General features: G+C 66.8%; 108 protein-coding genes and 4 tRNA genes (1 of these 112 cut by a window edge). 53 read left to right on the forward strand and 59 right to left on the reverse strand.

The genetic code is table 11. The features are described 5' to 3' along the window. Positions 1–167: 167 nt before the first annotated feature. Genes glfT1 through ACVT6V_RS05105 form a run of 4 tightly spaced genes read right to left on the reverse strand, consistent with a single transcriptional unit; the run spans position 168 to position 3,349 of the window. Positions 168–1,094, reverse strand: coding sequence for a galactofuranosyltransferase GlfT1 (glfT1, locus tag ACVT6V_RS05090; RefSeq protein ID WP_489898728.1), 927 nt, complete (start codon positions 1,092–1,094; stop codon positions 168–170). Then, entirely contained in the window at positions 1,094–1,915 is an 822-nt protein-coding gene (gene wzt, locus ACVT6V_RS05095) for a galactan export ABC transporter ATP-binding subunit Wzt/RfbE (protein ID WP_489898729.1), read from the reverse strand. Before wzt ends, glfT1 begins: the two co-directional genes overlap by 1 nt. A gap of 12 nt (positions 1,916–1,927) precedes the next feature. Beyond that, positions 1,928–2,785 carry a galactan export ABC transporter permease subunit Wzm/RfbD gene (wzm, locus tag ACVT6V_RS05100; protein WP_489898730.1) on the reverse strand — a complete coding sequence of 286 codons (858 nt, stop codon included), beginning with the start codon at positions 2,783–2,785 and terminating at the stop codon, positions 1,928–1,930. A gap of 24 nt (positions 2,786–2,809) precedes the next feature. Then, entirely contained in the window at positions 2,810–3,349 is a 540-nt protein-coding gene (locus ACVT6V_RS05105) for a bacterial proteasome activator family protein (protein WP_489898731.1), read from the reverse strand. Between the two features lie 64 nt (positions 3,350–3,413). Between ACVT6V_RS05105 and ACVT6V_RS05110 the strand changes: the two genes are divergently transcribed. After that, positions 3,414–4,610, forward strand: coding sequence for a cysteine desulfurase-like protein (locus tag ACVT6V_RS05110; RefSeq protein WP_489898732.1), 1,197 nt, complete (start codon positions 3,414–3,416; stop codon positions 4,608–4,610). 110 nt (positions 4,611–4,720) lie between these two features. Continuing rightward, positions 4,721–5,194, forward strand: coding sequence for a MarR family winged helix-turn-helix transcriptional regulator (locus ACVT6V_RS05115; RefSeq protein WP_489898733.1), 474 nt, complete (start codon positions 4,721–4,723; stop codon positions 5,192–5,194). Positions 5,195–5,642: 448 nt separating this feature from the next. Here ACVT6V_RS05115 and ACVT6V_RS05120 read toward each other — a convergent pair whose 3' ends face one another. Beyond that, on the reverse strand, positions 5,643–6,608 hold the full coding sequence (locus ACVT6V_RS05120; protein WP_489898734.1) for an NAD(P)H-quinone oxidoreductase: 966 nt from the start codon (positions 6,606–6,608) through the stop codon (positions 5,643–5,645). 77 nt (positions 6,609–6,685) lie between these two features. Between ACVT6V_RS05120 and ACVT6V_RS05125 the strand changes: the two genes are divergently transcribed. Together ACVT6V_RS05125 and ACVT6V_RS05130 are read left to right on the forward strand one after the other, a co-directional pair. After that, positions 6,686–6,770: transfer RNA gene (locus ACVT6V_RS05125), tRNA-Ser, on the forward strand. Between the two features lie 42 nt (positions 6,771–6,812). Beyond that, positions 6,813–7,337, forward strand: coding sequence for a hypothetical protein (locus tag ACVT6V_RS05130; RefSeq protein WP_489898735.1), 525 nt, complete (start codon positions 6,813–6,815; stop codon positions 7,335–7,337). A 130-nt stretch (positions 7,338–7,467) separates the two neighbouring features. Here ACVT6V_RS05130 and ACVT6V_RS05135 read toward each other — a convergent pair whose 3' ends face one another. Continuing rightward, entirely contained in the window at positions 7,468–7,860 is a 393-nt protein-coding gene (locus ACVT6V_RS05135) for a hypothetical protein (RefSeq protein ID WP_489898736.1), read from the reverse strand. A 270-nt stretch (positions 7,861–8,130) separates the two neighbouring features. On the opposite strand from ACVT6V_RS05135, the gene ACVT6V_RS05140 reads away from it, so the two are divergent. After that, positions 8,131–9,363, forward strand: coding sequence for a multidrug effflux MFS transporter (locus ACVT6V_RS05140; protein ID WP_489898737.1), 1,233 nt, complete (start codon positions 8,131–8,133; stop codon positions 9,361–9,363). Positions 9,364–9,380: 17 nt separating this feature from the next. Here the strand turns inward: ACVT6V_RS05140 and ACVT6V_RS05145 are convergent, their stop codons facing one another. The 4 genes from ACVT6V_RS05145 to ACVT6V_RS05160 form a co-directional block, all read right to left on the reverse strand. Then, the gene (locus ACVT6V_RS05145) at positions 9,381–10,028 is read right to left on the reverse strand and encodes a DUF5701 family protein (RefSeq protein ID WP_489898738.1); all 648 of its coding nucleotides are present in this window, start codon (positions 10,026–10,028) and stop codon (positions 9,381–9,383) included. Positions 10,029–10,058: 30 nt separating this feature from the next. Continuing rightward, on the reverse strand, positions 10,059–11,039 hold the full coding sequence (locus tag ACVT6V_RS05150; RefSeq protein ID WP_489898739.1) for an alpha/beta hydrolase: 981 nt from the start codon (positions 11,037–11,039) through the stop codon (positions 10,059–10,061). A gap of 57 nt (positions 11,040–11,096) precedes the next feature. Continuing rightward, the gene (locus ACVT6V_RS05155; RefSeq protein WP_489898740.1) at positions 11,097–12,095 is read right to left on the reverse strand and encodes an alpha/beta hydrolase; all 999 of its coding nucleotides are present in this window, start codon (positions 12,093–12,095) and stop codon (positions 11,097–11,099) included. A gap of 144 nt (positions 12,096–12,239) precedes the next feature. After that, complete coding sequence (locus tag ACVT6V_RS05160) at positions 12,240–13,055, reverse strand: class I SAM-dependent methyltransferase (protein ID WP_489898741.1); 816 nt, start codon at positions 13,053–13,055, stop codon at positions 12,240–12,242. A gap of 177 nt (positions 13,056–13,232) precedes the next feature. Here ACVT6V_RS05160 and ACVT6V_RS05165 point away from each other — a divergent pair, with 177 nt between their 5' ends. Further along, positions 13,233–13,907: a winged helix-turn-helix transcriptional regulator gene (locus ACVT6V_RS05165; protein ID WP_489898742.1), complete on the forward strand. Its 675-nt coding sequence runs from the start codon at positions 13,233–13,235 to the stop codon at positions 13,905–13,907. Between the two features lie 24 nt (positions 13,908–13,931). Here ACVT6V_RS05165 and ACVT6V_RS05170 read toward each other — a convergent pair whose 3' ends face one another. Continuing rightward, positions 13,932–14,945 carry a magnesium transporter CorA family protein gene (locus ACVT6V_RS05170; RefSeq protein ID WP_489898743.1) on the reverse strand — a complete coding sequence of 338 codons (1,014 nt, stop codon included), beginning with the start codon at positions 14,943–14,945 and terminating at the stop codon, positions 13,932–13,934. A gap of 43 nt (positions 14,946–14,988) precedes the next feature. Here ACVT6V_RS05170 and ACVT6V_RS05175 point away from each other — a divergent pair, with 43 nt between their 5' ends. Both ACVT6V_RS05175 and ACVT6V_RS05180 read left to right on the forward strand, forming a co-directional pair. After that, on the forward strand, positions 14,989–16,119 hold the full coding sequence (locus ACVT6V_RS05175) for an acyltransferase family protein (RefSeq protein ID WP_489898744.1): 1,131 nt from the start codon (positions 14,989–14,991) through the stop codon (positions 16,117–16,119). 39 nt (positions 16,120–16,158) lie between these two features. Continuing rightward, the gene (locus ACVT6V_RS05180; protein ID WP_489898745.1) at positions 16,159–17,400 is read left to right on the forward strand and encodes a hypothetical protein; all 1,242 of its coding nucleotides are present in this window, start codon (positions 16,159–16,161) and stop codon (positions 17,398–17,400) included. Positions 17,401–17,414: 14 nt separating this feature from the next. On the opposite strand, the gene ACVT6V_RS05185 is transcribed toward ACVT6V_RS05180, so the two are convergent. Further along, positions 17,415–17,894: an acyl-CoA thioesterase gene (locus ACVT6V_RS05185; RefSeq protein ID WP_489898746.1), complete on the reverse strand. Its 480-nt coding sequence runs from the start codon at positions 17,892–17,894 to the stop codon at positions 17,415–17,417. A gap of 202 nt (positions 17,895–18,096) precedes the next feature. On the opposite strand from ACVT6V_RS05185, the gene ACVT6V_RS05190 reads away from it, so the two are divergent. Then, the gene (locus ACVT6V_RS05190) at positions 18,097–19,080 is read left to right on the forward strand and encodes an alpha/beta hydrolase (protein WP_489898747.1); all 984 of its coding nucleotides are present in this window, start codon (positions 18,097–18,099) and stop codon (positions 19,078–19,080) included. An 18-nt stretch (positions 19,081–19,098) separates the two neighbouring features. Here the strand turns inward: ACVT6V_RS05190 and hisC are convergent, their stop codons facing one another. Continuing rightward, the gene (hisC, locus tag ACVT6V_RS05195) at positions 19,099–20,169 is read right to left on the reverse strand and encodes a histidinol-phosphate transaminase (protein ID WP_489898748.1); all 1,071 of its coding nucleotides are present in this window, start codon (positions 20,167–20,169) and stop codon (positions 19,099–19,101) included. A gap of 110 nt (positions 20,170–20,279) precedes the next feature. Here hisC and ACVT6V_RS05200 point away from each other — a divergent pair. The 9 genes from ACVT6V_RS05200 (at position 20,280) to ACVT6V_RS05240 (ending at position 28,017) form a co-directional block, all read left to right on the forward strand. Beyond that, positions 20,280–20,368, forward strand: a tRNA-Ser gene (locus tag ACVT6V_RS05200). Positions 20,369–20,413: 45 nt separating this feature from the next. Continuing rightward, a tRNA-Arg gene (locus ACVT6V_RS05205) sits at positions 20,414–20,489 on the forward strand. A 144-nt stretch (positions 20,490–20,633) separates the two neighbouring features. Continuing rightward, the gene (locus tag ACVT6V_RS05210; protein WP_489898749.1) at positions 20,634–21,977 is read left to right on the forward strand and encodes a cytochrome P450; all 1,344 of its coding nucleotides are present in this window, start codon (positions 20,634–20,636) and stop codon (positions 21,975–21,977) included. A gap of 37 nt (positions 21,978–22,014) precedes the next feature. Next, complete coding sequence (locus ACVT6V_RS05215; protein ID WP_489898750.1) at positions 22,015–23,334, forward strand: acyltransferase; 1,320 nt, start codon at positions 22,015–22,017, stop codon at positions 23,332–23,334. A 24-nt stretch (positions 23,335–23,358) separates the two neighbouring features. After that, positions 23,359–23,790 (forward strand): NUDIX hydrolase, encoded by a 432-nt coding sequence (locus ACVT6V_RS05220; RefSeq protein WP_489898751.1) that lies wholly within the window; start codon positions 23,359–23,361, stop codon positions 23,788–23,790. Positions 23,791–23,895: 105 nt separating this feature from the next. Further along, the gene (gene aqpZ, locus ACVT6V_RS05225) at positions 23,896–24,699 is read left to right on the forward strand and encodes an aquaporin Z (RefSeq protein ID WP_489898752.1); all 804 of its coding nucleotides are present in this window, start codon (positions 23,896–23,898) and stop codon (positions 24,697–24,699) included. A 45-nt stretch (positions 24,700–24,744) separates the two neighbouring features. Continuing rightward, on the forward strand, positions 24,745–26,442 hold the full coding sequence (locus ACVT6V_RS05230) for a cation:proton antiporter (protein WP_489898753.1): 1,698 nt from the start codon (positions 24,745–24,747) through the stop codon (positions 26,440–26,442). 147 nt (positions 26,443–26,589) lie between these two features. Continuing rightward, positions 26,590–27,312 (forward strand): hypothetical protein, encoded by a 723-nt coding sequence (locus tag ACVT6V_RS05235; protein ID WP_489898754.1) that lies wholly within the window; start codon positions 26,590–26,592, stop codon positions 27,310–27,312. An 81-nt stretch (positions 27,313–27,393) separates the two neighbouring features. After that, positions 27,394–28,017 (forward strand): putative glycolipid-binding domain-containing protein, encoded by a 624-nt coding sequence (locus tag ACVT6V_RS05240; protein ID WP_489898755.1) that lies wholly within the window; start codon positions 27,394–27,396, stop codon positions 28,015–28,017. A gap of 32 nt (positions 28,018–28,049) precedes the next feature. Here ACVT6V_RS05240 and ACVT6V_RS05245 read toward each other — a convergent pair whose 3' ends face one another. Then, complete coding sequence (locus ACVT6V_RS05245; RefSeq protein WP_489898756.1) at positions 28,050–29,021, reverse strand: prephenate dehydrogenase; 972 nt, start codon at positions 29,019–29,021, stop codon at positions 28,050–28,052. Between the two features lie 95 nt (positions 29,022–29,116). On the opposite strand from ACVT6V_RS05245, the gene ACVT6V_RS05250 reads away from it, so the two are divergent. The 5 genes from ACVT6V_RS05250 to ACVT6V_RS05270 all read left to right on the forward strand — a co-directional run bounded on the left by ACVT6V_RS05250 (position 29,117) and on the right by ACVT6V_RS05270 (position 31,027). Further along, a complete protein-coding gene (locus ACVT6V_RS05250; protein ID WP_489898757.1) occupies positions 29,117–29,662 on the forward strand; it encodes a tRNA adenosine deaminase-associated protein in 546 nt (181 codons plus the stop codon). A 41-nt stretch (positions 29,663–29,703) separates the two neighbouring features. Then, entirely contained in the window at positions 29,704–30,144 is a 441-nt protein-coding gene (locus ACVT6V_RS05255; protein ID WP_489900709.1) for a nucleoside deaminase, read from the forward strand. A 134-nt stretch (positions 30,145–30,278) separates the two neighbouring features. After that, complete coding sequence (locus tag ACVT6V_RS05260; protein ID WP_489898758.1) at positions 30,279–30,563, forward strand: hypothetical protein; 285 nt, start codon at positions 30,279–30,281, stop codon at positions 30,561–30,563. A 102-nt stretch (positions 30,564–30,665) separates the two neighbouring features. Then, on the forward strand, positions 30,666–30,875 hold the full coding sequence (locus ACVT6V_RS05265) for a CsbD family protein (RefSeq protein WP_489898759.1): 210 nt from the start codon (positions 30,666–30,668) through the stop codon (positions 30,873–30,875). A gap of 64 nt (positions 30,876–30,939) precedes the next feature. After that, positions 30,940–31,027 (forward strand) — tRNA-Ser (locus ACVT6V_RS05270). Positions 31,028–31,360: 333 nt separating this feature from the next. Here ACVT6V_RS05270 and ACVT6V_RS05275 read toward each other — a convergent pair. Together ACVT6V_RS05275 and ACVT6V_RS05280 are read right to left on the reverse strand one after the other, a co-directional pair. After that, positions 31,361–32,113 (reverse strand): IclR family transcriptional regulator, encoded by a 753-nt coding sequence (locus ACVT6V_RS05275; RefSeq protein WP_489898760.1) that lies wholly within the window; start codon positions 32,111–32,113, stop codon positions 31,361–31,363. After that, complete coding sequence (locus tag ACVT6V_RS05280) at positions 32,110–33,552, reverse strand: APC family permease (RefSeq protein ID WP_489898761.1); 1,443 nt, start codon at positions 33,550–33,552, stop codon at positions 32,110–32,112. The genes ACVT6V_RS05275 and ACVT6V_RS05280 overlap by 4 nt, the downstream gene beginning before the upstream one ends. Positions 33,553–34,152: 600 nt before the next feature. On the opposite strand from ACVT6V_RS05280, the gene ACVT6V_RS05285 reads away from it, so the two are divergent. Genes ACVT6V_RS05285 through ACVT6V_RS05295 form a run of 3 tightly spaced genes read left to right on the forward strand, consistent with a single transcriptional unit; the run spans position 34,153 to position 38,017 of the window. Beyond that, entirely contained in the window at positions 34,153–35,598 is a 1,446-nt protein-coding gene (locus tag ACVT6V_RS05285; protein WP_489898762.1) for an APC family permease, read from the forward strand. 47 nt (positions 35,599–35,645) lie between these two features. After that, the gene (locus tag ACVT6V_RS05290) at positions 35,646–37,592 is read left to right on the forward strand and encodes a primary-amine oxidase (protein WP_489898763.1); all 1,947 of its coding nucleotides are present in this window, start codon (positions 35,646–35,648) and stop codon (positions 37,590–37,592) included. Then, positions 37,592–38,017, forward strand: a complete 426-nt coding sequence (locus ACVT6V_RS05295) for a hypothetical protein (RefSeq protein WP_489898764.1) — start codon at positions 37,592–37,594, stop codon at positions 38,015–38,017. Before ACVT6V_RS05290 ends, ACVT6V_RS05295 begins: the two co-directional genes overlap by 1 nt. 23 nt (positions 38,018–38,040) lie before the next feature. Here ACVT6V_RS05295 and ACVT6V_RS05300 read toward each other — a convergent pair whose 3' ends face one another. From ACVT6V_RS05300 to ACVT6V_RS05390, 19 genes are all read right to left on the reverse strand, one after another. Continuing rightward, positions 38,041–38,832, reverse strand: coding sequence for a zeta toxin family protein (locus tag ACVT6V_RS05300; RefSeq protein ID WP_489898765.1), 792 nt, complete (start codon positions 38,830–38,832; stop codon positions 38,041–38,043). 32 nt (positions 38,833–38,864) lie between these two features. Further along, positions 38,865–39,362: a hypothetical protein gene (locus ACVT6V_RS05305; protein WP_489898766.1), complete on the reverse strand. Its 498-nt coding sequence runs from the start codon at positions 39,360–39,362 to the stop codon at positions 38,865–38,867. A gap of 160 nt (positions 39,363–39,522) precedes the next feature. Continuing rightward, entirely contained in the window at positions 39,523–40,284 is a 762-nt protein-coding gene (locus tag ACVT6V_RS05310; protein WP_489898767.1) for a hypothetical protein, read from the reverse strand. A 434-nt stretch (positions 40,285–40,718) separates the two neighbouring features. Beyond that, complete coding sequence (locus ACVT6V_RS05315; RefSeq protein ID WP_489895676.1) at positions 40,719–42,110, reverse strand: IS1380 family transposase; 1,392 nt, start codon at positions 42,108–42,110, stop codon at positions 40,719–40,721. A gap of 403 nt (positions 42,111–42,513) precedes the next feature. Then, a complete protein-coding gene (gene nuoN, locus ACVT6V_RS05320; RefSeq protein ID WP_489898768.1) occupies positions 42,514–44,211 on the reverse strand; it encodes an NADH-quinone oxidoreductase subunit NuoN in 1,698 nt (565 codons plus the stop codon). Beyond that, positions 44,208–45,842 carry an NADH-quinone oxidoreductase subunit M gene (locus ACVT6V_RS05325; RefSeq protein WP_489898769.1) on the reverse strand — a complete coding sequence of 545 codons (1,635 nt, stop codon included), beginning with the start codon at positions 45,840–45,842 and terminating at the stop codon, positions 44,208–44,210. The genes nuoN and ACVT6V_RS05325 overlap by 4 nt, the downstream gene beginning before the upstream one ends. Beyond that, on the reverse strand, positions 45,839–47,740 hold the full coding sequence (nuoL, locus tag ACVT6V_RS05330; RefSeq protein ID WP_489898770.1) for an NADH-quinone oxidoreductase subunit L: 1,902 nt from the start codon (positions 47,738–47,740) through the stop codon (positions 45,839–45,841). The genes ACVT6V_RS05325 and nuoL overlap by 4 nt, the downstream gene beginning before the upstream one ends. 10 nt (positions 47,741–47,750) lie before the next feature. Next, a complete protein-coding gene (gene nuoK / locus ACVT6V_RS05335; RefSeq protein ID WP_489898771.1) occupies positions 47,751–48,050 on the reverse strand; it encodes an NADH-quinone oxidoreductase subunit NuoK in 300 nt (99 codons plus the stop codon). Further along, positions 48,047–48,847 carry an NADH-quinone oxidoreductase subunit J gene (locus ACVT6V_RS05340; protein ID WP_489898772.1) on the reverse strand — a complete coding sequence of 267 codons (801 nt, stop codon included), beginning with the start codon at positions 48,845–48,847 and terminating at the stop codon, positions 48,047–48,049. Before ACVT6V_RS05340 ends, nuoK begins: the two co-directional genes overlap by 4 nt. Then, entirely contained in the window at positions 48,844–49,380 is a 537-nt protein-coding gene (gene nuoI / locus ACVT6V_RS05345; RefSeq protein WP_489898773.1) for an NADH-quinone oxidoreductase subunit NuoI, read from the reverse strand. The genes ACVT6V_RS05340 and nuoI overlap by 4 nt, the downstream gene beginning before the upstream one ends. Then, positions 49,373–50,716 carry an NADH-quinone oxidoreductase subunit NuoH gene (gene nuoH / locus ACVT6V_RS05350; protein WP_489898774.1) on the reverse strand — a complete coding sequence of 448 codons (1,344 nt, stop codon included), beginning with the start codon at positions 50,714–50,716 and terminating at the stop codon, positions 49,373–49,375. The genes nuoI and nuoH overlap by 8 nt, the downstream gene beginning before the upstream one ends. Further along, on the reverse strand, positions 50,713–53,130 hold the full coding sequence (locus tag ACVT6V_RS05355; protein ID WP_489898775.1) for an NADH-quinone oxidoreductase subunit G: 2,418 nt from the start codon (positions 53,128–53,130) through the stop codon (positions 50,713–50,715). Before ACVT6V_RS05355 ends, nuoH begins: the two co-directional genes overlap by 4 nt. Continuing rightward, the gene (gene nuoF, locus ACVT6V_RS05360; protein WP_489898776.1) at positions 53,127–55,466 is read right to left on the reverse strand and encodes an NADH-quinone oxidoreductase subunit NuoF; all 2,340 of its coding nucleotides are present in this window, start codon (positions 55,464–55,466) and stop codon (positions 53,127–53,129) included. Before nuoF ends, ACVT6V_RS05355 begins: the two co-directional genes overlap by 4 nt. Further along, positions 55,463–56,803, reverse strand: a complete 1,341-nt coding sequence (nuoD, locus tag ACVT6V_RS05365; protein ID WP_489898777.1) for an NADH dehydrogenase (quinone) subunit D — start codon at positions 56,801–56,803, stop codon at positions 55,463–55,465. Before nuoD ends, nuoF begins: the two co-directional genes overlap by 4 nt. Continuing rightward, the gene (locus ACVT6V_RS05370) at positions 56,803–57,489 is read right to left on the reverse strand and encodes an NADH-quinone oxidoreductase subunit C (RefSeq protein WP_489900710.1); all 687 of its coding nucleotides are present in this window, start codon (positions 57,487–57,489) and stop codon (positions 56,803–56,805) included. Before ACVT6V_RS05370 ends, nuoD begins: the two co-directional genes overlap by 1 nt. Before the next feature lie 32 nt (positions 57,490–57,521). Beyond that, entirely contained in the window at positions 57,522–58,076 is a 555-nt protein-coding gene (locus tag ACVT6V_RS05375) for a NuoB/complex I 20 kDa subunit family protein (protein ID WP_489898778.1), read from the reverse strand. 71 nt (positions 58,077–58,147) lie between these two features. Continuing rightward, positions 58,148–58,558 carry an NADH-quinone oxidoreductase subunit A gene (locus ACVT6V_RS05380; protein ID WP_489898779.1) on the reverse strand — a complete coding sequence of 137 codons (411 nt, stop codon included), beginning with the start codon at positions 58,556–58,558 and terminating at the stop codon, positions 58,148–58,150. 112 nt (positions 58,559–58,670) lie between these two features. After that, entirely contained in the window at positions 58,671–59,084 is a 414-nt protein-coding gene (locus ACVT6V_RS05385) for a hypothetical protein (protein WP_489900712.1), read from the reverse strand. A 395-nt stretch (positions 59,085–59,479) separates the two neighbouring features. Continuing rightward, positions 59,480–60,559 carry a D-alanine--D-alanine ligase family protein gene (locus ACVT6V_RS05390; RefSeq protein ID WP_489898780.1) on the reverse strand — a complete coding sequence of 360 codons (1,080 nt, stop codon included), beginning with the start codon at positions 60,557–60,559 and terminating at the stop codon, positions 59,480–59,482. Between the two features lie 86 nt (positions 60,560–60,645). Here ACVT6V_RS05390 and ACVT6V_RS05395 point away from each other — a divergent pair, with 86 nt between their 5' ends. Next, positions 60,646–61,965: a UDP-N-acetylmuramoyl-tripeptide--D-alanyl-D-alanine ligase gene (locus ACVT6V_RS05395; RefSeq protein ID WP_489898781.1), complete on the forward strand. Its 1,320-nt coding sequence runs from the start codon at positions 60,646–60,648 to the stop codon at positions 61,963–61,965. Between the two features lie 385 nt (positions 61,966–62,350). Here ACVT6V_RS05395 and ACVT6V_RS05400 read toward each other — a convergent pair whose 3' ends face one another. Continuing rightward, complete coding sequence (locus ACVT6V_RS05400) at positions 62,351–63,121, reverse strand: MerR family transcriptional regulator (RefSeq protein WP_489898782.1); 771 nt, start codon at positions 63,119–63,121, stop codon at positions 62,351–62,353. Positions 63,122–63,166: 45 nt separating this feature from the next. Next, a complete protein-coding gene (locus ACVT6V_RS05405; RefSeq protein ID WP_489898783.1) occupies positions 63,167–63,607 on the reverse strand; it encodes a hypothetical protein in 441 nt (146 codons plus the stop codon). A 54-nt stretch (positions 63,608–63,661) separates the two neighbouring features. Here ACVT6V_RS05405 and tgt point away from each other — a divergent pair, with 54 nt between their 5' ends. Beyond that, positions 63,662–64,930: a tRNA guanosine(34) transglycosylase Tgt gene (tgt, locus tag ACVT6V_RS05410; RefSeq protein WP_489898784.1), complete on the forward strand. Its 1,269-nt coding sequence runs from the start codon at positions 63,662–63,664 to the stop codon at positions 64,928–64,930. Positions 64,931–64,989: 59 nt separating this feature from the next. Here the strand turns inward: tgt and ACVT6V_RS05415 are convergent, their stop codons facing one another. The 7 genes from ACVT6V_RS05415 to ACVT6V_RS05445 all read right to left on the reverse strand — a co-directional run bounded on the left by ACVT6V_RS05415 (position 64,990) and on the right by ACVT6V_RS05445 (position 72,978). Continuing rightward, entirely contained in the window at positions 64,990–66,153 is a 1,164-nt protein-coding gene (locus tag ACVT6V_RS05415) for a thiolase family protein (RefSeq protein WP_489898785.1), read from the reverse strand. After that, on the reverse strand, positions 66,150–67,298 hold the full coding sequence (locus ACVT6V_RS05420; RefSeq protein WP_489898786.1) for an acyl-CoA dehydrogenase family protein: 1,149 nt from the start codon (positions 67,296–67,298) through the stop codon (positions 66,150–66,152). Before ACVT6V_RS05420 ends, ACVT6V_RS05415 begins: the two co-directional genes overlap by 4 nt. A 27-nt stretch (positions 67,299–67,325) precedes the next feature. Further along, positions 67,326–68,474 (reverse strand): acyl-CoA dehydrogenase family protein, encoded by a 1,149-nt coding sequence (locus ACVT6V_RS05425; protein WP_489898787.1) that lies wholly within the window; start codon positions 68,472–68,474, stop codon positions 67,326–67,328. A gap of 36 nt (positions 68,475–68,510) precedes the next feature. Continuing rightward, positions 68,511–69,713, reverse strand: coding sequence for a CaiB/BaiF CoA transferase family protein (locus tag ACVT6V_RS05430; protein ID WP_489898788.1), 1,203 nt, complete (start codon positions 69,711–69,713; stop codon positions 68,511–68,513). Further along, positions 69,710–71,017 (reverse strand): MFS transporter, encoded by a 1,308-nt coding sequence (locus ACVT6V_RS05435; RefSeq protein WP_489898789.1) that lies wholly within the window; start codon positions 71,015–71,017, stop codon positions 69,710–69,712. The genes ACVT6V_RS05430 and ACVT6V_RS05435 overlap by 4 nt, the downstream gene beginning before the upstream one ends. A gap of 41 nt (positions 71,018–71,058) precedes the next feature. Continuing rightward, on the reverse strand, positions 71,059–71,853 hold the full coding sequence (locus tag ACVT6V_RS05440; protein ID WP_489898790.1) for an enoyl-CoA hydratase/isomerase family protein: 795 nt from the start codon (positions 71,851–71,853) through the stop codon (positions 71,059–71,061). 108 nt (positions 71,854–71,961) lie between these two features. Continuing rightward, positions 71,962–72,978 (reverse strand): LysR family transcriptional regulator, encoded by a 1,017-nt coding sequence (locus tag ACVT6V_RS05445; protein WP_489898791.1) that lies wholly within the window; start codon positions 72,976–72,978, stop codon positions 71,962–71,964. Between the two features lie 83 nt (positions 72,979–73,061). On the opposite strand from ACVT6V_RS05445, the gene ACVT6V_RS05450 reads away from it, so the two are divergent. Continuing rightward, positions 73,062–73,754 (forward strand): GAF and ANTAR domain-containing protein, encoded by a 693-nt coding sequence (locus ACVT6V_RS05450; RefSeq protein ID WP_489898792.1) that lies wholly within the window; start codon positions 73,062–73,064, stop codon positions 73,752–73,754. Between the two features lie 197 nt (positions 73,755–73,951). Here the strand turns inward: ACVT6V_RS05450 and ACVT6V_RS05455 are convergent, their stop codons facing one another. From ACVT6V_RS05455 to ACVT6V_RS05465, 3 genes are all read right to left on the reverse strand, one after another. After that, the gene (locus tag ACVT6V_RS05455) at positions 73,952–75,064 is read right to left on the reverse strand and encodes an NDMA-dependent alcohol dehydrogenase (RefSeq protein ID WP_489898793.1); all 1,113 of its coding nucleotides are present in this window, start codon (positions 75,062–75,064) and stop codon (positions 73,952–73,954) included. 55 nt (positions 75,065–75,119) lie between these two features. Then, complete coding sequence (locus tag ACVT6V_RS05460; protein ID WP_489898794.1) at positions 75,120–76,598, reverse strand: aldehyde dehydrogenase; 1,479 nt, start codon at positions 76,596–76,598, stop codon at positions 75,120–75,122. 153 nt (positions 76,599–76,751) lie between these two features. After that, positions 76,752–78,425 (reverse strand): sigma-54-dependent Fis family transcriptional regulator, encoded by a 1,674-nt coding sequence (locus tag ACVT6V_RS05465; RefSeq protein WP_489898795.1) that lies wholly within the window; start codon positions 78,423–78,425, stop codon positions 76,752–76,754. Positions 78,426–78,700: 275 nt separating this feature from the next. Between ACVT6V_RS05465 and ACVT6V_RS05470 the strand changes: the two genes are divergently transcribed. Together ACVT6V_RS05470 and ACVT6V_RS05475 are read left to right on the forward strand one after the other, a co-directional pair. Continuing rightward, positions 78,701–80,080 carry a hemolysin family protein gene (locus ACVT6V_RS05470; protein ID WP_489898796.1) on the forward strand — a complete coding sequence of 460 codons (1,380 nt, stop codon included), beginning with the start codon at positions 78,701–78,703 and terminating at the stop codon, positions 80,078–80,080. Next, a complete protein-coding gene (locus ACVT6V_RS05475) occupies positions 80,077–81,093 on the forward strand; it encodes a CNNM domain-containing protein (protein ID WP_489898797.1) in 1,017 nt (338 codons plus the stop codon). Before ACVT6V_RS05470 ends, ACVT6V_RS05475 begins: the two co-directional genes overlap by 4 nt. 407 nt (positions 81,094–81,500) lie before the next feature. On the opposite strand, the gene gluQRS is transcribed toward ACVT6V_RS05475, so the two are convergent. Further along, positions 81,501–82,424, reverse strand: a complete 924-nt coding sequence (gene gluQRS / locus ACVT6V_RS05480; RefSeq protein ID WP_489898798.1) for a tRNA glutamyl-Q(34) synthetase GluQRS — start codon at positions 82,422–82,424, stop codon at positions 81,501–81,503. Positions 82,425–82,458: 34 nt separating this feature from the next. Here gluQRS and ACVT6V_RS05485 point away from each other — a divergent pair, with 34 nt between their 5' ends. Both ACVT6V_RS05485 and ACVT6V_RS05490 read left to right on the forward strand, forming a co-directional pair. Next, positions 82,459–83,514, forward strand: coding sequence for an ATP-dependent DNA ligase (locus ACVT6V_RS05485; RefSeq protein ID WP_489898799.1), 1,056 nt, complete (start codon positions 82,459–82,461; stop codon positions 83,512–83,514). A gap of 1 nt (position 83,515) precedes the next feature. Then, entirely contained in the window at positions 83,516–84,580 is a 1,065-nt protein-coding gene (locus tag ACVT6V_RS05490) for a DNA polymerase domain-containing protein (RefSeq protein ID WP_489898800.1), read from the forward strand. Positions 84,581–85,075: 495 nt separating this feature from the next. On the opposite strand, the gene ACVT6V_RS05495 is transcribed toward ACVT6V_RS05490, so the two are convergent. Next, positions 85,076–85,714, reverse strand: a complete 639-nt coding sequence (locus ACVT6V_RS05495) for an SRPBCC family protein (RefSeq protein WP_489898801.1) — start codon at positions 85,712–85,714, stop codon at positions 85,076–85,078. Positions 85,715–85,947: 233 nt separating this feature from the next. Here ACVT6V_RS05495 and ACVT6V_RS05500 point away from each other — a divergent pair, with 233 nt between their 5' ends. The 4 genes from ACVT6V_RS05500 (at position 85,948) to ACVT6V_RS05515 (ending at position 90,153) form a co-directional block, all read left to right on the forward strand. Next, entirely contained in the window at positions 85,948–87,954 is a 2,007-nt protein-coding gene (locus ACVT6V_RS05500) for an aconitate hydratase (protein ID WP_489898802.1), read from the forward strand. 354 nt (positions 87,955–88,308) lie between these two features. After that, positions 88,309–88,632, forward strand: a complete 324-nt coding sequence (locus ACVT6V_RS05505) for an ArsR/SmtB family transcription factor (RefSeq protein WP_489898803.1) — start codon at positions 88,309–88,311, stop codon at positions 88,630–88,632. Beyond that, on the forward strand, positions 88,629–89,744 hold the full coding sequence (gene arsB / locus ACVT6V_RS05510) for an ACR3 family arsenite efflux transporter (protein WP_489898804.1): 1,116 nt from the start codon (positions 88,629–88,631) through the stop codon (positions 89,742–89,744). The genes ACVT6V_RS05505 and arsB overlap by 4 nt, the downstream gene beginning before the upstream one ends. Beyond that, positions 89,737–90,153 carry an arsenate-mycothiol transferase ArsC gene (locus tag ACVT6V_RS05515; RefSeq protein WP_489898805.1) on the forward strand — a complete coding sequence of 139 codons (417 nt, stop codon included), beginning with the start codon at positions 89,737–89,739 and terminating at the stop codon, positions 90,151–90,153. Before arsB ends, ACVT6V_RS05515 begins: the two co-directional genes overlap by 8 nt. Position 90,154: 1 nt before the next feature. Here the strand turns inward: ACVT6V_RS05515 and ACVT6V_RS05520 are convergent, their stop codons facing one another. Then, the gene (locus ACVT6V_RS05520; protein ID WP_489898806.1) at positions 90,155–90,643 is read right to left on the reverse strand and encodes an ArsI/CadI family heavy metal resistance metalloenzyme; all 489 of its coding nucleotides are present in this window, start codon (positions 90,641–90,643) and stop codon (positions 90,155–90,157) included. 101 nt (positions 90,644–90,744) lie between these two features. Between ACVT6V_RS05520 and ACVT6V_RS05525 the strand changes: the two genes are divergently transcribed. Continuing rightward, positions 90,745–91,101 carry an Rv2640c family ArsR-like transcriptional regulator gene (locus ACVT6V_RS05525; protein ID WP_489898807.1) on the forward strand — a complete coding sequence of 119 codons (357 nt, stop codon included), beginning with the start codon at positions 90,745–90,747 and terminating at the stop codon, positions 91,099–91,101. A 52-nt stretch (positions 91,102–91,153) separates the two neighbouring features. Further along, on the forward strand, positions 91,154–92,878 hold the full coding sequence (locus ACVT6V_RS05530) for a plasmid pRiA4b ORF-3 family protein (protein WP_489898808.1): 1,725 nt from the start codon (positions 91,154–91,156) through the stop codon (positions 92,876–92,878). Positions 92,879–93,159: 281 nt separating this feature from the next. Here ACVT6V_RS05530 and ACVT6V_RS05535 read toward each other — a convergent pair whose 3' ends face one another. Continuing rightward, a complete protein-coding gene (locus ACVT6V_RS05535; RefSeq protein ID WP_489898809.1) occupies positions 93,160–94,098 on the reverse strand; it encodes an NADP-dependent oxidoreductase in 939 nt (312 codons plus the stop codon). Between the two features lie 31 nt (positions 94,099–94,129). Then, positions 94,130–94,738, reverse strand: coding sequence for a helix-turn-helix transcriptional regulator (locus ACVT6V_RS05540; protein ID WP_489898810.1), 609 nt, complete (start codon positions 94,736–94,738; stop codon positions 94,130–94,132). 164 nt (positions 94,739–94,902) lie between these two features. On the opposite strand from ACVT6V_RS05540, the gene ACVT6V_RS05545 reads away from it, so the two are divergent. Further along, entirely contained in the window at positions 94,903–95,649 is a 747-nt protein-coding gene (locus ACVT6V_RS05545; RefSeq protein ID WP_489898811.1) for an MSMEG_1198 family transcriptional regulator, read from the forward strand. A 30-nt stretch (positions 95,650–95,679) separates the two neighbouring features. On the opposite strand, the gene ACVT6V_RS05550 is transcribed toward ACVT6V_RS05545, so the two are convergent. The 3 genes from ACVT6V_RS05550 to ACVT6V_RS05560 form a co-directional block, all read right to left on the reverse strand. Further along, positions 95,680–96,150, reverse strand: coding sequence for a hypothetical protein (locus ACVT6V_RS05550; RefSeq protein WP_489898812.1), 471 nt, complete (start codon positions 96,148–96,150; stop codon positions 95,680–95,682). A 97-nt stretch (positions 96,151–96,247) separates the two neighbouring features. Then, positions 96,248–97,339 carry an inositol-3-phosphate synthase gene (locus tag ACVT6V_RS05555; protein ID WP_489898813.1) on the reverse strand — a complete coding sequence of 364 codons (1,092 nt, stop codon included), beginning with the start codon at positions 97,337–97,339 and terminating at the stop codon, positions 96,248–96,250. After that, entirely contained in the window at positions 97,332–98,036 is a 705-nt protein-coding gene (locus ACVT6V_RS05560) for a PadR family transcriptional regulator (protein WP_489898814.1), read from the reverse strand. Before ACVT6V_RS05560 ends, ACVT6V_RS05555 begins: the two co-directional genes overlap by 8 nt. Positions 98,037–98,671: 635 nt before the next feature. Between ACVT6V_RS05560 and ACVT6V_RS05565 the strand changes: the two genes are divergently transcribed. The 6 genes from ACVT6V_RS05565 to ACVT6V_RS05590 all read left to right on the forward strand — a co-directional run bounded on the left by ACVT6V_RS05565 (position 98,672) and on the right by ACVT6V_RS05590 (position 105,472). Continuing rightward, the gene (locus tag ACVT6V_RS05565) at positions 98,672–99,061 is read left to right on the forward strand and encodes a DUF5318 family protein (RefSeq protein ID WP_286322152.1); all 390 of its coding nucleotides are present in this window, start codon (positions 98,672–98,674) and stop codon (positions 99,059–99,061) included. 183 nt (positions 99,062–99,244) lie between these two features. Next, positions 99,245–101,563, forward strand: a complete 2,319-nt coding sequence (locus ACVT6V_RS05570) for a transglycosylase domain-containing protein (protein WP_489898815.1) — start codon at positions 99,245–99,247, stop codon at positions 101,561–101,563. A gap of 63 nt (positions 101,564–101,626) precedes the next feature. After that, the gene (locus tag ACVT6V_RS05575) at positions 101,627–103,225 is read left to right on the forward strand and encodes a glycosyltransferase family 87 protein (RefSeq protein WP_489900713.1); all 1,599 of its coding nucleotides are present in this window, start codon (positions 101,627–101,629) and stop codon (positions 103,223–103,225) included. Between the two features lie 474 nt (positions 103,226–103,699). Further along, positions 103,700–104,020, forward strand: a complete 321-nt coding sequence (locus ACVT6V_RS05580) for an HNH endonuclease (protein ID WP_489898816.1) — start codon at positions 103,700–103,702, stop codon at positions 104,018–104,020. Between the two features lie 10 nt (positions 104,021–104,030). After that, on the forward strand, positions 104,031–105,029 hold the full coding sequence (locus ACVT6V_RS05585) for an acrylyl-CoA reductase family protein (protein ID WP_489898817.1): 999 nt from the start codon (positions 104,031–104,033) through the stop codon (positions 105,027–105,029). A gap of 35 nt (positions 105,030–105,064) precedes the next feature. Further along, on the forward strand, positions 105,065–105,472 hold the full coding sequence (locus ACVT6V_RS05590; RefSeq protein ID WP_489898818.1) for a hypothetical protein: 408 nt from the start codon (positions 105,065–105,067) through the stop codon (positions 105,470–105,472). A gap of 121 nt (positions 105,473–105,593) precedes the next feature. On the opposite strand, the gene ACVT6V_RS05595 is transcribed toward ACVT6V_RS05590, so the two are convergent. After that, on the reverse strand, positions 105,594–106,181 hold the full coding sequence (locus ACVT6V_RS05595; protein WP_489898819.1) for a GNAT family N-acetyltransferase: 588 nt from the start codon (positions 106,179–106,181) through the stop codon (positions 105,594–105,596). Beyond that, on the reverse strand, positions 106,178–107,629 hold the full coding sequence (locus ACVT6V_RS05600; RefSeq protein WP_489898820.1) for a hypothetical protein: 1,452 nt from the start codon (positions 107,627–107,629) through the stop codon (positions 106,178–106,180). Before ACVT6V_RS05600 ends, ACVT6V_RS05595 begins: the two co-directional genes overlap by 4 nt. 218 nt (positions 107,630–107,847) lie before the next feature. Here ACVT6V_RS05600 and rpsF point away from each other — a divergent pair, with 218 nt between their 5' ends. The 5 genes from rpsF to ACVT6V_RS05625 all read left to right on the forward strand — a co-directional run bounded on the left by rpsF (position 107,848) and on the right by ACVT6V_RS05625 (position 110,066). After that, positions 107,848–108,129 (forward strand): 30S ribosomal protein S6, encoded by a 282-nt coding sequence (gene rpsF / locus ACVT6V_RS05605; RefSeq protein ID WP_489898821.1) that lies wholly within the window; start codon positions 107,848–107,850, stop codon positions 108,127–108,129. Positions 108,130–108,242: 113 nt separating this feature from the next. Then, complete coding sequence (locus tag ACVT6V_RS05610) at positions 108,243–108,758, forward strand: single-stranded DNA-binding protein (protein WP_489898822.1); 516 nt, start codon at positions 108,243–108,245, stop codon at positions 108,756–108,758. An 18-nt stretch (positions 108,759–108,776) separates the two neighbouring features. Beyond that, positions 108,777–109,034, forward strand: coding sequence for a 30S ribosomal protein S18 (gene rpsR / locus ACVT6V_RS05615; RefSeq protein WP_124709165.1), 258 nt, complete (start codon positions 108,777–108,779; stop codon positions 109,032–109,034). Positions 109,035–109,050: 16 nt separating this feature from the next. Then, positions 109,051–109,503: a 50S ribosomal protein L9 gene (gene rplI, locus ACVT6V_RS05620; RefSeq protein ID WP_489898823.1), complete on the forward strand. Its 453-nt coding sequence runs from the start codon at positions 109,051–109,053 to the stop codon at positions 109,501–109,503. Between the two features lie 284 nt (positions 109,504–109,787). Next, complete coding sequence (locus ACVT6V_RS05625; protein ID WP_489898824.1) at positions 109,788–110,066, forward strand: hypothetical protein; 279 nt, start codon at positions 109,788–109,790, stop codon at positions 110,064–110,066. Positions 110,067–110,072: 6 nt separating this feature from the next. Here the strand turns inward: ACVT6V_RS05625 and ACVT6V_RS05630 are convergent, their stop codons facing one another. Beyond that, on the reverse strand, positions 110,073–110,735 hold the full coding sequence (locus ACVT6V_RS05630) for a hypothetical protein (protein WP_489898825.1): 663 nt from the start codon (positions 110,733–110,735) through the stop codon (positions 110,073–110,075). Continuing rightward, positions 110,636–110,845 carry a hypothetical protein gene (locus ACVT6V_RS05635; protein ID WP_489901082.1) on the reverse strand — a complete coding sequence of 70 codons (210 nt, stop codon included), beginning with the start codon at positions 110,843–110,845 and terminating at the stop codon, positions 110,636–110,638. Before ACVT6V_RS05635 ends, ACVT6V_RS05630 begins: the two co-directional genes overlap by 100 nt. A gap of 454 nt (positions 110,846–111,299) precedes the next feature. Here ACVT6V_RS05635 and dnaB point away from each other — a divergent pair, with 454 nt between their 5' ends. Next, positions 111,300–113,549: a replicative DNA helicase gene (dnaB, locus tag ACVT6V_RS05640; RefSeq protein ID WP_489898826.1), complete on the forward strand. Its 2,250-nt coding sequence runs from the start codon at positions 111,300–111,302 to the stop codon at positions 113,547–113,549. Positions 113,550–114,143: 594 nt separating this feature from the next. Then, a protein-coding gene (locus tag ACVT6V_RS05645) for an HNH endonuclease (protein WP_489898827.1) crosses the window boundary here: on the forward strand, positions 114,144–114,388 show its 5' end (the start). It continues 781 nt past the right edge of the window; only the first 245 of its 1,026 coding nucleotides appear in the window; it begins with the start codon at positions 114,144–114,146; the stop codon falls past the right edge of the window.

Consider the following 114,388-nt stretch of genomic DNA (forward strand, 5'->3'; position numbering starts at 1 on the left):
CTGTTGGTCGAGTAGCCGGCGAGCGGCAGCGAGTTGGTGTGTCGAGACCGGGTGGGTTGTGTGATCTCGATACGGTGCCTCGCCTGGCGGCTCGGAACCTACTCGATCAACGGTGGGGTGATCTGACTCGATCAGCGGTGGGGGTGATCTCGATCAGCGGGGGACTGTCACGGCCGCGTGAACCGCTCCCGCCGGCCCAGCCGCCGCAACCGCATCCACTCGGCGAAACCCTTCGGATCACGCTGCTGCACCAGGAAATACCAGCCGAAGCGCGCGTACTCCTGGGGGATGAGCTTGCGCATCCCGGGCTGGGCCATCAGGTAGCCGCGGTTGCGATAGGTGAAGTAGCGCTTGGTCGGATTGTCGGGATACTGGGTGTGCATCCGGCCGCCCAGGATGGGCCGGAACTCGTCGGAGCCGTCGGGGTGGAGGTAGCCGGCGGTCAGGCAGGTGCCGAACGCCAGCCCCGACCGCTGCAACCGCCGATGGACCTCGACCTCGTCGCCCCGGAAGAACAGGCGCAGGTCGGGGACACCGACCTCCTCGATGGCGCGTGCCGAGAACAGTGCCCCGTTGAAGAGCGACGCGATGCCGGGAAGGAGGTCGGAATCGTCGTCAGTGCCGGGACTCGACCCGCTCCCGGTGTCGGTAAAGAGTTCGGAGCGCTTACGCCGCCACACCATGCCGCGCCGCAGCGGGAAGGCCAATGTGTCCGGGTCGTCGATGTTGGCCACCACCGGGGAGACCTCGTCGAGCTGATGGCGTTGCGCGCATTCGAGCAGCGTGCTCAGCACTGCGGGACCGTCGGGCCGGCCGTCGTCGTCGGCGCACCAGATCCAGTCGGCACCGAGAGCCAGTGCGTTGAGCATCCCGAGTGCGAACCCGCCGGCGCCGCCGAGGTTGCGTTGTGACCCCACGTACGTCGTCGGAACGGGTTGGCGGTTCACCAGTTCGGCGACCTCGGGTTCGTCGGCGTTGTCGACGACGATGAGGTGATCCACGGGGCGGTCCTGGGTGGCGATCACGGCCAGCGAACCGGCCAGCAGTTCCACTCGACGATGCGTGACCACCACTGCGATCACCCGATCGGTCATCAGTTCCGTTCCTCGCCCTCGAAGTCGCCGACCGTGTCGAGCACCTTGCGTACGTGTGCGGCGGCCTTCGGCCCCTCGTAGGCGCCGACGACCTCCTCGATGCCGCCTTCCATCCGGATCTGGCCGTGATCGATCCACAGGGCGCGGTCGCAGAGCTGGGCGAGGAACTCGTTGGAGTGGCTGGCGAACACCAGGATGCCCGATCGCTCGACCAGGGCCTGCAGCCGGGAGCGGGCCTTGCGCATGAAATCCGCGTCGACGGCGCCGATGCCCTCGTCGAGGATGAGGATCTCCGGGTCGATACTGGTGACGACGCCGAGCGCGATGCGCACCCGCATACCGGTCGAGTAGGTGCGCAGCGGCATCTGCAGGTAGTCGCCGAGCTCGGTGAACTCTGCGATGTCGTCGATCTTCTTCAGCATCTCCTTGCGGGTCATGCCGAGGAACATGCCGCGGATCAGGATGTTCTCGTAGCCGGAGATCTCCGGATCCATGCCCACCCCGAGGTCGAAGACCGGCGCGACGCGTCCCTGGACCCGGCAGGCTCCCCGGGTGGGTTCGTAGATCCCCGACAGCAGCCGCAGCAGCGTCGACTTGCCGGCACCGTTGTGGCCCACCAGGCCGATCCGGTCACCGTGCTTCAGATGCAGGTTGATGCCCTTGAGCGCCTCGACGACCACGACGTTCGACGAATTGGAACCGATCACGCCGCCGGCGGCACCCATCACCGACTTCTTCAGTGACCGTGTCTTGGCGTCGAAGATGGGGAAGTCGACGCATGCGTCCCAGGTGTCGACGCGGACCTTGCTGTCAGATGTCATGTTCTTCCCGCCCTAGACCCAATACGCCACGCGGGCTCGATAGTTGCGCATCACGAACATCGCCATCAGCCAGCCGACAGCGGTGCAGCCGATCACGATCGCCCAGTGGTAGAACTGCACCGATTCGCCGAGCAACGGCCCGCGGGAGATCTCCAGGTAGTGATACATCGGGTTCAGCTCGACGATCCTCAGCCGCGATGACTGCTCGCCGGTGGTGTTGGTCAGGCTCTGCGTGCTCCAGATGATCGGTGTCATGAAGAACACCAGTTGGACCACCGTGGTCAACAGCTGGCCGATGTCGCGGAAGCGGGTGGACAGGATTCCGAAGACGATGGACACCCAGATCGCGTTGAGGACGAAGAGGAAGATCGCCGGGAACACCAGCAGCACGGTCCAGTGCAGCGGCGGCGGGAAGATCACGAAGATCAGCACGATGATCACCACGTTGTGCGCGAAGATGATCAGCTGCCGCCAGACCACCCGGTACACGTGCACGCTCACCGGTGCCGGAAGTTGTTTGATCAGGCCCTCGTTCTTGGAGAACACCTCGGCGCCCTCGAGGATCGAGCTCTGGATGAAGTTCCAGAAGATGAAGCCGAGCGCCACGTACGGCAGGAACACCTTGATGTCCATGCCGAACAACTCGCCGTAGAGGAGACCCATCGCCACGGCGGTGACGCCGGTGGCGATGGTGATCCAGAGCGGACCGAGCACCGAGCGGCGATAACGCTGCTTGATGTCCTGCCAGCCGAGGTGCAGCCACAGCTCGGAGGTACGCAGTCCTTCGCCGAGATCTTGGACGGCGCGGCGCAGGGTGCGGGAATCAGAGACCGCGGGTGCTGCGGGGACCTCGTCGACTACGGATGACACGAGGACCCACCTTACAAGTGATCGCTACAGGTACTGCCCGGTACTGGGCCCGTGGGGTCCGTTGCCGGTCACCATGCCGGGCGGCAACTGCCCCTGACGCATCTGTTCGAGCTGGGCCCGCGCCGCCATCTGCTGGGCGAACAGCGCCGTCTGGATACCGTGGAAGAGGCCTTCGAGCCAGCCCACCAGCTGCGCCTGCGCGATCCGCAGCTCCGCATCGGACGGCGTCGCGTCGTCGGTGAACGGGAGTGCCAGGCGCTCGAGCTCTTCCCGTAGCTCCGGTGCCAGTCCGTCCTCGAGCTCCCGGATCGAGGACTGGTGGATCTCCCGGAGCCGATTGCGGCTCGCCTCGTCGAGCGGTGCGGCCCGCACCTCCTCGAGGAGCTGCTTGATCATCGTGCCGATGCGCATCACCTTCGCGGGCTGTTCGACCATGTCGGCGACGCTGTCGCCCTCGTCGCCGCTCTTGCCGGCGTGGTGACCTCCCACGATCACAACGTTGTCCGCCTCTGGGTCGGAGGCGGTTGCCCGCGGGTCGTTGCTGGGAAACGGTCCGGATGTCATGGCCCCTATTGTGCCGAAGCCCATGTGACAGTGGTGGGGATACCCCATGTCTATCGTGTCTCCTATGGCCTTCGACGTCGCACACGTGCGTGGATTGTTTCCCTCGCTCGGCGACGGCTGGATTCACCTCGATCCGCAGGCGGGGATGCTGATTCCCGACTCGGTGGCATCGGCCGTGTCGACCGGGTTCCGCCAGTTGTCGGCAGCAACCGGCGGTGAGTACCCGGCGGCGCGAGCCTCGGCCGATGCCGTCGACCGGGCACGTCGGGCGGTCGGTGACCTGCTCGCGGCCGATCCGGCGGCAGTGATCCTCGGACCGTCGAGGTCCGCGCTCGTCTCCGGACTCGCCGAGGCGCTGCCCGTCTCCACCTGGCTGGGCAGCAACGTCGTGCTCAGCCGCCAAGATGACGAACCGAACATCGTGCCGTGGATCCGCGTGGCCGACGTCCACGGCGCGCGGATTCGCTGGGCGGAGGTCGACGTGGAGACCGGAGCGCTCCCCGCGTGGCAGTACGGCGACCTGATCGATGACCGGACGACGGTCGTCGCGGTGACGTTGGCGTCGTCGACCATCGGCGCCATCACCGATGTCGGGGCCATCGCGGCAAAGGCGAAGCAGTCCGGCGCCCTGGTCGTCGTCGACGCCACGAGCGCCGCTCCGTATCTCCCGATCGACATCGACGAACTCGGTGCCGACGTGGTGCTGGTCTCCGCCGAACGCTGGGGTGGGCCGCGGATGGCCGCGATGGCCTTCCGCGATGTGACGGCATTGAGCAGGCTGCGCACGTTGTCGATGGATCCGCGTGCGCAGGGTGCGTCACGGCTCGAGCCCGAACCTCACCAGGGGGCTCTGCTGGCCGGTCTTGTCGCGTCGATCGAGCATCTCGCGGCACTCGATGATGCCGGGATCGGACAGCGGCGGCCGCGTCTGGTGACTGCGCTCAACGGTGTCCGCGAGTACACACAACGATTGACGTTCTACTTGATGACCACGCTGCAGAATCTCAACCAGGTGAACCTGATCGGGACCGTCGAGGACCGGATACCGGCGGTCAGCTTCACCTTCGACGGGGTCAGCGCAGACAAGGTGGTGCACCGGCTCGCCGACAACGGCATCTGCGCGCTGGCCGAGGTGCCGAGTCGCGCGCTCGCCCGCCTGGGCGCCGGCGATTTCGGCGGTGCGGTCACAGTGGGCCTGGGCCCGTATTCGACGCCCTATGAGGTGGATCACCTCGTACGGGCGCTCGGTTCCCTCGGTTGAACGACAGACTGGGTCACATGACCGGTAAACGGGCGGTTTGACTCGCAATCCGTCATCGCGGCTATTACGTTTACGACAATGAAGGTTGTCGTACAGCCGGCGGAGAGGTGATGGACGTCGGTCCCGGGGAACACGACCGAAAGCTCACGCCGGTCGAACGCGAGATCTGGCGATCCTTCGTCAGCGGAGGGTGGGCCCTGCTCGGCGAGATCAACGCGGCGATGAACGCGAACGGGTTCTCGCAGTCCGATCTGCGCGTGCTGGAGTTCCTCGGGGATTCCCGGCAGCGTGGCATCAGTGAACTGGCTGCGGCCGTGCACATGACGGTCAGCACGGTGTCGCGCCAGGTCACGCGTCTCATCGACGAGGGGTCGGTCGAGCGGGCCGAGTGTGCGAGCGATGGCCGTCATCGGCACGTGCGGATCACCGACGAAGGCCGCCGGGTGCTCGATCAACATGTTCAGGTCCGTGACGACATGATCCGGCGCCTGGTGATCGACCAGCTGACCCCCGAGGAGTTCGCGATGCTCGGAAGTGTGTTCGGCAAGATCGGTGCGGGAATCTCGCAGCAGCGCGACAGCTGATTCCACCGACCGGGTCCGGAAGCCGTCACAGGGCAGTCGACCACCCGATCCCTGAGGAGGTCCGGTGCGACAGCGGGCCGACCACCCGATTCCTGAGGAGGTTTGGTGCGCCGGCGGGCCGACCACCCGGTCCCTGAGGAGGTTTGGTGCGCCGGCGGGCCGTCGACCACCCGGTCCCTGAGGAGGTTTGGTGCGCCGGCGGGCCGTCGACCACCTGGTCCCTGAGGAGGTTTGGAGCGCCGGCGGGCCGTCGACCACCCGGTCCCTGAGGAGGTTTGGTGCGCCGGCGGAGGGCCGTCACGAAGGGTCGGCCCTTCGTGACGCTCGCAGGCTCGCTCCTCAGGGACCGAAATGAGGTGCGCAGGCTCGCTCCTCGGGTATCGAGGGGAGGTGCGCAGGCTCGCTCCTCGGGGTCCGAGGGGAGGTGCGCTCCTCAGAGGCAGTCGGGTCACCGCATGGTGAGCAGCACCTTGCCGATGGCATCGCCACTGTCCAGGCGCGCGTGCGCGGCGTCGGCGTCGGCCAGGTCGAAGGTGGAATCGACGATCGGTTTGACCTCGCCGGTCTCGATCAGCGGCCACGTGATGCGCCGGGTCGTCGCGATGACCTCGGCTTTCGATCCGTGCCCGTCCACGGGCCGGGCCCGCAGCGTGGTGCCCATGACCGCGGCCCGTTTGGCCATCAGCGTCCCGATCGACAGTTCGGCCTTCAAGCCGCCCTGCATGCCGATGATCACCAACCGGCCACCGGTGCGCAGGGCGTTGATGTTGCGGTCGAGGTACTTGGCTCCCATGATGTCGAGGATCACGTCAGCGCCGCCGCTGTGGTTCACCACGTCCACGAAGTCCTCGTTCGAATAGTCGATCAAGATGTCGGCCCCGAGGGCGTGGCAGCGGTTGAGCTTGGCCCGGGTGCGGGCGGTGACCGCGACCCGGACGTCGAGAGCATGCGCCACCTGGATGGCATGCGTGCCGATCCCCGACGACCCGCCATGGATCAGCAGCAATTCACCGGCCGCGAGGTGTGCAGTGTCGAACAGGTTGGAGGCGACAGTGCACGCGACCTCGGGAAGCGCGGCGGCCGAGACGAGGTCGACGTCGGCCGGCTTCGGCAGCACATGCACCGCGGGCACGGCCACCTTGTCCGCGTAGCCCCCGCCGGCGAGCAGAGCGCAGACCTCGTCGCCGACGGCCCACTCCGCGACGCCGTGGCCAACGGCGGAGATGGTGCCGGACACCTCGAGTCCGAGGGTCTCCGACGCACCCGGCGGCGGCGGGTACAGTCCGCGGCGCTGCAGGAGGTCGGCACGATTGACCCCCGCGGCCACGACATCGATGACGACCTCGCCCGGTTGGGGTTCCGGGTCGGACAGGTCGATGATGGACAGCTCGTCGGTTCCGGCTATGGCTCGCACTCTCTCGATGCTGTCACAGCTGCGGCGATCGGGTCGATGGGATGGTCGTCAGCCGATTCCAGTAGCCTCTTCGGCAGGGAAGCGTGGCAGAGCGGCCGAATGCACTCGCCTTGAAAGCGAGCGTGGGTAAAACCACCGGGGGTTCAAATCCCTCCGCTTCCGCAGTCAGAGGCGGTCTCTGAGACAGCCGGTACCGTCGGGCAGATGACTCAGGGGCGGAGATCTGGGCGGGCCCGGCTGATCGGCGTTGTCCTCGTTGCGTTCCTGAGTGCTTGTGACCCTTTCGGCGAGCCGGATCTCAGCTCGCGCGACGTCAACGCCGAGCAGGCCGAGCAGGTGCTGGCCCAGGAACACATCGCGTTGCCCGACCGCTACGAGTTCGTGGCCGGCGTGGTGTTCCCCGTGGGGTTCGTCGGTCGCCCGGGTTACGACCTGAGCTACGAGGCCCCCGCCGAGGTGTTCACGGACCCGCGCCCGCTTCGGTCCGCCTACACGGGCAGCACCTTCGGCCTCGAGTTCCCGGAATTCCGCGCCGTCGGCTGCGACGCCGGGGTGTTGACCGTTGCGCGCGACCGGAAGTGGGTCGCCTGCACCCCGGAGACCCGCGCCAAGTTCAGCACGACGGGCAATGATCCCACCGACGCCTCGCACCCCATGTACCGGAACTCGATCGCGCTCGTGGCGGGGGACGGGAAGACCCAGGTGATCGTCGTGCTCGGCGGGTCGTGATGACCGCAGTCTGACCAACCGGTGACCCACGCTCACGGGTTCTCGAGACAGAAACCCCACCTGTCGTCAGATACATGTGGCGTGCGACGTGTATCTGGCGAGAAGTGGGGTTTCTGTTTGTGCGGGACGGTCAGTTGACCTTCTTGAGGTAGGAATTGCCGAACGGGATGTTGCCGTACCCGTAGTTGGTCCCTCGGTAGCCGTCCCGGGTCTTCGTGTAGTGGTCGCGGGCGAGCCAGAGCGAGGTCGGGTTGTCCGCCGAGGTGACGTCGCCGCCGTCCCTTGTCGGGACGATCGGCTGGTTGTAGAGGTTCCACGGTCCGACGCCGAGATAGTCGCTGTACATGCGGTTTCCGATGACCCGGGCATTGCTGTCCGGCAAGGGGATCACGCCGTAGAGATCTCGGTGGAACTTGTACTTGCCCGGCGCGATCTTGGCGTCTGCGTGTCCGGCTCCGAGGCTGATCCCCATGACGGCTGCTCCGCCGATCAGGGCCCCCGCGATGATCTTCTTGAGTTTCACAGTTCGGGGACATTATCCGATGGCGTTGGGGGAGTCTCATCCTCGTCATCCAGGCGAATGATCCTGGCGTGTTGTCGGTGATGTCGGCGGACACTTTTCGTCCTATTTGACGGTTCGGTATGTCGATTCGGTCGGGGTGAGTGCTGAGATCACTGATTTCAATCCGCCTTGGCCGTGCGGGGTCTGGATCCGACGGATGCAACTACCTCACTTGTGCGGATGTTGCGATCGGACAGCCAGAGGATCCGGCCTCTTCGATATCGTCTCCAGGTGACCCCGACGACCAGCACCACACCGGCCCGCGAGGGTCTCGGCCCGCGATTGCTGTTCGCGCTCGCGTTGTTGTCGGCCACCGCACCGATCGCCACCGACCTCTACCTCCCGTCGTTTCTGGAGGTGAAGGAGTCGCTGCACACCGATGCGACGCATGTGCAGCTCACGCTGACCGCGTTCCTGATCGGTGTCGGGGTCGGTCAGGTGATGTGGGGGCCGCTCTCGGACCGTTTCGGCCGTCGCGGTCCGCTGCTGATCGGGTCTTCAGTGGCGGTACTCGCCGGGGTGGCGGTGGTCGCCGCGCCGAACATCGAGGTCCTGATCGCCGCACGGTTCGTGCAGGCGGTCGCCGCGGCCGCGGGGATGGTCATCGCCCGCGCGATCATCTCCGACCGGTTGCGGGGCTTCGCGAGTGCCCGATCGATGACGCTGATGATGACGATCACGAGTCTCGCTCCGGTGATCGCGCCGGTCATCGGCGGCGTACTCGCCGGACACATCTCCTGGCGCGGTGTACTCGCCGTGATCCTCGGCGCCACGGTCCTGCAACTGATCATGGCCATCACCTCGGTGCCGGAGTCGCTGCCGGCCGAGCGGCGTGGCGCCCGACTCAATCACCATGACCTGCTGAGCCGCTTACGACGGCCCGCATTCCTCGCCTACGTCTTCACCCAGGCGTTCGCCTTCGGCGCCATGATGTCGTACATCTCGAGCTCGTCCTTCGTGTATCAGCGCGTGTTGGGCACCTCGTCGCTGGTCTACGGATTCTGCTTCGCGGTCAATGCGCTGGGGTTGACGGCGGCGGGCCTGGTGGCGGCACGGCTGTCGCGCAGGCACGTACACCCTGCTCACATCGTCCGGATCGCGTTGCCGGTGCTGGTGGTCGCCGCGATCTGCGTGCTCGTCGCGGTCCTCTCACCAACCCCCGTGTTGCTGGTCATACCGCTGTTCGTCGCCGTCACCGCGGTGGGCTTCGTGATGGGCAACGCCACCGCACTGGCGATGGAGCACAGCCGTGATGCGGCCGGTGCCGGCAGTGCGGTCCTGGGTGGACTCATGTTCCTCATCGGTGGGGTGGTGTCGCCGCTCGGAGGTCTGGCCGGCGACGACACCGCGCTACCGATGGCCGTTCTGATGGTCGGCTCGGCCACGGTCGCGCTGGGATGTTTCGTCCTCGCCCGACGCTACGTCGCGCGGCACCCCGACACGGAGGCCGCCTTCAGTCGGTGACCTCCACCGGGCGGCGCTCAGATCGCTCGACGCCCTGCCGCCGAGGCGAAGCCCAGCCAGGTGTGCCGGTTGCCCGCCCAGCACCAGCCGACCTTCGGCGCACCCTTGCGTTCCCTCCCGTCGCGGCCGGTTCCGCCGGAGATCCAGATGGCCGGTGTCCGCGCGTCGAGGCGGCCGTTCGCCTTCCGCAGACGCGAACCGATCGTCATGAAGCATTTGTTGGGCTGCAATCGCTCAGGTTGTTGGAGCAGCCACGCGATGCCCTCGCCGATGGTCAGCGGGGTCCGTCCGTTGTCGGTGATCGCGGGTAGCGCCTCGTCGGGACTCCAGTTCGACATCGCATCCCCGCGGTCGACGTCGGTGACCAGATAGAACAGTGCGTCCGGCACCGCGATGCCGGGGATCGGCGCGAAGTCGTCGAGGTCGGTCATGTCGACGACGACGAATCCGGGTCTGCCGGCCCGCCTCAGTAGCGGCGCCAGCGTCGACGGCGCAATCGTCGCGGCACTCGGCACGAGCAACGCATCCTCGACGTCACCGGCCGCTGCGGCGGCATCGAGAATCATCGTGTCCGACATGCCCGCCAGGGCTCCGATGCCGAGATCGACCAGACGCCTCGCCTGGGCGAGGACATCCGGCACGACCAGCGGGGACGGTGCAGTCACCACGCCGATGGTACGGGAGGTCGAGGTGGGTCAGCGCAGACCGAGTGAACGCATGAGGACCGGCCACGAGGACACGAGTTCGTCGTTCCAATAGCCCCACTTGTGGGTCCCGGACGGCCGCAGATCGCTTGTGTAGGGGATGTGCAGCGCCGACAGCCGGGCGGTCATCTGACGGGTACAGCTCAGACTGAAGGCTTCGCCCGCGATGCCGGCCACGGTCTGGTCGACCGGATCGCCGAGCAGGTTGTTGTACCGGCCGGGAACCCCGTTGCCCGACGACAGGTAGATCGTCTTGCCCCGCAGGCGCGGAGCCATCAGGTAGGGATCGTGGGCGGCCCACGCAGGATCGCCGACGGGTCCCCACATGTTCGCCACGTTGCCGCCGCCGCGGGCCACATCGAAGGCCGTGACGAGCTGATCGGGGATGCTGGAGATGTTCGCGCAGTGGCTGTAGCTGGCGACACCGCGATACAGCCAGGGGTGGCGCGCCGCCAGGGTCAGCGCAGCGACGCCGCCCATCGACGTCCCCGCGATCGAGTTGCGGCCGTTGCCGCCGAAGCGTGCGTTGATCAGGGGAGGCAATTCGGACGTGAGGAACGTCTCGTACTTGAACTTCTTGCCGATGCCCGGGTCGACGGCCCGCCAATCGGTGTAATAGCTGTGTGGGTCGCCGACCGGCGTCACGACATTGAGGTTCTCGCGCGCGGCCAGCCGCGACAGCGATCCGTACAGGTACCAGCCCGACGCAGCGGGACTCGCCTCGGCGCCGTCGAGCATGTACAGGGTCGGCCGGGAGCCGCCCCACCCCGGATGCTGGACGTCGACCGTCACCGTCCGCCCCATGGCCGGTGACCACACCTTCAGCCGCTCACGACCGTGGTACGGATAAGCCGAGACGACGTGTGCAGCCGGCCGTGCGGACGCCGGTGGTGCGGTGAGCAGCCCTGCTGCCACCGTCAGTGCCGCGCCGACGGCGACCGCCGCGCCGAGAAACCGTGCCCGTCGAACCACGTGTAGACCTCCAGTACCCCGACCGCTCACAGTTGTCGTATATCGCTGATGCAGCGCTCACCGTAACCCGAGTGAGCGCATGAGCACCGGCCAGGACGTCACCAGCTCGTCCTTCCAGTAGCCCCATGCGTGTGTGCCGGACGGATGCAGGTTGGCGGTATACGGGATGCCCAGCGAGGACAAGCGCGCCGTCATCTGCCCGGTACAGAAGCCGGACCCGATCTCGCCGACGATGCCACGAAGCGTCTCGTCGACGGGGTCGGAGAGCAGATTGTTGTATTTGCCCGGAACGCCGTTGCCCGACGACAGGTAGATCGTCGTGCCCCGCAGCTTGTCGGCCATCAGGTACGGGTCATGGTCGGCCCAGCCGGGATCGCCGATGGGGCCCCACATGTTGGCGGCATTGCCACCCACACGCGAGACATCCCATTGGGTGAGCAACTGATTGGCCAGGCTCGAGATGTTGGCGCAGTCGCTGTACCCGGCGACCCCGCGGTAGAGAGCCGGTTGGCGTGCGGCCAATGTCAACGCCGCGACGCCGCCCATGGATGCGCCGGCGATCGCGTTTCGTCCGTTGCCGTTGAACTCACGGTCGACCAGCGGTGGCAGCTCCTTGGTCAGGAACGTCTCGTACATGTACTTCTTGCCGATGCCGGGATCGACCGCGCGCCAATCGGTGTAATAGCTGTGTGGATCACCCACCGGGGTCACGACGTTGAGCTTCTCGCCCTTGGCGAGCGTGGCCAGGTCGGTCCGGGCATACCAGCCCGATTCCTCGTCGTGCGCCTCGGCGCCGTCCAGCATGTACAGCGTGGGCCGGGAGGCATCGCCGGCCGGGTGCGCGATGTCGACGGTGACGGCGCGCTCCATCGCCGGTGACCACACCTTGAGACGGTCCCGGCCGTCGAAGGGCGTCGTCGACATGATGTACGGCGTGCCGGGATCAGGGGGCGGATCGGCCCTCGCCGAGGGCACATCGAGCGAGCCCGCCGACCCGACGCCGAGCGCAACGACCACCGGGGTCAGCGCAGCCAGGAGTCGTGCCCGTCGAGCCACTGCCGACCTCCCCAATCTTCACATCCGCCACTTCTGCACCATCTGTAACAGGTAGAAGTATGTCGGACCTGGATTGATAAGGCGAATCGCGAGATCGTTCCGCAACGACGCGGTGACCTCGCCGCAGCTCGACGGGCACCTGCCTCACTCGGCAATCGTGGCGGTGACCAGCAGGTATTCCCAGTGCATCACCCCGTTGTCGAGGTACCGATCGGCCAGTTCGGCCATCGCACGGTCCAACTCGGCCGCCCGCTCGGTGTCATCGCCGATGTACTTGAACGCGGCGATCGTCGGGCCGTAGGTGGCCTTGAAGAAGTCGCGGAACGCCGCACCGTCCGAGAACTGGTTCACCTCGACCGTCTCGGTGGTGGCGGTGAAGTCGCGTACCCGATCACCGAACAGGGTTCGCACATGATCGGTGTCGCCCCACAGCACGCCGGGCTGGGCGCCGGGAGGCGGCGGCGGTGCGTAGGGCTTCATCACGGAGAACAGCTCGCCGATGAAACCGGTTGGCGTCCAGTTGATCAACCCGATGCGACCACCCGCACGGGTGACACGGGTGAGTTCGTCGGCGCAGCTCTGGTGATGCGGGGCGAACATGACACCGACAGCGGATACCGCGATGTCAAACGTGTCGTCGTCGAACGGCATGTCCTCGGCATCGGCTGTGCGCCAGACAATCCCGAGTTCACTGGCGCGACTCTCGCCGACCTGCAGCAACTCCGGGGTGAGGTCGGTGGCGACCACATGGGCTCCCGTCGCGGCGGCCGGAATGGCCACGTTTCCGGCACCGGCGGCGACGTCGACGACGCGGTCATCGCCGCCGATACCGGTGGCGTCGACGAGACGCGGCCCGAAGTCCGCGATCACATCGGCGACGGCGGGATAGTCCCCGGACGCCCACATTGCGCGGTGACGGCTCTTGATCGTCGCGTCGGTGGTGATGGTGGTGGTCGACATGTGGGTCTCTCCTTCTACTCGATGCGCATCACTGTCGATGTGCTGTTGTCAGCGTCGTCGGCGGTGGCACCCCGCCTCCAGACCAAGAAATGAACCGGCGGCAGTACAAGATCTGTACTGGCCTTCCGTTCTCGTCAGGTGTGTACTTGAACCCGGTCGATCAAAAAGGTGGTTGCGATGCCCTCATACGGACAGTTCTGCCCGGTGGCCAAGGCGATGGAACTCCTCGACGAGCGCTGGACGATGCTCGTCGTGCGCGAACTGCTGTTGGGCAGCAGGCATTTCAACGAGTTGCGCCGCGGGGTGCCGAAGATGTCGCCGGCGCTCCTCACGAAGCGACTCCGAACACTCGAGCGCGCCGGGGTCATCCGACGCTCCGACGTCGGTGGTCGTTCGGTCTACACCCTCACCGAGAAGGGCGAGGAACTCAACGAGGTGGTGACCGCACTGAGTTCGTGGGGAATCCGGTGGATCGGCGAACTCGGCGACGCCGACCTCGACCCACATCTGCTGCTGTGGGACATCCATCGGACGGTCCCGATCGATCAATGGCCGCGGAAGCGGACGATGGTCGAGTTCAACTTCACCGATGTCATCGGCAAGGCGGGATTCTGGTGGCTCGTGGTGACCGACGGTGAGACCCAGATATGCGACTTCAACCCCGGTTACGACGTGGATGCCACCGTCGTCACCGATCTGCGTACCCTGACCGAGGTGTGGCGGGGCGACATCGACTGGCGAAAAGGGCTGAGTGAGGAGCGGATCGCCATCGAAGCACCTGCCGATGTCCGGCGGCAGGTGCCGGGCTGGATCGGCCAGAGCGTATCGTCGGCGATCCCGCGTCCGGCATGAGGTCTGCCGCGGCGACGTCCGCGGTCACAGCCAGTCTCGGCGCCGGAAGCTGACGTACAGTCCGAGGACCACGACGACGATGAGCACTGTGCTGGTGATGAATCCGAGGGTGTGGGTGTAGCCGGGGAACGGCACATTCTGGCCGTAGAACCCGGTGATGGCGGTCGGGACCGCGATGATCGCCGCCCACGCCGTCAGCTTCTTCATCACCGTGTTCAGTCGCGCATCGGCCAGCGAGAGATTGGTCTCGAACACGGTGGTGATCATGTCGCGCAACGATTCCGTCCACTCGGCGGCCCGCAGGGCGTGGTCGTAGAGATCGGAGAAATGCGGGTCGAGTTCGGATGGCGCATGGTTCTCGAATCGTCGACGCTGGATCGCGCCGATCACCTCACGCATCGGTAGCACCACGCGGCGCAACTGGACGAGATCCTTTCGTAGATCATAGGTTTGGCGTTGCAGGGTCCGGCCGGACACCCGCTCGTCGAACAGCAGGCCCTCGAGGCCTTCGATGGCGTCGTCCATCTGCTGGACAGCATCGAAATGTCCGTCGACCACGACGTCGAGCAACCCGTGCAGCAGTGCGCCGATCCCGTATTGTTGTCCGCCACTCTCGTCCCAGCGGGCGGTGACCTCGTCGATGTCGAATCCTTCGGACAGGCGCACCGTGATCAGCGCGTTGCCCTTGATGAACATCGAAATGCGGTGCAGGGCGAACGACTTGGCCCGCTGCGCCGGCGGGGTGGTCGCAGAGCGCCGATCGGTCCGGTCGCACGTGACGGCGTAGACCATCATGAAGGTGTGATGGGCATAGGTCACCGCCTTCACACGCTCGGCCGACGACGTGGTGTCCTCCACGGCGAACGGGTCGAGATCGAGTTCGTCGGCCAGTGCGGCCATCGTCTCGTGCGTCGGGCATTCCAGATCGGCCCAGATGAGGACGCCCTGCTCGCCGATGCAGTCCGAGATCTTGGCCAGTTCGAAACCCTCGGCTTTCTCACCGTCACGCCAGATCTGGCCCCGGATACGTTCGGACATGCCCACATCCTGCCACCGGGATCACAGGTGGCAGGATCGCACCATGGCCGCACGGACCCCGTCGCTCACCGGCATCCGGACGGTTGCCGCTCTGACGGTGTGCCTCACCCACGCCGCGTTCTGGACCGGCCACTACACCGACGACCTCGCCGGTCGGCTGATGTCGCGCTTCGAGGTCGGGGTCGCGATCTTCTTCGTCCTCTCCGGATATCTGCTGTTCGCGCCGTGGGTCGACGCGCTCGCAGGGCAACGTCGGCGGCCGTTGGTGGGTCGCTACTTCTGGCACCGGGCACGACGTATCCTCCCGGCGTACTGGCTCACGGTGATCGCCGTATACGCGCTGTTCCTCGTCTACGAACCGCCCGACGCCGCGCCCACCGGCTCCGGCTGGACGGGCTTCCTGCGCAACATGACTCTGACGCAGGTCTACGGACTCGGGCATCTCCACTCGGGGCTGACCCAGATGTGGAGTCTGGCGGCCGAGGTCGTCTTCTATCTGGTGCTCCCGCCGATCGCCTGGGTACTCGCGGTGATCGTCTGCCGCCGACGCTGGCGACCGGATCTGCTCATCGTCGGGCTCGCGGTACTACTGCTCGTGTCGCCGATCTGGTCGGTCGCGGTCGCGGGCAGCTCCGGCATCAGCCCGACGGCCCGCCTGTGGGCGCCGGCCTTCTTCGGGTGGTTCGTCGCGGGGATGTTGTTGGCGGTGTCCCGGCACCTGGTCCGTCGCTGGAACGCCACGCTCTCGGTGGCGGTCGCGGTGGGCGCGTTCCTGCTGTCCGGCGCCGACGCCGCGGGCGAACCCACCATCACCCCGACCACCGCCTCGGCGACGATCGTCAAACACCTGCTCTACGTGATCATCGCCGTCGGACTCATCGGGCCGTTGACCATGCGGGACCAGACCGACTGGTGGGCGCGCGTGTGCGGCTGTCGCCCGATGGTCTGGTTCGGGGAGATCTCGTACGAGTTCTTCCTCGTCCACGTGGTCGTCCTCGAGGTGGTGATGGACGTGTTGGGGTACGGGGTCTTCACCGGCTCGATGCTGGTCGCGTTCCTCGTGACGACCCTGGTCAGTGTGCCGGTGGCGTGGGGTCTGCACCGGGTCACGGCGCCGATCACCCATGCTCGGACGCCCGGGCCACTCGTCGCGCGCAGGTACGATCGATCGTGACGTCCGGCAGGTCCGGATGGGGAATCGAGGGTTATCCGAATGGTCGACAACCGGCGTTCCGGTCTTCCGGCCGGGACCACGACGAGTGACGAGATACGAGCGTGGTGCGATCAGTCGCGGCTACCCGGCGAACGCCCGGAACTGTCCGACACCGCCGGCGTGCTTGTCGCGTCCGGATTTCTCACCCCGGGTGGGCGCGCCATCGTGGTACGCCGGATCTCGACGGGACTGCCGGTGCCGGCGTTGCCGGGCGGATTCGGCAACCTGAGACGACTGCAACGCCTCATCGGGCAGACCGAGAGTCAACTGGCCAACCCGATGATGCCGAGCGTCGTGGCAGCGGTGATGCGCAACCGTCTCAACGGTCTGCATCGTCGACGTGACGACGCCCGCAAGGTCCTCGTGACCGCGAAAGGCGTGTTCGCGGGTGGGACCCGGGCGATCCGACGTGAGCGACGCGAGAACGTCTACCTCGAGATCGAGGAGCGGGAGCGGCTGTTCGCGGGATTGCTGTGCACCCCGACCCCCAACGTGAACACCTCCGGATATGTGCGGCGTGCGGGGACGGCGGCGATCGACCGGATCGCCGGTGTCGTGGGCCAGGTGGCGGCCCGCTCGGGTCATCCGCAGGCCGGCGAATGGGCGAACCAGATCCTGACCCCGGACCGCGACGACAACCCCCAGGCCCCGGCGGCCATCCCCGGCTCTGCGGCATTCGTCGACGGATACGAGACGCTGCTGTTCGTCGCCGGACACTTCTACGATCGCATCGTCCGCAACCCGGCGTGGCTGTCCGACCACTTCGAGATCCAGCGCACGCAGGTCAATCTGCACGCCGAACTCGCCGAGATCGCCGCCGACGTGATCGCGCTGCGGGCGGTACGCATCGATCTGGACCGGGCCAAGCGCAACGGCGGCTTCGACCGGGCGTTCGCCGAACACATCGACCGCCGCGAGACCACGCTCCGGCCGGTGTGGACCGAATTGATCGATCGGGTGCAGGCCCTCGGCGAGGTGGCCTCCGTCGTCGAATCGGCTGCGATCGAGTTGCGGGTGCTGGCCGAGTACAACCGCGCCAGCACGATCGACGACCGGATCGACGAACTCATCGCGCGCTCGGGCGACCGGGAGATCTCGGTGGACAATGCCAAGCGACTCACCGAGCAGGTCCGCAGCGGGGAAGAGCAACTGCGCATCTACCGGGACGTGCTGCAGGGCAACATCGCCCGCATCTCGCCTGCCGTGCCGAGGGAACTACCCGCCCGCTACGAGCCGTCCTGACGCCGCGTTCGAGGTCACCGCGTCCAGGACCGCAGGTAGGCCTTCTCGGTCGCCGTGAGTCGACGCAGAGTCTGCGCCTCGACGTCGACGACCGCCATCTGTGTGCTCGCCACGCAGGCGGGCTTGGCACCCGGTTCGTCACCGCCGGCGCGGACCTCGTAGCCGATCGTGAAGTCGACCGACCGGTTGCCCTTGATCCACATACCGATCTGCAGCGGCGAATCGTCGTGGCGCAGCTGACGCTGATACCGGATCTCCACGTGCACGATCATCGCGCTCGTGATCAGCGGCGTGTACTCATCGCCGGCAGACACCAGCCACGCGATCCGCGCCTCCTCCATGAGCGTGACCATGCGTGCGTGATTGATGTGGCCGAACGCGTCCATGTCCGACCATCGGACGCCGACGTGGGCCACGAACGCGAAGCCGTGCTCGTCGAGTCCCGATTCCGCGGTTTCGTCGGCGTTCGCGGTGGGGTTCTGTGCCGGAGTCATCAGCCAGCCTTTCCGAGGTGAGTTCGTCGACGCGCACATCCGTGATCCGCAGCCTATTCTCAGGGGTTCCGCAAGCCGGATGTCGATCAGTACCCTGTGGAGGGGACGACGCGGTCCTCAGGGGGTACCGCAGGGTCGGAATGAGGGTGCTCGACGACGACGATGTCGACGGGCGGGGATACGCGTTGTGGTGAGGGAGAAGATGCGCAAGTCGAACCGGTGGGCGACGGTTGTCGTCTGCCTGATGATCGCGTTGCTCGTGGCGCCCGCCGTAGCCCATGCCGACGACACGAAGGCCGCGAGGATCTCCAAAGCCACCAAACTGAGTCCGCTGCGCACCGACATCTGGGTCAATTCCCCGGCCATGGGCGGCAAGGTGAAGGTCTCCGTGCTCACCCCCCAGTACTCTGCCGGTCCCCGATCGACGGTGTATCTGCTCGACGGCGCCGACGCCGGTGAGAACGTCAGCGACTGGATCACGAAGGGCAAGGCCGGGAAGTTCTTCGCCGACAAGAACGTGAACGTGGTGCTCCCCACCGGCGGTGCAGGCAGCTTCTACACCAACTGGCTGCATCGCGACGCTGCGCTCGGCAAACCGCAATGGGAGACCTTCCTCACCCGGGAACTGCCGCCGCTGATCGATGAGAAGTTCGACGGGACCGGCCGCAACGCCGTCGTGGGACTCTCCATGGGTGGGCAGTCGGCCTTCACCCTCGCCGTCCGCCACCCCAGCCTGTACACGGGTATCGCCTCGTTGAGCGGCTGCCCGCCCGTCTCGGGGCCGTTGAACGAGAGCTATGTGCGAACCACTGTCGCCAAGAGTGGCGGCGACGCCACCAACATGTGGGGCCCGTTCGGCTCGGCGAACTGGTTCGCGCACGACCCCACCCGGCATCTCGACAAGCTCCGCGACAAGAACATCTTCATCTCCGCCGGCTCGGGAGCCGTCGGGCCTCTGGACCTGACCGCGCCCTATGACCCGAAGGACGGTCCGCGGTCGGCGGTCACCGCCGCCGGTTCGGCGCTCGAACTTGGCGCCTGGCGCTGTTCGCTGGAGTTCGCGGCGACCCTGAGGGCCAACAATGTGCCCTTCACCGACGGCTTCCACTTCATCGGCACGCACAACTGGGTGTACTGGGAGCAGGATCTGCCGGCCGCATGGCCGACCATCGCGCGCGGCCTCTGAGTCGGTCCGCGAACGAACTCACGCAGGCGTTCGGGCAGCCCACTGCTCGGCGAAGGCCAGGAACACGTCGTCCTCGCCCGGGTTGGTGACCGTGACCCGGACACCGTCACCGGCGAACGGGCGCACCACGACGCCCGCCTCGACACAGGCCTGGGCGAACTCCATCGTCGGGTCACCGAGCTGCAGCCAGACGAAGTTGGCCTGCGAATCCGGCACGCGATAGCCGAGGTCGCGCAGCCGCGCTGACACGCGGGTGCGTTCGGCCACGACGGCGTCGGTGCGCGCCAGCAGCTCGTCTTCGGCGTCGAGGCAGGCCAGCGCGGCACTCTGGGCGAGGCTGCTCACCGAGAACGGGACGTGTACCTTGCCGAGCGCGGTGATCACCTCGGGATCGGCCATCGCATAGCCCACCCGCAGACCGGCCAGACCGTAGGCCTTCGAGAAGGTTCGCAGCACCACCAGGTTGGGGAACTCGCGACGCAGTTCGACGGCGTCGTAGGCCTGGGTGGGCCCGAGCCGCAGGTACTCGAAGTAGGCCTCGTCGAGGGCCACGATGATGTCGGAGGGCACCACCCGCAGGAACTCGAGCAGGGCGTCCGCCTCGACGACCGTGCCGGTCGGGTTGTTCGGGTTGCAGACGAAGATCAGCCGCGTGCGGTCGGTGATCGCGGCGGCCATCGCCGGCAGGTCATAGGTCAGGTCGGCGTTGAGCGGCACCTGCACCGGGGTCGCACCCACGACCCGGGTGGCCAGCGGATACGTCTCGAACGATCGCCACCCGAAGAGAACCTCGTCCCCGGGGCGGCTGGTGATCGAGATCAGGTTCTGGCAGAGGATCACCGACCCGCATCCGACTTGCAGCTCGGCCTCGGTCACGCCGAGCTTCTTGGACAGCGCCGCGGTCAGCTCGACCATCCCGTTGTCGGGGTAGCGGTTCACGGCCGCCGCGGCCGCGCCGATCGCATCGAGCACACTGGGCAGCGGTCCCTCGGTGACCTCGTTGCTCGCCAGTTTCACCGCACCGGGAAACGTCTTCCCGGGCACGTAGGCGGGCAGGTCGTCGAGGTCTGGGCGGATGCGCAGGGTCACCCGTCAAATGTAGGTCCGAGGCCTCGGAACGGCCAAAATGGTGGCGGTTTGCTTCGCGGCGCGCGGAGTGTGTAACCTTTCGCTTCGGCAGTTCGAAAGGACTCCGCCAAGGAGGCGTGCCAGAGCGGCCGAATGGGACTCACTGCTAATGAGTTGTCTCGCTAAAACGGGACCGGAGGTTCAAATCCTCTCGCCTCCGCCGACCTACGGTCACGCCGACCGTGGGAGTACAACTGAATAGCACGCGCCCGTAGCTCAACGGATAGAGCATCTGACTACGGATCAGAAGGTTTGGGGTTCGAATCCCTACGGGCGCACCACAGACACCCCGCACCTGGCAGCCAGGCGCGGGGTGTTCTGCATCCTTGTCATCTGTCGCCCGGAACGCGCAACCCTCCCGGTGAGGCGGAGTACGATCTGGTGTCTCCGCGGTGGTGTCGAGCGCCTCGCAGTCTGGGGAATCCATGATCGAGCCGACCGGGCCCGAGCCCGGTGTATCGACGCCGGGCCGGTTGACTCCACCGGCCGTGCGCGCACCCAAGGTGGTGCAGGGTGTCGAGTTCGCGCTGTTCCGCCGCAGGGCGATGCGCACATGGATCGAGCGGCACGGACGCGTCTTCGAGATCAACGTCCCGTTCTTCGGTCACTCGGTCATCGTCTGCGATCCGGCTCTGGGGCCGTCGGTGTGCGCAGCGCATTCGGACCAACTCGTCAATGTGCAGCCGAATCTCAGCAATCTGTTCGGCCCCGGGTCGGTGTTCGCGTTGGACGGGCATTCGCACCGTGCGCGGCGCAGGCTGCTCGCGCCGGCGTTTCACCCGCAACGCGTCCAGAGTCTCGAGGACATCATCGTCGACGAGACTCTGCGTGAGAGCGCGAGTTGGCCTGAGGGAAGGCAGTTCAGGACGCTCGAGCCGATGAACCGGATCACCCTGGGGGTGATCCTGCGAGCCATCTTCGGTGCCGAAGGGGCCGAGATCGACGAGCTCCGAGAAATCGTCCCGGCGTGGGTCAAGCTGGGATCGGTGATGGCATTCGTGCCGGCGCCTCCGTTCCGGACCGGACGCAGAAGTCCGTGGGGCCGGCTCGACGCGTTCCGCACGCGGTTTGACCGGATCGTGTTCACGCTGATCGCGCAGGCCGAAGCCGACCCGGGCCTCGGCGAGCGAACGGACGTGCTGGCACTCCTGGTTCGAGGCTCGGAGAACGACGACATGGGGTTGTCGCGGCGCGATATCTGCGACGAACTGCTGACGCTGATCGGTGCCGGCCACGAGACCACGGCGTCCGCGCTGGGCTGGGCGTTCGAGAGACTGCGACGCCATCCCGAGGTGCTGGACGAACTGGTCAGAGAGGTCGACGAGGGCGGCGGCGACCTTCGGCGGGCCGTGATCCTCGAGTTGCTGCGGGTACGAACCGTGATCGACGTGGCGGGCCGCCGGGTCCGGTCGTCGCATTTCGACCTGGGTGGGTGGGATATCCCGGGCGATCGCACCGTGCTCGTCAGCATCGCCGATCTCCACGAGAATCCGGAGAGCTTTCCGGATCCCGGGCGATTCGATCCGGAACGCTTCCGCCACGCCAAGACGCCGACACCGGGGTGGCTGGCGTTCGGCGGGGGAGCGCGGCGATGCCTCGGCGCCGGCTTCGCGATGATCGAAATGGACATCGTGTTGCGGACGGTTCTGCAGAATTTCCGGATCGAGACCGATTCCGTCGCCGACGAGAAGTCACATTTCCGAGGAGTCGCGCACACCCCGAAGCGCGGCGGGCGCGTCGTGGTGACCCGCCGAACGCCCACTCGATGAGGCGTGGGCGGCACCCCTCCGGCGTACACTCCGGCGTGTGCCGACCCAGCTGATCAGGCCGTTGGACACACGCCGGTTCGACATTCGCTGCGACGTCGGCGACGCCATGGTGGCGAACCTGGCCATTCACAACGTCCTCTTCTTCGAGCGGCACCTCGACCCGAGGGCGCTCGCCGACGCGTTCGCACACGCCCTGACGAGCCTGCCGATCTATGCGGCGCGCCTGGGCATGGCCGCCGGCGCGATGCGCATCCGATGTTCCGGGCGGGGTGTGCCGTTCACAACGGTGTCGTCGGACCGCACGCAGCACGACGCGATCAAGTCCATCGTGCAGGACGCCGGCGGGTGGCTCATCGACCCCGTGAACGGCGCCGCGGGCCGGTGGGGCTGGGGTCCGGTGTGCAAGGTCCGTGTCACCCATCTCGCCGATGATGCGACCGCGATCGGGTTCTCGTTTCACCACGTGCTCGGCGACATGCAGACGTTCATGCTCTTCATGAACGCGTGGGCCGCCGCTGCCGCCGGCGATCCGGTCGCCGAGCCGTTGATCGTCGACGACCGTCCCGCCTACCTCGACGAACATCTCCCCGCCGACGGCGCCGCCGAACCCGGGGTGCGCTGCCTCGGGCTCGGCGAACTCGCGCGCAGCGCGTGGTACCTGGCCCGCGATGCGCGACGGCAGCGCACGCTGGGGCTCTACTTCGGGGACGACGAGATAGCCCGCATGCGCGAGACGTATGGGGCCCGTGTGCGCCTGTCCGCGAACGACGTTGTGTGCGCACACGTTTCCGCGGCGCTCATGCAGGCAGATGCCGCGGTGGACCGTCGCACCCTCGCGCTCGCGGTGAACGTGCGCGGTCGGTGCGGTCTCGACCCCACGCTCGTCGGCAACATCATCACGACGCTGAACGTGGACCTGCACCGCGGAGACGACGCGGGAGCGACGGCTGAACGCATCCGTCGTACCGTCGATCACTTCGACGCCGAACACTGCGATCTGCGTATCAACCAACGTTTCCTGGACGCTGCGGGAGCGTGGCGGGGCGCGCGGTGTGTATCCACAGCCTTCAATCCGGCCCGGTGGAACCCGCTCGTCACGAACCTGAGCGGGTTCGGCGTCCATGACATCAGGTTCGAGGGCGCCTGTGCGTCCTACTTCGCGCCGGTGCTGAAACTGCCGGTGGCGGGACTCGGCGCCCTGACTGAAGGGGTCGGGGGTCGAGGACTGGTGTTTCAGATGGCCCTGCCACCCCAGGAGTTCGAGGCCATGACGAGCCCGGCGACGACCGAACGCCTGCACCGATTTCGGCAGGTGGACGACGATATTCCACGGCTTCACCGGGAGGTCCACCGGTGAATTACACACATGTGAGTAACTTCTGTGGATAACCGTCGGAGTGCGCGAACGATCGTCGTCAGCGGTGTCGTCGTCCGCGACCGTGCAGGGCTTCTGCTCACCGTCCGCAAGCGCGGCACGCAGCGTTTCATGCTTCCCGGTGGCAAGCCCGAAACCGGGGAATCGGCGATCGAGGCTGCCGCGCGGGAATGTCTCGAGGAGATCGGGCTGCACGTCGCCGTGACGGATCTGCGTCGCTGGGGATGCTTTCGTTCGGCTGCGGCCAACGAAGACGGATATGACATCGCCGCAACCATTTTCGAATATCCGCCCATCGGCGGTGAGATCGCGCCGGCTGCCGAGATCGCGGAGATCCGATGGCTGGACATCGATCTGGCGACATTGCCCGACGATCTTGCGCCGGTCGTCACCGATCATGTGATTCCGGCTCTGCGGGCCCGAAATTCGACTCACTGACTTTACCGAAGTTTTCCCGACGTTCACCGATTTCAAGATTATTTCGGTTACCGTGACCCCCGGGGGACCTTTAGCGCGCCGAACAGAAACGAGAGGATTCCTTCCATGGCATCTCCATCGCCCGTGGCGAAACTCGCGGCGGAGTTATTCGGAACGTTCTGGCTTGTCTTCGGGGGCTGCGGGTCGGCGATCTTCGCCGCCAAGCAGATCGCCGAGGCGACCGACGGCGGTGACAACTATCAGGTCGGCATCGGCTACCTGGGCGTCGCGCTGGCCTTCGGTCTCACTGTGGTCACCATGGCGTACGCGGTCGGACACATCTCCGGCGGCCATTTCAATCCGGCGATCACCCTCGGTGCGGCGGTGGGCGGCCGCATGTCGTGGAAGGAACTGCCCGGGTACTGGATCGCTCAGGTCGTCGGGGGTCTGCTCGCAGGTCTGCTGCTGCTGGTGATCGCCAGCGGCAAGGACGGATTCGACCGTATCGGCGGTATGGCGGCCAACGGTTACGGCGACAATTCGCCGGACGGGTACTCGATGCCGGCGGTCTTCATCGCCGAGGTTCTGCTGACCGCGTTCTTCCTCCTCGTCGTGTTGGGCACGACGGGTGGCAAGGCCCCGAGCACGTTCGCGCCGTTGGCGATCGGCCTGTGCCTCACCCTGATCCACCTCATCTCGATACCGATCAGCAACACGTCGGTGAATCCCGCCCGGTCGACGGCCGTCGCGTTCTTCAACGGCGACGGCGCCCCGGCGCAACTGTGGCTGTTCTGGGTGGCCCCGCTGCTCGGCGGACTCATCGGCGGCCTGCTGTACCCGTTGCTGTTCGAGGACGGGAAGCTGAAGATGCTCGCCGGTACCCCGACGGACCAGGCAGCCGAGCGGGAGTCCGAAACCGCCGGCCGCTGACCGCCAGGCCAGCGAAATGGTCGCTGGCCTGCGACAATCCAGGCCATGGAATTGCTCATCCTGGTGCTGGTCGGCGCGATCATCGTCACCGCGATCGCCGACCGGCGGGGGATGCAGCCGGCGCTGATCATCGTCGTGATCGCGCTCGCGGTCTCGTTCATACCGGGTATGCCGCAGGTCGAACTCGAGTCGGAAGTCCTGCTGACCGTCGTCTTGCCACCGCTGCTGTATTCGGCGGCACTGGGCTTCTCGTTCCCCAGTTTCCTGCGGAACCTCAAACCCATCCTCGGGCTGGGTGTCGCGATGGTGGTCATCACCGCGCTGGTGGTGGGTTGGGTGGCATCGCTGGTCATTCCCGGCTTCACCTTCATGCTCGCGTTGCTTCTCGGGGCCATAGTGGCGCCGCCGGATGCGGTCACCGCGGTCGCGATCGGACGCAAGCTGGGTCTGCCGAAGCGCCTGATGACCATCCTCACCGGTGAGAGCCTGGTCAACGACGCCGCGGCGCTGTCGTTGTTCGCGATCGCCATCTCCCAGATCGCCGGGACGCACTCGTTCATCGACAACCCGCTGCTGCTGTTCGGCTACAACGCGGTCCTCGGGCCGATCGTGGGCGCGGTCCTCGGTGTGCTGACGTTGTGGATTCGGCGGCATCTGCAGAACCCCGCGCTCGAGACGGTTCAGGGATTCGTGGTGCCGTTCGCGGCCTTCCTGACCGCCGAACACCTGCATGCGTCGGGAGTGCTCGCGGTGGTGATCGCCGGCTTCGTCGTCGGATCGGGGTCGGTGCACGCCGGCTACCAGACCCGTCTGCAGGAACGCTACGTGTGGAACTCGGTCGACGTGCTGCTCGAGGCGTTCGTGTTCGCCTACATCGGTCTGCAGATGCGGTTCATCATCGAAGACCTGAGCGAGGCGCGAGAATCGTTGCTGCACATCGCGCTGGCCTCGGTGCTGGTGCTCGTCGTCGTGCTGGCCATCCGCCCGATCTGTGTGTTCGCGATGTTCGGGCGCGGCGTGGTGAGCCGGCGCATCGACAGCTCGATCAGTGTGGAGGTGACGCCGAGCCCACGTCGATCGACCCGGCGCGTCGCCACGGTGAGCGACCCGCCGAAGCGGCGGCGGCGCTTCTCGTCTCGCATCGACAACCGGCACCTGACCTGGCAGGAATCCACCGTGATCGCCTGGACCGGCATGCGCGGTGTGGTCACCCTGGCCGCGGCCTCGGGCATCCCGGTGGTGACGGCCTCTGGCGAACCGTTTCCCGAGCGGTCCGCGATCCAGGCCATCGCTTTCGTCGTCGCGGTCGGCACGATCCTCATCCAGGGGCCGACGCTGCCGTGGCTCATCCAGAAGCTGCACCTGCACAACGAGGACGAGGAGAACTACGACCAGGAGCAGACCGTTCGCACCGAGCAGATCGTGCAGGCCGCCGCCCAGGACGTGATCGCCGGTTTCGTGGCTACACCGCCGGCCGAACTCGACCCGGCGACGGTGGAGTACATCAAGGACACCGTGGCGCGGCAGTCGCGCGACGTCGAGGAGATGCCCGATCCGGAGGCGCACACCGCGCGCACCGACGCTTTCGCCGCCCTCTACCGGGCCGTGCTCGAAGCCCAGCGCGAGGCTCTGGTGGCCGAGCGGGAGGTGGGGAACGTCGAGGACGAGGCCGTCCGCGCGATGCTGGAGCGACTCGACCTGCAGGAAGCCGGTCTGTCGGCGCGCCTGGAGAGCCGCCTGTAGTCCAGGCCTCCGGTTCGGTCCGGAGAGCTGTTCCGCACGCCGTCACGGTCGCGACGTAATGTCGAAGGAGCGGGCGGTGTCGCCCGCGATCCGGCGCAGACCGGACCCGATGAGAGACGCGACGAGACACGCGACGGGAGGGCCGACATGGGACAGCCCACCGGGCAGCCGCCCCGTCCGGCGCCGCCCCCCGACGATCTGTACCGGGTCCCGCTGTTCCCCCAGCTGTATCCGCCGCTGGGCTATGCGCCCGACGGAACCCCGCTGTTCGTGCCGGGGCAGCAACCGGGCCAGACCCCATCGGGTGACCCGATCCGTCCGGACGACGACCCCTCCGAGGGGTCGGGCCCTCCGGAATCGGAACCGGGGGCGAACGACGCCAAGGGCGGTCGGGCATCCGCCTCGGATCGCCGGCTGGTCGCGATGGTGGCGCTCGTCGCGATCGCGGCTCTCGGACTTCTCGCTCTCACCGTCGGCCGGGCGGCGCTGCGCGGCGCCGATCAACCGGCCGCGCAGCCGAACCTGCCGGTGGTGATCTCCGAGCTGCCGACACAACCGCCCATCGGCGACCCGGCGACGCCCGACACCCCCGGTATCCCGGCCCGGCCGGTGGGCAAGGAAGTCGTCTACCAGGTCACCGCGTCGAGCCCGACCACGATCCTCTACGTCGATGACGTCGGCCTGCGCACCACCGTCGGTGCACCGGCGTCGTGGACGGTCACCTTCACCGGCACGGCCAACCCGCTGCGCATCCTCGTCCTCGCCGGGCAGGGGGAGGCGATGTGCTCGATCAAGGTCGACGGTCGCACCGTGGCGAGTGATCGGATCTCGCCCGATTCGCCGCGCCGTACGGTCTCCTGCCGGGCCTGATGGTGACGTCGATCACCGTTCGAGCGCTCGTGGATGCCCATCAACTGTGTGCTGAGGTGATCAGGTCGCTACCGTAGACCTGTGAGTTCTTCTCAGACAGCACCAGAGAACACCGCGTCGTCGGGCGGCACGTCGTCGTCGCCGGACCTCAAGACGGTCATCACGTGGCGCGGCGAGGGCGCTGACCGGCTCGAACAGGTCCGCCTGCTGGTCACCGGTGCGCGAATCAAGGCCTACGGGCGCATCATCTCCGCCGCCACCGACGAGCGTGAGGCGTTCTCCGCGTCGTACGAACTCGTCACCAATGACCTGGGTGTGACCAAGCGTTTGTCGGTCCATCTACTGCGCGCGAGCGGAGAAACACAGCTCGCCATCACCCGTGACGGCGAGCACAACTGGCTGGTGCAGACGGCCGACGGCATCACGCGCAGCGACTTCAACGGCGCCGAGGATGTCGATCTCGCCCTGTCGCCGATGTTCAACGCCCTTCCGATCCGGCGCCATCGCCTGCAGGAGGGCGGCGCCGAGGTCGACGTACCGGTGGTGTACCTCTACCTGCCGAGCGGCAAGGTCGAACCGGCCACCCTGCACTACACGCCCGGACCCGAGTCGATCGGCGTCGTGTCGCCGGTGGTGACCTCGTCGCTGACCGTCGACGACAACGGCTTCGTGGTCGACTACGTCGGCTTGGCCACGCGCGTCTGAACCCGGCCATCTGAACACCGGGCCACCGGCGCTCAGCCCATCCACACCCGGCCCTGATGGGCCTGCCGTCGGAGTTCCTCGGCCCACCCGGGATCGCCGATCCGCACTCCGGTGATCGGCACGGGGTCGACTCCGGCGATGGCGTCGTAGGCGAGCCGTGATCGATGACCGTCGTCGACGAGGATCTCGACCGTGCCGTGATCGCGGAGTTCGTCGCGTGCCGAGATCAGCCGGTCGATCGTCTCACTGAGGACGTTGAGCAGCGCGATCCCATTGGCCTCCAGCATCGCCCGCTGCAACGCGGGGGCGGTCCCGGCCACCCGGGTCCCGTCGCGGAAGCTGCCGGCGGCGAGGCGCAGCGCGAGATGGCTCTCTCCGGCCCCGACCGCAGCGGTCGCGGCGGCGGTCAGGTGCGGTAGATGCGAGATCGCGGCGACGGCACGGTCATGCGCGTCGGGGGCGGCCGGTACCACGCAGGCGTCGACGGCGCGCGCCAGCGACGCCACCGCCAGCCAGTCGTCGGGGTCGGTGCGGTCCTCGGTGGTCACCATCCACATCGCCGTGCGGAAGAGGTCGGGATCGGTTGCCGGCCACCCGGACCGACTGGTCCCTGCCATGGGATGACCGCCGACGTATCGCACGCCCGGTGCCAGCCGCGCGACCGCGTCGGCCACCGGCCGTTTCACGCTGATGACATCGGTGAGCAGACAGCCGGGTGCGTGCTCGGCGATCGCCGGGAGCAGCGCGTCGATGGTGGTGACCGGCGTCGCCAGAACGATCACCGCGTCCTGTGCGCTCGCCTCGGTCAGCGTGGCCGCGAGGTCCGTCGACGCGCGATGACCGGACGCGGTGGCGGCGTCGACCGTCTCACCGGAACGGTTGTAGCCGAACACCGCTCGGCCGTCGTCGTGCAGGGCCCGCAGCAACGAACCGCCGATCAGACCCAGTCCGAGAACGCAGACCGGCCGGACGGTGGACGGGGTGGGAGCGGCGTCGGCAGTCACCCCATCACATTCCCACACCGGCCGGAGGTGGTGAACAGCGAGGAGTCGGCGACCGGGACTTGGGTGCCCCGCCGTTAACGGCTACGGTGACCTGCATGGCAGGTGCCGGAGCGGGTGTATCGGGTGGTTCGAGCAAACAGGACGTATCCGACGAGATCGAGGGTTTCGCCGTCGCGGTGGTTCGCGACGAGGGCGCGTGGAAGGTGACCGCGCTGAAGCCATCGGCTCTGCAGGATCTCGGCGACGCCGAGCGACAGTTGCGTGAGCTGCGCGCGACCGGCGCCGTCTTCGGGTTGCTCGACGTCGACGACGAGTTCTTCATCGTCCTGCGGCCGGCCCCGCAGGGACCGCACCTGCTGGTCTCCGACGCCACCGCCGGCATCGACTACGACATCGCCGCCGACGCCCTCGACGCGATGAACATCGACGTCCCCGACATCGACCCCGACGAGCTCGACGATGTGGACCCCTGGGAAGAGGGCGATCTCGGCATCCTGGCCGATCTGGGACTGCCCGACGCGGTGATGAGCGTGATCGTCGGCGACACCGACCTCTACGCCGATGAGCAGGTCGGCATGATCGCCGCGCGCCTCGGATTCGCCGACGAACTGGCCAAGGTGCTCGACAAACTGGGGCATTGAGCCCGGCCCCCGTCGGACCGCCGCGGGCGGGGTGGGAGGCCATGATGCGCTCGGCGCTGGCCGCAGCGGCCGACGCGGGCAGCGACGACGTGCCGATCGGTGCGGTGGTGTTCGACCCCGACGGCGTCGAGCTGGCACGGTCGGCGAATCGTCGTGAGGCCGATGCAGACCCGACTGCGCACGCCGAGATCCTCGCCCTGCGGGAAGCGGCCCGCCGTTTCGGCGACGGCTGGCGACTACCGGGCTGCACGCTGGTCGTGACCGTGGAGCCGTGCACCATGTGCGCCGGCGCCACCACACTCGCCCGGATCGACACGCTGGTGTTCGGCGCCTGGGAACCCAAGACCGGCGCCGTCGGGTCGCTGTGGGACGTGGTGCGCGATCCGCGGCTGTCGCATCGACCCCAGGTCGTCGGCGGGGTGCTCGACGACGAGTGCCGGGCCCTGATGCTGGACTTCTTCCACATGCGCCGCGACGACTGAGCGTCCTCCCTTCGCGCACTTCAGGGACCATTTCAGGGTGAAGTTCAGGGTCCGCTGCGGCCGATGCTCTGGCAGATTGGAGACAAGGGCGTGCATCACCTGTAGGCACGTCATCGCCTAACCGAGGAGCCACCATGTCCGATCCGACCGACAAGAGCGGTACCGACAAGATCCATGACGTCGTCGAGACCGTCATCGACAAGATCAACGAGTTCGCCGACAGCGACGCCGTGCGTGGTGCCGTCGGCACCGCCAAGGACAAGATCAACGAGTTCGCGGAAAGTGACACCGTCCAGAGCGCCGTCAGCACCGTCAAGGAGAAGATCCACGAGGTCGCCGAGAACGACACGGTGCAGGACGTCGTGGCGACCGCGAAGGAGAAGGCCGGCGAGCTCAAGGACAAGCTGGGCGGCCACTGAAGGCGGCTGACCTGCGATCCTGGTCGGCTCGGCGCTTCCATGGCACCGTGGGTGGTGCCCCCGGGACGCCCGTTCCCGGGGTGATTCAGGAGGAGGCAGTTCATGGGTATCCAAGACGACGCCAAGAACAAGGCCGAAGAACTGAAGGGTCGCGGTAAAGAAGCTGCCGGCGGCCTCACGGACGACAAAGATCTCAAGGAAGAGGGCAAGGGCGACCAGGCCAGCGCGAAGGGCAAGCAGAAGGTTTCCGACGCTGCCGACGCGGTCAAGGGCAAGGTCGACGACGTCAAGGACAAGCTGACCGGACATTAGCCCTCTTTTGCCGCTCTGACCAGCCAATTTAGGCTTCAGCGCCGACTGCGGTACAGTCTTCCGCGGTGGCGTGTCCGAGCGGCCGAAGGTGCAGCACTCGAAATGCTGTGTGCGGTAACCCCGTACCGAGGGTTCAAATCCCTCCGCCACCGCAGCGAACGGCCCCCTACCGAACAGGTAGGGGGCCGTTTTCGATTCTGGCTGGCACCTCGCCGACTCCTCACCCGCCTGCCCTCCTCCTCCCCACCTCCTGCTCCCCACCTCTGCCTCCCCACCTCCTCGTCCCCACCTCCTCCTCCCCACCTCCTCTCCCCGACTCCTCACCGAAAACCGCCCTCGAGCGGGCGCACGTCGGCGATTCGCCGACAGCACTGCGCTGGTGGGTGGTTTTCGGGGAGGCGGGTAGCCGGGAGGGTGGTTTTCAGTGGGAGGCGGGTAGCCGGGTGGGTGGTTTTCGGGGAGAGCGGCGACGCGGCGAGCGTCTCTTACGCCAGGAACGGCCCCAGCCGGTCCGCGTAGTCGACGAGCGACGGGATCTGCCGCAGCATCAGCTCGCTCCGCTCGGCCGTCCCCGACAGTGCCAGTGCGGCGACGAGCACACCCGAGCGGGACCGGACCCCGACCGCGACACCTGCCCGATCGGGATCGATCTCGCCGACCTGCACGGCATAGCCGTCGTGCGCGACGGCCGAAAGCTGTTGTGTCAGGGCATCACGTGTCGTCGGCGTCCGGCCGGTGAGGGCGGTGAGCGGGAAGCTCACCCACTCGTCGAACTGCGACTTCTCCGCCAGCAACAGCTTGCCGACGGCACTGGCATGGAGATAGCGGTTGAGGGTCGGTTCGTCGGCGGTCGGTGGGAACTCGGCGTCGATGTCAGCGGCGCGTACCGAGGTGTTGGTGAAGTAGTAGAGGTGTGCGCCGAACCGGATGGACAGTCGCAACTCGGCCAGCACGTCCCGAGCGGCCGCACACACCCGTGGCACCAGGGTGGCGTCGACGAGCGCGCCGGTGCGCGGACCGAGGGCGAAGCCGGCCAGATCCGGCATCCGCACCACGTACTCGTCGGCGACCAGCAGATTCAGCAGTCGGTAGACGGTCGCCGACGGGATGTCGAGGCGGTCCGAGATGTCCTTGGCCGTGATGCCCGCGCCACCTCGGGCGATCTCCTCCAGCACATGCAGCGCGGTCTGGACGGCCTTGGGTTGCCGGCCCGACAGGCTCGGGCCCGCGGGGCTCACCGTCGGACCTGCCACGGGTCGTAGTCGTTCACGACCTGATCCGAGGTGGTCTCATCGAACACCCCGACCCGTTCCGGCAGCCCGGGGTCCCGGCGGCGCCGTATCGCGTACACCGTGAACCCGACGGCGAGCAGGGCGGCGTATGTGGTGGTGGCGATCCAGACGGGTGCGTCGATCGTCATCGCGGCCCACACGATGATCGCAACCAATCCCAGCGCGCTCACGGCCCCGACGATCACCGGTAGCCGGCCCAGTTCACCGATCTGCCGCAGAAACGCCGGGGCGGCGACACAGACCAGCAGATAGGCGCAGATGTACCCGTGCGCCGACACCGCCAACAGCCCGATCAGAGTGTTCCGCGCGGAGCCTGCCACCACCAGGTAGAGCACCGGAACCAGGGTGACCAGCGGCATCACCACGAGCAGTGCGACGACCGGCGTGTGAAAGGTGCGGTGGGTGCGGCCCATCGCGGCCGGAATCACGCCCTCGCGTCCCATCGCGAACAGGGTCCGTGACAGCGCGGTACACGACCCGATCACACACGCCAGCCACGATGCGGTGATACCGAGTTCCAGCAGAACCGACAACACCCCGGAGCCGATGCCGTGCGACGACGGCAGGCTGAGCACGATCGGCACCGTCTCCGCCGTGCCGACCGCCGTGTGGCCCGATTGCACGACGGCCGCGAAGATGTACAGCACGCCGAGGACCAGTGGCGACCAGCGCACCGCCCGGGTGACCGCGATGAACGGGCGTCGGGCCTCGCGGGCCAGGGTCGTCGCGCTCTCGAAACCGACGAACGCCGTCGTCGCGAGCAGCAACGCGAAACCGATCGCGCCGTCGCCCAGCGAGCCCGTGGGTGCCGGGCGGTCACCGCTGAGCGCCGACACGGTCAACACGGTGGCCGCCGCGGCCACGGCGAACACCTCGATGCTCAACGAGATCCGTGCCGACAGCTGGATTCCGCGGACCATCAGCGCGAGCGCCACCGCACCCACCACCACCACCAGCACGCCGATCGTCGGTCTCCCGTCCGGCACGCCGACCCGGTGCAGCAGGGCGGTCAGATACGCGCCGGCGCCCACCGTGCTCGCCATCGCCGCACCGGCATAACCGATCACCACCGACCATCCCGCACCGATGCCGGCCGTCGGTCCGAGACCCTTGACCGTATAGCTGTACAGGCCACTGACCGCGACCATGCGCGTGGAGAATTGGCCGATGCAGTAGCCGATTGCCAGGAACAGGACCGTCGTGGCGACGAACACGGGCCCGGTCCACCGACCGGCAGCCGGCAGCACCAGTGCCGGCAGCGTGACCATGACGGCCGACGGTGCCACCGCCGCCACGGACTGGCCCAGAACCTCGGCGAAGGACAACTGTGCGCGCCGCAACCCGGCGACCGGTGACCGGCCCCGGACCGTATCCCCGCTGCTCACGTTCCACCGCCTCCCGGCCTTGCCGGCCGAAGCGACCCGGCATCGAGGACTCAACTCATCGAGATGATCATCACACTGTTTCGGCGCCGATTCAATCGCCAACTTTTCAAATGAGAAAATGCCATCGCGCGCATTCTCATTTGAACTCGGAAATCCCGATAACCTGGTATTTCGTGCACCCACTCGCGCTGATCCACGACCACTATCGGGTGACTCGAATGAGAATCGGATGCCGCGGAATACCCATTCGGGATAAGGCGTGACACAGCTCATAGTGCGGACGTAAAGTCAGTGTCACCGATCCGACGACACCGCACTGCAGTGCGAGATCTGGTGCAGAACCACCGGTCAGGCAGCTGCGATGTCGGAGTGGAAGCCCTCGTGTCGGCCGTGTCGCACCGGTCGCGCCGGTTCGGTGATCAGCCTCCGTACCAATCCGAAAAACAATCGAGAATCGCATTTGAGTTCGACCGAGAATTGATAATAGATCAATTCTTTCGGCCGGATTCACATGGCATCCCTGTGAATGTCGCAGCGATACGTCAACGCGATTCTTGCGGACAGCCGAGTCGAGTTCGCCCGAGAAGGATGAGAAGTGACATGACCACACGAGTTTCGACGGCAGCGTCGACCGCCACCACGGACGGTTCGCGCGCGCTGTCCGGCCGGCTCGGCCCCACCGGGATCGTCTTCATGGTGATCGCCGCGGCGGCACCGTTGACGGTGATCGCCGGGGCCGTGCCGCTCGGCATCTCCGCCGGAAACGGGGCGGCCTACCCGGCGACCTACATCGTCTGCACCGCGGTGCTGCTGCTATTCGCCGTCGGTTTCACCGCGATGGCCCGGCACATTCCCGGTGCGGGTGCTTTCTACACCTACGTCGCACACGGACTGGGCCGTCACGCCGGGCTGGGTGCGGCTTTCCTTGCGCTGCTCTCCTACACGGCGGTGCAAGGGGCGGTCTACGGCTACATCGGGGCCGCGATCGACGATCTGGTCACCGCGCACGGCGGGCCGTCGGTCCCCTGGTACGTGTACGCGCTGGGTGTCCTCGTCGTCATCGCCACACTCGGATATCGCCATATCGAGTTGTCCGGCAAGGTACTCGGCGTCCTGCTCATCTGCGAGGTGGGCATCGTCATGGTCATCAACCTGTCGGTACTCGGCCACGGTGGCGCCGACGGACTGTCCACGGCTGCGCTGAGCCCGTCCAACTTCTTCCACGGTGCGCCCGGGATCGCACTGATCTTCGCGCTGGCCGGCTACATCGGCTTCGAGGCCACCGCGGTGTTCCGTGACGAGGCCCGCGACCCGGCGCGGACCATCCCCCGCGCCACCTACTGCGCCCTGCTGCTCATCGGCGCGTTCTACGCGCTGAGCAGTTGGCTCATGGTGAGCGCATGGGGAGACGCGGGTGCCGTCCAGAAAGCCACCGAGAACCCGGAGGGCATGATCACCGAGACCGCCGTCCGCTACGTCGGATCGGTCGCCGGTGACCTCGTCCAGGTGCTGCTGATCACGAGTCTTTTCGCCGCGGTGCTGTCGTTCCACAATGTGCTGGCCCGCTACATCCACTCGCTGGGTAACAGCGGCGCGCTGCCGGCCTCCTGCGGTCGCTCGCACGCCCGTCACTCGTCGCCGCACATCGCGTCGATCGTCCAGACCACCTCGGCGGCAGTCGTCATCGTGGCCGCGACCCTCGGTGGGCTCGACCCGGTCACTCAGGTGTTCGCGTGGTTCGCCGGAGTGTCGTCGGTCGGGATCGTCGCTCTCATGACCCTTACCTCGGTCGCCGTCATCGTGTACTTCCGCCGGACCCGCAAGGACACCCGGCTGTGGCACACGGTGGTGGCCCCGGGCCTGGGATTGATCGGCCTCGCAACGCTGCTCGTCCTCACCGCGGTGAACCTGCCGTTGCTGGTCGGCGGATCGGACACCCTGGCGATCATCATCGCGGTGCTACTGATCGCCGCGTTCGTCAGCGGAGCCGTGGTCGCCGTCCTGCGACCGCACGCCGCGCGACACACCGTCGCCGCCGACAACTGAAACCCACTGTCAATCAACGCCATCACACCGACCCGAAGGAGAACACGATGAGTACCGCCACCGTCGCAGAACCCCGGAACGCCGACAATGCCGGACCCGACCATCCCCTCACCCCGTTGAGCGCCGACGAGATCATCGCGGTCCGCGAGATCGTCGATGCCGCAGGGCTGCTCAGCGACCACACCAGATTCGTCTTCGTCGCGCTCGATGAGCCGGCCAAGGATGTGGTGCTCGCATTCCGTCCCGGCGACCAGATCGACCGGCGGGCGCGGGTCCTGTTGCTCGACCGCGACACCGGACACGGTGCGAACCTGATCGTTTCCGTGACCCACCGCGCGGTCATCGAGCGGACGACGATCGATGCCGCGACCGAGGGTCATGTGCCCATCCTGGATCAGGAGTTCGAGGACATCGAGGCCTACCTGCTCGACTCCCCGGAATGGCTGGCAGCCATGAAGACCCGCGAGCTCGACCCGGCCAACGTGCGTGCGGTCCCGTTGTCCGCCGGTGTCTTCGGGCACGAAGATGAGGTCGGTCACCGCATCGTCCGGGTCCTGGCCTTCTATCAGTCGGACAAGGCCGATCTGCCGTGGGCGCATCCGATCGACGGTGTCGTCGCCTACGTCGACCTCACCGAGCGTCGTGTCGCCAAGGTCATCGACGAGGTCGTGCTGCCCGTCCCGGCCGAACGGGGCGAGTGGAACGCCGAACCGCATGCCACGCCCACCCGCACCGACCTCACGCCCATCGAGATCACCCAGCCCGAAGGCCCCAGCTTCACCGTCGACGGCAACCAGATCAGCTGGGCCGATTGGAGCTTCCGGTTCGGCTTCGACGTGCGCGAAGGCCTAACGCTGCATCAGATCTCGCGGCACGACGGCGGCGAGGTGCGGCCGGTCATCTACCGGGCGTCGATCGCCGAGATGGTGGTGCCCTACGCCGATCCGTCGCCGGTTCGGTACTGGCAGAACTACTTCGACCAGGGGGAGTACCTCTTCGGCCGCTACACGAATTCGCTGGAGCTGGGTTGCGATTGCCTCGGCGACATCACCTACTTCGACGTGACGATCGCCGATGAGAACGGCAACCCGCGGGTCATGAAGAACGCGATCTGCCTGCACGAGGAGGACTACGGCGTGCTGTGGAAGCACACCGACATGTTCAACGGCATGGCCGAGACCAGACGTTCACGCCGACTGGTGATCTCGTTCTTCCTCACCATCGGCAACTATGATTACGGGTTCTACTGGTACCTCTACCTCGACGGCACGATCGAGCTCGAGGCCAAGGCCACCGGCATCGTCTTCTCCTCCGCCTACCGCGGTCCCGACGGATTCTCCACCGAGATGGCCCCCGGCCTCGGCGCTCCCTTCCACCAGCATCTGTTCTCCGCTCGGCTGGACATGGCCGTCGACGGTGACCGCAACGTCGTCACCGAGGTGGATGCGGTGCCGGTGCCGATGGGGCCGGAAAACCCGTGGGGAAACGCATTCCGCCAGCAGAAGACGCGGCTGCGGACCGAGTCCGAGGGCGTCCGGATGGCCGACAACCTCAAGGCGCGGGTCTGGCACATCACCAACCCGGACAAGCAGAACCGGCTCGGACAGGACGTCGGTTATGCGCTGCACCCGGAGGGTCAGCCCACCTTGCTCGCCGACCCGTCGAGTTCGATCGCAGCCCGCGCGGCGTTCGCGACCAAACATCTGTGGGTGACGCGCTACGACGACGCGGAGAAGTATCCGGCCGGCGACTACGTCAACCAGAATCCCGGAAACGCCGGCCTGCCCGCGTATGTGGCGGCCGACCGCGATATCGACGGCGAGGACGTCGTGCTGTGGCACACCTTCGGCCTCACACACTTCCCGCGGCCCGAGGACTGGCCCGTCATGCCCGTCGACTACGCCGGGTTCACACTCAAGCCGGTGGGCTTCTTCGACCGCAATCCGGCGCTCGACATTCCCGCCGCTCCGACCTCGCACTGCTGCGAGGGCTGATGTCGGCCACCATGGGCACGCTCGCCGTCATCGGACGGCGGGCGTGCTCGGCACTTGCCGTGACGTCGGCGGTGCTGCACGTGGTGATGGCGGCCTCGGGCGCGACCGCTGCGATGGCCGTGCTCGCCGTGTCGATGGCGATCGTGTGCTGCGGGTGTGCCCGGCATCTCTGGCGTAGCGGGGACATCCGGGCGTGGTGCGGCATCGCGCTGATGAATCTCGCGATGTTCGCAGTGCACTTATCGTTCGGCGGATGCCACCAGATTGCGCCGGTGGCCGCGGCCGGGTCGGATTCGTCGCCGATGATGTCAGCTGCCACGGGCGTTGCGGGTGTGGAGGCCGTGATCGGTCTGATCGTGGTGTTCGTGCGGACTCGGCGGCCGGTGGATGTGCGGGCGGGGCAGGGTGTGGTCGCGGTCGGGTAGGTCGGGCCTTCGGCCGGTGGGTCTCACCGCCTGATGGCTCCATTCTCGTCGACGATGTCGAGGTCTACGGCGAAACCGGCCTGCGCGGCTTCGCGTGCCAACATCTCAGCGTTGGCCCTGTACACACTTCCTCCGACTGGCCGGTAATAGCCGGAGATGACATCTGGCGGGGTGAATCTTCCGCCGAGAGGATCATCGTCGGAGTGCCGAACCTGCCACCACCGATCAATCGCACGGTTCTGGGCGATCGGTTCTGGGACCTCGACAACCACCACGCGGATGTGTGTGTAGCCGCCCTCAGCGAGTTCGCCGAGTAGCAGTTCCCCCAGACCAGGCCAGGCGAGGGTACCCTCGATCACTATTTGCTCGCCGCGGTCAATGCTGTGGCGACGCAACGAATCCCAGATTTGGGTGGATTCGACGTGTACTAGAGATGCAAGTTCGCGTGGCGCCACGGGCTTGCCGTCGGCCAGCTCGGTCGCCAGCAGATCTTCGTAGAAGCCCGAGCCCAGGGCGTCGGCCAGCAGGGCGTCTTTCACCACATCGGCATCGAGCCGCCGATACTCTGAGACAGCCGCGCCCAGGATGGCCTTGACAGCCGTCGACTTCCCCGCGCCCGGGACACCTGCGGTAATCACCACGCCTCGGTCACTTCGACGCGCCGAGACCCACCCATCATCGAGGTAATCGACGATAATCTGGCGGCGTAGTAACGCCCGGCGCGGATCGTCGGCGAAGGCATTACTGGTTGCCCGCGGTCCACGGGTGGCGGCCGGACCGCCCGCACCCGTCAGGCGCGCGAGTTCGGCGGCCACCGCATCACGCAGCAGCTCCTCGCGGAGTGGACTCACTCGAGAGCTGCTGCAGCCCTTTGCTGCTGTCGATGGGCAGTGAACAACTCGGAGTACTCCTCGAAGGTGAGCTTGTCGCGCTGGAAAGCGAATTCGATATCGTCCCAGCTGCCGCGTACATAGGCATCCGTCGCGACACCGGCGACGTCCGGGACGTGACCGTCGGTGTAGTCAAGCTTCTTGAGTGAGCTGATCATCGCGGCTGTGGTGATCTCGTCGGCGTCACGTTCATCGATGATCTCGAGCGCCGAAACCGGCACAGGTGCGAGCGTTCCGTGATTTTGCCGCTTGACCTCTGCCAGGACGCGACTGACATGCGGTTGCGACACACCAAGGTTCTTCGCGATGACGGTTTGGGGGCGACCACCCAATGCCGCGTCGACAATCGCTTGCCGCTCGCGGAAGTTCGCCAGCCGACGCCGGGCGCCAACCTTCCGCAGGTCGGCGTCAGTGAGGGGCCGACCTGGTGAGGTCTTTGTCTGAACCATTGCCATCGTGCTCACCACCCAAACGTCTATACAGAATGACTATGCATTCAGTATAGCTGCGTGTCACTGCCGTTTTTACCCCCAGCTCAACTATCAGGAGCGGTCACATGGAGCGAATGGTGCCTTCACAGTTGCGCATGAGCCCAGATTGCACGACCTCGTCGGCTCAGCCGATCATCACCGCCCGCATCCCCGGCGTCATCAGATCGGAGATCTGACCCCACGGCACCGTCACCGGGAGATAGTCGCCGAGGGCGTGGACGACCTGGACGTACACCAACATGCCCGACGTCGTGGGTACCCAGTTGAGGAAGTTGTCGATGTCGCCGTTGACGGGGGCAGCGCGGGGATCGATCCGTTCGACCGCTGCGGCGAGGCGTTGACCGGCGGCCGCCGGATCGGTGAACACATCGGACAACAGGATCGGCTGCGCGTTGTCGCCGTTGATGGTGATGGTGGCGACGTAGTTGTTGGGATGGGCGGCGCCCTCGCTGTATGTGGTGTAGATCGCCACGCCGGCGACGACCCGTGGACCAGTCATGGTGACCCGGCTGCGGTCGTCGCCGATCAACGATCCGTCCTCGACGTTGGTGTCCGACAGCGGGCCGAGGACGTCGTTCAGCGTGGTCCGCATGCCGGAGTTGAAGCGGTCGCGTACGGCAGCCACACCGCCGGTCACCTGGGGGACGTGGACGGCATAGGTGTCCGATCCCTGCCGCCCGGACAAGGCCAGCATCAGCGGGGAGTACATCTGCGCTTGCGGTGTCGGTGTCGCCGCGGTGGTCGGTCCGACCGACGGAATGACAGTGGTCGACACGACTGGGCTGTTCGTGGCGGGGACTGCCTCGCCGGTTTCGGTACATGCCGACAGACCGGCCGCGGCCAGACACACGAGCGCCGCCGACGCGGCCCCAAGGCGGGTGACCATGCGTGAACTGTAGCCCGTCGAGCGCGACGCCGACCCCGGTTCCGTCCGGACCGGAAACCAATTTGTGTCCTTTCACCTGCGCAAACGTGGTCCGGTGTCGAAGTCATCATCGTGGGTGACCGGTAGGCGAAGCCCTTCGACCGCTCCCTGAGGAGCCTCGTGAGGTGCGAGCGATGCGCCGCCACTCGGTCCCTGAGGAGCCTCGCGAGGTACGAGCGATGCGTCACGAAGGGCGACCCTTCGTGACGGTCCTCCGCTAGCGCTCTGGACCTCCTCAGCCTGAATCCACCGATTGGTGGGTGGGGTGGACTTTTGTGTTTTCGTGACTTGTGTTGTGCGCGTTGAGGTGTGGTGAGTAGGGGGTATTCGCCGATCTCTGAGTTCGGCTTGTTTCACTGGGTCCTCGTGTTGGGCCGGGGTGGCGGGTGGATAGGTCAGGCTGCGGCGGGTTGTCGGTGGTGGGTGGCTGCGAACAGGCGTTGCCATTCGTTGTGCCAGGGCCAGTCGGCGGGCAGGTGCAGGGTCAGGGTGCGCGCGGATCGGGCGGTGCGGGCGGGTACCTGGATCAGGGTCCGGCGAATGGTGGGTGTGGTGGCCGCGGCCAGGCGTGGGCCGGCGATCGAGGCTGCCGCGCGGGTGAGGTTGAACGCGATGACCGCGCACGTCAGCCAGGCCGCGTTGGCCGCGAAGCACCCCGAGGGCATGTGGGCCAGTGCGGAGGCTTTCAGATCGGCGTGGACTTGTTCGATGATGGCGTGGCGGCGGTGGATCTTGTCGGCGGTGACGGTGTCGGCATCCTCGCTGGGGGTGGTGGTGAAGAAGGCGTGGAAACGCCACAGCTCAAACAGGGATTGTTGCTCGACCGGCGTGGCCGAGGGTCGCAGTGCGCGGGTGCGGCGCACGATCAGTCGTCCGGGCACCTGCGCGGATGCCGGGTCGGACGCGAAGGCGGTGAACGCGATCTCAGCGACTTCGGCATCCGAGATCAGCTCGCCGGTATCGGGGTCGGTCACCGCCCGCGGGTAGTGGATCGGGGTCCAGTCGCGCTCGTCGATCTGGGTGATGGCGCGTTTGACGTCGGGGTTCATGCGCGCGGTGATCGAGACGTGGGCGCCGGCACGCCGCGCTGCGGCGATGACTTTGCGACTGTAGAACGCCGAATCGGCACGCACCAGGATCCGGCGGTGATCGCAGGCTGCGGCGGTGTGCAGCGCTTCGGTCAGCAGACTGCCCGCCCCGCGCGCCGAGCCTGCCGGACCTGCACGTAATCGTTGCGCCACGATCAGCGGTGCGGCGTCGGTGGCGCTCACCGTGGCCAGCAGCGCGTTGAGACCACGGGTGCCGTTGTAGCCGATCCCGGCGCCCTGTTTCTGATAGCCATGGACCTGCACCACGGTGTCGTCGAGGTCGAGCATCGTCGGCTCCTCGCCGCTACCACCGGCCGGGGTCGTCTCACACAACCCGGCCAGCAGCCGGCAGGCCACGGCATCGAGCTGGCGCACATGACCGAAGGTGAAGGCCCGCAGGAACGAGCCCAACGTCGAGGGCGCATACGGGTGGTCGAACACCGAGCCCATCGCACCATGGCGCAGCACCGCCATGTCATCGATACTGTCAGCACCCATGACCATCCCGGCGATCAGCGAGGCCACCTTGGCCCCCGCGTGCGCACCTTTATCGGTGGGCAGCTGCACGAACTGATCCACCAGCTCATCGAGCCCGCAGCGATGCGCCAACGCCATCACCGGCACCACCCCGGCCGCCGCCAGCAAATTCGGGTCATCGAACCTCACCGACCGCACCGGCGCGGTATGACACAATTGCATCTACGAGATGCCCTTTCTGAGTGACTGGACAGACCTTCGACAAGTCCCATCCTCTCACTCCGACAGGGCATTTCGTCTCACCAACACCCCCAACAACCCACAACATCGGTGGATCCAGGCTCAGGGATCGGTGTGACGGTCCCTTCGCGAGCGCTCTGGACCTCCTCAGGGATCGGTGTGACGGTCCCTTCGCGAGCGCTCTGGACCTCCTCAGGGATCGGTGTGACGGTCCCTTCGCGAGCGCTCTGGACCTCCTCAGGGATCGGTGTGACGGTCCCTTCGCTAGCGCTCCGGACCTCCTCAGGGACCGGAGTACGGCGCTCCGGTCCTCTTCACGGATCGACAGGTTGGAGATTCCTACCCAACGACGGTCGCCCACGGCATCTCGAGGCCGTTCACTCTCTCACGTCAGGAACTGGGCAGCGTTCTGCGCGAGGTCCAGCAGCGGCTGCGGGAAGATGCCCAGCACAATCGTGACCAGGGTGCACACGGCGATCGACGACGTGGTCAGGACGCTCGGCTTCACCACGTGCGGGGCGTCGACGGGGACGTCGGCGAAGAACATCGCCACGATGATGCGGATGTAGAAATAGGCGGCGATCGCGCTGCTGATGACACCGATGACCACCAGAACCCCGGCGCCGGAACCGGCTGCCGCGGCGAAGACGTCGAACTTCGCGACGAATCCACTGGTGAGCGGGATACCGGCGAAGGCCAGCAGGAACATCGAGAACATCGCGCCGACAAGCGGATAGCGCCGGCCGAGGCCGGCCCACTGGGAGATCTCGGTGGCCTCACGGCCGGACAGGTGGGGGCCCGACTGCTTGTCGGGTTCCCGGACCACGGCCACGGTGGCGAACGCGCCGAACGTCGAGAACGCGTAGGCGGCGAGGTAGAACATCGTCGCCGCGAGACCCGCATCGTCGAACGCGACCAGACCCAGCAGAATGAAACCCGCATGCGTGATCGACGAGTAGGCGAGCATCCGTTTGATGTCGTTCTGCGTCACCGCCATCACGGCGCCGGCGAGCATGGTGGCGATCGCGACGGCCCACAGGGCGGGTTCCCAATCGGACTTCAGATCCCCGAACCCGACGTAGAACACCCGTAACAGCGCGCCGAACGCGGCGATCTTGGTGGCGGCCGCCATGAATCCGGTCACCGGTGTCGGCGCACCCTGGTAGACGTCCGGAATCCACGAATGGAACGGCACCGCACCGATCTTGAACAGCAAACCCACCGACAGCAGGCCGAGTGCGATGAGCGGCAGGATGGTGTCCACTCCCGGTGCGCCGATGGCCCGGCCGATCTCACCGAGCTGGAGTGAGCCGGTCGCGCCGTAGGCGAACGCCGCGCCGAACAGAAAGAAGGCCGACGAGAACGCGCCGAGCAGGAAGTATTTGAGGGACGCCTCCTGTGAGATCAGCCGACGCCGACGCGCCAGCCCGCACAACAGGTAGAGCGGGAGCGAGAACACCTCCAGCGCAATGAACATCGTCAGCAGATCGCCGCACGCGGGGAACAACATCATGCCGCCGACGGCGAGCAGCGTCAACGGGAACACCTCGGTGGTGAGCCCACCCGCCCGGGTCGCCTCGAACTCGGCGTCGGTGTTGGGCACCGCCGCCCCGGACGGCGTGAACATGTCGGCGTCGACCGCATCGAGCGTGGCCTGCGCGGCCGCACCCGGGCCGTCGCTGACACGTTTGGCTCCCGAGCCGTTCAACGTGATCGACGACGGTGCCGCGACCACCCGTTCGAGACGACGTTCGCCCATGAAGGCGACGGCGATGATCGCGACGAGCAGTAGCAGCCCCTGCAGGAAGATCGTCGGGCGGTCGATCACCACCGCCCCGGACATCGCGAACTGTCCGCGGCCGCCGTCGGAGAACTCGGCGACGGCCACGACGATCAGCGCGATGAACCCGGCGACCAGCCCGCCGAGCGACAGCACGAGCTGGATCGGATAACGGAACGTTCGCGGCGAGAAGGCTTCCACGAGCACACCGACGACCGCGACGCCGAACACGATGAGCATGGGGGACAACAGTCCGTACTCGACGCTGGGCGCCTCGATGGCGGCGAGATGAGCGACGGTCATTTCTGCTCTCCGTCCGTCGGAACAGCAACCGTGGGCTTCGGATCGGTCTGATGCATCGTGCTCATCGTCTGCGAGACCGCCGGATCGATCAGGTTCAGCAGCGGTTTCGGGTAGACGCCGAACACGAGCAACAGCGCGATCAGCGGTGCGACGACGACCAGTTCCCGGCCGTGGAGGTCACGCATGGGCCGGGTGGCCGCGCCCGGTCCCTCCACGCCGACGGTCACCTTCGGGGGCCCACCCATCATCCGTTGATAGAGCCACAGGACGTAGATCGCCGACAGCACCAGCGCGCTCGCGGCGGCGATCGCCGCGACCGGGTAGCGGGTGAAGGTGCCGATCAGGACGAGGAACTCGCTGATGAACGGCGCCAGGCCGGGGAGCGACAACGTGGCCAGGCCGGCCACCAGGAACGTGCCGGCCAGGACGGGTGCGATCTTCTGCACGCCGCCGTAGTCGGCGATGAGTCTGCTGCCGCGCCGCGACACCAGGAACCCGGCGACCAGGAACAGTGCCGCGGTGGAGATCCCGTGGTTGACCATGTACAGCGTCGACCCGGTCTGTCCCTGGCTGGTGAGGGCGAAGATCCCCAGGATGATGAAGCCGAAGTGTGAGATCGAGGTGTAGGCGATCAGCCGCATCACATCGGTCTGCCCGATGGCGAGGATCGCTCCGTAGATGATGCCGATCACCGCGAGGGCCGCGATCAGCGGGGCGAAGTAGCGGGCGGCGTCGGGGAACAGCTGCAGGCAGTAGCGCAGCATCGCGAACGTGCCGACCTTGTCCACCACGGCCATCATCAGCACCGCGCTCGACGGAGTGGCCGCGACCGCGGCATCCGGCAGCCACGAATGGAAGGGCCACAGAGGTGCTTTCACCGCGAACGCGAACATGAAGCCGAGGAACAGCAGCTTGATCAGGCCGGAGCTCGCATCGAGTTGGCCCGACGACACCGCGTCCACCACGGTCCGCAGATCGAAGGTGCCGCCGCCGTCGGTGCCCAGCCCCGAGTCGGCGGTGACCACGTACAGGCCGATCACCGCGGCCAGCATGATCAGACCGCCGAACAGGTTGTACAGCAGGAACTTCACCGCCGCGCGCGACCTGTTCACGCCGCCGGCGGTGCTGCCGAAACCGCCGATGAGGAAGTACAGCGGGATCAGCATGGCCTCGAAGAAGATGTAGAAGAGCAGGATGTCGAGCGCGACGAAGCTCATCAACACCATCGCCTCGACGGCGAGCGTCAGTGCGAGGTAGGTGTGCGGGCCCTTCTGCCGCCGCCCGGCCGAATGATCCAGCGAGCCGGAATGATCCGCGTCATTCCAGCCGGCCAGGATGAGCAGCGGCAGCAGCACCGCGGTCAACAGCACGAGCACAAGTCCGATGCCGTCGAGTCCGAGCGCGTAGCGGGTGCCGAATGCCGGTATCCAACTATGGTCTTCGACAAACTGGTAGCGCGAACCGCCTGTATCGAAGCCGATCGCCAGCCCGATCGACAGACCGAGGACGACGACCGAGATCGTCAGCCCCAGCCACTTCGCGATGTCCGGCCGGGTACTCGGGATGGCGAGTACCGCAGCGGCGCCGACGGCCGGCAGCAGCCAGAGGATGGTCAACCAGGGCACGCTCATGCGACGTTCACCACCATCACCAACGCGACGATCAGGACGGCACCGGCGAACATCGACAGTGCATAGGACCGCACATAGCCGGTCTGCCAGCCCCGTAAACGTTGCGACAGCACACCGATCGAGCGACCCACACCGGTGGTGAGGCCGTCGACGCCGTCACCTTCGAAGAGCACCAGACCCTTGGTCAGTTCCTGGCCGGGCCGCATCAGCAGGTTCTCGTTGACCGCGTCGCCGTAGAGGTCGCGGCGGGCGGCCACGGTCAACGCCGTCACATCATCGGGCGCGACCTCCGGAACCGGTTGCGTCGCATACTGTCGCCACGCGAGCCCGATGCCGATCGCCACCACGGCGAGGATCGTCACCGTCATCACCCACGTCGGCACCCCGAGTTCGTGGTGTTCCTCGCCGACCACCGGCTCGAGCCAATGCACGAGGGAGTCACCCCACACCAACAACGCGCCACTGACAACCGAGCCGATCGCGATGATGATCATCGGCCCGGTCATCACCCCGGGCGACTCGTGGGGATGCACTTCTTCGTGTTTCCACCGGCGATCCCCGAAGAACGTCAGGATCATCACCCGGGTCATGTAGAACGCGGTGATCCCTGCGCCGAGGAGCGCTGCGCCGCCGAGCAACCACCCGCCGACGCCACCGGAGGCGAAGGCCGCCTCGATGATCGGGTCCTTGGAGAAGAACCCGGCGAACGGGGGCACCCCGATGATCGCCAGGTATCCGAGCCCGAAGGTGACGAAGGTGATCGGCATGACGGTGCGTAGCCCGCCGTAACGGCGCATGTCGGTCTCGTCGTTCATGCCGTGCATCACCGATCCGGCGCCGAGGAACAGACCGGCCTTGAAGAAGCCGTGGGTGAGCAGATGCATGATCGCGAACGCGTAACCGGCGGGTCCGAGCCCGGTGGCGAGCACCATGTAGCCGATCTGGCTCATCGTCGATGCCGCCAGTGCCTTCTTGATGTCGTCCTTCGCGCAACCGATGATCGCACCGAACAACAGGGTCACCGCGCCGACGACGGCGACGCCGGCCTGAGCGGCGGGCGCGAGGTCGAAGATCGGGTTGGACCGCGCGATCAGGTAGACACCCGCGGTGACCATGGTGGCGGCGTGGATCAGCGCCGAGACGGGTGTCGGGCCCTCCATCGCGTCACCCAGCCACGACTGCAGCGGCACCTGCGCCGACTTCCCGCACGCCGAGAACAACAACATGAAACCCATGGCGGTCAGCACGTTCTGGCCGGCCTGATCGGCCCCGGCGAACACCGCCTGGAAGGACACCGCACCGAACGTCGCGAACATGATCATCAGAGCGATCGCCAGCCCGATGTCGCCGACCCGGTTCACCACGAACGCCTTCTTCGCCGCGGTCGCCGCGGTCGGCTTGTACTGCCAGAAACCGATCAGCAGATACGACGCCAGACCCACACCCTCCCAACCCATGTACAGCCCGAGGTAGTTGTCGGCCAGCACCAACAACAGCATCGCGGCCAGAAACAGGTTGAGGTAGGCGAAGAACCGGCGCCGGTCGGGGTCCTCGGCCATGTAGCCGATCGAGTAGACGTGGATCAGCGACCCGACGCCGGTGGTCAGCAGCACGAAGCACATCGACAGCTGGTCCAGTTGCAGACCGAAATCGACCTGGAGTTGCCCGACCGGCACCCAGCTGAACAGGATCTGGTGCACCGCACGGTCATCGGTGGCGCGCCCCACCATGGAGAAGAACATCGCCAGGCCCAGCGCGAAGGACGCCAACGCCAGCGCGGTACCGAGGAGATGGCCCCACCGATCGGTGCGCCGCGCACCCAGGAGCAGGATCGCCGCGCCGAGCAACGGCAACGCGGGAACCAGCCAGAGCAGATCCGCGGTCGTCTGGGTGCTCACCTGGTTCCTCCTACCGCTTCAGCAGGTCTGCGCCGTCGACCGAGGCCGATCGGCGGGCACGGAAGATGGTCATGATGATGGCCAGCCCGACAACCACCTCGGCGGCGGCGACCACCATCGTGAAGAAGGCGATCACCTGACCGTCGAACGAACCGTGCATACGGGCAAACGTCACGAACGCGAGATTGGCGGCGTTGAGCATCAACTCGATGCACATGAAGACGACGATCGCGTTGCGGCGCAGCAGCACCCCGGCCGCGCCGATGGTGAACAACAGTGCCGAGAGGTACAGGTAATTCTCCGGGTTCATCGCTTCTCCCCGAGCTCTCGGCGGATGCTGTCGGAGCCCGCTGGTGGCGAGGACGGTGGACGGGGCCGCAGGGTTGGGTTGACCGACAGTTCCGACGGAGTCCCGTCCGGCAGGAGCGCCGGCACGTCGACGGCGTTGTGCCGTGCGTACACACCGGGACTGGGCATCGGTGTCATGTCGACGCCGTGGAGGAACCGCTCCTCGGACAGCTCACGCTGGCTGCGTCGGGGTCCGAAGCGTTCTCGATGCGCCAGCACCATCGCGCCGAGCGTCGCCGCGATGAGCAGCGCGCCGGTCAGTTCGAACGCCCAGAGGTATTGCACGAAGATGAGTTCCGCGATGGCCTCGATGTTGCCGTCCGACGCCGCACTGCTTCCCGCGCCACCGGCGACGGGCGCGCCGGCGAAGACCGCCAACGACGCGTTCGCGATCGCCGCGATCAGCAGCACCCCGAAACCGATGCCCAGGACCACTGCGGCCACACGTTGCCCGCGAAGGGTTTCCACCAGGGAGTCCGAGGAGTCGACGCCGATCAGCATCAGCACGAACAGGAACAGCATCATCACCGCGCCGGTGTAGACCACCACCTGCACCACACCGAGGAACAGCGCTCCCTGCGCGACATAGAACACCGCGAGGATGATCATCGTGGTGGCCAGGAAGATGGCCGAGTACACCGCTTTGGTGGCGAACACCACGCCGAGGGCTCCGAGCACCGCGACGATGCCGAGGACCCAGAATTGGACGGCCTCGCCCGTCGAGGTTCGGGTCAGTTCCTCGGCGAGTATCGTTGTCACGACTCGTCCTTCGCGACGAGTCGCCCGTCCTTCGACACCTCACCGCGGTAGTAGTTCTCCTCGGTCGATCCCGGGGCCATGTCGTGCGGTGCCGGTGTCACCCCGGGGTCCAGGGGCGCCAGGAGTTGGTCCTTCTCGTAGATCAGGTCGGCGCGGTTGTCGTCGGCCATCTCGTAGTCGTTGGTCATGGTCAGCGCCCGCGTGGGGCAGGCCTCGATGCAGAGCCCGCACCCGATGCACCGCAGGTAATTGATCTGATAGACACGCCCGTACCGTTCGCCCGGTGAATACCGTTCGTCCTCGGTGTTGTCGGCGCCCTCCACATAAATGGCGTCGGCGGGACACGCCCAAGCGCACAGCTCACAGCCGATGCATTTCTCCAGCCCGTCGGGATGCCGGTTGAGCTGATGGCGCCCGTGATAGCGCGGGGCCGTCGGCGTCTTCTCTTCCGGATACTGCTCGGTGATGGTCGGCGAGAACATGGATGAAAAGGTCACGCCGAGACCGCTGATCGGTTTGAAGAAGTCAGGCATCGGTCGTCTCCTTGGTCGTGGGCGGCGGGATCGAGGAGGTCGTGGGTGGCAGCACCTGACCCGGCAGCGGCGGCACCGGGAAGCCGCCGGCCATCGGGTCGAAGACGGGAGGCTCGTCATCGGCTGGTCGAGTAGCGGCGACGGAGGAGCCGCGTATCGAGACCCGGCGGCCCGCCGTCGAATCCTGATCCGGCAGCCGCATCAACCGCCAGATGGCGTAGCCGATGAGCGCGGTGACCACCAGTCCGGCCGCGGCCGACACCAACGACCGCGCCAGGTCGGCGTCGTCGGAACCGCCGATCGCGGCGCGGATCACGGCGACCACCATCACCCAGGTGAGCGAGATCGGGATCAGGACCTTCCAGCCGAGGTTCATGAACTGGTCGTAGCGCAGGCGCGGCAGGCTGGTGCGCAGCCAGATGAACACGAACAGGAAGATCCAGACCTTGATGGTGAACCACAGGATCGGCCACCAGCCCGAGTTGGCCCAGTCGAAGATGCTCAGCGGCCAGGGCGCCTGCCAACCGCCCAGGAACAGTGTCGTGGCCAGGGCCGAGACGGTCACCATGTTGATGTATTCGGCGAGCATGAACATCGCGAACTTCAGCGACGAGTACTCGGTGTGGAAGCCGCCCACCAGCTCACCCTCCGCCTCGGGGAGGTCGAAGGGTGCGCGGTTGGTCTCGCCGACCATCGAGATCGCGTAGATCACGAACGACGGCAGCAACAGCAGGACATACCAATGATGTTCCTGCGCCGCGACGATGCCCGACGTCGACATCGTGCTCGCATCCAGGAAGACCGCCGCGAAGGTGAGGCCCATCGCGATCTCGTAGGAGATCACCTGCGCGGTCGAGCGCAGGCCGCCGAGCAGCGGATAAGTCGATCCCGACGACCAGCCGGCCAGCACGATGCCGTACACGCCGACCGAGGTGATGGCGAGGACGTAGAGGACGCCGACCGGAAGGTCGGTGAGCTGCAAGGGGGTCTGGTGCCCGAACACCGACACCATGGGACCGAACGGGATCACCGCGAACGCCATGACCGCCGGGACCACCGCGATCATCGGCGCCGCGACATAGATCCACTTGTCGACGCCGGAGGGGATGATGCCCTCCTTCAGGGCGAGTTTCACCCCGTCGGCAAGACTCTGCAGCAGACCGCGCGGACCGACCCGGTTGGGGCCGATGCGGCTCTGCATCCGCGCCATCACCTTTCGCTCGATCAGGATCGCCGCGAGGGGATTGGCCACCAGGAAGCCGAAGACGGCGACCGCCTTGATGAGGATGAGCCACCAGGGGTCGTTGCCGAAGTCGGCGAGGGTCGGGAAATTCATCGGACCTCCCCATCGGTCGGGACCGCCGCGATCGCGACCACGTCACCTGCCCGCGCGCCCAGGTGGGTGTACACGCCCGCGCCCGGAGAATTCATCGGCACCCACACCACGCCGTCGACCATCTCGACGATCTCCAACGGCAGCGTGATGGCCCCGCGGTCGGTACCCACTTCGACTTGCCCGCCGGCAGTGCCGCCGATACCGGCGGCGGTGGTCGCGGACATCCGCGCGACCGGCGTGCGCGCGGTGCCCGCCAGATGCGGTTCACCATCCTGCAATCGGCCGGCGTCGAGGAGCATCCGCCAACTCGCCAGAACGGCTCGTCGGGACTCGTTGGCGCCGTGATGGTTCGGTGCGGCATCGACCGGGGCCATCGCTGGTCGGGTGCCGGCGAAGGCGCCGATGTTCTCGAGGTCGGCACGAATCATCGACGGATTGTCACAGCGCAACTCCACGCCCATCTGACGGGCCAGCGCTGAGAGCACCCGATGGTCGGACAGCGTGCCGGCTTCCGGCAATGCCGTCTCGAACGGCCGTGCCCGCCCTTCCCAGTCGACGAACATGCCGGGCTTCTCGGCCGCCGCGGCCACCGGCAGCACCACATCGGCGTGTTCGGTGACCGCGCTGCGCCGCATCTCCAGGCTCACGACGAATCCACTCGCGGCCAGCGCCGCAGCCGCGAGCGCGGGGTCGGGGAGGTCGTCGAGCTCGACGCCGCCGATCACCAGTGCGGTGATCTCCTGTCGCAGTGCCGCCTCCAGGATCTGCGTGGTGTCGCGGCCGGGCACGCTCGGCAGATCAGCGATCTGCCAGGCTATCGCGATCTCGGCGCGCGCGGTGAGGTCCGCGACGGGGCGGCCACCCGGCAACAGGTTGGGTGCGGCTCCCACCTCGAGCGCTCCGCGTTCCCCGGCGCGCCGCGGAATCCATGCCAGGCGGGCACCGGTACGTTCGGCGAGTCGGACGGCCGCGGTCAGGCCACCGGGGACGCCGGCGAGCCGCTCACCGACCACGATGACCGATCCCTGCGCCGCGACGGCGTCGGCGGCCGCGTCCGAATCGAGCACGGCTGCTTCGTCACCCGGCATCGTCGGGAGCAGGGTCCCGTTCAGCTTGGCCACGCCGGGACTGCGCAGTGCCGCGATGGTCGAGACCCGTTGGCCCGCGGTGCGCACCGCACGGCGCATCCGGAGGAACACGATGGGGGATTCCTCTTCGGGTTCGAACGCGACGAGCAGCACCGATGGTGCGGCGACGAGTTCGGAGTAGGTGACATCGTCGGGTCGGGAGGCGACATGGGCGGCGAGGAAGTCGGTCTCCTCGGCGCTGTGTGCGCGGGCGCGGAAGTCGATGTCGTTGGTGTCCAGCATGGTTCGGGCGAAACGCGAGTAGGCGTAGGCGTCCTCGGCGGTGAGGCGGCCACCGGTCAGTACCGCGGACCGACCGGGTGCGGCGGCGAGTCCCTCGGCGGCGTGGCGCAGCGCATGACCCCAGGAGACCTCGCGCAGGGAGCCGTCCGGCCACCGGACCATCGGTGTGGTGAGCCGGTCGTCGGCGGTGGCGTAGGCGAACGCCCACCGGCCCTTGTCGCAGTTCCATTCCTGGTTGACCTCGGGGTCGTCGCCGGCGAGTCGACGTAACACCTTGCCGCGCCGGTGATCGGTGCGCTGGGCGCACCCGCTGGCGCAGTGCTCACACACGCTGGGCGAGGACACCAGGTCGAACGGGCGTGCCCGGAACCGGTAGGCCGTGCTGGTCAGCGCGCCGACCGGGCAGATCTGCACGGTGTTGCCGGAGAAGTACGATTCGAACGGATCGTCCTGATAGATCGAAACCTGCTGCAGCGCACCACGGTCGGCGAAGTCGATCAGCGGGTCGCCGGCGACCTGATCGGCGAAGCGGGTGCAGCGGGCACACAGCACACAGCGCTCGCGGTCGAGCAGCACCTCCGAGGACAGCGGCACCGGCTTGGTGAAGGTGCGCTTGGTCCCGGTGAAGCGCGAATCGCCGCGGCCCGAGGACATCGCCTGGTTCTGCAGCGGGCACTCGCCGCCCTTGTCACAGACCGGGCAGTCGAGCGGATGGTTGATGAGGAGCAGCTCCATCACCCCGCGCTGCGCCTTCTCGGCGACCTCCGAACTGCGTTGGGTGTGCACCACCATCCCGTCGGTGACCACTGTGGTGCACGACGCCAGGGGTTTGCGTTGACCCTCCACCTCGACGAGGCATTGTCGGCAGGCACCGACCGGATCGAGCAGGGGATGGTCGCAGAATCGTGGGATCTGCGTGCCGATCAGTTCGGCGGCGCGGATCACCAATGTTCCCTTGGGTACCGAGATCTCGGTGCCGTCGATGGTCACCGACACGAGGTCGGGCTTGCTCCCGGTGGCCCGGGAGTCGTCGACCGCGGTCATCGGAGCGCCCCGGTATTCGACGAGTCGGTGGGGTAGGTGGTGGCGTCATGCTGGTCGAAGGGACATCCGCCGTCGAAATGTGCCAGATACTCGTCGCGGAAGTACTTGAGGGACGACACGATCGGGCTGCCGGCGCCGTCACCGAGCGCGCAGAACGACTTGCCGACGATGGTGTTGGTGATATCGGACAGGGTGTCCAGATCCGCCGCCTCGCCGTCGCCGGCCTCGAGCCGCTTGAGCAGCTGCACCAGCCAGTAGGTGCCCTCGCGGCAGGGCGTGCACTTCCCACAGGACTCGTGGGCGTAGAACTCGGTCCACCGTAGGACCGCACGCACCACGCATGTCGTCTCGTCGAAGATCTGTAGGGCCTTGGTGCCCAACATCGACCCGGCCTCGCCCACTCCCTCGTAGTCGAGCGGTACGTCGAGGTGCTCGTCAGTGAGGATGGGCGTCGACGACCCGCCCGGCGTCCAGAACTTCAGCCGGTGGCCCGCGCGCACGCCGCCGGCGCGGTCGAGCAACTCCCGCAGTGTGATCCCCAATGGTGCCTCGTACTGTCCGGGCCGGGCGACGTGCCCGGACAGCGAATACAGCGTGAATCCCGGCGACTTCTCGGTTCCCATGCCGCGGAACCACTCGACGCCGTTGCGGATGATCGGGGGCACACTGGCGATGGACTCGACATTGTTGACCACGGTCGGGCTGGCGTACAGGCCGGCGACCGCGGGGAACGGCGGTCGCAGACGGGGCTGCCCGCGGCGACCCTCCAGCGAGTCGAGCAGCGCGGTCTCCTCGCCGCAGATGTAGGCGCCGGCGCCGGCGTGCACGACGAGGTCGAGATCGAAGCCGGAGCCGAGGATGTCGCGTCCCAGATAGCCGGCCGCATAGGCCTCGTCGACGGCGCCCCGCATCCGCCGTAGCACCGAGGCGACCTCACCACGCACGTAGATGAACGCGTGCCTGGCCCGGATCGCGTAGGCGGCGATGATCGCGCCCTCGATCAGCGAGTGCGGGGAGGCCAGCATCAGCGGTATGTCCTTGCAGGTGCCGGGTTCGGACTCGTCGGCGTTGACCACCAGGTAGTGCGGCGGCGCGTCGGGGTCGAATGGTTTGTCGGGATCTTGCTGTGGGATGAACGACCACTTCATCCCCACCGGGAACCCGGCGCCGCCACGACCGCGCAGCCCGGACTCCTTGATCATCGCGATGATGTCGTCCTGCGGGGTGTCCAACGCGGTGCGCAGCGCCTCATAGCCGCTGTGCGACTGATAGTTCTGCAGCGTCCACGATTCGGGTTCGGACCAGAAGCGACTGAGTACGGGAATGTCGTTTTCGCCCGGTCCCTGAGGAGTGGCTTCGTCTTCACCGGGTCCCTGAGGAGCGCGCTCGTCTCCACCCGGTCCCTGAGGAGTGGCTTCGTCTTCACCCGGTCCCTGAGGAGCGCGCTCGTCACCACCTGGTCCCTGAGGAGCGCGCTCGTCACCACCCGGTCCCTGAGGAGCGCGCTCGTCCCCACCCGGTCCCTGAGGAGCGAGCTTGCGAGCGTCACGAAGGGCGGCCCTTCGTGACGGCCCTCCGCTAGCGCTCCGGGCCTCCTCAGGGATCGGGGTTGTTGCGCTAGCGCTCCGGGCCTCCTCAGGGATCGGGAGTGGCGTTGGGCTGTCCTCACCGACAGTCGGCAACCCCGCCAACTCACGCGCGGTCTTGCGGAACGAGCACACCGTCCCGGTGCCGCGGGCGGGGGTCAGTGCGACTCCGGCCCGGAGGTCCTCGACGAGTTCCACACTGCTGTCGGGTGTCTGGTTGTCGAAGAACTCCCAGTTGACCATCACCACCGGTGCGAAGTCGCAGGCCGCGTTGCACTCGACGTGCTCCAGGGTGATGCGGCCGTCGTGGGTCGTCTCACCCGGCGAGATACCGAGGTGCTCACGCAATGTCGCGAGGATCTCGTCGCCACCCATCACCGCGCACAAGGTGTTGGTGCAGACACCGACGAGGTATTCACCGGTCGGGGAACGGCGGTACATCGAATAGAAGGTGGCCACCGCGGCCACCTCGGCGGTGGTCAGATCCAGTTGGGCGGCACAGAAAGCGACGCCTGCCCGGGTGATCTGGCCATCCTCGGACTGCACCAGGTGCAGCAGCGGGAGCAGCGCCGAGCGTGCCCGCGGGTAGCGGTCGATGATGCCGGCCGCCTCGGTGGCGAGGCGTGCGGTGACATCGTCCGGGTAGTCGGCAGGCCCGTCGAAGCGGATAGTCGGGTGAGGTTGCGGCGCAACCACCGGCACACCTTCGGCGGGTGGTGCGGTGAGATCCACGAACACCGGATCGCTCATCGGTCAACCCCTCCCATCACCGGGTCGATGCTGGCGACGGCGGTGATCACGTCGGCGACCATGCCGCCTTCGCACATCGCCGCCACTGCTTGCAGATTGGTGAACGACGGATCCCGGTAGTGCACCCGATACGGGCGGGTGCCGCCGTCGCTGACCATGTGGACACCGAGTTCGCCGCGGGGGGATTCCACCGCCACGTAGCATTGCCCGGCCGGCACTCGCATCCCCTCGGTCACCAGCTTGAAATGGTGGATGAGGGCCTCCATGGAGGTGCCCATGATCTTCGCGATGTGCTCCGGTGAGTTGCCCAGGCCGTCCGGTCCGAGTGCCAGGTCGGCGGGCCATGCCAGCTTGCGGTCGGCCACCATCACCGGCCCCGGTCGCAGCCGGTCGAGGCATTGGCGCGCGATCTTGACCGACTCCTGCATCTCCTTCACCCGGATCAGGTAGCGACCGTACGAGTCGCAGGTGGTGTCGGTGATGACGTCGAACTCGTAATTCTCATAGCCGCAATAGGGTTGGGACTTGCGTAGATCATGCGGCAAGCCGGTCGATCGCAGCACGGGCCCGGTGATGCCCAACGCCATGCAGCCGGTGAGGTCGAGGTAGCCGACATTCTGGGTGCGGGCCTTCCAGATGTAGTTCTCGTTGAGCAGATCCTCGAGCTCACCGAGTCGCCCCGGCAGGATGTCGAGCAGCTCGGCCACCTTGTCCGGGGCGTCGGCTGGTAGATCCTGGGCGACGCCGCCGGGCCGGATGTAGGCGTGATTCATCCGCAGCCCGGTGATGAGCTCGAAGACATCGAGGATCATCTCCCGTTCCCGGAAGCCGAGGAACATGGCGGTGACCGCGCCGAGTTCCATGCCGCCGGTGGCCAGGGCCACGAGATGTGACGAGATGCGGTTGAGCTCCATCAGCAGCACGCGGATGACGGTGGCCCGCTCGGGGACGTCGTCGGTGATGCCCAGCAGCCGTTCGACACCGAGGCAGTAAGCGGTCTCGTTGAAGAACGGTGACAGATAGTCCATCCGGGTGACGAAGGTGACGCCCTGCGTCCAGTTGCGGTATTCGAGGTTCTTCTCGATCCCGGTGTGCAGGTAGCCGATCCCGCAGCGTGCCTCGGTGACCGTCTCGCCCTCGATCTCGAGGATCAGGCGCAGCACCCCGTGCGTGGACGGGTGCTGCGGGCCCATGTTGACCACGATGCGTTCGTCGCCGGGTTGCGCCGCGGCGCGTTCGCGGACCGCGGTGACGATCTCGTCCCAGTCCTGCCCGGACACCGTGTAGGTCTGGGTGGGGTGAACGGTGCTGCCGTTGCCGGCGTCGGTGGTGGTCATCAGTTGTACGACCTCCGCTGATCGGGTGGTGCGATGCGAGTCCCCTTGTACTCGACGGGGACTCCGCCGAGGGGGTAATCCTTGCGCTGCGGGTGGCCCTGCCAGTCGTCGGGCATCTCGATGCGGGTCAGGGATCGGTGGCCGTCGAACACGATGCCGAAGAAGTCGTAGGTCTCGCGCTCGTGCCAGTCGTTGGTCGGGTAGATGTCGGTGAGACTCGGGATGTGCGGGTCGGCGTCGGCGACGGCCACCTCGAGCCGCAGTCGGCGGTTGTGTGTGATCGACATCAGCGGGTAGACCGCATGCAGTTCGCGGTCTCGATCGTCGGGATAGTGGACTCCGTTGACGCCCAGGCACAATTCGAATCGAAGGGTGTCGCGGTTGCGCAGGGTCAGCGCGACGGCCCGCAGGTGCTCACGGCGCACGTGCACCGTCATCTCGTCCCGGAAGATCACCACCTTCTCGACGGCCGCGTCGTAGTCGGTGTTCGGGAGTTCGGCCAGGCCCGCCGCGAGTTGGTCGGCCACCTCGTCGAAATAGCCACCGTAGGGGCGGCTGGAACTGCCCGGCAGGGTCACCGCCTGGACCAGACCGCCGTAGCCCGAGGTGTCGCCGCTGCCGTGGACGCCGAACAGGCCCTTGCGTACGCCGATCTGTTCGGTGCCGGTCTGTTCCTCGCGACTCATCTCGCCTGCGGTCTTCGGGGCCCTCGGTTCCGTCACCGCAGCAGCCCCTTCATCTCGATGGTCGGCTTCGCCTGCAGCGCAGCCTGTTCGGCCGCCCAGATGGCCTGCTCCCGATTGACACCGAGCGGCATCTGGGCGATCTGTTCATGCAGTTTGAGGATCGCGTTCAGCAGCATCTCCGGACGTGGCGGGCAGCCGGGGAGATAGATGTCGACCGGCACCACGTGGTCGACTCCCTGCACGATCGCGTAGTTGTTGAACATGCCGCCCGACGATGCGCAAACACCCATGGCCAGCACCCATTTGGGCTCGACCATCTGGTCATAGATCTGCCGCAGCACCGGTGCCATCTTCTGGCTCACGCGGCCCGCCACGATCATCAGGTCGGCCTGCCGCGGCGAGGCGCGGAAGGCCTCCATGCCGAATCGTGCGAGGTCGTAGCGACCCGACGTCGTCGCCATCATCTCGATGGCGCAGCACGCGAGCCCGAAGGTGGCCGGCCAGAGCGACCCCTTCCGCATGAACCCGGCCAGGTCCTCGACAGTGCTCAGCAGGAATCCGCTCGGCAGTTTCTCCTCGAGTCCCATTTCCGCGAACCTCCTAGCGTGTAGCGGCGGTCGCGATGCGTGCCCACAGCGGGGCACACACCGAGCCGTGGTCATTCCCAGCTGAGCCCTCCGCGACGCCATTCGTAGGCGTAGGCCACCGAGACATTGACGATGAACAGGGTCATCGCAGCGAGACCGAACCAGCCGAGAGCGTCGAACGCGACGGCCCACGGGTAGAGGAACACGATCTCGATGTCGAAGATGATGAAGAGCATGGCGGTGAGGTAGTACTTCACCGGTATCCGTTGGATCACCTGTTCCGTGCGTGATGTCGCGGTGATCGCGCCGCCGGTCGAGGCGAGGGTGTGCGATTCGGTCAGCGGCTCGATGCCGCATTCATAGGGTTCGAGTTTGGCGCGGTTGTACCGTTTCGGCCCGACGAGCAGCGCGATGCCGACCGAAAAGCCTGCGAACGCCACAGCAATTGCCCCGAGCACCATGATCGGGACGTAGGCGTTCATAGACTGACGGCCTCCCCAGGGTCGGTCCTGTGTGAGTTACAACACAGTGAGCTGTTACACACAGCGTACAAGCGATCCAGCCGCCTGTGTCAGGGATTGCGGACGCGTTTCTCTACGAGTCGGGGGTGCGCAGCAGTTCGATGAATGTGCTCGACAAGGCGATCGGGTCGACCGGAAGCGTCGCGGTGGCGTCGGCGCGCGACCAGTCGGCCAGCCACCGGTCGTCGGCGCGCCCGAGCAGCACCAGCGTCGGCGGGCAGGGGTCGATCTCGTCCTTCATCTGCTTGGCCAGGCCCATGCCCCCGGCCGGGGCCGCCTCACCGTCGAGGATCGCCACGTCGATCGCACCGGCGTCGAGCTGCGCGAAGACCATCGGAGCGGTCGCCACCTCGACGAAGCTGAGTTCGGGCAGCCCCGGATCCGGGTGTCGACCGAGTGCCCGGATGACCGCCGCGCGGGTGTCCGAATGGTCGGAATAGACCAGCACTCGCAACACCACAACGGGATCCCCGTCCCGTTTTTGCAGCGAGCGGATGTCGTTGCTCCGGGCGGGGTCGGTCACGTCGAGCACATTACCGTCCCGCCGTCGCCGACCGAGACCGAAACCCCGCCGACGGAACCCAGTTTTTCGTCGACGGAACCCCACATCTCGCCGACGGAACCCGAAACGCTCATCGTTTGATCGGGGTGCGTGGGTTTCGATACGCGCCGGGCCCGCGGGCTCGCGCGGCGCTACTCAACCAGCGGGAGGAGGCGTCAATCAACCGCTGATCGAGTAGGCTCCGAGCCGCCAGGCGGGGACCGTATCGAGATCGCTGTCGGGTGGTTTCGATACGCGACTCACTCTGTTCGCTGCTACTCAACCAGCGGCGGGGGGACTCTCAGTGCTCGGTGGAGAACCCGACCAGCGGCGGGGGACTCTCAGTGCTCGGTGGAGAACCCGACCCGCCGTCGATGGTTGTCCAGTGCGAGGGCGACGAGCTGATCGATCAGATCGGCATAGCTCACGCCGCTCGCCTCCCACAGCTTCGGATACATCGATCCCGGTGTGAAGCCGGGGATCGTGTTGACCTCGTTCAGCAACCACCCGCGACCGTCGGCTTCGTAGAAGAAGTCGACGCGGGCCATCCCGGCGCACCGCAGCGCGGTGAACGACTTCGCGGCCAGTTCGCGCACCTCGCGCGTGGCGTCGTCGGGGAGGTCGGCCGGGATGACCAGTTTCGCCGCGCCGGTGACGTACTTGTCCTCGTAGTCGTAGAACTCGCTGCCGGGCAGGATCTCGCCGGGCACCGACGCCTCGGGCGCGGAGTTGCCCAGCACCGCGACCTCCACCTCCCGCGCGGTGACCGCCTCTTCGATGATCACGACATCGTCGTACCGCAGCGCGAGGTCGATGGCCTTGTCGAGCTCGGCGGCGTCGTGCGCCTTGGTGATGCCGACCGACGAACCCAGGTTCGCGGGCTTGACGAACACCGGCAGGCCCAGCGCATCGACAGCGCGGGTGACGATCGTATTCGGGTCGTCGATCCCGTCGCGGAACTCCATCCACCGGCACTGCGGGATACCCGCCTGCTCGGCGACGATCTTCGCCATCGCCTTGTCCATGCAGAGCGCCGACGACAGCACTCCGGCGCCCACGTACGGCACCTTGAACAGCTCGAGCATCCCCTGGATGGTGCCGTCCTCGCCGTGCGGACCGTGCAGCAACGGCAGCACCACGGTGATCGCCTGTTCGCCGGCATCGCCGCGCAGTGCCGCCAGTGGCTCGATCTCCGTGCCGGCTGGTTCCAGCTTGTCGGGCAGGTCGCTGCCCTCGGCGAGGGCGGCGAGCGCCTTGTCGTTGCGCAGCCACGTCCCGGACTTGGTGATGCCGATCGGCACCAGGTCGTACTTGCTGCGGTCGGCTGCGGCCAGCACGTGTGCCGCGGTGACGCACGAGACGTCGTGTTCGGCGGAGACACCGCCGTAGAGGACGACCAGACGCAGCAGGTGTGGAGCCATGGCAGACACGATACGGCCACCGGGTTGCCCCGGCCGTACGTGCTGGCCGTACGTGCTGTGCCGACTCGGCCTTGTAGCGTTGTCGTGTGCATTTCAAGGCGAGCCAGATCGCGGCCGCCGTCAACGGACGGCTGGTCGGCGACGACGTGGACATCGACGGCGCCGGCATCGACTCCCGAAGCGTGCGATCCGGGCAACTGTTCGTGCCGATCGTCGCGGCCCGGGACGGCCATGAGTTCGTGGCATCCGCGGCGGCGGCCGGTGCAGCCGCCTACCTGAGTTCGGAGGGCAGCGTCCCCGACGTGTCGCTGCCGGCGATCACCGTCACCGATACCGCGGCCGCACTGGCCGACCTCGGTGGTCTGGCCCGCGACCGGCTACCGGGCCGGATCGTCGGCGTGACCGGATCGGTCGGCAAGACCTCCACCAAAGATCTACTCGCCGGCGTACTCGGGACCACCTACCCGACGACGGCGAGCGAGAAATCCTTCAACAACGAGCTCGGGCTGCCGCTGACCTTGGTCAACGCCGCCGCCGACACCGAGGCCGTCGTGGTGGAGATGGGTGCCCGGGGGATCGGCCACATCGACCTGCTGTGCGGGATCGCCCGACCGACCGTCGGGATCGTCACGCGCGTCGAGGGAGTGCATCTCGAGCTGTTCGGCGACATCGACGCTGTGGCCCGGGCGAAGGGCGAACTGGTGGAGTCGCTGCCGGTGGACGGCCTGGCCGTCCTCAACGCCGACGACGAGCGGGTCGCGGCGATGGCCACACGCACCGACGCCGGCGTCATCACCTTCGGGCTGACACCGTCGGCGGACGTGTATGCCACCGACATCGTCCTGGACGATCAGCTGCGCGCATCGTTCCGTCTGCACACCCCCTGGGGTGAGGCCGGCATCCGGCTCGGTGCCCGGGGCGAACACCAGGTCCCCAACGCGCTGGCCGCCGTATGCGCGGCCGGCTGGTTCGGCGTGCCGGTGGAGAAGATGTCCGACGGCCTGCTCGGTGCCGCACTGTCGGGACTGCGGATGGAACTGGTGACCACCTCCGCCGGGGTGACGATTCTCAACGACGCCTACAACGCCAACCCGACGTCGATGGCGGCGGCATTGCGTTCGCTCGCCGCGCTGGACGCCCGCCGACGCTTCGCCGTCCTCGGCACGATGGCCGAACTCGGTTCGGACTCCGCCGCCCAGCACGCGGCGATCGCGAAACTGGCCTACGACCTGCACATCGAACTCATCGCGGTCGATGAGTCGCACTACGGCAACACGGCCCGGCACGTCGCCGACGTCCAGGGCGCGGTCACCGAGCTCGGTGAGCTGGGCGAGGGCGATGCGGTGCTGGTCAAGGGCAGCCGGGTGGCCGCGCTCGAGCGGGTGGCCGAGGCGTTGCAGAGCTGACGGCGGATCTCGATACGTCCTCGCCTGGCGGCTCGGACTACTCGATCAGCGGGAAGGGGTCCCCTCCCGCTGATCGAGTAGTCGACGAGCGGCAGCGAGGACCCCTTCCCGCTGACGAGCGGTCGAGGACCCCTTCCCGCTGACGAGCGGTCGAGGACCCCTTTCCGCTGACGAGCGGCAGCGAGGACCCCTTTCCGCTGACGAGCGGCAGCGAGGACCCCTTTCCGCTGACGAGCGGCAGCGAGGACCCCTTTCCGCTGACGAGCGGCAGCGAGGACCCCTTTCCGCTGACGAGCGGTCGAGGACCCCCTTCCGCTGATCGAGTAGTCGACGAGCGGCAGCGAGGAGGCGTATCGAGATCCCGCGAGCAAACGTCGAAACGCATCTACCGCCGCTCGGCGTTCGCCACGATCACGTCGTGCACGAACTGCGCCAGCCCGGGCGCGACGTCGTCGTAGTGCTTGGTGAACCTCGGGTCGGCCAGATACATCTCCGCCAGGTTCACCTGCATCTCGTGGTCGCAGTCGTAGAACCGGTTGATCGACGCCCGATGCTCCTCGGCCAGCGCGTCGGCTTCCGCTGATCCCGGAACCACGCCCGCCCGCAGGGCGTCGGCGAGCCGGGCCTCGAGCCTGTCGGTCTCCGCCTTGACCGCCTTCCAGTCGTCCTTGCTGAAACGCCCGGTGCGCTCCTGGCTCTGGCGCCAGGCCTCGGAGTCGCCCCATCGTTCCTCGGCTTCGGCCGCATACTCCTCGCCGCGCCAGTCCTGACCGAAGACCTCGGCCTGTTCCTCAGCGGTGAGCTGGACGCCCTTCTTCTTCGCGTTCATCATCTCCTCCACAGCCGCGACCATCCGGTGCAAGCGATCGATCCGTTCGGTCAGCAGCTCGCGCTGATCCCGCAGCCGGGACCATGCGTCCGCGTTCGGATTGTCGAGCAGGGTCGCTATCTGCTCCAACGGAAAGCCGAGCTCACGGTAGGTCAGGACCTGATGCAGTCGCTCGACGTCGGCATCGGCATACACCCGATAACCTGCCGGGGTTCGCGCCGACGGCACCACCAGGCCGATGTGGTCGTAGTGATGCAACGTCCGGACACTGATCCCGACGAGACGCGCGACGGCCCCGACCGTGTGCTCGTGGTCTTCATCGCTCACATCAGACACTGTCGGGCCTCACGTCGCGTCAGGGTCAAGCAGCGCCTACGGCGTCAACCCGAACTCTTGGCCGTCCTTGCTGCAGCTGGCCAGGATTCCGGTTGTCGTCGACGGTCCGCACTGCCAGCCGGACACCTCCTGCGGCTGACCGGTCGCGATCTTGGGGCCGTACTCGGTGGCCACTTCCTTCGCGGTGTCGCAGCTCAGGTCGCCGGAGAGGACGAGGATCCGCAACGCACCGTCGGGTCCCGACGTGGTGCCGCACTGGGTGTTGGTGCCGAGATCGTCGGCGACCGAAGTCGTCGGCGACACCGGCTTCGGTCCGCCGACGACCGATGCGTTCGGGTTCTCGGACACCGTTACGGCGGAAGCCCCCGCCGTGTCCGACGACGACGCCGACTCCTGTTCGGTGCCGCACGCCGTCAGCGCGAGACCGAGCAGAGCGGTGAGGGTGGCGAGCAGGATTCGATAGTGGCTGCGCGACATGTGATCACCGTACCGGGTTTGGGTTAGACCTCTCCCAACTGCAAAAATGCAGCGGTGAGCTCTACCGACGACACCGCCCTGACGCCCGATCACTCGTTTTCCGTCGGGACGTCGCTGCCCGGTACCCGGGGTCGCACCGGCGTCATCGACACCCCGCACGGCCGCATCCACACCCCGGCGTTCGTGCCGGTGGGGACCAAGGCGACCGTGAAGACCGTGCTCCCCGAATCCGTGGCCGAACTCGGTGCGCAGGCCGTTCTCGCCAACGCCTATCACCTCTACCTGCAGCCGGGACCGGAGATCATCGACGAGGCGGGCGGTCTCGGCAGGTTCATGAACTGGCCCGGACCGACCTACACCGACAGCGGCGGCTTCCAGGTGATGTCGCTGGGCGCCGGCTTCAAGAAGGTCATCTCGATGGATGTCACCGGCGAGCAGAACGACGAGATCACCGCCGACGGCAAGGAGCGCCTGTCCGCGGTCGACGACGACGGTGTCACCTTCAAGTCGCATCTGGACGGTTCCGCGCACCGGTTCACGCCGGAGGTGTCGATGCAGATCCAGCATCAGCTCGGCGCCGACATCATCTTCGCGTTCGACGAACTGACCACGCTGATGAACACCCGGACGTACCAGGAGAACTCGCTGGAGCGCACCAGGCTGTGGGCCATCCGCTGTCTCGCCGAACACAATCGGTTGTCGCGGGAGCGCACCCATCGCCCCCCGCAGTCGCTGTGGGGTGTCATCCAGGGCGCCCAGTACGAGGACCTGCGGCGCAAGGCGTCGCGCGACCTGGTGGCGATGAGTCGCGCCGATCAGGACGCGGGTGGTCGTGGCTTCGGCGGTTTCGGCATCGGCGGTGCGCTCACCAAGGACGACCTGGGCACCATCGTCGGATGGGTCAATGACGAACTGCCCCATGACATGCCGAAGCACCTTCTCGGGATCAGCGAACCCGACGACATCTTCACCGCCATCGAGAACGGGGCCGATACCTTCGACTGCGTGTCGCCGACCCGCGTCGCCCGCAACGGTGCCATCTACTCCTTCGACGGCCGGTACAACATCACGAACGCCAAGTACCGCAGGGACTTCGGGTCCCTGGACCCGGAGATCGACAACTACACGTCGCAGTACAGCCGGGCCTATCTGCATCACCTGTTCAAGGCCAAGGAAGGTCTGGCCGCCACCCTGGCGACACTGCACAACGTCTCGTTCATCGTCACGCTGGTCGACCGTGCCCGCCAGGCGATCGAGGACGGCAACTACATCGAGTACCGCGACGAGTTCCTCGGTCGCTATTACGCGGGGTCGCGGGGCTGAGTTTGCCTTCCGGGTGGGCAACGTGCCGACACCACGAGGACGAGCCGGTCGCGGCGTGACTACCCGAAGGAGAGAAGGTTTTCGAAGACCGTCGCGTTCGCCATGCCACCGCCTTCGCACATCGTCTGCAGCCCGAAACGCTGTCCCTCGATCTGTAGGTGATGAAGGAGAGTTGTCGCCAGGCGGGCTCCGGAGCCGCCCAGTGGATGGCCGAGAGCGATGGCGCCGCCGTTGATGTTGACCCGGTCCGGGCGGGCGCCGGTTTCTTTGAGCCAGGCCTGCACGACGCTCGCGAAGGCCTCGTTGACCTCGAACGCGTCGATCTCGTCGAGGCCCAGGCCGGCCATGCGCAGTGCCTTGGCGGTGGCCGGGATCGGACCGGTCAGCATCGTCACCGGGTCGTCGCCGACACAGGTGGCGGTGTGTACTCGGGCCATCGGGCTCAGCCCCAGCTCTCGAGCCCGCTCGCTGGTCGTGACCAGCACTGCCGCAGCACCGTCGGAGATCTGCGAGGCATTGCCCGCCGTGATCCGACCGTCCTGGTCGAAGGCCGGTGCCAGCGAGCCGAGAGTGTCGAGGCTGGTGTCGCGGCGGATGCCCTCGTCGGCGATGATCAAGGTGCCGTCAGGCAGTTCGACCGGCGCGATCTGCTTGATGAAGCGACCGTCATCGTCAGCCGTCGCCGCCCGCCGATGGGACTCGAGGCTGTATTCGTCCAGTTGTGCCCGGCTGAGGCCGTAACGCCTCGCGATGATCTCGGCTCCCACACCCTGACTGAACTCGACGTTGTCGTAGCGTCGGGAAACACCGGGGCCGAACGGTACCCCGGGGCCTGCCCGCTTCGCCGAGCCCATCGGTACCCGCGTCATCGACTCGACCCCGCCGGCGACGACGAGATCGGCGTGACCGGCGATCACCGAGGCGGCCGCGAAATGGATCGCCTGCTGACTGGACCCGCACTGACGATCGACGGTGGTGCCGGGGATGTGTTCGGGCCACCCGGCCGCGAGGACCGCACTGCGCGCGATGTTGGCCGACTGCTCGCCGACTTGGCTCACGCAGCCCCAGATCACATCGTCGATGTTGTCGGCGTCCACGCCGGTCCGCTCGGCCAGCGCGGCGAGGACAACCGCCGACAGGTCGACGGGATGGATTTCTGCGAGAACGCCTTTGCGGCGCCCGACGGGTGTGCGGACGGCGTCGATGATGACTGCATCTCTCATGGTGATTCCTTACGTGACGGTGCTTGATGCTGTGTGAGGTGGCGCGCGAGGTTGCGTTCGTGGAGTTGGGAGGCGCCCTCGTAGATCCGCAGCGCGCGGACGTCGCGCCACATCCGCGGGACCGGGCTTTCGCCGACGATGCCTTCGCCGCCGAGGATCTGCACCGCCCGGTCGGCGACCTCCGAGGCCATCTCGGTGCAATACAGTTTCGCGGCCGAGATGCGATGGCGAGGGGGGTTCGAGCGGTCGAACTCGCGGGCACAGTCGAGGACCAGGGCACGTCCGGCCTCGAGCTCGGCGTAGCTGCGCCCCAACATGGCTGCGACGGAGCCGAAGTCGGCGATCGGTTGACCGAACTGCTCCCGCTGCGCCCCGTGTCGCGCCGCCTCGCCGAGCAGTCGCGTCGCCTGGCCGACGGCGGTCGCGGCCACATGCGTGCGGGCATGATTGATACCGCGCATCGCCTGCTCGAGCCCCTGACCTTCGGCACCGCCCAGGAGCGATTCTGGTCCGACGTGCACACCGGAGAGCTCGATCTCGGCGACCGGACCCTCGGCGTGCCCGTTCATCTGATCGGGCAGACGGGTGGTGACGCCGGGCGCGGCGCGGTCGACGATGAACGCCGACAGCGCCGCCGAGTCGGGGTCGGTGCGGGCGAACACGAGCAGGACGTCGGCCCGGGCCCCGTTGGTGATGTAGCGCTTGGAACCGTCGAGTACCCAGCCGTCGGCGGTGCGTCGGGCCAACGTCTGCACGGCTGTCGCGTCGGTGCCGGCCTGCGCCTCGGTGAGCGCGAAGGCGGCGACACATCGTCCGTTCGCCATGTCGGCCAGGTACATCGCTCGCTGTGCGTCGGTGCCGAAGGTGGCGAGAGCCTGCGACACCAGCCCGATGGTCGTGGAGAAGCGGGAGCGGTAGACCGCGGAGGCTCGGGTGAACTCGAAGGTCAACCGCACCTGCTGTTCGACGGACCAGCCCAGACCGCCGTGCTCGCGAGAGAGTGTCATACCGAACAGTCCGAGCTCGGCCATACGGGCGACGAGTCGGTCGGGGACATGGCCGAGCCGGACCATCTCGGGTTCACCGGGAATCAACTCCTCATCGGTGAATCGCTCTATGATGCCGAGGTATTCGTCGAATTCCATTGTGCGGATGGTGTCGGAGATCATCGTTCACAGCCCCATCGATCGCGAGATGACGCTTTTCATGACCTCGCTCGTACCGCCGTAGATGCGGCTGACCCGGGCATCGGCGAAGAGCCGGGCAATCGGATACTCCCGCATGTAGCCGTAGCCACCGTGTAGCTGCAGACAGCTGTCGATCACCCGCGATTGCATCTCGGTGCAGAACAGTTTGGTCTTTGCGGCGTCCGCGGCGGTGAGTGAGCCGCCGTCGAGGGCGAGGAGTGCGCGGTCGACCAGGGCCTGTGCGGCCTCGATCTCGGTGGCGCACTCGGCGAGAACGAATTTGGTGTTCTGGAAGTCGGCGACACGCTTGCCGAACACCTTCCGATCGGCGACGTAGTCGGCCGCCAGTGTGAGCGCGGCCTGCGCGGTCGCGGTGGCGGTCACCGCAATCGTCAACCGCTCCTGGGGGAGGTTGTGGGTGAGCATGGCGAACGCCTTGCCCTCGACACCGAGCATGTTCCCGGCCGGGATTCGAACATTGTCGAAGTGCAGTTCCGCGGTGTCCTGGGCCTTGAGGCCGAGCTTGTCGAGGTTGCGGCCGCGGGTGAATCCGTCCATGCCGTTCTCGACGACGAACAGCGACAGGCCTTCGCGACGGTCCTCCCGGTCACGTCCGGTTCGGGCCACCACGGCGATCAGGTCCGCGTTGATGCCGCCGGTGATGAATGTCTTGGCGCCACTGAGGATCCAGTCGTCGCCGTCGCGGACAGCGCTGGTCGACATGCCCGCGAGGTCCGAACCGGTACCGGGCTCGGTCATCGCGATCGACGCCACCAGTGAGCCATCGGCAAATCCGGGAAACCACCGTGCTCGCTGCGCGGTGTCGGCGTATTCCAGGAAGTACGGCAGGACGGTGCTGAGGTGCACCTGGAGGCCACCGAGGGTGGCGGCGGCGTATCCGGTCTCCTCGATGACGATGGCGTTGAACAGGAAGCTGTCGATGCCGCCGCCCCCGAACTCTTCGGGGATCTGCAGTCCGTTGATGCCGAGTTGGGCTGTTTTGGTGAACAACTCGCGTGGCACCTTGCCGGCGGCCTCCCAATCGGCGATGTGTGGAGCCACCTCCCTGGCAATGAACTGCCGTACTGCGGAGCGGAAGTCGTCGTGGTCAGCGGTGAACATGGTGCGATCCATGGGGTCCTCTCGATGATGGGTTGTCGGATTCTGGTCTCAGAAATCGTCGCCGGGCTGGTCAGTGCGGACCACGCCCGCGGCGATGAGATCGTCGACCGCGTTGCGTGCGTAGCCGAGGTCGGCGAGCAGCTGCGCGGTGTGCTGGCCGAGCACGGGTGCAGCGGCCGCGGGGGCATGGGGAATACTGCCGAGATGCCACGGCGATCCGAGAGTCGTGTGTTCGACACTGTGGCGGTCGACGACGTCGACGAAGATTCCGGTCGCCTCCACATCCGGGTTCTTCCTCACCTCGCTGTAGGAGCTGATACGCCCTGCCACAACGCCGTTCGGCGTCAGCAGGTTCATCGCCTCATCGCTCGTCATGGTGGCGAACACCGACCGCAGTTCGGTCAGCAGTGCCGGACGGTTGCGTACCCGTGCCTCGTTGTCGGTGAAGCGTGGGTCATCGGCCAGCTCAGGGCGCGCGAGCAGCGCGCAGAGGCGGGCGAAATGCGTCACCGAATAGGCCGACACGACGATCGCGCCGTCGCGGGTCGGCATCACGTCGGCGGCGGGAGCGACGGTCGGTTGGCCGTTGCCCTTGCGCGTCGGTTCGTTGCCGGTCAGCAGGTATTCGCCCCAGTTGGGCCCCTGCAGATGCACCGCAACCTCCAGCAGCGAGGTCTCGACGGTGTCGCCTTCGCCGGTCCGCAATCGCCGGACATAGGCACCCAGGACGGCCTGCGCGAAGACATGTGCTGCAGCCGAATCCACCACCGGGAATCCCACCCGCTGCGGTTCACCGTCGGCCTCGCCGGTCACGGACATGATTCCGCTCTCGGCCTGTGCAGCGATGTCGAGGCCTGCCCGGTCCTTGGACGGTCCGTGGAGACCGAAGCCGCTCACGGTGGCGTAGATGATGTTCGGGTACCGGTTGCGGACCTCCGCGGCGCCCAGGCCGAACGACTCCATCACGCCCGGCCGCAGATTCTGGACCACGATGTCGGCGTCCGCGATGAGTTGCCAGGCGATCTCGCGGCCCCGCTGATGCTTCAGATCGATGGCGATGCAGCGTTTGTTGCGATTGTAGGTTCGCAGGATGGCCTCGCCGTACACGCCGATCAGCCGGGATGATTCGCCATGCACGGGTTCGACTTTGACGACGTCGGCGCCGAGGTCGACCAGGATCTGGGTGGCGGCGGGCGCGGCGATGAACTGTCCGAAGTCGATCACGCGAACGCCGTCGAGAGGGCGCGTCATCGGATCGCCTCCGTGGTGCGGGCGGCCAGACGGGCGATGTCGCGCTCCGGCCGGACGAGCACGGTCGCGATCGCACCGCCGACGGCCATCAGGATGCCCGTGAGTGCGAATCCGTGTCCGTAGCCGGTGATCTTGTCGGCGGCGTTGTCGACGAACCAGCCGAGGACGAGGGGAGCGATCACGCCGGCCATGCTGTAGAAGGCGACGAGGAAGCCGAGGACGGTGCCGCGTTTACGTGGGTGGACGACGTCGGCGATCGCAGTGAAAGCGACGGCATACGCGGCCGAGTTGAGAGAGAATGCCAGCGAGATGAACAGCATCTGCAGCAGACCGCTCGGCAGAACGGTGAACGCGAACATCGAGACACCTGCTGCCACCACGAGTCCGCCGGCGAGGTAGCCCCGCGATATCCGACGGGACACTCCGCGTGCGGTGAGACGGTTCGACAGCAGCCCGGCACCGATGGCGGCGACTGCGGCGAATGCGTAGGGCAGCATGATCAATCGACCCGCGGTTTCGGTGCTGTAGCCGAGTCCATCGGACAGATAGACGGGCAGCCAGGCCACTTTCAGCGTTGTGGACCAGTAGGAGAAGAACGTCAACAGGGCGATTCCGATCACGGTGCCCGTGGTGAGCAGCTGCCGGTAGGAGGCCTCGACGAGTTCCGTTGATCCCTTGGCGGTTTCGGTGAACAACTGCGCCGGTGCATCTCTACCGAGGATGATCCAGGCGACGACCCACACGGCGCCGAACCCGATGAGCACGCCGAAGGCCGCGTGCCAGGACCAGGTGACGATCACCCAGGTGAGCACCGGAGCGGCGAGTAGCGGCCCGACGGACGCGCCCGCGGTGACGATGCCGCCGGGCAGGGCCCGCTTCTCGGGTGGGAACCACGAGTGCACCGCATGTGTGGCCAGCGCGTACGCGGGCCCTTCGGCGAACCCGAGAACGATGCGGCACACCAACAGCACACCGAAGCTGACCGGTCCGAGAAGGGGGACCATCGTGATCACCCAGACCAGCATCAGTGCTGCGAGGAGCCATCGCGTACCGATACGGGAGGACAACGCCCCCAAAATGATCGCCCCGGCTGCGAACAGCCAGAAGAACGCGCTCTGCAGCAGGCCGAACTGGCCGGGGGTGATGTCCAGATCCTGTTGGATGTGAACGCCGGCGAAACCGAGTGCCGCCTTGTCGGCGAAGTTGAGGAGCAGGAAGGTGAAGAGCAGGCCGGTGATCACCCAGGCCCGGGCGTAGGAGGGTGCCTGTGTGCGGGCGTCCGCAGGCGTGAGGGTATGTGTCATGAGGGACTCCGAAACGGGAGAGAGGGAAACGGGACGCCGGATCAGCGGCCGGCGAAGACGGGGACGCGTTTGTCGAGAAATGCCGCGGCGGCCTCGCGTGCGTCCGCCGAGTGGAAGCAGTGCACCATGCGGTGCACCTCGTCTGAAAGATATTCGGTCAGTGGGGAAGTCGATGCCTGAAGCAGGTTCTTCTTCATCGACGACAACGCGAGCGGAGCCGAGTCGGCAAGTCGGTGGGCGAGCTCCCCGGTGGCGGTGCCCAGGGTCTGCGGATCGGTTGTCGTGGTGACCAGGCCGATCCGAAGGGCCTCGGCCGCAGACAGTTTCCGTGGCGTCAAGAACAGCTCTCGGGCCCGGCCGGCGCCGACGATGCTGCTGATCAGCCACACTGCGCCGAGGTCGCCGGACAGGCCGGCGTTGACGAACGCGGTGCTGAACACCGCTCGATGAGTGGCGATGCGGAAGTCGGCGGCCGCCGCGAGGGACAGACCGGCGCCGGCGCACGCACCGTCGACCGCGGCGACGGTGATCTGCGGCAGTTGATGAAACGCGGCCAGCATGGCGCTGACCTCGCCGAGCCGCGCGACATCGTCGGGAACGGACCGGCCGCGCAGCGTCCGGGATTGCGGTGGGGCGGCGAGGTCGGCGCCCACGCTGAAGTCCGTCCCGGCGCCCGTCAGGACCACGACTCGGACCTCGGGAGAGTGGGTGAGTGTTGCCACGATGGAACTCAGTTGTTCGAAGATCGGGAAGGACACCGCGTTGCGCCGTCCCGGATTGTCGAGCGTCACGGTCGCGATGGCGTCATCCACGTCGTACTGGACTCCACCTCTCATTGCTGCTCCTTGGGTGTCGGGAATGCCTGTGAAGTGGCACACACCCATTGAAGGATGAGCAATCGACTACGTCAAAGACTAGAAATGAGGTGGATTGACTGTAATTGCCTATCGGTTACGTGGTCGGATCTCGGCGTCTCGTAGATTCCGGTCCCGAATACGCTCGTCGGCTTTCCGGGCCGTGAGCGCAGCCGCCTCGACCAGGGGCAGTCCGTTGCGGATGTTTCGCTCGATGCCGTCGATCCACAGCTGCATCGACCCCTTGACATACGCATGGAACGCCGTGGTGGCTGCGGTGACCCGGCCGGGGCGACGGGCCAGCCCCAAGGGTCGGGACAACGCCGGTGACAACTCTCGGACGACTCCGCCACGAAAACGGGCGTCGAGCCCGACGCGAAGCGAGACGATCGCGGCGCCGCCGCCCGAGAGCACCATCGGTAGCACCGCACCGCGCTGCGGCACCTGGATGACGATCCGCGGCTCGACGCCGTGTTCCCGCAGCGAGGCTTCGATGTAATCCCTTGTCACCGTGCCTCGTTCGCCCATGACAAAGGGAACGCCCGCCAGCAAAGAAATAGGCGTCGGATCAGGCCAGTGCGCATCGGTTCCCGGGGGACACACGAGAACGAACCGCTGCTTGACGAGTTCCTCGGTGACCAGCTCGTCGCCGGGGAAGGGCAATTCGGATATCCCGATCTCGCAGGCACCGGAACGGACCAGTTCGATGATGTCCGCCGAGTCATCGCGCTCCTCGACATGGAATCTGATGTCGGGATTCTCGGATCGGTAGCGGGCCACCCACACCGAGAGCGGGTCGGTGGACAGATCCGACAAAGTCGCGACGTCGATGCGTCCCCGGTTGCCCTGGCCGACGCTGCGTACCGCGTTCTCGGCCTCCTCCGCCTCACGCAGAATCGTGCGCGCCGGCCCGATCAACGCTTCACCGGCGGGCGCGAGAACCAGACCACGCCCCACCCGATGGAACAGTTCGGTCCCGAGGTCCTTCTCGAGTTTGCGAATCGACTGCGACAACGACGGCTGTGCGACGTGGAGTGCGGCGGCGGCCCGGTTGACTCCGCCGTACTCGACGACCGCCAGGAAGTACTCCATCTGACGCATGTCCATGATGGGAACGGTAGTACGACGGTTACGGTGGCCGTTTACGGTTGAGAGGTCCCAACACGGGGTGTGGAGGAGGCGAGAATACCGTGAGTGTCCATCAAGCGATAGCCGATCTGGCGCGCACTTTGCATGCGGTACCGGAAACGGACCGAGCCGCTACCGACGTGGTGCTCGAGGCCATCACCGCGGGCGCGCTCGAGCATGTGCCCGGCACCCGGTACGCCGGTGTGCTCGTGGTCGACCAGAAGAAACGTGTGTTCGACACGATCGCGCCCACCGACCAGATCATGGTCCGGCTCGACCAACTGCAACGGGACACCGGGCAGGGCCCGTGCCTGGAGGCCGCATGGGAACACCACATGGTGCGTTCCGACGACATCGCCACCGATCCCCGATGGCCGGAACTATCTGTGCGCACGATCGCCGAGACACCTGCCCGTTCGAGTCTGTCCTTTCAGTTGTTCACCCACCGGGGCTCGATGGGCGCCCTGAATCTGTTCTCGGACAGGGTCGGCGCTTTCAACGAGGAGTCCGAGGAGATCGGGCTCGTCTACGCCACCCACGCCGCTCTGGCGCTGTACCGTGCCCGTCAACAGGGCGACTTCCGCAGCGCGCTCGCCAGCCGAGATCAGATCGGGCAGGCCAAGGGCATGATCATGGAGCGATTCAAGATCGATGCGATACAGGCATTCGAACTGCTCCGCCGGCTGTCCCAGGACAGCAATACCCCGCTCATCGACGTGGCGCGTCAGGTCATCGAAGCCGAGGATGTCGGCTGAGTCGCGCGCGACGCGGGCGGCGCGGGCGGCGTATCGAAACCACCTGTTGTGGGGGTGATCTCGATACGCCGTCTCGCTGCCGCTCGCCGGCTACTCGATCAGCGGAAGGTGCCGCTCGCCGGCTGCTCGAATCGGCGGAAGGACCGACGGGTGATGGTGCTCGCTGATCGATCAGCGGAAGGATCAGCGGGTGTGGATCAGCTGTCGTGCACGATCACCCCGCGAATGTTCTTGCCGTCACGGAGATCCTGGTAGCCCTGATTGACCTGGTCCAGCGTGTAGGTGGTGGTCACAAGTTCGTCGAGCTTGAGCTGGCCGGTGTCGTAGAGACGCAGCAGTCGCACGATGTCGTACTGCGGGTTCGCGGACCCGAACAGGCTTCCCTTGATGGTCTTCTCGTTGAGTGTGAGGTCGATGCCCGGCCAGTGCACGGTGAACTTCTCCGGACTCGCCAGTCCGGTGATGACGACCGTGCCGCCCTTGCCGACGGACCCGATCGCGGCCGAGACCACATCCTCGTCGACGGTGCCCACGGTGACGATCGCACAGTCGGCGCCCTGACCCCAGGTGATCTCGGTGATCGTGTGCTGGGCCTCGGCGGCCGAGGCAAACGAGTGCGTGGCTCCGAACTTGATCGCCGTATCCCGTTTGAAGGCCACCGGATCCACCACGACCACATACTTGGCGCCCGCATGGACGGCGCCCTGCACCGAGTTGATGCCGATGCCGCCGATGCCGTAGATCACCACGGTGTCGCCGGCGCGCACGTTGCCGGTGTACACCGCCGAACCCCAGCCGGTCGGCACACCGCAGCCGACGAGCACGGCCTTGTCCAGCGGGAGCCAGTCGTCGACCTTCACCACCGAATGCTGTGAGATGGTGGCGCGCTCGGAGAAGGTGCCGAGCATGCACATGCCGCCGAAGTCCTGGCCGTTGCCGTGGAATCGGAACGTCCCGTCCGGCAGCGAGCCCTCCAGGATGGTGGCGCCCATGTCGCACAACGACTGTCGGCCGGTGGAGCAGTACCGGCAGGTGCCGCAGTTCGGGATGAAGCTGCACACCACGTGATCGCCGGGTTTCACCTTGGTGACGCCGGGGCCGATCTCCTCGATGATGCCCGATCCCTCGTGGCCGCCGACCATCGGGAACCGCGGCGGCAGATCACCGTCGGTCAGGTGCAGGTCGGAATGACACAGTCCCGCGGCGGTGTACTTGATCAGCACCTCGCCTTCCTTGGGGCCGTCGAGATCGAGCTCCATGATCTCGAACGGCTTCCCGACGTCGAGCAGGACAGCTGCCTTGGTCTTCATGGTGTTCCTTTCCTTGTGGGGTCAGCGGGGTTGGTGGGGTCAGAGGGTCAGGGGGTCAGCGGTAGATAGACTTGACGTTCTGGTATGCGGCAAGGCCTTCCGGTCCGAGTTCGCGACCCATGCCGCTCTGTTTGACACCGCCGAACGGTGCGATCGGGTCCGGCAGGTAACGGTTGATGCCGATCGTGCCGGTCTGTACCGCGCGCGCCACGGCCTGCGCACGTTCCGGGTCGCTGCTCCAGACCGTGCCGCCGAGGCCGAAATCCGAGTCATTCGCGATGGCAACGGCATCGGCATCGTCGGAGTAGCCGATCACCGACAGCACCGGACCGAAGATCTCCTCGCGGGCGATGGTGGCGGTGTTGTCGATGTCGGCGAAGACGGTCGGCTGGACGAACCAGCCGTCGTCGAGTCCGGCGGGACGCCCACCACCGGTGGTGATACGGCCGCCTTCGCTGCGGCCCTGCGCGATGTAGCCCTCCACCCGATCACGGTGGCGCGCGGTGGCCATCGGGCCGATCTGGGTGCCCGGATCGCGCGAGTCACCGATGACCATCGATTCGGAGAACGCGGTGAGTACGTCGACCACCTCGTCGTAGCGCGAACGCGGTGCGAGGACGCGGGTGCCGAGGAAGCAGGTCTGGCCGTTGTTGGCGAGGGTCGCGACGAACAGATCGTTGCCGATGGTGGCGAGGTCGAGTTCGGCGTCGTCGAGGACGATGGTCGCCGACTTCCCGCCCAGCTCCAGCGTCACCGGGCGCAGGAGGCGTCCGCAGGTTTCGGCGATGGAGATGCCCGCAGCCGTCGATCCGGTGAAGGCGACCTTGTCGATCCCCGGGTGGGACACGAGATGCGCGCCGACCTCGCGTCCGCCGGGGACGACGTTGATCACGCCGTCCGGCAGTCCGGCCGCCTCTACGGCCTCGGCCAGCACGAATGCGTCGAGCACCGTCTCCGGGGACGGTTTGATCACCAACGTGCAGCCGGCTGCGAGCGCGGGGGCGAACTTGAAGGCGGCGAGGGTCTGCGGGAAGTTCCACGGGACGATCGCCCCGACGACCCCTATCGGGCTGCGGGTGACCTCGACGACGCCACCGAACATGCCTTCGCGGACATCGGCGGTCTGGTTCTCGATGAGGTCGGCGTAGTAGCGGAGCAGGGTCGACGGGTAGACGGCCTCGAGCTGCCCGGCCACCGCGATCGGCATCCCGTTCTGTGCCGACACCAGTCCGGCGAGCTGATCCTTGCGGGCCTCGAGTTCGTCGGCGAATCGGCGCAGGTGCCGAGCCCGGTCCGCAGCGGGCAGGCCCGACCACACGGACGGATCGTCGAATGCGGCCCGGGCCGCGGTGACGGCGGCGTCGACGTCGGCCACCGAGCCGTCGGGCACGCTGCCGATGACCTGGCCGGTGTTGGGTGAGGTCACCTCGATGCGGCCGGTACCCCGCGGTTGTTCCCAGCGCCCGCCGATGAACAGCTGGTCATGGGCGAGGCCCTCGTCCGGGATCAGGGCGGTCGGTGTGGCAGTGCTCATGGAAACCTCGATCTCTCGATGTGCAGTGATGACCATCACTGTTGTGGCGTGTGCCGGTCATCGTCACATCGAAAGCGCAGCGCTAACTGTCCGAGATCCGTACACCTGCCGGACACGGTTTGGCTCGGCGCCGTCGGCCACCGGGCCGGAGGTTCATGGCGTGATCCCGAGGGCGCGGATGCGGGCGTAGAGGGTGCTGCGGCTGATGCCCAATCGTTGGGCGGCATGCACCTTGTTGCCCTGGCAGTGGCCGAGCGCGTCGATGATGGCCTGGCGTTCGGTACGGTCGCGCATCGACAGGGTCGCCGCCTTGGTGGAGAGCCGATACCGCTCGGGGAGGTCGGCGAGCTCGATGTGACCGGCAGATCCGCGGGCGGCGGCGGTGTCGGCGGCCTGCTCGACGACTCGACGGAACTCGGTCAGGTTGGCGGGCCAGTCGTGGGCCATCAGCGCATCGACCGTCGCTGCCCCACACGTGCTCCCCGGACGTCGGGCGGTCGCGAAGAACGTGGCGAGCGCGCCGATGTGCTCGGTTCGGTGCCGGATCGCGGGGAGGGCCGCCTGTTCGTCGCACAGAGCGGTGACGGCGGCAACCGCCGGTCGGGCATCGGCCGAGGGGCCGCTGATCGCGATCACCGGCTGGATGCGGTCGGTGAGCATTCGGCGCACCAGCGCCAGTGCGGTGTCGGCGAGGAGGTCCAGTCCGTCGATGACCAGCACCTCGCCGGCCGCCCGGGCCTGTGTCGCGACGCGCGGGAGATCGACGGCGTCGCCGGAGGTGATCACCTCGGCGACGTCGAGGCGCCGTGCGGCACGTCCGTACAGCGCCCGAGTGGCACCGGTGGTCCGTCCGGTTCCGGCCTCGCCCGTCAGCGCCAGCGACCGCGGCGCGGCGACGGTGCCGGGGTCGAAGACGATCTCGGGGAACAGCGCATCGGGTGAGCGGCGATCGAGTCGCTCTCCGCGGGGGACCGGCCGATGCGCTGAGCGCGATGCGCGCAGCGTCACCACCGCGGCCCCGGGCGCGCCGGGCACCGCGTGGCCCGACAGTGTCACCGGGATTCCTGACGTGAGCAGCATCGTCTCCGGAAACGACGTCGACACTGCGGCTGCCAGCGCTTTGAGCGCGCCGATGTCCGAGGTGTCGAGGAGCTCGGTGGCCAACGTGTTGGTCAGCAGCAGATCGTCGCCCACCGCGACCACCGCGGCGTCACGTCGGCCCGATGCCAGGTGGAACGCGCCCAGGATCGCCCGGTGAGAACTGCGCGAGGTGTCCAGCAGGCGGGCCTGGATGTCGGAGACCAGCCGGCCGACGAAGGACTGGAACAGCGGATTGACGGCCGAGCTGATCTCGGTCATGCAGAGGATGCCCTCGAGGCGCCGGGTGGTGGGATGCACGATCGGCCGCCCGTAGCAGCTCAGATGCTTGTACATCTCCAGGAAGTGCTCGGCACCGTTGACGGTCAGCGGGGCGCGGGTTTCGACGGGGGTGCCGAGGGCGGTGGTGCCCACCGACTCCTCGTCCATCGTCGATCCCAGCACCGCCCCCAGCCGGCTGATGCTGTGCTCGACCTGCGACCCGCCGTAGACGCTCGCGACGATTCGGGAGTCGGCATCGGTGAGCAGTAGAGCGATGTCGGCGTCGGCGAGTTGCTCGGACGCGGCGTCGAGCACCGGGCGGGCGGCACGCAGCACCAGATCGGATCTCGCCAAGTCCTCATCGACCAGAACGTCGGGCACGGCATCCGGGGCCAACCCATTCCCCACCGACCGGCGCCAGGAGATGTCGATCTCCGGACGCAACGGCGGCTGTGCCGCGCGGACCATGCCCAACCGCCCTTCTGGTGACGTGTGTCACACCATCATGGCAGATGGTGGACGTCCCATCGTCTCCGTGGCGCCTGGTGGGAACTCGCCGCTCGGCGAATACGTTCCATTCTCGTGGAGCCGCTATGTGTCCCAGCGTTGTGACCGTCGGCTCCTTCACCGTCAACCGACCCGAGCGAGAAAGACCTGATGAGACGCGCGAAGCGCCGAAAACGCCGACGATCTGACCTATCCCGACCCAGTGAGCAGCTGGGCACGAGTCATCGGAGCCGGCCGTGCTGACGCTCCTCGGTATCGCAGTCGGCATTCTGGTCGTCCTCGCCATCTCCGCGTTGACCGGCTACTTCGTGGCGCAGGAATTCGGCTACATGGCGGTCGACCGCTCCCGCCTCAAAGCTCGCGCCGAAGCCGGCGACAAGACCGCGGCCCGCGCCCTGTCGGTCACCCGCCGCACCTCCTTCATGCTGTCCGGCGCGCAACTCGGCATCACTGTCACCGGTCTGCTGGTCGGCTACGTCGCCGAACCGCTCATCGGCAGTGGTGTCGGTGACCTCCTCGGCGACGTCGGCATCCCCGTCGGTATCGGCGTCGCGATCGGCACGGTGATCGCGATCGCGTTCTCCACCGTCGTCCAGATGGTGTTCGGCGAGCTGTTCCCCAAGAATCTGGCCATCGCCCGCCCCGAACCGGTGGCGCGCCGGCTCAGCCGATCGACCACCGCCTACCTGGCCGTGTTCGGCTGGTTGATCGCACTGTTCGACAAGTCGTCCAACCTCCTGTTGCGTGCCCTGCGGATCGAACCGGTCCACGACGTCGAGCATTCGGCCACGCCCCGCGACCTCGAACACATCGTCGCCGAATCCCGTGATGCCGGAGAACTGCCGGCCGATCTGTCCACCTTGCTCGACCGCGTCCTCGACTTTCCCACGCGCACTGCCGGACACGCGATGATCCCCCGCACCCGTGTGGACACCATCCGCGCCGATCGGCCGGCAGCCGATGTGCTGGCGGCGATGGCGACAGGCCATACCCGTTACCCGGTCGTCGACGAGCGGGCCGAGGTGGTCGGCGTCATCCACCTACACGACCTGCTCGGCTGGTCCGCCGAGGCCGACCGCGCCGCGTCGTCGACGGCCGGCGACGTATGCCGCCCGGCGGTGATCGTCCCGATGTCGCTGCCACTGACCGGCGTGCTCGCCCACATCGATGCCGCGTCCGACGAGATGGCCGTGGTGATCGATGAATACGGTGGTTTCGCCGGGGTCGTCACCGCCGAGGACATCGCTGAGGAACTCGTCGGTGAGATCGATGACGAGCACGACCCGCTCGAACGGTCCCCGATCGAGCAGACCGGTGACGGATGGCAGATCGCCGGCGACGCCCACCTCGACGAGGTGTCCCGGGCGATCGGCATCGAGCTGCCGGAAGGGGATCATGAGACTCTCGCCGGGCTTGTGATCGCCGAGTACGCCGGCCTTCCCGCTGTCGGCGACCAGGTCACGATGACGCTGGAGCCCGACCCGGCGCTGCTGGCGCACCACGAGGAGGCGGAGCCTCGGACGGTGCACGTCCAGGTGCTCGAGATCGACAAGCACGTGCCCTCGAAGGTCTTGCTGACCGTCGACGCCACGGCGTCCGTTGGAGGCCGGGCATGAGCAACCCGTGGGTCGTGGTCGCGATCACCATCGCACTGATCGGCGCGAGTGCCTTTTTCGTCGCCGTCGAATTCGCGCTCATCGCGGCTCGGCGCCACCGTCTCGAGGATGCGGCACCAACCAGCCGATCGGCGCGGGCAGCGTTGCGCAGCGCATCGGAGCTGTCGGTGCTGCTGGCCGGTTCGCAGCTCGGTATCACCATCTGCACCCTCGCTTTGGGTGCGATCACCAAACCCGCTGTGCACCATTGGCTCACGCCTGCCTTCAGCAGCTGGGGCATGCCATTGTGGACCGCGGACGTCGCCGGATTCGTGCTGGCGCTGGTGATCGTCACCTTCCTGCATCTCGTGGTCGGTGAGATGGCTCCGAAGTCGTGGGCCATCGCGCATCCGGAACGGTCGGCCACCATGCTGGCGATCCCGATGCGCGCATTCATCTGGCTGACCCGCCCCGTGATCACCCAGCTCAACAGCCTGGCCAACTGGTGTCTACGCCGTGTCGGTGTGCAGCCGGTCGATCAGGTGGGGGCCGGTCAGGACTCGGAGACCCTGCGTCACCTCGTCGAACACTCGGCGACGGTCGGGACGCTCGACGAGCGCTACCACGCACATCTGTCCAGCGCACTCGAACTCGAGGCGCTGACCGTCGGCGACGTGGTCGGTTCCGAGGCCGTGAGCGCGGTGCCGCCAACCGCGTCACCTGCCGAGATCCAGGCGACCTCGCTGACGACCGGACATCGCCGTCTCCTGGTGTGGGACAAGGCCTCGGGCGGCGCAGGCATCGAGGGTGTGGTCCATGTCCGCGACAGCCTCGCCGCCGCGACCGACTCCTCGGCAGCCGACCTGCTGCGGCCGGTGCTGACCTTCGGGTCCGCCGTTCCGGTCTATGAGGCCCTCGCGACGATGCGCGAGACGCGACGGCACGTGGCGGTCGTCGTCGACGACGACCGGGTCCTGGGCGTGCTCACCCTCAACGACGTGCTGGAACTCCTGCTGGCCACCACGGCTGCCTGATCGGTTGGCCGGCGGTGCCTTCCCTCTGATCGGGTAGCTGGCGCGCGTTTTCCCGCTGATCGAGTAGTCGACGATGCCCTTCCCGCTGATCGAGTAGCCGACGAACGGAGTGAGGAGGCGTATCGAGATCGGGGTTGGCGTGGGTTTCGATACGCGACTCACTCTGTTCGCTGCTACTCAACCAGCGGGTGGGTGCCCTTCCCCGGTGATCGAGTAGCCGACGACCTCTTTCCGCTGATCGAGTAGTCGACGAACGGAGTGAGGAGGCGTATCGAGATCGGGGTTGGCGTGGGTTTCGATTCGCGACTCACTTCGTTCGCTGCTACTCAACCAGCGGGTGTCGCGACTCACTTCGTTCGCTGCTACTCAAACCGGGGGTGGTGGCGCGCCCTTCCCGCTGATTGCGATCACGTCCACTCGGCCTCCGTAAGAATCCACGGTTCCTTCGGCAATGCCTGCGGATCGAACCGTTCGGCGAGCATCGGAAGCGACACCGCCTCACCGGGTTCGGCCAGCCAGAGCGACTCCGCGATGCGCGACAACACCTGCTTGGCCGAGATGCCCTGGCCGGCGAGGTCGGCCAGGGTCACCGCACCGTCGCGTTTGCTGAGCCGGATGCGCTTGTCGTTGAGCACCATCGGCACGTGCGCATAGGTAGGCGGGACGTGACCGAGCAGCGTCGCCAAATAGGCCTGCCGCGGCGCGGACGACAGCAGGTCGGCTCCGCGTACCACCTGGTCGACGCCTTGTGCGGCATCGTCGACGACGACCGCCAGGTTGTAGGCGGGGGTGCCGTCGTTGCGTTGGATGACGAAGTCGTCGACCATCCCGCTGTAGCTGCCGTGCAAGGCGTCGACGACGGTGAAGTCGGGGACGTCGGTGCGGAGACGAATCGCCGGGTCCCGGCCGCCGGCTCGACGTTCGGCCCGCTGCGCATCGGTGAGGTCGCGGCAGGTGCCGGGGTAGGCGCCCTCGGGCGCGTGCGGCGCCGACGGCGCCTCCAGGATCTCGCGCCGCGTACAGAAGCACTCGAAGGTGCGGCCGTCCTCGCGCAGCCCGTCGATCACCGACTGATACGACGGCAACCGGTCGGATTGGTAGACCACCGGCGGGTCCCAGTCCAGTCCCAGCGATGCCAGGTCGGCGAGTTGTCCGCGATCGGCGCCGACCGCGGTACGATCCAGGTCCTCCATCCGGATGAGGAACGACCGGTCGGTGGTCCGGGCGAACAACCAGGCCAGCACGGCTGTCCGCAGATTGCCGACGTGCAGCTCTCCCGACGGTGACGGCGCATACCGGCCCGCCGGCGGTGCGGTTTCTCCCAGGTCCATTGCGGATGAGCGTACAAGTAGCAACTATGGAGCCGTGGACCTCCCGGTAATGCCGCCGATCGCCCCCATGCTCGCCAAAGCCGTCACCACGGTTCCCGATCAGCCCGGTGGTGATCCGGTGTGGTCATACGAGCCGAAATGGGATGGCTTTCGGGCCTTGATCTTTCGCGACGGTGACGAGGTGGCCATCGGCTCGCGCGGCGGCAAGGACCTCGCCCGATATTTCCCCGAGCTGGTGGCCGCCGCCAAGGCCGAGCTACCCGGCAAAGCCGTGGTGGACGGGGAGATCGGGGTGCCGGCGCTGATCGGGGATACCCACCGCCTCGACTGGGACTCGCTGGCCCAACGTATCCATCCCGCCGAATCACGGATCACCATGTTGGCGGAGAAGACCCCGGCGATCTTCATCGGTTTCGACGCCCTCGCACTGGGCAAGGCGAGCGTCATCGACGAACCGTTCTCGGTACGACGGGAGGCGCTGCTGCGGGCCATCGACCCCACCGACGGTGCCGACCGGACACTGAAGGTCAGCCGGGTGACCACCGATCCCGCCGTCGCGACCGACTGGTTCACCGCATTCGAAGGTGCCGGGCTCGACGGCGTGGTCGGCAAGCGGCTCGACGGGCGGTATGTCCCGAACAAACGGGAGATGGTGAAGGTCAAGCACAAGCGCACCGCCGACTGCGTGGTCTTCGGCTACCGCGTGCACAAGAGCGGCACCGGTCTCGGATCGATGCTGTTGGGGCTCTACGCCGACGGCGAGCTCCGCATGGTCGGAGGTGCCGGCGCGTTCTCCGACGCCAAGCGGATCGAGCTTCAGCAGATGTTCGAACCGATGCGCCTGGACCCCGACAAACCGGCGTCCGGCGAGCCGACACGGTGGCGGTCGGAGAAGTCGGGGGAGTGGATCCCGATCCGTCCCGAGCTGGTCGTCGAGGTCGCCTACGACCAGATGGAGAATCACCGCTTTCGCCACACCGTCAAGTTCCTCCGGTGGCGCCCGGACCGGGAACCGGAGAGCTGCACCTACGACCAGCTCGAGGTGCCACTCACCTACGACCTGCACGACGTGTTGGAAGGGGCGTCCTGACATGGCTTCTCGTTCCCCGGCCGAGGAACTCGACGTCGACGGGATCGCCGTCCGGCTGAGCAACCCGGACAAGATCTATTTCCCGCAACTCGGCGAGAGTGGCGGTCGCAAAAGGGATCTGGTCGGCTACTACCGGACGATGGCGCTGCAGGGCGCCATCATGACCGCGTTGCGGGATCGGCCGACCTTCCTGCAACGTTTCCCCGACGGCGTCGAGGGCGAGGAGATCTACCAGAAGCACATCGCCAAGAAACGGCCCGACCACGTCCAATCGACGCGCATCGTCTTTCCCTCCGGCAGAACCGGCGACGCCATCAAACCCACGGTGCCCGCCGACATCGTGTGGGGTGCGAACCTGGGCACCTTCACGTTTCACTCCTGGCCGACGCTCGACCCGGACAACGATCATCCGGATCAGCTGCGTATCGACCTGGACCCACAGCCCGGCACCAGCTTCGACGATGTCCGTCGGGTGGCGATCGAAGGTCTCGCGCCACTGCTCGAGGAGCTGGGCTACCGGGGCTACCCGAAAACCTCCGGCGGCCGCGGCATCCACGTCTTCGTGCCGATCGAACCCAAGTGGGACTTCATCGCGACCCGTCGTGCGGTGATCGCCGTCGCGCGCGAACTCGAACGCCGCGACCCGGACTCGGTGACCACGTCATGGTGGAAAGAGGAACGCGGAGAACGGATCTTCATCGATTTCAACCAGAATGCCCGCGACCGTACGATGGCATCCCCATACTCGGCACGCCGCAGCCCCAATGCGCGGGTGTCCACTCCGGTCACCTGGGCCGAACTCGCCGACGTCGATCCCGACGACTGCACCATCGCCACCGTCCCGGATCTCGTTGCGAAACGCGGCGATCCGATGGCTGACATCGCCGAGCACCGCCGCGGTCTCGAGACCCTGCTGGAGATGGTGCAACGCGACGACGCCAACGGTCTGGGTGACATGCCCTACCCGCCCAGCTATCCGAAGATGCCCGGCGAGCCGCCGCGGGTGCAGCCGAGCAAGAAGGTGGCCGCGCACTGGGACGAGAAGGGGAATCGCGTGGAAGACTGATTTTTCCGCTGGTCGAGTAGGTGCCGACTCGCACCCGTCCGCTGGTCGAGTGGGTGCTCGAGCCGCACCCATCCGCTGGTCGAGTAGGTGCCGAGCCGCACCCATCCGCTGGTCGAGTAGGTGCCGAGCCGTACCCATCCGCTGGTCGAGTAGGTGCGAGCCGCTAGGCGAGGTACCGTATCGAGACCTCCTGCGGCATGCGGGGTCTCGATGTGCGACTCACTTCGTTCGCTGCAACTCGACCAGCGTTGTGGTGCCCGTCCGTTCCGCTGGTCGAGTAGGTGCCGAGCCGTTAGGCGAGGTACCGTATCGAGACCTCTTGTGGCATGTGCGGGGTCTCGATATGCGACTCACTTCGTTCGCTGCTACTCGACGATCGGTTGTGGTGCCCGTCCGTTCCGCTGGTCGAGTGGGTGCCGAGCGGCTAGGCGAGGGACCGTATCGAGACCTCTTGTGGCATGTGGGGTCTCGATACGCGACTCACTTCGTTCGCTGTTACTCGACCAGCGAGTGGGGGTCCCGACTCGCCAACATCTCCGCCCGATCCCTGATCCCGTACAACATCTTCCGCTCCATGACCAGCGAACCCGGTTCCATCGGGAGCATCCCGATCTTGTCGCGCCACCGCGGCAGCCGAAACCGGTTACGGCTGATCAGTCGGGTGGTGCCGTCACCGCGGTCGACGAGGGTGAACGCCCACACCCAGTTTCCGTCGCTCGACCGGGTCGCGAACGCCCGTCCCGGATCGGCGACCTGCACGAGCATCCGATTGGCTCCCAGCCCGATCACATCGCCCAGCTTCGGATGCTGGAACTCGTCGAGCACATGATCGGCGCTGTGCATGTGCAGGCCCAGCAGGTTCTCGATCCAGTCATAGGTGTACGCGCCACCGCGGGGATCTGGACCCATCTGGGCCAGCCACGGGTAGACGCAGTCGGGTGGCGCCAGGACCGTGATGGCCCGCGTCGACACCCCGTCGGGGTCGGGTAGCAGGTCGTCGCCCGGCAGGTCCGCGACGACCTCCTCCGGCGTGGCGCCCCAGTTGAGGATCGGCTGTCGCAGAAATCGTTGATAGCCCACCGCCGCCGCGCCGGCAGCCAGTGCTCCGGTGGCGAGGACCAATCCGGTGTTCATACCTTCAGCATGCGCCGACGATCCGAACGTGTCGTGGGTCTTTGGACACCAGTCATGGCGCGACTGCGGCCGAGCTGGAACCATGGAGGACAGTCCGAGCGCAACGCCAGGTCGCGTCGCAGTGTTCGGGCCCGCGGTCCGGGCCCCACCGACGGTTCGACGACAGCCCTTGCTCGGACCCGAGCTGTCGGGAGACTCGTCGCTGCGAACCGATGTGGCGGAGGAGTTGCGTCATGCCTGAGAACGTCGCCCGCAAGCTCATCGGATCGCACCTGGAGTCCGGGGAGATGACCCCCGGCGAGGAGATCGCGATCCGCATCGATCAGACCCTCACCCAGGACGCCACCGGCACCCTGGTGATGCAGGAACTCGAAGCGCTCGAGCTCGACCGTGCCCGCACCGAGGTCAGCGTCCAATACGTCGATCACAACCTGTTGCAGACCGACGAGAAGAATGCGGAGGATCACGAGTACCTGCGGACCGCGTGCCAACGATTCGGGCTGTGGTTCTCCAAACCGGGCAACGGGGTCTCCCATCCCACTCACATGCAGCGATTCGGTATACCCGGCAAGACGATGGTCGGTTCGGATTCACACACCCCGGCGGCGGGCTCGCTGGGGATGCTGGCGATCGGTGTCGGCGGCCTGGAGGTCGCGCTGGCGATCACCGGCCGTCCGCTCAACATCCGGATGCCCGAGATCTGGGGGATTCGGCTGGAGGGTGAACTGCCGGAATGGTGTTCGGCCAAGGACGTGATCCTGGAGATGCTGCGACGCCACGATGTGAAGGGCGGCGTGAACCGGATCATCGAATATCACGGCCCGGGGCTGGCGGGTCTGACGGCGATGGACCGGCATGTCATCGCCAACATGGGCGCCGAATTGGGTGCCACCACATCGGTGTTCCCCAGCGACGACGCGGTCCGCGAGTTCCTCGCCGCTGAAGGCCGCGAGGACGACTGGTCCGAACTCGTCGCCGACGACGCCGCCACGTACGACATCTCCGACACCATCGACCTGAGTGAGATAGAACCGCTCATCGCGAAGCCGTCGTCGCCGGGCAATGTCGTCACGGTCCGTGAGGTCGCCGGTGAGGACATCTCCCAGGTGGTCATCGGGTCGAGTGCCAACCCCGGCCTGCGGGACTTCGCGATCGCCGCCGCGATGGTCGAGGGTCGGCAGACCGCGCCGCAGGTGAGCTTCGACGTGAACCCGACCTCGCGGGAGATCCTCACCGACCTCACCAAGATGGGTGCGACCGCCAATCTGGTGATCGGCGGTGCCCGCATCCATCAGGCCGGGTGCATGGGCTGCATCGGTATGGGCCAGGCCCCGGCGACCGGCCGTAACTCGTTGCGCACCATGCCGCGTAACTTTCCGGGACGTTCGGGTACCAAGGAGGATTCGGTCTGGTTGTGCTCGCCCGAGACGGCCGCCGCATCCGCGCTCACCGGCGTGATCACCGACCCACGCGATTGGGCCGCCGACGTCGGCATGGCCTACCCGAACATCGAATATCCGCAACAACATTCGATCAACACGGCGATGCTCGTGGAACCGTTGCCGGCCGACGAGGCGGCGAAGGTGCAGCCGGTGAAGGGACCCAACATCTCCAGCCTGCCCGAGCTCGACGACCTGCCCGACGAGATCGAGGTCCCGGTGCTGCTCAAGGTCGGCGACAACATCTCCACCGACGAGATCTCCCCGGCCGGGGCGCGGGCGCTGCCGTTCCGTTCCAACATCCCCAAGCTCGCCGAGTTCAGTTTCACCCAGATCGACGAGAGCTACCCGGAACGGGCCCGAGCCGCCGAGTCCGGCCACATCATCGTCGGTGGTGAGAACTATGGGCAGGGATCGTCGCGCGAGCACGCCGCGATCGCACCCCGGCACCTGGGCCTGCGTGTGGTGCTCGCCAAGTCCTTCGCCCGCATCCACTGGCAGAACCTGGCGAACTTCGGGGTGCTGGCCGTCGAGTTCGACGACCCGGCCGATTACGACGCCATCGACCAGGACGACGTGCTGCACCTGGAGAACCTGCGCGACACCCTGGGGTCCAAGGATGCGCTCACGGTCCACAATGTGACCAAGGACCGCAGCTTCACCGTGCAGCATCGGCTGTCCCCGCGACAGGTAGCCGACGTCCTGGCCGGTGGGCTGATCCCGCGGCTGGCGGCCGAGGAGCACTCCGACGAGCACTCGGAGGAGGAGACGGTGCTGCAGGACAGTGGGGAGATCAGTTAGCCCGCTGGCTGTGGGAGCCTGCCACCCGGTCCCTGGAGCTGAGGACCCCGGAGCATTACTGCCCCCGGTCCCTGAGGAACCCCGGTGCGCCAGCGGAGGGGTGCCACGAAGGGCCCTTCGTGACGCTCGCAGGCTCGCTCCTCAGGGACCGGGTGGGGCGTTCGCAGGCTCGCTCCTCAGGGACCGGGTAGGACGCTCGCAGGCTCGCTCCTCAGGGACCGGGTAGGACGCTCGCAGGCTCGCTCCTCAGGGACCGGGTAGGACGCTCGCAGGCTGATCCTCAGGGAGCGGGTGGGGACAGTGCGCCCCGCACCCACCTCGACGCGCTGTATCGAACTATGTCAATATCGACGCATGTCGATTCAGACCGAACCCGACCTGGTGGCGGCCGCGGCGGGATTGAAGGCACTGGGTGACCCGGTGCGGTTGCGGTTGCTGCGGGAGGTCGCGGCGCGGCCCGGCGGAGAGTCGTGCGTCTGCGATCTGCTCTGCCTGTTCGAGCTGTCGCAACCGACCATCTCGCACCACCTGAAGGTGCTCCGTGAAGCCGGGTTGCTGACCAGCGAGCGGCGGGGCACGTGGGTGTACTACCGCGTGGTGCCGAACGCGGTGCGCACCCTCGGCGACGTCCTTACGTCGATGTCCGAGGTGGCCGGCGAACCGAAGGAATGTCGATGAATCAGGGGGCGTCGACGGCCGTGGTGGGCAAACTATCGGTGCTGGACCGGTTCCTGCCCGTGTGGATCGGCGTGGCGATGGTTGCCGGTCTGCTGCTGGGACGGCTGATCCCCGGGATCGGGGACGCGTTGAGCGCGGTCGAGGTGGACGGCATTTCGCTGCCGATCGCGCTCGGGCTGCTGGTGATGATGTATCCGGTGCTGGCCAAGGTGCGCTACGACCGGCTCGATTCGGTCACCGGCGATCGTCGCCTCCTGATCGGTTCGCTGGTGCTCAACTGGGTGATCGGGCCGGCACTGATGTTCGCCCTCGCCTGGCTCCTGCTGCCCGACCTGCCCGAATACCGCACCGGACTGATCGTGGTGGGCCTCGCCCGCTGTATCGCCATGGTGATCATCTGGAATGACCTCGCCTGCGGTGACCGCGAGGCCGCGGCGGTGCTGGTCGCGATCAACTCGGTCTTCCAGGTGGCCATGTTCGCGGTTCTGGGCTGGTTCTACCTCTCGGTCCTGCCCGGTTGGCTGGGTCTGGAGACCACCGGGATCGACACCTCGCCGTGGGAGATCGCCAAGTCGGTGCTGATCTTCCTCGGTATCCCGCTGGTGGCCGGCTTCGCCACCCGATGGTTCGGCGAGAAGGCCAAGGGCCGTGAGTGGTACGAGGAACGCCTGCTGCCGCGCCTGGGCCCGTGGGCGCTGTACGGCCTGCTGTTCACCATCGTCGTGCTGTTCGCATTGCAGGGTGATCAGATCACCTCCCACCCGTGGGACGTGGTGCGCATCGCGCTGCCGTTGCTCGCGTACTTCGCGATCATGTGGGGTGGCGGCTACCTGTACGGCCTCGTGGCGCGCCTCGGCTACGCCCGGACCACGACCATGGCGTTCACCGCCGCAGGCAACAACTTCGAACTGGCCATCGCCGTCGCGATCGGCACCTGGGGTGCGGCGTCCGGACAGGCGTTGGCCGGGGTCGTCGGACCACTCATCGAGGTGCCCGTCCTGGTCGCGCTCGTCTACGTGTCGTTGGCACTGCGACGCCGCTGGCATGCCGATCAGCATCAACCGCCATACGAGGCGGACCGCACGGAAGATGCGGTGGCGCAGCATGACTGAGCGGCCGTCGGTGGTGTTCGTCTGTGTGTCCAACCGGGGCAAGTCGGTGATGGCCGAGGCGCTGATGCGCCACCGCGCCGGAGACGCGGTGGCGGCATCGTCGGCCGGGACCGAGGCGAAGATCGGTGGCACGGTCAACGAACTGTCCCGCCAGGTGCTCGACGAGGTGGGCGCCGACGTCACCGGCCACCAGCCCCGTCAACTCACCGACGACATCATGCAAGCCGCCGACCTCGTGGTGGTCGTCGGCACGGCCGAGGTCCACCCGCCCGCCGGCGTGGCGCTGGAGACCTGGGACACCGACGAACCGTCGCTGCGCGGGATCGACGGCATCGAACGGATGCGGCTGATCCGTGACGACATCGCCGCCCGCGTCGACGACCTCGCCGGCCGGCTCACCGCGGACTGACTCAGCAGCAGGCAGCGGCCCGCCCGGTGGTTCCGGGCTCACTCTGGGCACTGCCCCCGCAGCAGGTCGAGGCGGTGGTGGCTGCGGCACCGTCGGCGAGAAGGTTGGGGCTGGTTCCGAACTCGTCGGTGTCGGCGAGCTTGGTGTAGACCTCCCACTTCTCCCCGGCAGGCCCGGTCACCCACACCTTGTCTTGCGTGGCGAAACAACAGGTCGTGTTCATCTCCTCCTGCGTGAACAATCCGGCATCGGACAGTCGGGCGATCTCACCGTGCACCTGCTGACTGGATTCGACCTCGACGCCGAGATGATTGATCGTCCCGCCCTGTCCGGGATTCTCGATCAGCACCAGCTTCAGCGGGGGTTCGGCGACCGCGAAGTTCGCGTAGCCCGGCTTGCGTTTGGCCGGTTCGGTGTTGAAGAGCTTGCCGTAGAACGTGATCGCGGTTTCCAGGTCGTCGACGTTGAGCGCGAGTTGTATGCGTGACATGTCAGGCACCTCCACCTGTGAGACATATGTCGAATTTATTGGGACCTCACCAGACTCCCACCTTTTCGACATATGTCAAGATCCTGGAGTACTCTGGTCGCATGCCGAAGACATTGCCGGTGATCGATATCAGCGCGCCGATCTGCTGTGCCCCGGTGTCGGCGGCGCCGATGGACGACGATGCCGCGCTCGAGGTGGCGTTGCGGCTCAAGGCGCTGGCCGATCCGGCGCGCATCCGGCTGATGTCGATCCTGCTGAGCGACGAGGCCGGCGAGGTGTGCACGTGTGAGCTCGCCCCGGCACTGGGCCTGTCCGAGGCGACGGTCAGCCACCATCTGACCCAATTGCGTAAGGCCGGCATGGTGGAGTCGCGTCGTCAGGGAATGAACGTCTACCACCGGGCGCGCACCGACTCGCTCGAAGCATTGCGGCAGGTCCTCGACATCTCGTGCTGCTGAGCAGCCTGGTGCTGCGCCACTCGGCGTCCTGACTTCACTAGACTTGGTCGCGATGAGTTCCTCGGACAAGCGGGCCAGGCGCGCGAAGCGGGCGCAGAAGTCACGCAAACAGCGATCGGGTGCCCAGCACGATTCGGTACGGTTCCTTCACTCGACGGCCGAGCGTGACCGCCTGCTGCAGGCGTTCGGTGTTTGGCTCGTCGAAACCAATGTCGAACACGACCCCGAGCAGTGCAACATGGTGGTCGACGTCGCGGCGGGGGCGATGGCCGAGCTGTCCGAACTGCATCGCGGCACGTTCTCCGAAACCGCGTGGACCGAAGCGGATATCGAGGCCGCACTCAGCTATGCCAGGGAGGTCGACGAGGACGACGCGGTCAAGCAGGCCGCGACGGTACTCATGGCCCTGAGTCTGCGTATGTTCCTCGACTTTCTCGAGGACACCGGCAGGTGGACCGGCACGAGCGAGGCCTGGGAACGGGTGCTGTCGGTGGCCGAGACCAGGCTCGTCGACGACGTACCGGAGTTGCAGGTCCAGATCGAGGACGTCGATCCGGCCATCGAGGAGGCGGTGCTGGACGGTCTGGGGGTGGCCGGACGTCTCCGTTCGCTGCTGGATTGGATCGGCAGGCAACGGCCGGTCACCGGGGCGGGATGGCTCAAGCCCGCGTTGGTGCCGGAGCTGGCCCGGGTACTGGACTTCGACATGTCGGCCGAACCGTCGAGGATGAGCGACCATAATGGTTTGGCCGAGCTGTGGATGCAGGCACGGCAACTCGAACTCATCGAGGTCACCAGCACACAGGCCAGGCCCGGCCCGAAGATGCACCAGTGGCGGTCGGGGCCGCGACTCGAGTTGCTGCGCGAGGCCGCGACGCTGGATCTCGACGCGACGCTGACGGGTCGGACGCGATACATGCCCGTCGAGGCCGCGGAGATGATCCGGTCGTATCTGTATCACGGCATCACCGGTACGCCGTTGGCGCCCAACGCCTTCGAAGAGATCGGCCAGCAACTTGAGGTGTTGGACCCTCAGCTCACCTCGGTCATCCGGAGGCGACTCGACGAGCTGATCGACGAGGGTTGGCTGCGCGAGAACGGTGAGGGCTACTACGAGGTGCCGATGGCGTTGCGCCCCGTCGTCGCCGAGCTGCTTACCGGGGAGGACGATCCCGCGCCACTGGGCGATCCTGTACCACCGGGCACGATGACCGTCCGTATGGAGATGCCGTACATCGATCCGCCTGTCTGGCGACGAATCGAGGTGTCCAGCCAACTCAGGCTCATCGACATGCACATCGTCATCCAGTCACTCATGTCGTGGAATGAAGGCCACCTGCACCAGTTCACTTATCGAGACAAGCGCGGCATCGTGCGTTTCGGGCCGGGGCAGGCCTTCGAGATGGGGGCTGGACTGTCTGCCGACGTCATCGCCGAGGACGGCGTCTCCGTCGGCACGCTGCTCACCCGACCAGGGGACGAGCTGCTCTACGAATACGATTTCGGCGACGGCTGGCAGGTGCGGCTCGTTCTCGAGGCGGTGAGTCCTGCCGACGACATGCTGGTCCGCGTCACCGACGGTGGCGGCATGGCACCGCTGGACGACGTCGGCGGGCCGGGCGGCTGGGCGTACTTCATCGAGGCGGTCACCAACCCGGCCCACCCGGATCACCAGGACCGCCGCGAGTGGGGCGGGCTGTCGCCGACGGAGTCCTTCGACCCGACGTTCTTCGACCCGGTGGCGGCCGACCGTGTGCTGCAACGACTCACCCCGTGAGGCGTCCGCGCACCTGGCCGGATTTTTCTTCACGATGTGCACACCTGACGATGTCCGCGCGGCGATCGCTCTGATGGAGCGCATGCGTAGCACGACGACGAGTTCCTGTCGGAGGCCGACGCGATCTTCGGTGTCCGACTGTTCCTTGATTACCTGTGCCGGACCGATCAATGGACCGGTACGAAGGAGAGCTGGGAGTCGTCGATCGCGGTCGCAGACCACAGGCTCGGCGACGCGACGAAGTGAGGGGCGTTCGCGAGCACCATGTGCGAACCGGCGTCTCAGCAGGTGAGCGCCACCTTCCCACCAGGATGGCCGGCGCTGACGAACTCCAGCGCCGCCCGCGCGTCGACCAGTGGATAGGTCCGGGCCATCGGGACCACGAGCCGGCCCTCCCCGGCGAGCTGCACCAGGTCACCCCGCACGGCATCACGGAACGCCAGACTCTCCGGCTGCGCCCCGCCGAGCGCGACGAAACCCTCGGCAGCCGCACGCCCCGCCGCCACGATGGTGACGATCCGGGTGCTGTCGCCGACCAGCTCCAGCGACGTGTCGATCGCCTCGTCGGTGCCCGCGGCGTCGAGCGCGGCAGCCACGCAGTCGGGCGCCGCGGCGCGGACGCGATCGGCCAGTCCGGGTCCGTATTCGACTGGGATGCCACCGAATTCGCGGACCCGATCGAGGCTGTGGGCGCCCGCGGTACCGATCGCCGTGATCCCACGCAGACGAGCCAGCTGCAACACCGCGACACCGACCGCCCCCGATGCGGCGTGCAGCAGAAGTGTCTCACCGCGTTCCGCCCGCGCCGCGCGGAGCATGTCGGCGGCCGTGCAGCCGGCCAGCAGCAGATTGGCGGCTTCCGGGAAGTCGAGGCCGGCCGGTTTGGCGAAGACCTTCTCGGCCGGCACCGTGACCGCCCCCGCGTAGCCGCCGCGAATCCGGAACGCCAGCACCTTGTCGCCGACAGCTCCTGCGCCCGAAGCGATCTCGGTGCCCGCGCCGATCTCGACGATTTCGCCGGCGACCTCGTAGCCGATGGGCAGTGGCAGCACGGACGGGTCGTCGGCCCGCAGGGCGTGTTTGAGGTCGGCGGGGTTCACCCCGGCCGCTCGGACCGCGATGGTCACCTCGCCGGGTCCGGGCGGGGTGAGTTCGTCGTCGATCAGGGCAAAGTCATCGAGTCCGCCGAAACCCGTGGCCACCCACCGCTGTGTGCGCATGCCGCCCACGTTACGGACTCGGCATCGCCCGTCACATGGCCAGCTGCTCCGGCCGCAGCCAGCCGTCGGCCATGAACTGCAGGAGCAGTTGGGCCTTGTTGCCGACCGGGCGTCCGGCCTCGCAGTAGCGATGTGACACGCGTCGGTAATGTGCGCGCACCGTGCTCTCGGCAACGTAGTGCAATTCCGACGTCTGCCGCAGGGTGGCGCCGAGCGCATAGGTGCTGAGGATCTCGAGTTCCCGCCGGGTCACGTTCACGCGGCTGCGCAGCTCCGGGGTGAGCCGGGCGGCCTCCTCGAGGAGTTGCTGCAACTGCCGTGCGGCCAGTGGCGAATTGTCGATCGCGACGCCCGGGGCATCACGGATGTCGATCCCGATCGCGGCGATGACGCATCGCTGCATGCCGCGTCGGCTGCGTAGCTTGGCCAGCTTGTCGTCCGACCGGACGATGGCCACGGTCGCCGGCGGCGGATTCGGGGTGGTGTCGAGATCGAGGATCACTGCATGAAACCCCAGTCGCTCCACCAGCGTGAGCAGGGCCGCGTCGGTGAGGTCACGCTCGGCGATGACCGCGACCATCGGAGGTGTGGGCAACGGATGAAGCGGTACCCGGAGGTTCCGATCGATCTGACTGGTCATGAGCTCCCCTGCGGCTCTGGATGGACGATGTGAATCAAGCTTCGGTCCTCGCACCGACAGGATCAGCTGTTTTTGCGACCAATCTGTCGAAGTTTGTGGCGCGGGAGCACCCAAATGAGCAGTTGGTATGTCACATTGCGCATGATTTCCGGAAAGGAGGCAAGATGACGCATGTGAGTGATGGTTTGCGGATTCTTGTCGCCTCGCCGCTGGGGCGGGTCGTCGCGGCACCGTTGGAGTCGGGTTTCGGTGACGTGACCGTCGTCGTGGCCGCCGACCAGGACGAGTTCGTCCGCAGCGTCGCGGGTCGGGTGCGCTTCGACGTCGTGGTGGCCGACCTCATCTGGAACCGCCCCGACACCGAATGGGCGTTCGACGGCCTCGACGCGATCGACGCGCTGCGCAACGCCGACCGGCTGGCGCCGGTGCTGCTGGCCACGCAGGGGCACAGCATGGAACGTGATCACCTCGAAGAGGCGCGCCTGCGCCCCGAGGTGTCCGGGGTGTTCGCGAAGTCCGACGGACTGATGCCGCTGATGAGCGCGATCCGGACCGCTGCGCTGGGGCAGCGGTTGACCGCGTCGCCGCCGGCGACCCGTCGGCCACCTCTCTACGAACTGTTCGTCGGCCGTCGCGGTCACACGGCAGCCCGGTTGGCGGGTGCGATCGCCTCAGGCAACGCATCCGATACCGCGACGCTCGCGGCCGCCGCCAAGGTGTCGCCGAACACCGCGAACAAACTCACCAGCCACTACCTCGGGCCGATCATCACCAAGCGCGGCGAGCAGGACGAATTTCTGCCGATGACCCAGGCGGTCGTCTATCGCTGGTGTGGTGTCCACGCGCGCTACATCATCAGCTGGTGCCGACGGCACGGGCATTCGGATGTGCTGGCGGAGCTGCGGTACTGACCGCGGCCGGGCTGGAAGGGTTCCTTCCGCTCAGTTGAGGTGGCCGGTCAGTTGGTAGGTGTGGGGCGCGTCGGTCGGTGACGAATACAGCGACACCTCGGTGAACGTGCCGTTGCGGGGTTTGCCGAGCCACAGACCCACCTGCTGGGTGACCACAGCACCGCTCGCGCAATCGGGGACGCAGACCTTGCGGTGCTCGGTGCCCAGTCCCGTGGCCCACGCATCGGTCCAGCCGAGCCAGGTGATGTCGGTGACGATCACACCGGCGTCGCCGCAGAAGATGGACGCGAGGGTTTGCGGGGCGATCAGCTTCGATCCGTCGCAGCCCGCGACAACAGTGGTCGCCGGTGTCGGAGCGGCGTGAACAGGGCCGGCTCCGAGGACGAGACCGAGGCTGGCGGCGCCGAGCGACACGAGCGCCCGAAGGTGAAACGATCCGCGACGCATGTCGATCAGTGTCGCACCTGCGGGCGGGTTCTCGACCCGGTTTCCCTCCCGCATGACCACAAACGTCCCCGTCAGCTGGGTCCGAGGGAGCATTCCCTTGGACGACGCTGACGGGGACGTTTGCGGTCAGTGAACTCGGTGCGTTGCCCGATCAGCCGCCGATGATGAACGCCTCGAGCTGCTGGCGCGCGACGTCGTCGGCGAGCTGCTGCGGCGGGCTCTTCATCAGGTAGGACGACGCGGGCAGGATCGGGCCGCCGATGCCGCGGTCCTTGGCGATCTTGGCCGCACGCACGGCGTCGATGATGATGCCGGCCGAGTTGGGCGAGTCCCAGACCTCGAGCTTGTACTCGAGGTTGATCGGGGCGTCGCCGAAGGCGCGACCTTCGAGGCGGACGTAGGCCCACTTGCGGTCGTCGAGCCACTCGACGTGGTCGGACGGGCCGATGTGGACGTTCTTGTCCTCGACCTTGCCGGCCAGCGAACCGGTGAGGTTCGAGGTGACGGCCTGGGTCTTGGAGACCTTCTTGGACTCCAGACGCTCACGCTCGAGCATGTTCTTGAAGTCCATGTTGCCGCCGACGTTGAGCTGGTAGGTGCGGTCCAGCGCGACGCCGCGATCCTCGAACAGCTTGGCCATCACGCGGTGGGTGATGGTGGCACCGACCTGGCTCTTGATGTCGTCGCCGACGATCGGCACACCGGCGTCGGTGAACTTCTGCGCCCACTCGGGGTCCGAGGCGATGAACACCGGCAGGGCGTTGACGAACGCGACGTTGGCGTCGATGGCGCACTGGGCGTAGAACTTGTCGGCCTGGTCCGAGCCCACCGGCAGGTAGGACACGAGGACGTCGACCTCGGCGTCGGTGAGCGCCTGCACGATGTCGGCACCGTCGCCGTCGGCCTCGGTGATGGTCTCGCGGTAGTACTTACCGAGACCGTCGAGGGTGTGGCCACGCTGCACGGTGACACCGGTCGGCGGCACGTCGGCGAGCTTGATGGTGTTGTTCTCGCTGGCGAAGATCGCGTCGGAGAGGTCGAAGCCGACCTTCTTGGCGTCGACGTCGAACGCGGCGACGAATTCGACGTCGCGGACGTGATACGGCCCGAACTTCACGTGCATCAGGCCGGGCACCGTCGAGTTCTCGTCGGCGTCCTTGTAGTACTGCACGCCCTGGACCAAGGATGAGGCGCAGTTTCCTACGCCCACAATGGCCACGCGCACCTTATTGGGCTCACCCATGGTCGGGTTCTCCTTCTACTCGGGGCATCGCAGATCGCTGCGCCACCGGTGTTTTCTCTTGTTCGGTTTCTTCTGGTCCCCCGTCACGGCTCTGCTCTGAGCCCGCAACACGGAAGTCTGTATCGGCGGTGTCGGTCAGCGGGTCGCGTCCCGGGTCCGCCATGTCCTCGTCGTGGTCGCCCGACGCCTCGGCGGCGATCAACTCGTTGAGCCAGCGCACCTCACGCTCGCTCGACTCGAGGCTGAGCTGATGCAGCTGACGGGTATAGCGGTCGACCGCCCGATTGGAACGTCCGACGATCTCCCGCAGGCCCTCACGGCGCTCTTCCACCTGGCGACGACGGCCTTCCAGGATGCGCATCCGCGCCACTGCCGGTGTCCGGCTGAAGAAGGCGAGGTGCACACCGAATCCGTCGTCGGTGTAGTTCTGCGGTCCGGTGTCGGCCACCAGTTCGGCGAACCGCACCCGACCCGAGTCGGTGAGCTGATATACGCGACGGCCGCGGCGCACCTTCATCCCGGCGGGTGTGCTGGCCTCGTCGATCAGGCCGTCGGCCTGCATCCGCCGCAGCGTCGGATAGAGCGAGCCATAAGAGAACGCGCGGAACGCGCCGAGCAGGCCGGTGAGACGTTTGCGCAGCTCGTAGCCGTGCATCGGCGACTCGAGGAGTAATCCGAGGACTGCGAGTTCCAGCACTGGCGCTCACCCTTCCCCGACCGCAGGTTTCCGATACGTCGGCGACACTGTTGCGCCGACACCTCGCTCTGATGTGATTCCCAATGTATCGCAGCGATATAACTTCCGTCTACAGCGGGGTGTCCTTCGCGTCGCCACCTGCTCCCTGAGGAGCCTCGCGAGGAACGAGCGATGCGTCACCACCCCGCCCCCGAGGAGCCTCCAGGCCTGCGAGCGATCCGTCACCCCCCGCTCCCTGAGGAGCCTCGCGAGGACCGAGCGGTGCGTCACCACCCGCTCCCTGAGCGGCCTCCGAGCCCGCGAGGATGCGACACCACCCGATCCCTGAGGAGCCTCGCGAGGAACGAGCGATGCGTCACGAAGGGGCCGCCCCTTCGTGACGGCCCTCCGCTGGCGCTCCGGGCCTCCTCAGGGATCGGGTCGGGCTACGTCTGATCCCTGAGCGGGACCCACCTGCTCCCCTCCGAGCCTGCGAGGATGCGTCACCACCCGATCCCTGAGGAGCCTCGCGAGGAACGAGCGATGCGTCACGAAGGGCCGCCACCGGCAGGAACAGGATCAAGGCCACGACACGCCATCGATCGGGATGACGGTCACACCGACAGCCGCGAGGGTGACCACGTACCCTTGAACACGTGCAACGCCAGATCGTCGACTACGCCCTGCAGCGGCGGTCACGGCTGTCCGACGTCCACTCCGGACGGACTGCCGTGGCCGATGTCTGCGACGCGAGTCCGTATCTGCTGCGTGCGGCCAAATTCCACGGGCGGCCGTCGGCGACGTTGTGCCCGATCTGCCGGAAAGAGCAGGTCACGCTGGTGTCGTGGGTGTTCGGCGAGAAACTCGGGCAGGTGTCCGGATCCGCGCGAACCAACGACGAGATCGCCCGGCTGGCCACCTCCGCAGAAGAATTCTCGGTTCACGTGGTCGAGGTGTGCCGCACGTGCAGCTGGAACCATCTGGTCCAGTCGTACGTTGCAGGCTTGCCGCCACGTTCCACGCGCTCGCGACGGGTTGCCAAGTAACCCGAACGCGTGCGCACGGAGGTGTGCATCGGTACTGATGGCGGTCCCCGCCCGCGGTGCACGAGTGCGGAGACTTTGCCCGGACACCCCTCAGTAGGTCACAGTGGGGTAACGAGCTGAACGACGGAGACGGATTGTGAGTAGCGCTGACATGGTCGTGCGCAGGGAAAGGATGGTGGGACGATGAGCACGCGTGGCACGTCGTCCCCCGGCAACGGCGCAGGACGTTCATCGCGGCCGTCGGCCGACGACACGACGCGAAAGCGGCAGAAGTGGCTGGCCTGGGGCCTCGGCATCATCGGTGCCGCGGTGCCGGTCATCGCGCTGGTCGGCATCCTTGCCTTCATGCTCACCTACGTCGGCGCATCGGTGCCGGCGCCCGGTGACATCAAGCAGAACCAGGTCGCGACCATCACCTACTCGAACGGCAAGACCCTCGCCCGCGTGGTGCCGCCCGAGGGCAACCGGACCGACGTCAAGATCTCCGACATCCCCAAGTCGATGCAGGATGCCGTCATCGCCGCCGAGGACCGCGAGTTCCGCAGCAACAGCGGCTTCTCGATCCGCGGACTCTCACGTGCGGCGATCGGACAGGTCACCGGCAACGGCGGTGAGGCCGGTGGCGGTTCCACCATCACCCAGCAGTACGTGAAGAACGCCCTGGTCGGCGACGAGCACAGCTACGAGCGCAAGTTCAAGGAACTCGCGATCGCGACCAAGATGTCGAACGAGTGGTCCAAGGACGACATCATGGCCGCCTACCTCAACACCATCTACTTCGGGCGCGGCGCCTATGGGGTGTCGGCGGCATCGCAGGCCTACTTCCGCAAGGACATCAGCAAGATCACGACACCCGAGGCCGCCGTGCTGGCAGCCGCGATCCGCTCACCCTCGTACTACGACCCCGAGATCAATCCGGAGGCCGCCGAGGCGCGCTGGAACTATGTTCTCGACGGCATGGTGTCGACCGGCGCGCTCAGCCCGACCGAGCGTGCGGCGATGAAGTACCCCAAGGTGCCGGCGTCCCGGTCGCAGTCCGAGGACACCCCAGGCGCGAACGGGCTGATCAAGCGCCAGGTGCTCGCCGAGCTCGGTAGCCTCAACATCTCCGAACAACAGGTGCGGACCGAGGGCCTCAAGATCACCACCACGATCGACCCGCAGGTGCAGAGGTCGGTGGTGCAGGCGGCCAACGGCAAGCTCGAGGGCGAGCCCAAGAAGCTGCGCACCTCCGCGGTCTCCATCGATCCCCGCACCGGCGGCGTGAAGGGCTACTTCGGTGGCAACGACGCCAACGGCTGGGACTACGCCCAGGCCGGTCTGCAGACGGGGTCGTCGTTCAAGGTGTTCGCGCTGGTCGCGGCGCTCGAGCAGGACATGCCGCTGTCGAAGGTCTACAGCTCGGCGCCCTACGACGCGCCCGGCGGACTGACCGTGGAGAACTCCGACGGCGAGAGCTGCGGATCGTGCAACCTGGCAACCGCGATGAAGATGTCGCTGAACACCGTGTACTACCGGCTGATGATGGACCTCGACGGACAGGCCAAGGCCGTCGCCGAGGCCGCGCACAAGGCCGGTGTCGCGGAGAGCTTCGGCGACATCCAGCACACCTTGCAGAACAAGGACGGTGGTGTCGAGGGCGGTGTGGTCCTGGGCCAGTACCCGTCACGCGTGCTCGACATGGCCTCGTCGTATGCGACGCTTGCCGCCTCGGGTGTGCATCACGATCCGTACTTCGTCCAGAAGGTCGAGACCTCGGACGGCCAGGTGCTGTTCGACCGGCAGGCCAACCCGGGGGACCGGGTCTTTCCGGCCAAGGTCGCCGACAACGTGACCTCCGCTCTGGAACCGATCGCGGCCTACTCCAACGGGCATTCGCTGTCCGACCCGAACCTGGGCTCGCGGCCATCGGCGGCCAAGACCGGGACCGCGCAGCTCGGCGACACCGGCCAGAACAAGGACGCCTGGATGGTCGGCTACACGCCGCAACTGTCCACCGCCGTCTGGGTCGGCACTGACGACGGGACGGCGATCACCAACTACAGCGGATCGTCGATCTACGGCAGCATGCTGCCCTCCGACATCTGGCAGGCCGCGATGAACGGTGCGCTCGAGGGCAAGCCCATCCAGCAGTTCCCGGAACCGGAGGCTGTCGGCGGCCAGGCTGGTGTGCCCTACGAGCCGCCGCCGACCACCTACGATTCGCCGGCGACGACCGAGCGCGACCAAGGCCCCAGTCGTCGCCTCCCCGGCGACAGCGGCGACGGGAACATCACCATCGCACCCGGCGTGACGATCCCGCTTCCCGGTAACGCCGAGAACGGAAACGGCGGCGGCAATTCCGGTAACGGCAATTCCGGTGGCGGCAACGGCAACGGAAACGGCAATGGCAACGGTGCCGGCAACGGCAACGGCGCAACCGGGGGAGACACGGGCGGCGACACCGGTGGCGGTGACACCGGCACCGGCGGCGACATCCCGGAGCCACCCCCGCTCAACTGAGCCGACACCGTGGCAGCGGAGCACTCGGAGGAACCAGACAAGCGGGATGGCGTCGACGGTGATCTGATCGTCGACTCCGATCCCGACTATCCCGGAACCTGGGATGCGGCAGATGCGCTCGCGGCAGACCGCCGGATCGACACCAGCCGGGTACTGCCCAGTCGCAGCGACCCGGTGGTGGCGGAGGCCTCCACCGTGGTGGGCGGTCCGGTGGGACGGCACGCCGCCATCGGGCGTAGCCGCTTGTGGACACCGATCCGCGTGCTGTTCCTCCTCGCTCTGTGTACGTTGGCGCTGAGCTGGTTCGGCAAGGCGGGCTGCCTGCAGCAGGCGCCCGCGGACGCGAACAGTCCGTCCGGCACATCGCTGCGCCTGGATTGGGACGATCAGCGGCAGTACACGAATCTGTGCTACTCGGACGTGATCGGGCTGTTCGGGGCCGAACGGCTCAACGAGGGCGCGTTCCCGTATCGGACCTATTGGTACGAGGCCGGCCCCGACGGGCAGCAGGTCAAGCGGTACATGGAGTACCCGGTCATCACCGGCATGTACATGTACGGCGTCGCGTCGGCGGCGCGGGCATGGGAGTCTGCCCACGAGAAATGGGGCGTGCCGGGGGCCCTCGACGTGGTGCTGTTCTTCGACCTCGTCGCACTGGGTCTCGCCCTCTTCTGGCTGCTGACGATCTGGGCCACCGCGCTCAGCGCCGGGGCGCGGATCTGGGCGACGTGGTTGGCCGCGCTCTCGCCGCTGGTCATCGTGCACGCCTTCACCAACTTCGATGCCATCGCCACCGCGATGGTGGCACTGGCCATCCTGTCGTGGGCGCGGCGGAAACCCTGGCTCGCAGGCGTGTTCATCGGTCTCGGGACCGCGGCGAAGCTCTATCCGGTGTTGTTGCTGGTCGTGCTGCTGATCCTGTGTCTGCGTTCCGGACGGATTCGCGAGTTCGTCCAGGCCGCGGCCGCAGCGCTGGCCGTCTGGGTGCTGGTGAACCTGCCGATCCTGATCACCTATCCGCAGGGCTGGTGGGAGTTCTTCCGCTACAACTCGGATCGGGCGGCCGAGAGCGACAGCCTCTACCGGATCATCAGTGACGCAGCCGGATTCAGTTGGAACATCAGCGCGTTGAACGCCGTGTCGCTCGGGCTGTTGATCCTCGTCGCGGTGGGCATCGGTGTCGTCGGTCTGAGCGCACCGCAGCGACCGCGTCTGGCGCAGTTGGCGTTCCTGATGGTCGCCGGGTTCCTGCTGGTGAACAAGGTGTGGAGTCCGCAGTACTCGCTGTGGCTGGTCCCGCTGGCCGTCCTCGCGATCCCGCAGACACGACTGGTGTTGGCGTGGATGGTCGTCGACGCACTGGTGTGGGTGCCGCGGATGTCGCTGTATCTGGACCAGGATCGACGTTGGCTGCCCGAGCAGTGGTTCACCGCCGCAATCATCCTGCGCGCGCTGATGGTGCTCGCCTTGTGCGCGGTGGTGCTGTGGCAGATCTGGCATCCGGAAGACGACCCGGTTCGTCGCGGATCGCGCTCGCGGCCCGACGAATTGCTCGACGACCCGGCCGGCGGGGTACTCGACGGAGCGCCGGATCGGTTCACCCTGCGTCGGGACAGGACACCGATGCCGATCGCGCCTCCCGTCGCGCCGACAGAACCCTGATTTCCGCCGACGGAACCCAAGATCGCGCCGAGAGAACCCAAGATCGCGCCGAGAGAACCCGGGTTCGCGCCGACAGAACCCTCCGGGTCCTCTGGTTTGAAGAAGTCTTGGTGTTCAGATCCCGACATTTCTACAACCGGTCCCTGAGGAGCGAGCTTGCGAGCGTCACGAAGGGCCGGCCCTTCGTGACGTCCCTTCGCTAGCGCTCCGGGCCTCCTCAGGGACCGGGGGTGTGGCGGCTTCCCGGGATCGGTGGGCGAGGCGCGCGGGCGCTTCGTGACGCACGCTCACTCCGTTCGCGGGCTCCTCAGGGACCGGGTGGTTTGGCAGCGCTCTGGGCTTCGCGGCTCTATCCACATCGTGCCCTGGACGCCATCGCGCCTCACCGACTGACGACCACCATCCGTCTACGATCGATGCGTGGCACGGGGCGGTTCGAGGCGGGCACGGGCGGGACGACGTCGACAACGTCGAATGCGCCTCGCCGACAACGACTTGAGCCCCGTTCAATGGGCAGACATCAAGGCGGCATGGGGTGGGTGTGCCTACTGTGAGCGCACCGACACGGTGCTGCAGCGCGACTGCGTCCAACCACTGTCGATCGGCGGTCGATACACCGAGTTGAACATCGTGCCGGCCTGCCGCTCGTGCAACGCCAGCAAGTGCAACACCGAGGTGACGGCGTGGATGCGGCGCAAGGGGCTCGACGAGGAGCGGTTCCTGCGCCGACTGATCGATATTCGTGAATCCACCGTCGTCGCCACAGCGGACCCACCGCCCGAACGACTTCAGTAGGGTGCGATACATGGGTGACGTACAAGCGCTCGTGGCGCATCAGGACGACGACGGCAACATCGACCTCATCCATGAGGCGGTCGACAAGAGTTTCCTGCCCGAGGGTGACGTCGAGATCGCGGTCGAATATTCGGGCGTGAACTTCAAGGACGCACTCGCGGTGACCCCGAAGGGCGGGGTCGCGCGGTCGTATCCGCTGATCCCCGGCATCGACCTGGCCGGCACGGTCCGATCGAGCACCTCCCAGGAGTTCACGGCCGGCGACGTGGTGGTGGCCCACGGCTATGACATCGGCACCGGTCGCCACGGCGGTTACGCCGACACCGCGCGACTACCTGCCGACATGGTGGTGAAGCTGTCCGGGCTCTCCACGAAGGAGGCCGCGGCCATCGGCACCGCCGGCTTCACCGCGGGGATGAGCGTCGAGGCGCTCATCGACCACGGCATCCGGCCGTCCGACGGCCCGGTCCTGGTCACCGGAGCCACCGGCGGGGTGGGCAGTGTCAGCGTCGACTTACTGGCTGCCGCGGGCTTCGAGGTCATCGCCTCCACCGGCAAGTCCGAAGCCGCCGACCTGCTGCGCACCCTCGGCGCATCCGAGGTCATCGGCCGGCTACCCGAGGAAGGGGAGAAGGTCCGCGCCCTCGGCAAGACACGGTGGGCCGCGGTCGTCGACTGCGTCGGCGGGCCCACCCTGGCCTACGCGTTGAGCACCCTGCAGTACGGCGGTGTGGTGGCGGCCTCCGGCCTGGCCGGCAGCGCCGACCTGCCGACGACGGTGCACCCGTTCATTCTTCGTGGCGTCACCCTCGCGGGCATCGACTCCGTGCAACTCCCGATCGACAAACGCCGCACCCTCTGGGCACGGCTCGGCGCCGACCTGAAGCCGCGGCACCTCGACGACGTCACCTCCGATGTTGCCGTGACCGAACTGCCGAAGTCCATCAAGACGATCCTCTCCGGCGGGGTCACCGGCCGCACGCGGGTCATCGTCGCCGGAGAGTTCTGAGTCGTCGACGAGTCCATCCGGAAAGGGCCACGGCAATGTCGGATCGAGCCGAGCACATCTCAGACGCCACCTCCGATGCGGTGGGCCAACTCTCGGAGGCCCTGGAGTACGTCGAACGTGCGCGCGGTCATCTGTACAGCTTTCACCAGCTGATCGGGCATGCCGACATGGTCCTCGGTGAGGCCGTGGACGCGTTGCGTGCCAACGGGGATGTCGAGGCTGCCGACCTGCTGGCGACGGAGATGGTGGGCCGCAACGTGATCAACGGTCGATGGACGTTCCAGGTCGTCGAGGAGTTCGACGACACCTACTGGGGGCCGTTGCGCGCCATGGAGGAGCGGATTCGGAACGATCTCGTCGACGGTGTGCGCCATCTGCACGAGGCGCGGATGAAGGAACGTCGGCGCACTCACGGCCATCCCGACCACACCGAAAAGCCTTGAGACACAGACATCGTCTGCCTGCTTGCCGCTGCTGAAAGCCGCCCTCCAGCGGCCCTCCGTCGGCGATCCGCCGTCACCCACCCGCTGGCGGGTGGATCTCAGCAGGTGAGGAGTCGATCCGTCAATCGAACTGCGAAATCCGCTCCAGCAAGCGCTCTTTCGCGGTCGGCCAGTCGTCGTCGACCATTGCGTACTGCGCGGTGGTGCGCCAGCCGTCGCCGAACCGTCGATGTTTGCGGAGCAAACCCTCGAACGTGGCGCCGAGTTTGACGATCGCGGCTCGGGACTGGGCGTTGTTCTCGTGGGTGTGCCAGACCAGTCGGACGGCACCGCAGTCCTCGAAGGCGTGGCGCATCAGCAGGAACTTCGACGTCGGGTTGATCGTCGTGCCGTGCGCGGACTCCGCGTAGAAGGTGTAACCGATTGCTGCGGTGCGGTTTGCGGGATCGATGTCGTAGTAGCTGGTGGATCCGATCAGGTGGCCGTCGTCGTTGTCGATGACGGCGAAGGCGACACGTCGTGCCGGGTCGGCCAGCGCCGCTTCGATCCAGGCCCGGCTTGATGCGATGTCGGTCGGCACTGCCGGGATCCAGCGGAACCGGGCCGGGTCCTCGATCACCGCGGCCAGGGCTTCGGCATCGTCGACGGTGAACGGCCGCAACGTGACCCGTCCCATCGACAGCGGCCCGCCGCCGAGCCAGTCGCTCATGAGCCGGCGGAGATCAGATCGGGCTCGGTGGGCCGTGGTCGACCACCGAACGACGCCAGCGGCTCCCGCAGAGGTGCCCGTACGAATGCGACGATCAGGTAGGCGAGCAGCACCGCATGCACCCACACGCCGACGTTGACCCCGGTGATGACCCACCACTTCATCGGCGACCCGGAGGTGTAGATGCCGAACAGCCGGAAGATCGTCGTATCGAGGATGAAGTCGGCGACCAGATAGCCGACGATGACCGGCCACCGGATCTGCAGCAGCACGAAGAACGGCAGAATCCACAGCGTGTACTGCGGCGAATGCACCTTGTGGAACACCATGAACCCGGACAGCATCGACGCCGACACCCCGATCCACGGATAGATGCCGTCACGCTGATAGACCCGCCAGCCGAGGTAGATCGACACCGCGAACGCCGCGACGATGAGCAGCGGCGAGAGCACACCGACCAACGTGTTGTAGGTGTCGTTCTGACCGCCGGTGAGGTGACGCAGCCCCCAATACCAGATCGAGTTGGTGTCGACGTCGGACTTGCGTTTCCCCTGGAACGACAGCGCCGCCTTCCAGCCGTCGAAACCGAGCACGATGAACGGCAGCTGGATGGCGATGACGGTCAACGCGGCCGCGGCGGCGACCCAGATCGCGCCGACCCAGTCGAGGGCGCGTCGCAGTGGCGGCTCGCCGTTCGGGCCTGGTGCCGTGCCATAGGTGAGCACGTAGATCGCCAGCGGTAACACGAAGAAGCCGGGATAGAGCTTCAGGCAGAACCCGATCGCCAACAGGATCGCCGCGAGGATGGCGGCGGTGCGCACCGAGAGTCGCCGGTCGCCGGTGGCGGGACTGATGGTCGAACCCCACGCCATCACCGCGACCGCACCCACCGCGGTCGCCACCACGGGCAGCTCCCAGTTGTGGAAGGCATAGAGCACCAGCGGCGGGGTGGCCGCCCACAGCAGCACCCACCAGCGCGTCATCAACGCCAGCATCACCGTGATCGCCAGCCCGAACGGGACGAGCAGCCACACCGAATGTTGGAAGAACTCGGTGTCGGTGTGGGCGCCGATCGCGCCGAGCCACATGAACACCCCGGACAGCACCGGGTACTCGACGACACCGCCGAACAACTTCCCGTCCGGGGTGATGCCCCCGTTGATGTACGGGAAGACGTGATTGTTGATGTCACGTCCGATCCACAGGTACATCAGGTCCGAGTAGCAGGGGATCACGGCATTCGGGTCGCCGACCGGCCAGTGCGAACTGCGGCCCTCGGCGAGGAACGGAGGGCCGCCGCACTTGACCTTCGCCTGGTAGCTCCACAGCATCGTCAGGCAGGTCGTGAGCAGCGACACCAGCAGGATCAGGGTCATCCGGCCGCGGCCGGCGACCGCGGTGGAGAGGCGCGACGCCCGGTCGGATGCAGCTGATGGGGCGTCGGACATGCGCATAGGTTAAGTGCTCAGGGCGCGATCGTTCGAATCGGTGATCGCCGGCCGAACCCCGTGCCGGGCACGCCGGGTGGGTGGGTTCGGTGGGTCTCTTCGGCCGATTTCGCTGGTCAGGGGTTTGTCGTGTATCTTGGAGCGGTTGCCGACGCAGGCGACCCTCCTGCCACGGACAGTCCGTGGCCGACCTAGCCCATAGGAGGTGATGTGGTCTTATGCGTCACTACGAATTGATGGTCATTCTCGATCCGAATCTGGACGAGCGCACCGTCGCACCCTCACTGGATACTTTCCTCAATGTTGTCCGCACGGATGGCGGCAAGGTGGATGGTGTCGATATCTGGGGCAAGCGCCGTCTCGCTTACGAGATCTCCAAGCACAACGAAGGCATCTACGCGGTCATCGACCTCAACGCAGAGCCCAAGACGGTCACGGAGCTCGACCGCCAGCTGAAGCTGAACGAGTCGGTGCTGCGCACCAAGGTCCTGCGGAAGTAATCCACAGTTCCTCGATCGACACCAAAGCAGTCGGTGCCGGGCTCTAGGGTTGAACCCAACGACCTGGTACACGTCGATCAACGAGTGCCCAACCACGACCCAAGGGGAGACACATGGCAGGCGACACGGTCATCACCGTTGTAGGCAACCTGACCGCCGATCCGGAACTCCGGTTCACGCCGTCGGGAGCCGCGGTGGCCAACTTCACGGTGGCCTCCACGCCGCGGACCTTCGATCGTCAGACGAACGAGTGGAAGGACGGCGAAGCGCTGTTCCTCCGCTGCAACATCTGGCGTGACGCCGCGGAGAACGTGACCGAGAGCCTGTCCAAGGGAACCCGGGTCGTCGTGCAAGGTCGCCTCAAGCAGCGGTCCTTCGAGACCCGTGAGGGTGAGAAGCGCACGGTGGTGGAACTCGAGGTCGATGAGATCGGTCCCTCGCTGAAGTACGCAACCGCGAAGGTCAACAGGGCCTCGCGAGGCGGCGGTGGAGGCTTCTCCTCGGGCGGCGGCGGCGGAAGCCGCAGCGGCGGCGGTGGAGGCGGAAGCCAGCAGGTCGCCGATGATCCGTGGGGCAGTGCGCCCGCGAGCGGGTCGTTCGGTGGCGGGGACGACGAACCACCTTTCTAGAAACACACTGGAGTACCAATGGCTAAAGCAAAGAGCACGCGGAAGCCGCGCGTCGAGAAGGTCACCAAGACCAAGGCGTGCAGCTTCTGCAAGGACAAGAAGGCTGTCATCGACTACAAGGACACCGCGCTCCTGCGTCGTTTCCTGTCCGACCGCGGCAAGATCCGTTCGCGTCGCGTGACCGGCAACTGCGTGCAGCACCAGCGCGATGTCGCTGTGGCTGTGAAGAACTCGCGTGAGGTGGCCCTGCTGCCCTTCACCTCGACCGGACGCTGAGCGGGAAGGGACTGACATGAAACTCATCCTGACCGCCGCCGTGGAGAACCTCGGTGAAGCCGGCGACACCGTTGAGGTGAAGGACGGCTACGGCCGCAACTACCTGCTGCCCCGCGGCCTGGCCATCAAGGCCACCCGTGGCGCCGAGAAGCAGGTCGAGGACATCCGTCGCGTGCAGGCTGCCCGCGAGGTCCGTGGACTCGAGCACGCCAACGAGCTGAAGCAGGCCCTCGAGGCCCTCGCCGATGTCTCGCTGGGTGTGAAGACCCACGACTCGGGCAAGCTGTTCGGTTCGGTGACCGCCGCCGATGTCGCCGGTGCGATCCGCTCGGCCGGTGGACCGGCCGTCGACAAGCGGACCGTCGAGCTGCCGAAGGGCCACATCAAGGCCACCGGTAGCTACCCGGTCGTCGTGAACCTGCACCCCGACGTGCAGGCGACCGTCGAACTGGCTGTCGTCGCGGGCTGATCCTCAGCGGCACAAGCGAATACACACCGGAGGGCCGGTCGGACATGTTGTCCGACCGGCCCTTTGGTATCGGTACGGCCACGTCACGTGCGTAGACGTCCCGTCGAACGTGCGCGCACCGTCGACCGGATTGGGGTAGTCGACTACGCATTACGCGGCGCCGGCGCGCTCGTAGTTTCATCACTACGAGTTCAACAGATCCGGGGGGCCGGATAGACCGCAAAGGAGCGCAACGTCCACGGACTCGTGAACAACAGACACCGTTCACACCAGGAGACGTCGCCATGATCATCGCCCTCGTGATACTCGGAGCACTCGCCTTCGTCATCGCCTTCTTCGTCCAGCCCTCGATCGACTATGACGACTATCAGGCGCGTCGCCTCATCGCCGCCCGTGAGCAGGGACGACGGAAGGCCGAGCGGCGTGAGGCCACCGCGCTTCGTCGGCAGGAGAGAGCCGTCCGGGCCGCCGACGCCGCGACCCACCCGCAACCACGTCCCGTCCGGAATCGGTCGCGCGCATGGATCTTCGACTTCGCCAACCAGATGCGGTCGATCACCTGAGGTTGATCAGTTCGGGATCGCCGGCTGGGCGGGGAGCTGATTCCAGTACTGCAGGCGCGCCGGCAGGTAGCGCGGAGCCGGGTTGTGGCTGTGCGCGGTGTCCCCACTGGGGAAGTAGAACTTGTGCCACGCCGGGGTGAAGATCAGTGCGCGCGAGCCGGTTCGGCAGGCGACGGTGTCCGGGCGTGGTGCCGTGCAGGTGACCCCGTAGATCGTCACACGCGTGCCCACCGCCAGCGTCGGAGGCACGAACCCCGAGGGTGCGCCGAACCGGTAGGTGGACGTCGCCGGCACCCACCACGGCCCCTCCTGGTCGCCGGAGATGGCCGCACCACTCACGGCGGGCGGGGCGGTCGCCGGGTGGCCCTGACAGCCGACGTAGCGGTAGCCCGGCCCTATCTGGCACAGCCATGGGCCGGCGCGGAGGAATGCGCGGCCGTTGTCGACGTAGGCGAGTGGACGGAACTGCGCGGGATTCACGGGTTGATAGCGCGCGAGGTCGAACTCCACCGGCATGGTGGGTCCGGGCGGCGAGGTCGCCGACGCCGGCGCTGTGCAGAGCGCGCCGATCACCGCGAGAGCGCCGCAGATGCCGGCCACGACACGTCGGCGCGACCGACGAAGGCCTCGACGATGTCGAACCGATTGTGTCCTCCCCACGACGACCATTCCAGCACACCCTCGCGATGCCGGGTGCTGAACTTGTGGATCTGTGGACAGACGACCCACTCGACGACGGGGTGGCGCTGGTCGATGTGACCTGCTGTTACCCAGGTCACATCGAATGTTTACCGAGTTGTTGGTTACCGGTGGTTGACCCTTGAACCGCAACACGCCGAATACGACATCCGACGTGACACGCCGAGGCAATATTTCGGGCCGGTTGTGTACAAACCAGAGGGGCTCTGACCTGCGAATACATTTGTGCACACAGAACTATTCCCCAGTTTGTGCACAGGGGGTTCACAACCGTCCCGAGCGCGTCCACAGTCGGTCCACAGTTTGCTGACAGAGTTGTGCACAACTGCGTTTGAGTGGGGGCGGATCCGAGATCTAATGTGCTCCGTCAGTGCTTCTTGCGTGGGCGCGCGGCGTCGCCGATGAACCTTGTCGGTGCCGGTGACTATCACGGAATCAAGCACGACCGACGTCGGCGGCCCATGCCGCGGACGCCACAGAGTCGGACCCACTCGAGGCGTGAGTGGTGCAAGTACTGCGAGAGGTTTGACACGAGTGGCTGTAGTCGACGACCGCGGGCACGAACCGGGCCATCTGGAGTCGGTTCCGGGCACACGCGGAGGACGTGGGGACGACGGTGTTCCCGCCGAGGACTACGGGCGGCAGCCGCCGCAGGACATGGCGGCCGAGCAGTCCGTTCTGGGCGGCATGCTGTTGTCGAAGGACGCGATCGCGGACGTGGTGGAGAAACTGCGTTCGGCCGACTTCTACCGACCTGCGCACCAGGCGGTCTACGAGGCGATCCTGGAGCTCTACGGCAAGGGTGAGCCCGCCGATGCGGTGACCGTGTCCGCGGAGCTCGAGCGGGCCGGTGAGCTCCGCCGGGTCGGTGGTGCGCCGTATCTGCACACCCTGATCTCCACGGTGCCGACCGCCGCCAACGCCGGTTACTACGCCGAGATCGTCGCGGAGAAGGCGATTCTGCGCCGTCTGGTGGCCGCCGGGACGCGCATCGTGCAGTACGGCTACGCCGGCGCCGACGGTCAGGACGTCGCCGAGGTCGTCGACCGTGCCCAGGCCGAGGTGTACGAGGTCACCGAACGCCGCACCGCCGAGGACTACGTCCCGCTGGAGGAGCTGCTCCAGCCGACGATGGACGAGATCGACTCGATCGCGTCGCGTGGTGGCCTCTCGCTCGGTGTGCCCACCGGCTTCGTCGACCTCGACAAACTCACCAACGGCCTGCATCCCGGCCAGATGATCATCGTGGCCGCGCGTCCCGGTGTCGGCAAGGCGTTGTCTCTCGACACCCCGCTGCCCACGCCCACCGGCTGGATCACCATGGGCAACGTCGCCGTCGGCGACCAGCTGCTCGACGCGCAGGGACGCCCGACCCGGGTGGTCGCCGCCACCGACGTCATGACCGAACGGCCGTGCTACGAGGTCGAATTCAACGACGGCACCGTCCTGGTCGCCGACGGCCAGCACCAGTGGGTTGCCGACATCGACGGCAAACGCCAGACCGTCACCACCGAGACGCTGCGTGTGCACGTCGGCTGCGCGGTGGTCCGCAACACTCGGCCGCTGGATCTGCCGCGCCGCCGCTTCGCCTACGGCCCGTACACGGTGGCCGCTCTCGCCGGGATGGCCTTCGACGATCCCGAGATCGCGATGCGCATCGACGCCGAGGGGCCCGTCGACGTGATGACGTTGATGGCCGACCTCGGTGGCCGCATCCCGTTCGAATACCTCCGGGGGTCGATCGCGCAGCGTCGGGCACTGCTCGCGGGGTTGCTCGACGCCCGCGCCACGGTCGACGACGACGGCTGGATCACGGTGCCGGCCGCCACGCGGCATATGACCGCCGTCGTCGCCGACCTGGTCGCCGGACTCGGTTACAACTACAAGCGATCGGCCACCGGGTGGCTGCGCGTCGACGCCGACGACGACGTGTTCACCGTGCACCACAAGGCGATCCGCCACAAGGAACTGCGTCGGCGGGCCGGCGTGCGCCGCCTCGTCGACATCCGTCCCATCGACAGCGTGCCGGTGCGGTGTGTGCAGGTCGACAACGACGAGCACATGTACCTCGCCGGCGAGGCGATGGTGCCCACCCACAACTCCACTCTCGCGATGGACTTCCTGCGGTCGTGCTCGATCCACAACGGCCTCACGAGCGCCATGTTCTCCCTCGAGATGAGCAAGACCGAGATCGTGATGCGTCTGCTGTCGGCGGAGGCCAAGGTCAAGCTCGGTGACATGCGCGGCGGCACGATGACCGACGACGACTGGACCCGGCTCGCCCGCCGGATGGGCGAGATCTCCGAGGCCCCACTCTTCGTCGACGACTCACCCAACCTGACCATGATGGAGATCCGCGCGAAGGCGCGCCGTCTCAAACAGCGCAACGACCTGAAACTCGTTGTGGTGGACTACATGCAGCTGATGACGTCGGGCAAGAAAGTCGAGTCCCGACAGCAAGAGGTCTCCGAGTTCTCCCGCCAGTTGAAGCTGCTCGCCAAGGAACTCGAGGTTCCGGTGGTCGCGATCAGTCAGCTCAACCGTGGTCCGGAGCAGCGTACGGACAAGAAGCCGCAGGTGTCGGATCTGCGTGAGTCGGGATCGCTTGAACAGGATGCGGATATGGTCATCCTGCTCCACCGCCCTGACGCTTTCGAACGCGACGACCCGCGTGCGGGTGAAGCCGACATCATTCTGGGCAAGCACCGCAACGGTCCGACGGCGACGATAACCGTTGCGCACCAACTGCATTTGAGCAAGTTCGTGGATATGGCGCGGGGGTAGCTGTTGCCGCTGTCGAGATGCAGCTGTAGGTTCCGGCGAAAGTTGTCGGTTTCCGGACTCGGTGTCGGCGTCATTGTCGGCCAAATCGGTTATTCCGGGCTTCGATGTCGGCTGATGTTTTCTGGTTCCGGGCACAATGTCGGATTCCGCCAATGCTGTCGTACCGATTCCGGAGATGGTGTCGTATTCCGGGTTGTATGTCGGTCACCTGGAATAGCCGATCCTCGGACAGTCCGAAAACGTCGAACCAGGGCTCCGCGTCTGCACTCGGTGCCGTAGTAGGCACGATGCGATCTGCCCGTACGAGCAGAGTTGGTCCTCGGATTCTACCTAGTTCGCTATTGGCCGGTGGCGCCGGAGCCATCTCGTCGAGTGCGCTGAGCCCGTTGAGAGTTCGGGGATACCCGATGATGGGGGGTGGCTGGATTCATGAGGCCCAGGCTCGTTATCTACACGGCGGACTGAACCCTTGGATTCTTCGTTGACTGCGGGGCCGTGGCACTCCGCCCCAAGGTAAATTGACTGTGTGCTGCCACACACGCTAGTCAGGTCCCGCACCGTGACGGGCGCTCGCCGCCCGGATGCCGCCCGCCTATGAACCCAATCGACGCCAGGTACTCGAACACCTCCAGCGACCACAACCGACTCCTGCTGCTCGCCCTCACCGAAGCATGGGGCAGCAAGTGCTACTGGTGTCGCACGCCAAAGCTGTTTCGTGAGTTGCAGATCGACCATATCGTTCCCAGGCGACCGCGAGAGGCTGCCACAACTGTGTTCGACCTCGACGCGGTGGAAAACCTTGCCCCGATCTGCGGGCCTTGCAATCAGGAAAAGGCCAA

The organism is Gordonia sp. LMA167 (genome assembly GCF_058130025.1).

Bases quoted from the DNA above. Each gene is read 5' to 3' on its own strand.
- glfT1 (WP_489898728.1), bottom strand. From the start codon at position 1,094: ATGACCGATCGGGTGATCGCAGTGGTGGTCACGCATCGTCGAGTGGAA.
- wzt (WP_489898729.1), bottom strand. From the start codon at position 1,915: ATGACATCTGACAGCAAGGTCCGCGTCGACACCTGGGACGCATGCGTC.
- ACVT6V_RS05105 (WP_489898731.1), bottom strand. From the start codon at position 3,349: ATGACATCCGGACCGTTTCCCAGCAACGACCCGCGGGCAACCGCCTCC.
- ACVT6V_RS05110 (WP_489898732.1), top strand. From the start codon at position 3,414: ATGGCCTTCGACGTCGCACACGTGCGTGGATTGTTTCCCTCGCTCGGC.
- ACVT6V_RS05115 (WP_489898733.1), top strand. From the start codon at position 4,721: ATGGACGTCGGTCCCGGGGAACACGACCGAAAGCTCACGCCGGTCGAA.
- ACVT6V_RS05130 (WP_489898735.1), top strand. From the start codon at position 6,813: ATGACTCAGGGGCGGAGATCTGGGCGGGCCCGGCTGATCGGCGTTGTC.
- ACVT6V_RS05160 (WP_489898741.1), bottom strand. From the start codon at position 13,055: ATGTCGACCACCACCATCACCACCGACGCGACGATCAAGAGCCGTCAC.
- ACVT6V_RS05165 (WP_489898742.1), top strand. From the start codon at position 13,233: ATGCCCTCATACGGACAGTTCTGCCCGGTGGCCAAGGCGATGGAACTC.
- ACVT6V_RS05170 (WP_489898743.1), bottom strand. From the start codon at position 14,945: ATGTCCGAACGTATCCGGGGCCAGATCTGGCGTGACGGTGAGAAAGCC.
- ACVT6V_RS05175 (WP_489898744.1), top strand. From the start codon at position 14,989: ATGGCCGCACGGACCCCGTCGCTCACCGGCATCCGGACGGTTGCCGCT.
- ACVT6V_RS05180 (WP_489898745.1), top strand. From the start codon at position 16,159: ATGGTCGACAACCGGCGTTCCGGTCTTCCGGCCGGGACCACGACGAGT.
- ACVT6V_RS05185 (WP_489898746.1), bottom strand. From the start codon at position 17,894: ATGACTCCGGCACAGAACCCCACCGCGAACGCCGACGAAACCGCGGAA.
- ACVT6V_RS05190 (WP_489898747.1), top strand. From the start codon at position 18,097: ATGCGCAAGTCGAACCGGTGGGCGACGGTTGTCGTCTGCCTGATGATC.
- ACVT6V_RS05210 (WP_489898749.1), top strand. From the start codon at position 20,634: ATGATCGAGCCGACCGGGCCCGAGCCCGGTGTATCGACGCCGGGCCGG.
- aqpZ (WP_489898752.1), top strand. From the start codon at position 23,896: ATGGCATCTCCATCGCCCGTGGCGAAACTCGCGGCGGAGTTATTCGGA.
- ACVT6V_RS05230 (WP_489898753.1), top strand. From the start codon at position 24,745: ATGGAATTGCTCATCCTGGTGCTGGTCGGCGCGATCATCGTCACCGCG.
- ACVT6V_RS05235 (WP_489898754.1), top strand. From the start codon at position 26,590: ATGGGACAGCCCACCGGGCAGCCGCCCCGTCCGGCGCCGCCCCCCGAC.
- ACVT6V_RS05250 (WP_489898757.1), top strand. From the start codon at position 29,117: ATGGCAGGTGCCGGAGCGGGTGTATCGGGTGGTTCGAGCAAACAGGAC.
- ACVT6V_RS05255 (WP_489900709.1), top strand. From the start codon at position 29,704: ATGATGCGCTCGGCGCTGGCCGCAGCGGCCGACGCGGGCAGCGACGAC.
- ACVT6V_RS05260 (WP_489898758.1), top strand. From the start codon at position 30,279: ATGTCCGATCCGACCGACAAGAGCGGTACCGACAAGATCCATGACGTC.
- ACVT6V_RS05265 (WP_489898759.1), top strand. From the start codon at position 30,666: ATGGGTATCCAAGACGACGCCAAGAACAAGGCCGAAGAACTGAAGGGT.
- ACVT6V_RS05285 (WP_489898762.1), top strand. From the start codon at position 34,153: ATGACCACACGAGTTTCGACGGCAGCGTCGACCGCCACCACGGACGGT.
- ACVT6V_RS05290 (WP_489898763.1), top strand. From the start codon at position 35,646: ATGAGTACCGCCACCGTCGCAGAACCCCGGAACGCCGACAATGCCGGA.
- ACVT6V_RS05295 (WP_489898764.1), top strand. From the start codon at position 37,592: ATGTCGGCCACCATGGGCACGCTCGCCGTCATCGGACGGCGGGCGTGC.
- ACVT6V_RS05305 (WP_489898766.1), bottom strand. From the start codon at position 39,362: ATGGCAATGGTTCAGACAAAGACCTCACCAGGTCGGCCCCTCACTGAC.
- ACVT6V_RS05310 (WP_489898767.1), bottom strand. From the start codon at position 40,284: ATGGTCACCCGCCTTGGGGCCGCGTCGGCGGCGCTCGTGTGTCTGGCC.
- ACVT6V_RS05315 (WP_489895676.1), bottom strand. From the start codon at position 42,110: ATGCAATTGTGTCATACCGCGCCGGTGCGGTCGGTGAGGTTCGATGAC.
- nuoN (WP_489898768.1), bottom strand. From the start codon at position 44,211: ATGACCGTCGCTCATCTCGCCGCCATCGAGGCGCCCAGCGTCGAGTAC.
- ACVT6V_RS05325 (WP_489898769.1), bottom strand. From the start codon at position 45,842: ATGAGCGTGCCCTGGTTGACCATCCTCTGGCTGCTGCCGGCCGTCGGC.
- nuoK (WP_489898771.1), bottom strand. From the start codon at position 48,050: ATGAACCCGGAGAATTACCTGTACCTCTCGGCACTGTTGTTCACCATC.
- nuoI (WP_489898773.1), bottom strand. From the start codon at position 49,380: ATGCCTGACTTCTTCAAACCGATCAGCGGTCTCGGCGTGACCTTTTCA.
- nuoH (WP_489898774.1), bottom strand. From the start codon at position 50,716: ATGAATTTCCCGACCCTCGCCGACTTCGGCAACGACCCCTGGTGGCTC.
- ACVT6V_RS05355 (WP_489898775.1), bottom strand. From the start codon at position 53,130: ATGACCGCGGTCGACGACTCCCGGGCCACCGGGAGCAAGCCCGACCTC.
- nuoF (WP_489898776.1), bottom strand. From the start codon at position 55,466: ATGAGCGATCCGGTGTTCGTGGATCTCACCGCACCACCCGCCGAAGGT.
- nuoD (WP_489898777.1), bottom strand. From the start codon at position 56,803: ATGACCACCACCGACGCCGGCAACGGCAGCACCGTTCACCCCACCCAG.
- ACVT6V_RS05370 (WP_489900710.1), bottom strand. From the start codon at position 57,489: ATGAGTCGCGAGGAACAGACCGGCACCGAACAGATCGGCGTACGCAAG.
- ACVT6V_RS05375 (WP_489898778.1), bottom strand. From the start codon at position 58,076: ATGGGACTCGAGGAGAAACTGCCGAGCGGATTCCTGCTGAGCACTGTC.
- ACVT6V_RS05380 (WP_489898779.1), bottom strand. From the start codon at position 58,558: ATGAACGCCTACGTCCCGATCATGGTGCTCGGGGCAATTGCTGTGGCG.
- ACVT6V_RS05390 (WP_489898780.1), bottom strand. From the start codon at position 60,559: ATGGCTCCACACCTGCTGCGTCTGGTCGTCCTCTACGGCGGTGTCTCC.
- ACVT6V_RS05405 (WP_489898783.1), bottom strand. From the start codon at position 63,607: ATGTCGCGCAGCCACTATCGAATCCTGCTCGCCACCCTCACCGCTCTG.
- ACVT6V_RS05415 (WP_489898785.1), bottom strand. From the start codon at position 66,153: ATGAGAGATGCAGTCATCATCGACGCCGTCCGCACACCCGTCGGGCGC.
- ACVT6V_RS05420 (WP_489898786.1), bottom strand. From the start codon at position 67,298: ATGGAATTCGACGAATACCTCGGCATCATAGAGCGATTCACCGATGAG.
- ACVT6V_RS05425 (WP_489898787.1), bottom strand. From the start codon at position 68,474: ATGGATCGCACCATGTTCACCGCTGACCACGACGACTTCCGCTCCGCA.
- ACVT6V_RS05430 (WP_489898788.1), bottom strand. From the start codon at position 69,713: ATGACGCGCCCTCTCGACGGCGTTCGCGTGATCGACTTCGGACAGTTC.
- ACVT6V_RS05435 (WP_489898789.1), bottom strand. From the start codon at position 71,017: ATGACACATACCCTCACGCCTGCGGACGCCCGCACACAGGCACCCTCC.
- ACVT6V_RS05440 (WP_489898790.1), bottom strand. From the start codon at position 71,853: ATGAGAGGTGGAGTCCAGTACGACGTGGATGACGCCATCGCGACCGTG.
- ACVT6V_RS05445 (WP_489898791.1), bottom strand. From the start codon at position 72,978: ATGGACATGCGTCAGATGGAGTACTTCCTGGCGGTCGTCGAGTACGGC.
- ACVT6V_RS05455 (WP_489898793.1), bottom strand. From the start codon at position 75,064: ATGAAGACCAAGGCAGCTGTCCTGCTCGACGTCGGGAAGCCGTTCGAG.
- ACVT6V_RS05460 (WP_489898794.1), bottom strand. From the start codon at position 76,598: ATGAGCACTGCCACACCGACCGCCCTGATCCCGGACGAGGGCCTCGCC.
- ACVT6V_RS05465 (WP_489898795.1), bottom strand. From the start codon at position 78,425: ATGGTCCGCGCGGCACAGCCGCCGTTGCGTCCGGAGATCGACATCTCC.
- ACVT6V_RS05475 (WP_489898797.1), top strand. From the start codon at position 80,077: ATGAGCAACCCGTGGGTCGTGGTCGCGATCACCATCGCACTGATCGGC.
- gluQRS (WP_489898798.1), bottom strand. From the start codon at position 82,424: ATGGACCTGGGAGAAACCGCACCGCCGGCGGGCCGGTATGCGCCGTCA.
- ACVT6V_RS05490 (WP_489898800.1), top strand. From the start codon at position 83,516: ATGGCTTCTCGTTCCCCGGCCGAGGAACTCGACGTCGACGGGATCGCC.
- ACVT6V_RS05495 (WP_489898801.1), bottom strand. From the start codon at position 85,714: ATGAACACCGGATTGGTCCTCGCCACCGGAGCACTGGCTGCCGGCGCG.
- ACVT6V_RS05500 (WP_489898802.1), top strand. From the start codon at position 85,948: ATGCCTGAGAACGTCGCCCGCAAGCTCATCGGATCGCACCTGGAGTCC.
- ACVT6V_RS05505 (WP_489898803.1), top strand. From the start codon at position 88,309: ATGTCGATTCAGACCGAACCCGACCTGGTGGCGGCCGCGGCGGGATTG.
- arsB (WP_489898804.1), top strand. From the start codon at position 88,629: ATGAATCAGGGGGCGTCGACGGCCGTGGTGGGCAAACTATCGGTGCTG.
- ACVT6V_RS05515 (WP_489898805.1), top strand. From the start codon at position 89,737: ATGACTGAGCGGCCGTCGGTGGTGTTCGTCTGTGTGTCCAACCGGGGC.
- ACVT6V_RS05520 (WP_489898806.1), bottom strand. From the start codon at position 90,643: ATGTCACGCATACAACTCGCGCTCAACGTCGACGACCTGGAAACCGCG.
- ACVT6V_RS05525 (WP_489898807.1), top strand. From the start codon at position 90,745: ATGCCGAAGACATTGCCGGTGATCGATATCAGCGCGCCGATCTGCTGT.
- ACVT6V_RS05530 (WP_489898808.1), top strand. From the start codon at position 91,154: ATGAGTTCCTCGGACAAGCGGGCCAGGCGCGCGAAGCGGGCGCAGAAG.
- ACVT6V_RS05535 (WP_489898809.1), bottom strand. From the start codon at position 94,098: ATGCGCACACAGCGGTGGGTGGCCACGGGTTTCGGCGGACTCGATGAC.
- ACVT6V_RS05540 (WP_489898810.1), bottom strand. From the start codon at position 94,738: ATGACCAGTCAGATCGATCGGAACCTCCGGGTACCGCTTCATCCGTTG.
- ACVT6V_RS05545 (WP_489898811.1), top strand. From the start codon at position 94,903: ATGACGCATGTGAGTGATGGTTTGCGGATTCTTGTCGCCTCGCCGCTG.
- ACVT6V_RS05550 (WP_489898812.1), bottom strand. From the start codon at position 96,150: ATGCGGGAGGGAAACCGGGTCGAGAACCCGCCCGCAGGTGCGACACTG.
- ACVT6V_RS05555 (WP_489898813.1), bottom strand. From the start codon at position 97,339: ATGGGTGAGCCCAATAAGGTGCGCGTGGCCATTGTGGGCGTAGGAAAC.
- ACVT6V_RS05570 (WP_489898815.1), top strand. From the start codon at position 99,245: ATGAGCACGCGTGGCACGTCGTCCCCCGGCAACGGCGCAGGACGTTCA.
- ACVT6V_RS05580 (WP_489898816.1), top strand. From the start codon at position 103,700: ATGCGCCTCGCCGACAACGACTTGAGCCCCGTTCAATGGGCAGACATC.
- ACVT6V_RS05585 (WP_489898817.1), top strand. From the start codon at position 104,031: ATGGGTGACGTACAAGCGCTCGTGGCGCATCAGGACGACGACGGCAAC.
- ACVT6V_RS05590 (WP_489898818.1), top strand. From the start codon at position 105,065: ATGTCGGATCGAGCCGAGCACATCTCAGACGCCACCTCCGATGCGGTG.
- ACVT6V_RS05595 (WP_489898819.1), bottom strand. From the start codon at position 106,181: ATGAGCGACTGGCTCGGCGGCGGGCCGCTGTCGATGGGACGGGTCACG.
- ACVT6V_RS05600 (WP_489898820.1), bottom strand. From the start codon at position 107,629: ATGTCCGACGCCCCATCAGCTGCATCCGACCGGGCGTCGCGCCTCTCC.
- rpsF (WP_489898821.1), top strand. From the start codon at position 107,848: ATGCGTCACTACGAATTGATGGTCATTCTCGATCCGAATCTGGACGAG.
- ACVT6V_RS05610 (WP_489898822.1), top strand. From the start codon at position 108,243: ATGGCAGGCGACACGGTCATCACCGTTGTAGGCAACCTGACCGCCGAT.
- rpsR (WP_124709165.1), top strand. From the start codon at position 108,777: ATGGCTAAAGCAAAGAGCACGCGGAAGCCGCGCGTCGAGAAGGTCACC.
- rplI (WP_489898823.1), top strand. From the start codon at position 109,051: ATGAAACTCATCCTGACCGCCGCCGTGGAGAACCTCGGTGAAGCCGGC.
- ACVT6V_RS05625 (WP_489898824.1), top strand. From the start codon at position 109,788: ATGATCATCGCCCTCGTGATACTCGGAGCACTCGCCTTCGTCATCGCC.
- ACVT6V_RS05630 (WP_489898825.1), bottom strand. From the start codon at position 110,735: ATGGTCGTCGTGGGGAGGACACAATCGGTTCGACATCGTCGAGGCCTT.